The 114813-nt window shown below is 63.4% G+C and carries 101 protein-coding genes and 6 pseudogenes; 40 read left to right on the forward strand and 67 right to left on the reverse strand.

What is annotated here, in order from left to right:
- Positions 1-324: 324 nt before the first annotated feature.
- From ACZY0Q_RS01050 to ACZY0Q_RS01065, 4 genes are all read right to left on the reverse strand, one after another.
- Entirely contained in the window at positions 325-576 is a 252-nt protein-coding gene (locus tag ACZY0Q_RS01050; RefSeq protein WP_463913626.1) for a hypothetical protein, read from the reverse strand.
- 411 nt (positions 577-987) lie between these two features.
- A complete protein-coding gene (locus ACZY0Q_RS01055; protein ID WP_463913628.1) occupies positions 988-2133 on the reverse strand; it encodes a caspase family protein in 1146 nt (381 codons plus the stop codon).
- A 67-nt stretch (positions 2134-2200) separates the two neighbouring features.
- Positions 2201-5194 carry a hypothetical protein gene (locus ACZY0Q_RS01060; RefSeq protein ID WP_463913631.1) on the reverse strand — a complete coding sequence of 998 codons (2994 nt, stop codon included), beginning with the start codon at positions 5192-5194 and terminating at the stop codon, positions 2201-2203.
- 28 nt (positions 5195-5222) lie between these two features.
- Positions 5223-7493, reverse strand: coding sequence for a hypothetical protein (locus ACZY0Q_RS01065; protein WP_463913634.1), 2271 nt, complete (start codon positions 7491-7493; stop codon positions 5223-5225).
- A 215-nt stretch (positions 7494-7708) separates the two neighbouring features.
- On the opposite strand from ACZY0Q_RS01065, the gene ACZY0Q_RS01070 reads away from it, so the two are divergent.
- The 8 genes and pseudogenes from ACZY0Q_RS01070 to ACZY0Q_RS01105 all read left to right on the forward strand — a co-directional run bounded on the left by ACZY0Q_RS01070 (position 7709) and on the right by ACZY0Q_RS01105 (position 14934).
- Positions 7709-8149, forward strand: coding sequence for a hypothetical protein (locus ACZY0Q_RS01070; protein WP_463913636.1), 441 nt, complete (start codon positions 7709-7711; stop codon positions 8147-8149).
- Between the two features lie 1442 nt (positions 8150-9591).
- Positions 9592-10032, forward strand: a complete 441-nt coding sequence (locus ACZY0Q_RS01075) for a hypothetical protein (protein WP_463913639.1) — start codon at positions 9592-9594, stop codon at positions 10030-10032.
- An 88-nt stretch (positions 10033-10120) separates the two neighbouring features.
- Entirely contained in the window at positions 10121-10735 is a 615-nt protein-coding gene (locus tag ACZY0Q_RS01080; protein WP_463913642.1) for a class I SAM-dependent methyltransferase, read from the forward strand.
- A 218-nt stretch (positions 10736-10953) separates the two neighbouring features.
- The gene (locus tag ACZY0Q_RS01085; protein WP_463913645.1) at positions 10954-11529 is read left to right on the forward strand and encodes a GNAT family N-acetyltransferase; all 576 of its coding nucleotides are present in this window, start codon (positions 10954-10956) and stop codon (positions 11527-11529) included.
- 941 nt (positions 11530-12470) lie between these two features.
- Positions 12471-12614, forward strand: a pseudogene (locus ACZY0Q_RS01090) (IS256 family transposase); the annotation flags it as partial.
- Positions 12609-13076 (forward strand): annotated as a pseudogene (locus tag ACZY0Q_RS01095) (transposase); the annotation flags it as partial. The pseudogenes ACZY0Q_RS01090 and ACZY0Q_RS01095, both read left to right, overlap by 6 nt.
- Positions 13077-13299: 223 nt before the next feature.
- Positions 13300-13731: an Lrp/AsnC family transcriptional regulator gene (locus tag ACZY0Q_RS01100; protein ID WP_463913648.1), complete on the forward strand. Its 432-nt coding sequence runs from the start codon at positions 13300-13302 to the stop codon at positions 13729-13731.
- Positions 13732-13902: 171 nt separating this feature from the next.
- The gene (locus ACZY0Q_RS01105; RefSeq protein WP_463913651.1) at positions 13903-14934 is read left to right on the forward strand and encodes an ornithine cyclodeaminase; all 1032 of its coding nucleotides are present in this window, start codon (positions 13903-13905) and stop codon (positions 14932-14934) included.
- Positions 14935-15171: 237 nt separating this feature from the next.
- On the opposite strand, the gene ACZY0Q_RS01110 is transcribed toward ACZY0Q_RS01105, so the two are convergent.
- Positions 15172-16770, reverse strand: coding sequence for a PucR family transcriptional regulator (locus tag ACZY0Q_RS01110; RefSeq protein WP_463913654.1), 1599 nt, complete (start codon positions 16768-16770; stop codon positions 15172-15174).
- Between the two features lie 104 nt (positions 16771-16874).
- On the opposite strand from ACZY0Q_RS01110, the gene ACZY0Q_RS01115 reads away from it, so the two are divergent.
- The 7 genes from ACZY0Q_RS01115 (at position 16875) to ACZY0Q_RS01145 (ending at position 23720) form a co-directional block, all read left to right on the forward strand.
- Complete coding sequence (locus ACZY0Q_RS01115) at positions 16875-17741, forward strand: GNAT family N-acetyltransferase (protein WP_463913657.1); 867 nt, start codon at positions 16875-16877, stop codon at positions 17739-17741.
- 20 nt (positions 17742-17761) lie between these two features.
- Positions 17762-18703, forward strand: a complete 942-nt coding sequence (locus ACZY0Q_RS01120) for an ABC transporter substrate-binding protein (RefSeq protein WP_463913660.1) — start codon at positions 17762-17764, stop codon at positions 18701-18703.
- On the forward strand, positions 18700-19692 hold the full coding sequence (locus ACZY0Q_RS01125; protein ID WP_463913662.1) for an amino acid ABC transporter permease: 993 nt from the start codon (positions 18700-18702) through the stop codon (positions 19690-19692). The genes ACZY0Q_RS01120 and ACZY0Q_RS01125 overlap by 4 nt, the downstream gene beginning before the upstream one ends.
- Positions 19689-20498, forward strand: a complete 810-nt coding sequence (locus tag ACZY0Q_RS01130) for an amino acid ABC transporter ATP-binding protein (RefSeq protein ID WP_463913665.1) — start codon at positions 19689-19691, stop codon at positions 20496-20498. Before ACZY0Q_RS01125 ends, ACZY0Q_RS01130 begins: the two co-directional genes overlap by 4 nt.
- Positions 20499-20563: 65 nt before the next feature.
- Positions 20564-21676 carry a mandelate racemase/muconate lactonizing enzyme family protein gene (locus ACZY0Q_RS01135; protein ID WP_463913668.1) on the forward strand — a complete coding sequence of 371 codons (1113 nt, stop codon included), beginning with the start codon at positions 20564-20566 and terminating at the stop codon, positions 21674-21676.
- Positions 21658-22836, forward strand: coding sequence for an amidohydrolase (locus ACZY0Q_RS01140; protein WP_463913670.1), 1179 nt, complete (start codon positions 21658-21660; stop codon positions 22834-22836). The genes ACZY0Q_RS01135 and ACZY0Q_RS01140 overlap by 19 nt, the downstream gene beginning before the upstream one ends.
- Before the next feature lie 719 nt (positions 22837-23555).
- The gene (locus ACZY0Q_RS01145; RefSeq protein WP_463913672.1) at positions 23556-23720 is read left to right on the forward strand and encodes a hypothetical protein; all 165 of its coding nucleotides are present in this window, start codon (positions 23556-23558) and stop codon (positions 23718-23720) included.
- Between the two features lie 111 nt (positions 23721-23831).
- On the opposite strand, the gene ACZY0Q_RS01150 is transcribed toward ACZY0Q_RS01145, so the two are convergent.
- The 9 genes from ACZY0Q_RS01150 to ACZY0Q_RS01190 form a co-directional block, all read right to left on the reverse strand.
- Positions 23832-24032 (reverse strand): luciferase domain-containing protein, encoded by a 201-nt coding sequence (locus ACZY0Q_RS01150; RefSeq protein ID WP_463913675.1) that lies wholly within the window; start codon positions 24030-24032, stop codon positions 23832-23834.
- A gap of 165 nt (positions 24033-24197) precedes the next feature.
- On the reverse strand, positions 24198-24767 hold the full coding sequence (locus tag ACZY0Q_RS01155; protein ID WP_463916205.1) for an adenylate kinase: 570 nt from the start codon (positions 24765-24767) through the stop codon (positions 24198-24200).
- Between the two features lie 26 nt (positions 24768-24793).
- Complete coding sequence (locus tag ACZY0Q_RS01160; RefSeq protein ID WP_463913678.1) at positions 24794-25543, reverse strand: maleylpyruvate isomerase family mycothiol-dependent enzyme; 750 nt, start codon at positions 25541-25543, stop codon at positions 24794-24796.
- Positions 25543-26385, reverse strand: a complete 843-nt coding sequence (locus tag ACZY0Q_RS01165; RefSeq protein WP_463913681.1) for a fumarylacetoacetate hydrolase family protein — start codon at positions 26383-26385, stop codon at positions 25543-25545. Before ACZY0Q_RS01165 ends, ACZY0Q_RS01160 begins: the two co-directional genes overlap by 1 nt.
- A complete protein-coding gene (locus tag ACZY0Q_RS01170; protein ID WP_463913684.1) occupies positions 26382-27506 on the reverse strand; it encodes a cupin domain-containing protein in 1125 nt (374 codons plus the stop codon). Before ACZY0Q_RS01170 ends, ACZY0Q_RS01165 begins: the two co-directional genes overlap by 4 nt.
- Before the next feature lie 9 nt (positions 27507-27515).
- Complete coding sequence (locus tag ACZY0Q_RS01175; protein ID WP_463913687.1) at positions 27516-29189, reverse strand: (2,3-dihydroxybenzoyl)adenylate synthase; 1674 nt, start codon at positions 29187-29189, stop codon at positions 27516-27518.
- A complete protein-coding gene (locus ACZY0Q_RS01180) occupies positions 29186-31222 on the reverse strand; it encodes an acetate--CoA ligase family protein (protein WP_463913690.1) in 2037 nt (678 codons plus the stop codon). Before ACZY0Q_RS01180 ends, ACZY0Q_RS01175 begins: the two co-directional genes overlap by 4 nt.
- Positions 31215-32792 (reverse strand): FAD-dependent monooxygenase, encoded by a 1578-nt coding sequence (locus ACZY0Q_RS01185; RefSeq protein ID WP_463913693.1) that lies wholly within the window; start codon positions 32790-32792, stop codon positions 31215-31217. Before ACZY0Q_RS01185 ends, ACZY0Q_RS01180 begins: the two co-directional genes overlap by 8 nt.
- A gap of 122 nt (positions 32793-32914) precedes the next feature.
- Positions 32915-33748 (reverse strand): PaaX family transcriptional regulator, encoded by an 834-nt coding sequence (locus ACZY0Q_RS01190; RefSeq protein ID WP_463913696.1) that lies wholly within the window; start codon positions 33746-33748, stop codon positions 32915-32917.
- 170 nt (positions 33749-33918) lie between these two features.
- On the opposite strand from ACZY0Q_RS01190, the gene ACZY0Q_RS01195 reads away from it, so the two are divergent.
- Genes ACZY0Q_RS01195 through ACZY0Q_RS01205 form a run of 3 tightly spaced genes read left to right on the forward strand, consistent with a single transcriptional unit; the run spans position 33919 to position 37939 of the window.
- Positions 33919-35274, forward strand: coding sequence for an MFS transporter (locus ACZY0Q_RS01195; protein WP_463913699.1), 1356 nt, complete (start codon positions 33919-33921; stop codon positions 35272-35274).
- Between the two features lie 60 nt (positions 35275-35334).
- The gene (locus tag ACZY0Q_RS01200) at positions 35335-36786 is read left to right on the forward strand and encodes an aldehyde dehydrogenase (protein ID WP_463913701.1); all 1452 of its coding nucleotides are present in this window, start codon (positions 35335-35337) and stop codon (positions 36784-36786) included.
- 46 nt (positions 36787-36832) lie between these two features.
- Positions 36833-37939, forward strand: coding sequence for an NAD(P)-dependent alcohol dehydrogenase (locus ACZY0Q_RS01205; RefSeq protein WP_463913703.1), 1107 nt, complete (start codon positions 36833-36835; stop codon positions 37937-37939).
- A gap of 116 nt (positions 37940-38055) precedes the next feature.
- Here the strand turns inward: ACZY0Q_RS01205 and ACZY0Q_RS01210 are convergent, their stop codons facing one another.
- The 10 genes from ACZY0Q_RS01210 to ACZY0Q_RS01255 form a co-directional block, all read right to left on the reverse strand.
- On the reverse strand, positions 38056-38547 hold the full coding sequence (locus ACZY0Q_RS01210) for an NADPH-dependent F420 reductase (RefSeq protein ID WP_463913705.1): 492 nt from the start codon (positions 38545-38547) through the stop codon (positions 38056-38058).
- Between the two features lie 555 nt (positions 38548-39102).
- Positions 39103-40353 carry an AGE family epimerase/isomerase gene (locus tag ACZY0Q_RS01215; RefSeq protein ID WP_463913708.1) on the reverse strand — a complete coding sequence of 417 codons (1251 nt, stop codon included), beginning with the start codon at positions 40351-40353 and terminating at the stop codon, positions 39103-39105.
- Positions 40354-40400: 47 nt separating this feature from the next.
- On the reverse strand, positions 40401-40586 hold the full coding sequence (locus ACZY0Q_RS01220) for a hypothetical protein (RefSeq protein WP_463913710.1): 186 nt from the start codon (positions 40584-40586) through the stop codon (positions 40401-40403).
- Positions 40587-40638: 52 nt separating this feature from the next.
- Positions 40639-41382 carry a sulfite exporter TauE/SafE family protein gene (locus ACZY0Q_RS01225; RefSeq protein WP_463913713.1) on the reverse strand — a complete coding sequence of 248 codons (744 nt, stop codon included), beginning with the start codon at positions 41380-41382 and terminating at the stop codon, positions 40639-40641.
- Positions 41383-42822, reverse strand: a complete 1440-nt coding sequence (locus tag ACZY0Q_RS01230) for an NAD-dependent succinate-semialdehyde dehydrogenase (RefSeq protein ID WP_463913716.1) — start codon at positions 42820-42822, stop codon at positions 41383-41385.
- Between the two features lie 40 nt (positions 42823-42862).
- Complete coding sequence (locus ACZY0Q_RS01235; protein ID WP_463913719.1) at positions 42863-43678, reverse strand: carbohydrate ABC transporter permease; 816 nt, start codon at positions 43676-43678, stop codon at positions 42863-42865.
- 4 nt (positions 43679-43682) lie between these two features.
- A complete protein-coding gene (locus ACZY0Q_RS01240) occupies positions 43683-44645 on the reverse strand; it encodes a carbohydrate ABC transporter permease (RefSeq protein ID WP_463913722.1) in 963 nt (320 codons plus the stop codon).
- Complete coding sequence (locus ACZY0Q_RS01245) at positions 44642-45928, reverse strand: ABC transporter substrate-binding protein (RefSeq protein ID WP_463913725.1); 1287 nt, start codon at positions 45926-45928, stop codon at positions 44642-44644. Before ACZY0Q_RS01245 ends, ACZY0Q_RS01240 begins: the two co-directional genes overlap by 4 nt.
- 92 nt (positions 45929-46020) lie before the next feature.
- Positions 46021-46905 carry an aldolase gene (locus ACZY0Q_RS01250; protein WP_463913728.1) on the reverse strand — a complete coding sequence of 295 codons (885 nt, stop codon included), beginning with the start codon at positions 46903-46905 and terminating at the stop codon, positions 46021-46023.
- Positions 46906-46917: 12 nt separating this feature from the next.
- Positions 46918-47835 carry a carbohydrate kinase family protein gene (locus ACZY0Q_RS01255; protein ID WP_463913731.1) on the reverse strand — a complete coding sequence of 306 codons (918 nt, stop codon included), beginning with the start codon at positions 47833-47835 and terminating at the stop codon, positions 46918-46920.
- A 135-nt stretch (positions 47836-47970) separates the two neighbouring features.
- Here ACZY0Q_RS01255 and ACZY0Q_RS01260 point away from each other — a divergent pair, with 135 nt between their 5' ends.
- From ACZY0Q_RS01260 to ACZY0Q_RS01270, 3 genes are all read left to right on the forward strand, one after another.
- Positions 47971-49113, forward strand: a complete 1143-nt coding sequence (locus tag ACZY0Q_RS01260) for a Gfo/Idh/MocA family protein (protein ID WP_463913734.1) — start codon at positions 47971-47973, stop codon at positions 49111-49113.
- Between the two features lie 73 nt (positions 49114-49186).
- Positions 49187-49969 carry a DeoR/GlpR family DNA-binding transcription regulator gene (locus tag ACZY0Q_RS01265; RefSeq protein WP_463913737.1) on the forward strand — a complete coding sequence of 261 codons (783 nt, stop codon included), beginning with the start codon at positions 49187-49189 and terminating at the stop codon, positions 49967-49969.
- Positions 49966-50886 (forward strand): 2-hydroxyacid dehydrogenase, encoded by a 921-nt coding sequence (locus ACZY0Q_RS01270; RefSeq protein ID WP_463913740.1) that lies wholly within the window; start codon positions 49966-49968, stop codon positions 50884-50886. Before ACZY0Q_RS01265 ends, ACZY0Q_RS01270 begins: the two co-directional genes overlap by 4 nt.
- Here ACZY0Q_RS01270 and ACZY0Q_RS01275 read toward each other — a convergent pair.
- From ACZY0Q_RS01275 to ACZY0Q_RS01320, 10 genes and pseudogenes are all read right to left on the reverse strand, one after another.
- Positions 50883-52299 (reverse strand): annotated as a pseudogene (locus tag ACZY0Q_RS01275) (phosphomannomutase/phosphoglucomutase). The gene ACZY0Q_RS01270 and the pseudogene ACZY0Q_RS01275 overlap by 4 nt on opposite strands.
- 70 nt (positions 52300-52369) lie before the next feature.
- Positions 52370-53380: a hypothetical protein gene (locus ACZY0Q_RS01280; RefSeq protein ID WP_463913743.1), complete on the reverse strand. Its 1011-nt coding sequence runs from the start codon at positions 53378-53380 to the stop codon at positions 52370-52372.
- Between the two features lie 94 nt (positions 53381-53474).
- Positions 53475-53744, reverse strand: coding sequence for a LacI family DNA-binding transcriptional regulator (locus ACZY0Q_RS01285; protein ID WP_463913745.1), 270 nt, complete (start codon positions 53742-53744; stop codon positions 53475-53477).
- A gap of 31 nt (positions 53745-53775) precedes the next feature.
- Positions 53776-54506, reverse strand: a pseudogene (locus ACZY0Q_RS01290) (NAD-dependent epimerase/dehydratase family protein).
- A gap of 83 nt (positions 54507-54589) precedes the next feature.
- Entirely contained in the window at positions 54590-56788 is a 2199-nt protein-coding gene (locus ACZY0Q_RS01295) for an alpha-galactosidase (protein ID WP_463913748.1), read from the reverse strand.
- 265 nt (positions 56789-57053) lie between these two features.
- Positions 57054-57911 carry an aldo/keto reductase gene (locus tag ACZY0Q_RS01300; protein WP_463913751.1) on the reverse strand — a complete coding sequence of 286 codons (858 nt, stop codon included), beginning with the start codon at positions 57909-57911 and terminating at the stop codon, positions 57054-57056.
- Between the two features lie 103 nt (positions 57912-58014).
- On the reverse strand, positions 58015-58275 hold the full coding sequence (locus tag ACZY0Q_RS01305; RefSeq protein WP_463913754.1) for a hypothetical protein: 261 nt from the start codon (positions 58273-58275) through the stop codon (positions 58015-58017).
- Between the two features lie 76 nt (positions 58276-58351).
- Positions 58352-59695, reverse strand: coding sequence for an ABC transporter substrate-binding protein (locus tag ACZY0Q_RS01310; protein WP_463913757.1), 1344 nt, complete (start codon positions 59693-59695; stop codon positions 58352-58354).
- 78 nt (positions 59696-59773) lie between these two features.
- Positions 59774-60673: a carbohydrate ABC transporter permease gene (locus ACZY0Q_RS01315; protein ID WP_463913760.1), complete on the reverse strand. Its 900-nt coding sequence runs from the start codon at positions 60671-60673 to the stop codon at positions 59774-59776.
- A 12-nt stretch (positions 60674-60685) separates the two neighbouring features.
- Positions 60686-61630 (reverse strand): carbohydrate ABC transporter permease, encoded by a 945-nt coding sequence (locus ACZY0Q_RS01320; protein WP_463913763.1) that lies wholly within the window; start codon positions 61628-61630, stop codon positions 60686-60688.
- 154 nt (positions 61631-61784) lie between these two features.
- Between ACZY0Q_RS01320 and ACZY0Q_RS01325 the strand changes: the two genes are divergently transcribed.
- From ACZY0Q_RS01325 to ACZY0Q_RS01335, 3 genes are all read left to right on the forward strand, one after another.
- Positions 61785-63017, forward strand: coding sequence for a Gfo/Idh/MocA family protein (locus tag ACZY0Q_RS01325; RefSeq protein ID WP_463913766.1), 1233 nt, complete (start codon positions 61785-61787; stop codon positions 63015-63017).
- A gap of 21 nt (positions 63018-63038) precedes the next feature.
- Complete coding sequence (locus ACZY0Q_RS01330) at positions 63039-64094, forward strand: LacI family DNA-binding transcriptional regulator (protein WP_463913769.1); 1056 nt, start codon at positions 63039-63041, stop codon at positions 64092-64094.
- A 217-nt stretch (positions 64095-64311) separates the two neighbouring features.
- The gene (locus ACZY0Q_RS01335) at positions 64312-65859 is read left to right on the forward strand and encodes a glycoside hydrolase family 32 protein (protein WP_463913772.1); all 1548 of its coding nucleotides are present in this window, start codon (positions 64312-64314) and stop codon (positions 65857-65859) included.
- 524 nt (positions 65860-66383) lie between these two features.
- Here ACZY0Q_RS01335 and namA read toward each other — a convergent pair.
- Together namA and ACZY0Q_RS01345 are read right to left on the reverse strand one after the other, a co-directional pair.
- Complete coding sequence (gene namA, locus ACZY0Q_RS01340) at positions 66384-67463, reverse strand: NADPH dehydrogenase NamA (protein WP_463913775.1); 1080 nt, start codon at positions 67461-67463, stop codon at positions 66384-66386.
- 218 nt (positions 67464-67681) lie between these two features.
- Positions 67682-68065 carry a nuclear transport factor 2 family protein gene (locus tag ACZY0Q_RS01345; RefSeq protein ID WP_463913778.1) on the reverse strand — a complete coding sequence of 128 codons (384 nt, stop codon included), beginning with the start codon at positions 68063-68065 and terminating at the stop codon, positions 67682-67684.
- 94 nt (positions 68066-68159) lie between these two features.
- On the opposite strand from ACZY0Q_RS01345, the gene ACZY0Q_RS01350 reads away from it, so the two are divergent.
- On the forward strand, positions 68160-68855 hold the full coding sequence (locus ACZY0Q_RS01350) for a TetR/AcrR family transcriptional regulator (protein ID WP_463913780.1): 696 nt from the start codon (positions 68160-68162) through the stop codon (positions 68853-68855).
- 380 nt (positions 68856-69235) lie between these two features.
- Here the strand turns inward: ACZY0Q_RS01350 and ACZY0Q_RS01355 are convergent, their stop codons facing one another.
- The 5 genes from ACZY0Q_RS01355 to ACZY0Q_RS01375 all read right to left on the reverse strand — a co-directional run bounded on the left by ACZY0Q_RS01355 (position 69236) and on the right by ACZY0Q_RS01375 (position 73350).
- Positions 69236-69574 (reverse strand): hypothetical protein, encoded by a 339-nt coding sequence (locus ACZY0Q_RS01355; protein WP_463913783.1) that lies wholly within the window; start codon positions 69572-69574, stop codon positions 69236-69238.
- A 396-nt stretch (positions 69575-69970) separates the two neighbouring features.
- Positions 69971-70939 carry an alpha/beta hydrolase gene (locus ACZY0Q_RS01360; RefSeq protein ID WP_463913785.1) on the reverse strand — a complete coding sequence of 323 codons (969 nt, stop codon included), beginning with the start codon at positions 70937-70939 and terminating at the stop codon, positions 69971-69973.
- Positions 70940-71035: 96 nt separating this feature from the next.
- Entirely contained in the window at positions 71036-71995 is a 960-nt protein-coding gene (locus ACZY0Q_RS01365; RefSeq protein WP_463913788.1) for a polysaccharide deacetylase family protein, read from the reverse strand.
- An 18-nt stretch (positions 71996-72013) separates the two neighbouring features.
- Positions 72014-72343: a hypothetical protein gene (locus ACZY0Q_RS01370; RefSeq protein ID WP_463913791.1), complete on the reverse strand. Its 330-nt coding sequence runs from the start codon at positions 72341-72343 to the stop codon at positions 72014-72016.
- Positions 72340-73350, reverse strand: coding sequence for a PspC domain-containing protein (locus ACZY0Q_RS01375; RefSeq protein WP_463913794.1), 1011 nt, complete (start codon positions 73348-73350; stop codon positions 72340-72342). Before ACZY0Q_RS01375 ends, ACZY0Q_RS01370 begins: the two co-directional genes overlap by 4 nt.
- Positions 73351-73523: 173 nt before the next feature.
- Between ACZY0Q_RS01375 and ACZY0Q_RS01380 the strand changes: the two genes are divergently transcribed.
- From ACZY0Q_RS01380 to ACZY0Q_RS01395, 4 genes are all read left to right on the forward strand, one after another.
- The gene (locus ACZY0Q_RS01380) at positions 73524-74318 is read left to right on the forward strand and encodes a hypothetical protein (protein ID WP_463913797.1); all 795 of its coding nucleotides are present in this window, start codon (positions 73524-73526) and stop codon (positions 74316-74318) included.
- Between the two features lie 273 nt (positions 74319-74591).
- On the forward strand, positions 74592-74861 hold the full coding sequence (locus tag ACZY0Q_RS01385; RefSeq protein ID WP_463913800.1) for an SHOCT domain-containing protein: 270 nt from the start codon (positions 74592-74594) through the stop codon (positions 74859-74861).
- Between the two features lie 87 nt (positions 74862-74948).
- Complete coding sequence (locus tag ACZY0Q_RS01390) at positions 74949-76322, forward strand: phenylacetate--CoA ligase family protein (RefSeq protein ID WP_463913803.1); 1374 nt, start codon at positions 74949-74951, stop codon at positions 76320-76322.
- The gene (locus ACZY0Q_RS01395) at positions 76319-79468 is read left to right on the forward strand and encodes a beta-phosphoglucomutase family hydrolase (protein ID WP_463913806.1); all 3150 of its coding nucleotides are present in this window, start codon (positions 76319-76321) and stop codon (positions 79466-79468) included. Before ACZY0Q_RS01390 ends, ACZY0Q_RS01395 begins: the two co-directional genes overlap by 4 nt.
- A gap of 50 nt (positions 79469-79518) precedes the next feature.
- Here the strand turns inward: ACZY0Q_RS01395 and ACZY0Q_RS01400 are convergent, their stop codons facing one another.
- Positions 79519-79971: a universal stress protein gene (locus tag ACZY0Q_RS01400; protein ID WP_463913809.1), complete on the reverse strand. Its 453-nt coding sequence runs from the start codon at positions 79969-79971 to the stop codon at positions 79519-79521.
- 216 nt (positions 79972-80187) lie between these two features.
- Here ACZY0Q_RS01400 and ACZY0Q_RS01405 point away from each other — a divergent pair.
- The 3 genes and pseudogenes from ACZY0Q_RS01405 to ACZY0Q_RS01415 all read left to right on the forward strand — a co-directional run.
- Positions 80188-82755, forward strand: a pseudogene (locus ACZY0Q_RS01405) (cation-translocating P-type ATPase); the annotation flags it as partial.
- A gap of 96 nt (positions 82756-82851) precedes the next feature.
- Positions 82852-85254, forward strand: a complete 2403-nt coding sequence (gene ppsA / locus ACZY0Q_RS01410) for a phosphoenolpyruvate synthase (RefSeq protein WP_463916207.1) — start codon at positions 82852-82854, stop codon at positions 85252-85254.
- A complete protein-coding gene (locus ACZY0Q_RS01415; protein ID WP_463913812.1) occupies positions 85251-86276 on the forward strand; it encodes a 6-phosphofructokinase in 1026 nt (341 codons plus the stop codon). The genes ppsA and ACZY0Q_RS01415 overlap by 4 nt, the downstream gene beginning before the upstream one ends.
- A gap of 19 nt (positions 86277-86295) precedes the next feature.
- Here ACZY0Q_RS01415 and ACZY0Q_RS01420 read toward each other — a convergent pair whose 3' ends face one another.
- A complete protein-coding gene (locus tag ACZY0Q_RS01420) occupies positions 86296-86718 on the reverse strand; it encodes an Hsp20/alpha crystallin family protein (protein ID WP_463913815.1) in 423 nt (140 codons plus the stop codon).
- A gap of 165 nt (positions 86719-86883) precedes the next feature.
- On the opposite strand from ACZY0Q_RS01420, the gene ACZY0Q_RS01425 reads away from it, so the two are divergent.
- Positions 86884-87348 carry a pyridoxamine 5'-phosphate oxidase family protein gene (locus ACZY0Q_RS01425; protein WP_463913818.1) on the forward strand — a complete coding sequence of 155 codons (465 nt, stop codon included), beginning with the start codon at positions 86884-86886 and terminating at the stop codon, positions 87346-87348.
- On the opposite strand, the gene ACZY0Q_RS01430 is transcribed toward ACZY0Q_RS01425, so the two are convergent.
- The 8 genes from ACZY0Q_RS01430 to ACZY0Q_RS01465 form a co-directional block, all read right to left on the reverse strand.
- A complete protein-coding gene (locus ACZY0Q_RS01430) occupies positions 87345-89810 on the reverse strand; it encodes an HAD-IC family P-type ATPase (RefSeq protein ID WP_463913820.1) in 2466 nt (821 codons plus the stop codon). The two genes, ACZY0Q_RS01425 and ACZY0Q_RS01430, sit on opposite strands and share 4 nt — an antisense overlap.
- Before the next feature lie 147 nt (positions 89811-89957).
- Positions 89958-90416 carry a flavodoxin family protein gene (locus ACZY0Q_RS01435; RefSeq protein ID WP_463913822.1) on the reverse strand — a complete coding sequence of 153 codons (459 nt, stop codon included), beginning with the start codon at positions 90414-90416 and terminating at the stop codon, positions 89958-89960.
- The gene (locus tag ACZY0Q_RS01440; protein WP_463913824.1) at positions 90413-91468 is read right to left on the reverse strand and encodes a zinc-dependent alcohol dehydrogenase family protein; all 1056 of its coding nucleotides are present in this window, start codon (positions 91466-91468) and stop codon (positions 90413-90415) included. Before ACZY0Q_RS01440 ends, ACZY0Q_RS01435 begins: the two co-directional genes overlap by 4 nt.
- A gap of 134 nt (positions 91469-91602) precedes the next feature.
- Positions 91603-92469 (reverse strand): universal stress protein, encoded by an 867-nt coding sequence (locus ACZY0Q_RS01445; protein ID WP_463913826.1) that lies wholly within the window; start codon positions 92467-92469, stop codon positions 91603-91605.
- Positions 92456-92971: a universal stress protein gene (locus ACZY0Q_RS01450; RefSeq protein WP_463913828.1), complete on the reverse strand. Its 516-nt coding sequence runs from the start codon at positions 92969-92971 to the stop codon at positions 92456-92458. The genes ACZY0Q_RS01445 and ACZY0Q_RS01450 overlap by 14 nt, the downstream gene beginning before the upstream one ends.
- On the reverse strand, positions 92955-93422 hold the full coding sequence (locus ACZY0Q_RS01455; RefSeq protein ID WP_463913830.1) for a universal stress protein: 468 nt from the start codon (positions 93420-93422) through the stop codon (positions 92955-92957). Before ACZY0Q_RS01455 ends, ACZY0Q_RS01450 begins: the two co-directional genes overlap by 17 nt.
- 77 nt (positions 93423-93499) lie before the next feature.
- Positions 93500-94504 (reverse strand): zinc-dependent alcohol dehydrogenase family protein, encoded by a 1005-nt coding sequence (locus ACZY0Q_RS01460; protein WP_463913833.1) that lies wholly within the window; start codon positions 94502-94504, stop codon positions 93500-93502.
- A 7-nt stretch (positions 94505-94511) separates the two neighbouring features.
- Complete coding sequence (locus ACZY0Q_RS01465; protein ID WP_463913836.1) at positions 94512-94979, reverse strand: pyridoxamine 5'-phosphate oxidase family protein; 468 nt, start codon at positions 94977-94979, stop codon at positions 94512-94514.
- A 152-nt stretch (positions 94980-95131) separates the two neighbouring features.
- Here ACZY0Q_RS01465 and ACZY0Q_RS01470 point away from each other — a divergent pair, with 152 nt between their 5' ends.
- On the forward strand, positions 95132-96850 hold the full coding sequence (locus ACZY0Q_RS01470; protein WP_463913838.1) for a GAF domain-containing sensor histidine kinase: 1719 nt from the start codon (positions 95132-95134) through the stop codon (positions 96848-96850).
- 2 nt (positions 96851-96852) lie between these two features.
- On the opposite strand, the gene ACZY0Q_RS01475 is transcribed toward ACZY0Q_RS01470, so the two are convergent.
- Entirely contained in the window at positions 96853-97530 is a 678-nt protein-coding gene (locus ACZY0Q_RS01475) for a response regulator (protein WP_463913841.1), read from the reverse strand.
- 224 nt (positions 97531-97754) lie between these two features.
- On the opposite strand from ACZY0Q_RS01475, the gene ACZY0Q_RS01480 reads away from it, so the two are divergent.
- Positions 97755-99140: an MBL fold metallo-hydrolase RNA specificity domain-containing protein gene (locus ACZY0Q_RS01480; protein WP_463913844.1), complete on the forward strand. Its 1386-nt coding sequence runs from the start codon at positions 97755-97757 to the stop codon at positions 99138-99140.
- Between the two features lie 32 nt (positions 99141-99172).
- On the opposite strand, the gene ACZY0Q_RS01485 is transcribed toward ACZY0Q_RS01480, so the two are convergent.
- Positions 99173-99814: an NADPH-dependent F420 reductase gene (locus ACZY0Q_RS01485; protein WP_463913846.1), complete on the reverse strand. Its 642-nt coding sequence runs from the start codon at positions 99812-99814 to the stop codon at positions 99173-99175.
- Between the two features lie 170 nt (positions 99815-99984).
- Here ACZY0Q_RS01485 and ACZY0Q_RS01490 point away from each other — a divergent pair, with 170 nt between their 5' ends.
- Positions 99985-100881, forward strand: a complete 897-nt coding sequence (locus ACZY0Q_RS01490) for a universal stress protein (RefSeq protein ID WP_463913849.1) — start codon at positions 99985-99987, stop codon at positions 100879-100881.
- A gap of 400 nt (positions 100882-101281) precedes the next feature.
- Complete coding sequence (locus ACZY0Q_RS01495; protein ID WP_463913852.1) at positions 101282-103183, forward strand: heavy metal translocating P-type ATPase; 1902 nt, start codon at positions 101282-101284, stop codon at positions 103181-103183.
- A gap of 17 nt (positions 103184-103200) precedes the next feature.
- On the opposite strand, the gene ACZY0Q_RS01500 is transcribed toward ACZY0Q_RS01495, so the two are convergent.
- From ACZY0Q_RS01500 to ACZY0Q_RS01555, 12 genes and pseudogenes are all read right to left on the reverse strand, one after another.
- Complete coding sequence (locus ACZY0Q_RS01500; RefSeq protein WP_463913854.1) at positions 103201-103677, reverse strand: pyridoxamine 5'-phosphate oxidase family protein; 477 nt, start codon at positions 103675-103677, stop codon at positions 103201-103203.
- A gap of 12 nt (positions 103678-103689) precedes the next feature.
- On the reverse strand, positions 103690-104556 hold the full coding sequence (locus tag ACZY0Q_RS01505; RefSeq protein WP_463913857.1) for a universal stress protein: 867 nt from the start codon (positions 104554-104556) through the stop codon (positions 103690-103692).
- Positions 104553-105017, reverse strand: a complete 465-nt coding sequence (locus ACZY0Q_RS01510) for a universal stress protein (protein WP_463913860.1) — start codon at positions 105015-105017, stop codon at positions 104553-104555. Before ACZY0Q_RS01510 ends, ACZY0Q_RS01505 begins: the two co-directional genes overlap by 4 nt.
- Before the next feature lie 74 nt (positions 105018-105091).
- Positions 105092-105448 (reverse strand): DUF5671 domain-containing protein, encoded by a 357-nt coding sequence (locus tag ACZY0Q_RS01515; RefSeq protein WP_463913862.1) that lies wholly within the window; start codon positions 105446-105448, stop codon positions 105092-105094.
- Positions 105405-105575 (reverse strand): hypothetical protein, encoded by a 171-nt coding sequence (locus ACZY0Q_RS01520; RefSeq protein ID WP_463913864.1) that lies wholly within the window; start codon positions 105573-105575, stop codon positions 105405-105407. Before ACZY0Q_RS01520 ends, ACZY0Q_RS01515 begins: the two co-directional genes overlap by 44 nt.
- On the reverse strand, positions 105572-105811 hold the full coding sequence (locus ACZY0Q_RS01525; RefSeq protein WP_463913867.1) for a hypothetical protein: 240 nt from the start codon (positions 105809-105811) through the stop codon (positions 105572-105574). Before ACZY0Q_RS01525 ends, ACZY0Q_RS01520 begins: the two co-directional genes overlap by 4 nt.
- A gap of 251 nt (positions 105812-106062) precedes the next feature.
- Positions 106063-106392 (reverse strand): DUF3040 domain-containing protein, encoded by a 330-nt coding sequence (locus ACZY0Q_RS01530; RefSeq protein ID WP_463913870.1) that lies wholly within the window; start codon positions 106390-106392, stop codon positions 106063-106065.
- 553 nt (positions 106393-106945) lie between these two features.
- Positions 106946-107416 (reverse strand): GyrI-like domain-containing protein, encoded by a 471-nt coding sequence (locus ACZY0Q_RS01535; RefSeq protein ID WP_463913873.1) that lies wholly within the window; start codon positions 107414-107416, stop codon positions 106946-106948.
- Between the two features lie 81 nt (positions 107417-107497).
- Positions 107498-108943: a DUF5129 domain-containing protein gene (locus ACZY0Q_RS01540; protein WP_463913875.1), complete on the reverse strand. Its 1446-nt coding sequence runs from the start codon at positions 108941-108943 to the stop codon at positions 107498-107500.
- 54 nt (positions 108944-108997) lie between these two features.
- The gene (locus ACZY0Q_RS01545) at positions 108998-110461 is read right to left on the reverse strand and encodes a multicopper oxidase family protein (RefSeq protein ID WP_463913877.1); all 1464 of its coding nucleotides are present in this window, start codon (positions 110459-110461) and stop codon (positions 108998-109000) included.
- Complete coding sequence (locus ACZY0Q_RS01550; protein WP_463913879.1) at positions 110461-110730, reverse strand: SHOCT domain-containing protein; 270 nt, start codon at positions 110728-110730, stop codon at positions 110461-110463. Before ACZY0Q_RS01550 ends, ACZY0Q_RS01545 begins: the two co-directional genes overlap by 1 nt.
- Positions 110731-111136: 406 nt before the next feature.
- Positions 111137-111643 (reverse strand): annotated as a pseudogene (locus tag ACZY0Q_RS01555) (rhodanese-like domain-containing protein); the annotation flags it as partial.
- Positions 111644-112376: 733 nt separating this feature from the next.
- Here ACZY0Q_RS01555 and ACZY0Q_RS01560 point away from each other — a divergent pair.
- The 3 genes from ACZY0Q_RS01560 (at position 112377) to ACZY0Q_RS01570 (ending at position 113356) form a co-directional block, all read left to right on the forward strand.
- Positions 112377-112523: a lmo0937 family membrane protein gene (locus ACZY0Q_RS01560; protein WP_354154953.1), complete on the forward strand. Its 147-nt coding sequence runs from the start codon at positions 112377-112379 to the stop codon at positions 112521-112523.
- 267 nt (positions 112524-112790) lie between these two features.
- Positions 112791-112991, forward strand: coding sequence for a hypothetical protein (locus ACZY0Q_RS01565; RefSeq protein ID WP_463913882.1), 201 nt, complete (start codon positions 112791-112793; stop codon positions 112989-112991).
- Positions 112988-113356, forward strand: a complete 369-nt coding sequence (locus ACZY0Q_RS01570; RefSeq protein ID WP_463913885.1) for a type II toxin-antitoxin system death-on-curing family toxin — start codon at positions 112988-112990, stop codon at positions 113354-113356. Before ACZY0Q_RS01565 ends, ACZY0Q_RS01570 begins: the two co-directional genes overlap by 4 nt.
- 161 nt (positions 113357-113517) lie before the next feature.
- Here the strand turns inward: ACZY0Q_RS01570 and ACZY0Q_RS01575 are convergent, their stop codons facing one another.
- Positions 113518-114336, reverse strand: a complete 819-nt coding sequence (locus ACZY0Q_RS01575) for a DUF1206 domain-containing protein (RefSeq protein ID WP_463913888.1) — start codon at positions 114334-114336, stop codon at positions 113518-113520.
- 123 nt (positions 114337-114459) lie between these two features.
- The gene (locus tag ACZY0Q_RS01580; RefSeq protein ID WP_463913891.1) at positions 114460-114786 is read right to left on the reverse strand and encodes a DUF309 domain-containing protein; all 327 of its coding nucleotides are present in this window, start codon (positions 114784-114786) and stop codon (positions 114460-114462) included.
- Positions 114787-114813 lie beyond the last annotated feature (27 nt).

A 114813-nucleotide genomic window follows, 5' to 3' on the forward strand; every position in this document is an offset into this window, starting at 1 on the left:
CGTGCTGCGACATGCACAGGTCCAAGGTCTCCACGTATCTGCCAGGACCTGAGCAGGTCCAACTTCATTCGTCCGCTGGCGTCGTTGCCCATCGAAACCTGATCTCAGCTCGGTGCGAATATTGGAACGTGTAGACATGAGGATCCTCATGTTGTTGGGCATTGTCAATGAGCTGATCCCCCTAATTTCTCCCTAACCCTAATGGAGAATTATCAGTTGCTTATGGCAAATAAAATTGCCACCGTAGCCTTAACATCAAGCTTCTGCTATTGCTTGTCGACCACTAGGATAGGCCGTGCTTTTTGTAAGCGATGCCTTCCGTTCCTAGTCCTGCCGGGTTTGGGCAGAAAGCCAGCGGCGGACAATGTCCAGCGCCTCGTCCGGATCTGCAGTTGCAATAATGTTGGGCTCGTCGCGGGGATCCTGGCTAATTGATATACGTGCACGAAAGCCGCGCTGCGTTTCCTGCCCGGCCCAAGTGCGGATAACGAGGGTGCCCAAAAACTCCATCTCCGCCCCACCGCCAGCCCCATCCGAAGCACCTGCCAAATAGGGGTCACTTATCAATGCGTCCACGCCCTTCCTCGCTCAGTCTTCAAAGCCACCCACTGGGCTGCATTGATGGCGATTCAGCCGAGGCGGCCAGCCGACAAGAGTGCATCCCTGGTTTCGCGAATCAGTGCGACCCAAAAGTGACGGTTGGTTGATCTTGGCGCAGAAGAATCAGGAGTCGCATTGCTTTTAGGAAAGGATTGGTCAAGATTGCCCATGCTTTGCTGAGCTGCTGTTTTCGGGCGGGGTTAGGCGCGAAGCCGGTCTGGCTCCGAATTTTCACTAAATAGACGGTGTGTCGCGGCAGAATCAACGTTCTCAGTCGAGGAACGTTGGTGCCATTCCGACGTAGGTGTCGTGAGCCCTCGAGATCGCCGAAGTGATTCGAATTAGGGCCCGCGCCCCACTGACTGGCACGGTGTGCCCTAAATCGCGCTAGCCAACTGCGGCCCACGTTTGGGGACCGACGATCCCGTCTGCGGTCAGTCCATTGGTGCGCTGGAAGGAGCGGACAGCCGATTCCGTTCCGGGGCCAAAAATGCCATCGATACTAAGGCGGTAGCCGAGGGCGGCCAGCTGCTGCTGGAGGTACGTCACGTGCTCGCCTGTTGAACCGCGCCGGATCTGGGGTCGCGTCACTGGCGCTGCCGGACCGCCGGAGCTTCCGCCGGACGGGCTTGTGGGCGTGCTGCCGTTGGCCGATCCGCCGGTGGGGGCTGGGAGAGCGAACGGGCGTTGGGCCATAAAGGCCGGGTTGGAACTGCCCGTGGTGTACAGGTTCGGGACTTGGTCCGGCGGCATGCCGTTGAGGATCGCCTTGTGAAATGCGGTGTAGTCGCCTTGGAAGGAGCCGTTGCCCCATGCCTGAAGCAGGGCCCCGGTGAACTGGCCATTAACTGCGCCGTCGTAGGAGAGCTGTGAGTCTTGGCAGCCGGCAATCAGTATGACGCTGGCCGGTATGCTGGCGTCCGACTTGGCTCCGCTGAGGGCTTGAACAAACTGGTAGGTCCCGCGGCGGTTGTCGTTGTCGTGGCCTTGCACGGTCAGCGGCATGGCCTTGGGCGCTCCTTCCGTGACTTTGATCTGCTGCCCGGCATCCTTGGGAAGTGACCTCGCCTGTTCGAGCAATCCTTTGCGGCAGCCCTGGTTAACGATCTGTCGCACGGACGTGCCGCTGTGGCAGCTGTCTGCGCAGACCAGAATGCGTACTCCCGCGGCGAATTGCGACCACATCTGGTAAAGCTCATCGTCCACAATCTGCCGGTCGTAGGCTACCCATGTTTCGTCCTGGGTGTCCGTCTCGTCACCGTTGTTGTCGTCCACTTGGCCACCGTGGCCGGAGTACGTGATCAGACAGATGTCTCCGGCAACAGCCTGCTGTGCCAACAGGCTGATTTCACCGATGATAGCCTGCGAAGTGGCCTGGGAGTTGAGCAGCTGTGTGGGGGTAAAGCCCTGTGCGGAAGCCAGTTGCATCATGGAATTGGCATCATTGACACAGCCGCTGAGGGCGCCGTCCCAGCCATTGTAGGCATTTGGATCTACTCCGTTCAGCCCGATGTGCAGCGAGTATCCTGTCATTGTCCTTGTCCTTCCTTGCCGTGCGGCGGTTCCTTGTATGCAGCGGTCGCTGCGGTCGTCCGGCAGCTCATTGGGGCTGCTGAATGGGAATTAGAACGCCCTGTGTACGCACCGGCCAGTTGGTTGGAGGGGCGGCGGTGCGTGTGCCGTCCACTCCCACGGCCGTAACCGTGTACTGAAGCTGTGGATCACCGGCGAAGGCTGTGAGCGGCAGAACGTAACGGCGCTCGGCTTCACGGGCGCTCGAACTTAGGACCAGAGGGGCGGCATCAGCCCTCCCCAGCAGGGAGGTCTGTATTTCCCAGCCGGTCAGCCCGGCATCCCCTGGATCATCCACTGCCACAAACGTGATGCCAAGGTCCAGATCCTCAATGTAGGCCCGGATCTCATCCAGTTTCTCGGCGGTTTGGTCGGGATCGAAAATAACGTCGAAGTCCCCGGTTTGCGGCCCATCCACGGTTAGGGACTGTTGGGGCGCGAGCACGCTTGCCAGCGTTGAGATCTGCACCCCGCCCGTCGCCAAACCTTTTACGGACAGGCGCTGGCCTGTCCTGTTGGTCAGATCGAACCTTCCGTCGCGCAAGGGGCCAACCTCTATTGGGCCAGCGTCGAATGGCCCGGTCACGGTAGCCAGCCCAATCTCCAAGGAACTGCTGAGCCGCACGTTTCCGGGCAGTACGGCGCCCACGGATCCCCTCAGCCCGTCACGTTCCAGCAGCGACTTCAGGACCAGGAAACCGGCGATATCTGTGGAAATCACGACGTCGAATCCGTCGCCCGTGGGGACCGCACTGACGCTCGCGTCCGACGGTACGGCCCACCGTAGGTCCGGATCGACACCAGTGTCAGGGAGGTACTCCAAGACTGGATCCGCGGCGGCGTTCTTCAATTCGGCGGTGATTGCGGCCCGAACGAAAGGTGGAAGGTCCGGTTCGAGCGATGCTGCCAGTACGCATCGTATATTCGTGGGATTCTCCACGTCGATGGTGCTGTGCAACAGCAGCCGCGGCCGGTAGGCACGGTCCTCCTGACCGGGTCCGTAGCGGCCAACACAATAGCGTACCGGCACCACCAGAAACCTTCCCGGGCTGCGTAGCGACCGATAGATTCTGGCCTTTCCGGCTGCCGAGGTGATAGTGATTTCCTGGTAGGTTTTGTATTCCGTCTGACCGAGCTGAAGAGCAGGCCGGCAACCAATGGCAGTTTTGCCGGCGTCCGTCGCCTCCCTGTAAAGCGTCCCGTACGTGGAGCATGGAACGGAGACTGTGAGGGTCCGGACCGCGGCGAATTCGCTCCATGAGTAGGTGCCGCGACGCCATTCAGCGAGGATACCCGCGTTGAGTTGCCATTGCGGAAGTACGGTTGCATGGGCAAGAACAGTGCCGTGAAGCTGGAGCGGCGCAGCACGGGTAGCCGCACCAATTGTTTGCAGCGACAGAATCTTATTGAGCCCGGCGATAACCGGAGCCGGTCCGTTGGACCGGCGCCAGCCTTCAAAACTGGCCGAAACCGTGATGGTGGCTGGCTGAGCCTGGAAATCAGGTACAGAGAATGCCCCATATGCCAGCCGGGCCCAGTTGTCCATGAGCCGGAAAGTGGCTGTGAGGGTGCCTTCTTCGCCGGGCTGGACGGACAATGAGTCGGCGGTGATCTGCTCGGTCTGGGTGATCCCGCGCTCGTCGCGGAAAGGAATTCCGAGTTGCACCGTGTGACCGGTGCTTGGAACCGGTTTGAGCATGGGCTTTCCGGCTGCCTCCCATTCGGTCAGAGTGGGGGCTGATTTCCGGGCATGCAGTGTTACGGAAACTGTCGCTGTAATGCCGAGGGAGCCGTCTGCTGTGTGCCCCCCGGCCGGCTCCACATCGAAGGTGAAGGGGCTCTGGCCGGGCGAATCTGATGGTGGCGGAAGTTCCAGGGCGTACTCGGGCGCGTACCAGTAGCTCGCGTCCCATCGGTCTTTCCAGATCCCCGCGGCACCGTTGTTGGCCACGGGCCCGGGGCGTTGGACGGGTGCGGGAGCCATGAGTTCCAAGTCGGCAAGGTGATGAGTGATGGGATGGGCCGTCACAGCCGAATGTTGGAGCATGAGGGCCGTTGCCGCGCCCGGGCGTGCCGACCCGAGAGCCGAGGCGACGGAAACGACGCGGCCGCCCCCCGCGATGAACGGCATTAGTACGCCACCTGGCCCGCGGGTCCCACGGGTGGCACGTGCGGGCAATACGCCGTCGAGACGACCGCCTCCGCCGCTGACGAGGTGGATGAATTTGCTGCGGTCGTGAGCAATGACAGGGTTAATGAGCGAGGCCAAACTGGCAGAGATCTCCAGCGGCTCGCCCGGCGCGGACGGGCGCTGCATCCTTATCTGGACGTTCTGCTCGCCCGGGTACTGGCCAGCCAGACGGTAGGAGGACTCGCCGTCCGCCGGTTGACTCGGAGGTGATGCAACCGGCTGCAGGACGTACCGGGCGGCCTTCAGCACGGCGTCCAGCACGGACGGATCCTTGGTGGAACCTCGGCCGGGGGAGCCACTTACAGCCACGATCCGTTCGGTCATCATCGGTGCCAGGTAGTTCAGCAGGTCAACGCGTGTGAAGAGTCGCGATTCATCGGCGACGTTCGCGAGATAGGTCCACAAACCGCCAAGCTGGGCAGTAATAGTGAAGACTTCCGAACCGCTGACTTCTGTGTCGGCCACCGCATTCACCAGAAAGCGGGACTTTCCGGTAACCAACGCTTCAAGCAACGCTGCCGACGGCGGTCCCTCCAGAGCCGCCTCCAGGGCACCATGCCCAAACGGTCCTGTAACACGCTGGCGGGCCACTTCCAGCGGCGCACTTTGCCCGGTTGCATCTCCTTGGTCCAGCAAACTGAAGGTGACGGACGCCAGTGAGCCGGGGAGGCCGCCGTCGTCCGTTGTGATCTCCAGATCCACGGCAAGCGTGGCTCGGTCGACGAGCGGTCCCAGCCTTTCATCCGGCGCAGGCGTATGGGTCAGCACGAATGTTGCCGAAACCAATGGTTCGCCGGCCGGGTCTTTCCGCAGCCGGAGTCGGATGTCCATCGTCTGCCCCTAGAGTCCCTAGGCTTCCTCAGAGCTTGTATTCGAGGTAAGTGGGGGACTCCGCCGGTGTAGTGCCGTCAGCTTGCGGGCCAGACTTGGCGCCGTCGCCGGAGCCTCGCCCGTTGCCCGACTTCGCTCCGTCTCCGCTGCCTTCCTTATGCTCGAGTTCCCGGGTATTAAGCTCGCGCAGCAACCGGACCCTTTCGTCCGGGACAGAGCGGGTTACTACACCCGGAGAATCGGGGCGGGGGACGTCGATCAGCAGCGGGCCGTTGCCGCTGGAACGTGTCCACGGTCCTGTCCAGGCCCGGCCGGGTTCGAACAAGGTGCCTTTGACCGTGACTGAGACGCGGTACCGGTAGAAGGGCCGGAACCCCGGGTCGCCGGTGTAGATTGTCCAGGTTCGGTCCTGATTGTAGTCGGCCCGGTTCCAGCGGAAGCGGACCGGGTCAAATCCCACCGGCTCTCCGCTGTCGGGGTCCACTGGCTCAAATTCCGCTTCCACGATCTGGGTGTCGTCGGTGAGCACCACGCCCAGTTCGACGGGGCCGACGGCGAGCCGGCCGGCGCTGTCAGCCCTGACCTCCAGTGTGGTGTCGTTGATAAGAGTGCCGTTGGGTTCCGGATCGATGGCAATGATGTTTTTTTCGATTTGCACGCGTTTGTACTGGTTCGCGATTTCGCTGTCGGGCTCATTCAGGAAGACCTGGCGCTTGACGAAAGTGAGGTCCGGTTTCCAGCCCTCCGGGGCATTTTGGACATCTGAAGCAATCTTCTGCGCCGTCTGGAACTTCCAGCTACTGTCGGCACCGCCGGAGCCGCTGAAAGCCGTCCCCTCCCAGTTGATCTCGCCCTTCGTGTTCGGGTACCCCACCTGGATGCCGAGCCTGGCCACAGTGCCGTCACCCCAGGAAGCGACCGGGTGGCAGATCCGTGCCAGCCTGCGGGGCCAGTCATCCATGTACACCGTTAGGAAGTATTTGCGCTCTGCCTCCGGATCGGCCTTCATCTCGTCATACATGCCCGCCAGTGAGCTGGAAATTGTGTGGTCCTGCAGATAGGCGAACTGTTGGGTTTCGGTGTAGCTGAGATTGAGGTTTGTGGTGTCGCGGCGGTATTTCAGCGCGACGCCTGCCCCCCAAGGGCTAAAGAAGCTGCCGCCTGAGGAGGAGGCCTGGGCAGCCTCTACCTGGGGTTGCGGCGGGTCAAAGATCACTTTCTTGGCCGCCTCCATGAATTTCTCGTAGACCAGGTTGCTCTTCTCATCCAGGCGCTTGGCGATGGCCTCGGCGCCGGGCAGCGTGGTGTCCACCTTGAGGTCCACTTCAATGGTGCCGTTGGTCCGCATGTTGTTGAACTCGGCTTTGAGGTCCACCGAGGCCCAGAGATACCGGCCGGATGCGGCCGCGGAGAAATGGCTGAAGACCTTGTCCCAGTTGCCCCTGATGGAGAGGGTGCAGACCGGGGACCACACCTTGAGCTTGTAGTTCTGGACCACAACCATGGGCGAGGCGGTGCCGTGGAACGCCTCCCACAAAATGGCAGCGGGGTACTTGCCGACGAGCCCGGAAAAGGCGTGGGTGCCGGTGGGATCGATGGAGCCGTTGCCCTCGCCGTACATCTGCCAGTAGAACGGGTCCAGGTTGTTGCCTGAACCATTGGTGAGAACCGGTGGGGCTCCCTCGGGCTGGGTGACCGGCCCGGGCGCAGGCGTTTCGCCGTCGCGGGCTTCGCCCGGCATGGGACGGGCCCCGCTGCGGCTCCCGGGCATGCCGAAGTACTGGTATTCATTGATCGTCTTGCCGCCACGGGTTGCACTGGCCAGGACCGGGAACCCGCGGGTCGTGGGCGCGACGTTCGATACGGACGTGGTGCTCGATGTGATGATGGCGGGGCGGAACATTGGCGGCTTGCGGCTGTTCTTGATACCCCAGAATACGTCGTCGCTGTCCTTGAACCGGCCCGTGATTTCACTTTCGGACTGCGCCCTGACCGCTTCCGGAATCGCGCCCGTGACGGAAAAAGTGACAACACCGCCAGCAACGTCGCCGCCGCCTCCAATTACTCCTTCACCACCTGTGCCGGCAAACCGGATCAGATTAAACAGATAGTCCCCTGAATCGGGTCCATTCTTTCGGGCCATCCGGACAATATTGGGGATGTAGTAAAAGACGGGAGCTTCGCCTTGGGCGATAAGTTCCCGGTTATTGACGTCGGGGAGGTACAGCACCGCATACCCGCCCTTGACTACAGGTTGGGTTCCACCAGCGTAGCTGGGCCCCATTGCTTGCACCGCCATTGTCCTGGCCTTCCGTTTGTCCTGATCAGTGACGCCCTGCCCCGAGCAGGGCGGCCGGCGTGGGTGTTGAGTGCGGCCACGGTAGTCCGGGCCGCGTTATCCCCGTGTTACGAGAGCATGATTGGCACGTTATTGCTGCGTTACGGGGTCCGCGCTTGTCCCGTAACGCTGCAGTAACGGCTTTGAGGGCAACCTTGGGCCTCTTAGGAGGCATAGTGATCAGGCAACGAAGGTCAGGCGGGCTGGTTCCCGATCCTGTCGACGTCGACGGCCTCACCGAGATTCGGGTTCACGGTGTTGGTGCCACGGGACAGGAGGATATGCTCGGCGACCCGCGTCCTGTGAGGGTATCCGGAGACCGGATCGCCGGTTTTTACCGAACGGCTGACGCCGCAGGGCGGCCTCGGGAGGCGTATTCCTGGGGCGGCCTGACGTCGCACTCACCGCTCCGCGTATTTTGGCTATTACTAACGCCGTCAAAGCTGGCCAATATGGCTGGCTGGACGGCCCGGCGCCGAATCATGAACGGAAAGCTCGAGGAGGACGAGGCCCCGACGACAAGTACCTTCCGGTGGTTTGCCAGGGTCGCGGCGCTCGCGCTGACGCTTAGCACGGCACTCATGGTCACGATGCTGAGCCTGGACACAGTGGTCTAGCAGTGGTTTTGGGCAGCACGCTTGCCGCGAGCGGCGGCCAGTCTCAGGTCCTTACCGACTCCCGGAGCCCGCACTCAGGGCGCGGGCGGTATCAGTGGGATTAAGGCCGCCGCCGCCGAAAAGACGGCGGCGGCGCACAGCATCACGTCATAGGCGAAGCCGATGGATCCGATGTGCTGCCGCATATGTTCTGGTGTCTGATCCCCGAAGAGACGTTCCCCCTGATACTTCCGCCAGGCACCTGTTCTGTTGGCCCAGGGGGCCGGCCGGCGCCACGTTCAGTTGCATCGAGTGCTTTGTACCAGCTGACGAGGGCCTCTTCGAACCGGTCTTCGCGCTTGGGCTGTTGAATCGGCGCAATGTGCCTGGCTCAAGGACATGATCGCTGAACAAGACATGGGTCGAATAGGGTCTATTTCCTTACTTACTACCTTCAAGCTTCCGGCCGGGAACCAACGCTTATGGACTATCTGTCAGCCGCGGGCGAAGAATACGCAAAGATGGTGGTGCACGCTAACGGCCACGAAATTGAACTGGACCTCCGCAGTTTGCAGCATCACGTGCAGGGCTGAGAACGTTTGCCGAAGGACCCCGGCATCGCCATCCAGAGGGAAGGCTGCAAAATCATGCTTACTTCTGGTGACTGTGGGCTCCAGGGCTGCCGCGGCCGGGGGAGCGCCGCCGGTCTCAAGAGTCACGCGAATGGGACAAAAAGGAAGTGTGGACAATGTCCACACTTTGGGCTTCGGACTCGGTCGTACTGGTGCCGGATCGGGCCGGATTGCGTATGTTTTCGGGAGTTCCCAGTGTTTGCAGGGGTTGGAATGCAGTTCGAGTCCCACCTCGGGCACAGTGTTTCCGCAGCTCAGGGGCCTTTTTGGTGTTTTTTGTGTGGACAGTGTCCACACTCTTGCCTCTGATCTGATGTTCCGGGTGTGTGGGGTCCCGGAACGGCCTATTCGGTTGTATGGGGGAGCGGCCGGCTACGGCGGACCGCGTACCGGCCTGTGGGGTCCCTTATGGGTATTCATCCTCGTTCGTCCTTCCCTTGGGTTTTCGCGTTCACCACTTCATGGTGGCCAGGGCCGCTTACAACATGACTTGCTGATTATTCTTTAGATCGACCGAGGGTTGCAGCCGGTCCGCAACTTCCGCTCTAATACCTCTTCATGCAGGACTGCGGGGGGAACAGCATGACATGGCCTCATATCGGTTGGATCGGCTGAGCGCAGCGGGAATCGTGCCGTAAGGTCGGCTCCGATTCAAAAGACGGCGTTCAGTGTGCCACGGCCAAGACGTGGGGGTTTGCCAGGACCCAGGCGGCGGCTAAGTGTTGCTAGCGGAACGCCCAGGCCCTCGACACTCGGCTTGAGGTTTTCCACGGCTTCCAGCACCGCGGGCTGCTTAACTTGCGCGCGGTCTCCAGGCTGCCGTCAATTGAGGTGAAGCGGCTGCCCGCTGGAACCGCACAACATGGTGACTCAGCCGAATACGTCTGTAGGGAGATTCCTGGGGCCCCATCGGATTGGAACCGGGAACTTCCGTGGCGCTTTGATCCACCACACGCACTGCTCGTTACAAAAGAAGCTGTTGATGACCCGGGAGACTTTTACGGTGCCGGACAAATGCTGTCGGTTCGTCTGGAACGGTTCCTGCGGACCGTGCGCCTTCTGACCTCCGGAACAGTCCAGACCAAATTTGAAATTAGCGGTTCCTCGACACTCACATCGCCTATGAATCCTTATCTGCACGAGTTCGGGAGAAAATCCCTGATGGGGCCGAACCTGGTGCGCCGGGTTGTCACCCTCAGCGGTAACGAGGCTGAAGCGATCGAAGCCATCGGAAGGACATGGTTTAAAGAATTAGCTTTCGCAGCTACCTAAAGTTTTTCATATTCGCAAGTCATAGGTGATCTAGGTGGTTGGACTGCGTGACTTTCGTTGGTCTGTATTTCGAAGTAGCATCCTGACGATGACGCGAACTGAAGACGAAGAGGTGGCCTCGTACTATTCATCGGAATTTTCGGTAAAGGTGATGGGTGGTGTGCGCGGATGGCTGGGGCATGTGCGAATCAGACAGGAGCTTTCAGGTCTCCTGAATCGAGAAGCGATGAAGATCGCCGATGTTGGTGGAGGCGCCGGACAGATAGCGCGCTGGATCTCAAGAAGGGGCCACACGGTATACCTCAGTGATCTCTCGCCCGGACAGGTCTCAGCAGCCTGCGACGACAACGACGTCGAGTATCCGGTCAAGGAACTCATCGTTGAAGATGCGCGAACACTCCCCTGGCCATCAGACTATTTTGACCTGGTCATACTCTTCGGTCCGCTGTATCACATGTACGATTCGGAGCAGCGAGTCCAGGCGCTCCGCGAGGCAGCGCGGATATGCAGAGCTGGCGGGACCGTGATCGCCGAGGGTCTCGGTCAACTGATTCCAATCGTGAACTACTGCAGCGGCAAGAATGCCGGCCTCGACGAGGAACGCCTTAAGCCGTTCGTCGAGTCCGGAAACTGGCGTCCAGTTCCCGGATCGGGATGGGACGTTCCAGCTCACTACGCACAACCTCATGAGCTCGAAGCGTAGGTCCGTGAGTCAGGACTATCTTTGAAAGAGACAGTAGCCGTGGAAGGCCCGCTTTGGACGCTCCAGGATGTCCAAGATCTTCCAGCCAGTCGCGGCAGAACGTCGTTCCTGGTAGACGTAGCGACGAGTCTGAGAACCAACAGAGCGGCCGTATACGCAAGCCCGCACTACCTAGTTATCGCCACGAAAGAACACCAAACTGAAGAGGTACGCGACGCATGATCGATTTGACCCAGTACGCCGGCGGCTTGTACACCGACGGCAGAGTGTCACTTCGGCCTCTGAAAGCAGGCGAGGCTGAACAACTTGCAGGCTGGTGGAACGTCCCCGAATGGATGATCCTTCAACAGGACTCATGTATTCCACGGCCCTCGGATATGTCAGTCGATCTCTTCAAGAACTGGAGCAGCAATGAAGTTGACGGATCCATAGGCTTTTCCATAGCGGACTCAACTGATCAGCTAGTCGGTCACATCACTCTTTGGGGTATTAGCAGCTCTGCCCGTTCGGCGACGCTGAGCATCATCATAGGGCCCGACTACGTGGATATGAAGTTCGGTTCGGCGGCTATCTTACTCATGCTGAACCTGGCGTTCATGGAACGAGGACTCAACAAGGTGGAACTGAAAGTTTGGGAGTTCAACCCAAGAGGCATTCACACCTACGAAAAGCTCGGATTCGTCCACGAGGGCAGACGTCGTGCCGCGATTTTCCATGGTGGGCGGTTCTGGGATCAGCTCTTCATGAGCATGTTGGCGACTGAATTTTCGGAAGCCGCTGCCTTGCATCCCTGATCGGCTGGTTATCTGGTGACTCTGCCTCGTTGCTCTCATCCAGCCCTTGGCTGACAACGGCACTCACTAGGGCTGACATCGAGAGTCCTCTCTCGACGGCTGCGTGCTTAATTCGCTTGATCAATTCAACGTCTAAATAGACATTAAACTGCGCTTTGCCCCCAAGAGGTCCCATGCTAGCAATTTAGCACAGCAGCCCGGCTGGCTTTGGAAGGGTGCCATGGCCTGCTGCCATGGTCCTCGGCCTTGTCGTTATCTCGTTGGGCGGCTGCTCTTCAGCCCAGAACGAAGCACCATGCAAGGACGTCGGAAAATACGTATGACTCCGCCGACCTGCGGGACAAGCTGATCACCATCGATGCCCGCGGCAAAGACTAACGACCTTCATTGGAGAAGCTTCCAGACACAGCCAGTGCCGGTGCGAAGAATGCTGCTGGGGACGTCAAGGAGAACCTCACCGCTTACGTTTCCCACGCGGCATCGTATGCGATGACCGAGACTGAGGCCGACTTTGACGTACGACTTCTTGGATGTGCGGATATGGCTTGATGAGGCAAGCGACGATCTGGTCAAATCCTAGATGCGTCTGGATACCCGACCTCATTGGAACCTGACCCCCGTGAAGTAGCCGAAACGGACCATCGTGAGTTCCTCTAGGCTGGCTGGGTTCGCACGTCGGGGAACCAGCCGTTCGGGGCCTTTTTGGGTTCCAGGTGCTCGGGATCCCTGTGCTTTTGCATGTCGCGTGGAAGCGCCATACTTGCCGCTCAGAACGCCTTGGGCCAACGGCGACCAGCAGACCTGGGTTATCCCCGAGTGGTAGTGCCCATTAGCGTGGTGTAACGGCCCTGCTCCGGGCGTTTTGTTCCCCAACGTGAGGCGGCCATAGCGTGATTCTTGGAAAGACCGACCAAAGTCTTCTCTCAAGGAGTTACCACGCGATGACCGCACCCCAAATTATCGACCCCGCCCGTTTCCTGTCCGAGCAGCTCGAGCAGGCCTCTCCGGATCTGATGCGATCCATGCTCACGACCTTCATCAACGCGCTGATGAGCGCCGAAGCCGACGCTGTCTGCGGCGCCGAGCCGCTGCACCCCGGAGCGCAGCCGACCTTGCTCGATGCCGACGGGCACCGGATCACCGCGTTCCTGACCAACTCCCCGCGCTGGCACGGGCCGTTCCTGGATGCCCGGCACCGCGCCCGCGGCCGGTGCGAGAGCCGGATCAAAACCCTGAAAAACACCGGCCTGGGCAAGCTGCCGTTTTTCGATTTCGCCGCGAACCAGGCCTGGGCAAACATCGCCGCGCTGGCCTTCAACCTGGTCTCCTGGATCCAGCTCGCAGCCCTCCCGGATGGCCACCCCGCCAAGGCCTGGGACATCAAACGCTGGCGCTACCGGCTCTTCGCGACCGCCGGGAATATCATCACACGCGCCCGCCGCAACCAGCTGCTCCTGCCGGATTCCGCGCCGGAGAAGGATCTCCTGAAACTTCTCCTGGAGAACACCGCCCAGCTCAACAAAGGGCTCGTTCCTTCCACCGGCTGATCGTGGACCTCATCCTGTCCCAACGAACAGAACGATCACCGGAAGTGGAACCGGCGCCAACCCAGGCGAACCAACAGGCCACACCGGACTGCCCGAAAACAGAAAACAACCGCCCATCAGCCGCGGCCACAAATCAGCGGCCATCAAAGAGCATCATGAAAAATCGAGGCTAGTTCCGTGGAGGGGAAAATCATTATGCTGAGGCTTGTTGTACATTCTGTACATGACAGCTCTTACAGATATTGACCGGTTGCTCCTCTCCGCCCTGCGTGAGGATGGCCGGGCGTCTGTGGCCAGCCTCGCCCGTAAGCTCGGCGTTGCCAGGGCAACCGTGAACAGCCGGCTCGATCGTCTTCTCACTTCGGGAACCATCGTTGGCTTCACTGCCAGGGTCCGTGACGAAGTGGACCCGCTTGAGATCCGCGCCATCACCCTGATCGCTGTTGAGGGGAGGTCTGCCAACAAGGTGATCCGAGAGCTGCGGGGGTTCCCCGAAATTCGGGCACTGCATACCACCAACGGCGGCTGGGACCTTGTAGCGGAGCTGGCCACCGAAAACCTCGGCGGGTTCGACAACGTGCTGGGCAGGATCCGCGCAGTCGACGGCATCGTCAACAGCGAGACCAGCCTGTTGCTCAGTTCCGTACTCAGATAGTGCTCCGAGGTCGCCTCTTCAGACGACGATCGAAGACCGGCGAAGTGCGCAGAAAAACTGACATTCTGCGCATATTTTTGGCGATTAGAGAGCTATTCGGTCATTGTGGACGCATATCGACGCCGCATACCGTGAGGGCATTAGTTGTCTAAATGGAAAAGAGTGGCGCAAATGACGCGTTTTGTCGATGTTCACAACATGGTGGAATGGGCTGCCGGCCGGGGAGTGGAGACGACCATCTCGGAGATGATCGTTTACCTCGAAGACGATTTCCGCCGCTGGGCGTCTTTTGACAAAAGTCCCCGCGTGGCCAGCCACACCCCATTCGGAGTCATCGAACTGATGCCCACGAGCGATCACGAGACTTATGGCTTCAAGTACGTCAACGGACACCCGTCAAATCCGGCCCGTGGTTTCCAAACAGTGACGGCGTTCGGCGTCCTGGCGGACGTCCACAACGGATATCCCACCTTCCTGGCAGAGATGACCTTACTGACAGCCCTGCGTACTGCGGCGACCTCGGGTATGGTCGCGAAGCATCTTGCCCGTCCCGGTTCCGCAAGCATGGCCATGATCGGAACCGGCAGCCAGTCTGAGTTCCAGGCCTTGGCCTTCCGGGCGGCCCTCGGAATTAACACGCTCAGGGTGTGGGACACTGATCCGGCCGCGACGCAAAAGTTTGTCCGAAACCTCGCGCCGCTTGGGTTCGAGATCACGGTGGCGTCCTCGGCCGCCGACGCCGTGCAGGGAACAGACGTAATCACGACCTGTACCGCTGACAAGGCCAACGCCACCATCCTGACGGCCGACCTCATTGCCCCAGGCGTCCACCTCAATGCCATCGGCGGGGACTGCCCCGGAAAAACTGAACTCGACGCGGTCATCCTGGGACTCGGCGACGTTTTCGTAGAGTTCACGCCGCAGACGCGGATTGAAGGCGAGATCCAGCAAATGCCCGCCGACTTCGCCGTTACGGAATTCTGGCAAGTCTTGAGCGATGAGGTACCGGGGCGCACCAGCTCGGAACAGATCACGATTTTTGACTCCGTCGGCTTCGCCATAGAGGATTTCTCGGCCTTGCGCTACGTCCGAGACGCAGTCGACGGGTCGGACTTCTTCGTAGACATTGACCTCGTCGCCGACCCGGAAGACCCGAAGAACCTCTTCGGCCTTGTGGGCGCCTTGTCCCCGGTGGGAAGCTAGGCCAGGCATGCCCTCATGGATCCTTCCGGGTCATCGACATCCGCCTGCGGCGGGTCGGCCCCGCACGGAAACCTCGATTCCCGGTGCCTTGAGGGGCGCCGGGTAGGCTCCCAGACTCCGCCAGGTACACCCTTTCTCGTGGAGTCCGCATCGCGCTAGTTCCCGATGTGCAGTCCGTTCACGAGCGCGAACCGACAGTCAATTCGCACCGCATACGGGTCACTCACCCCGGTGTGTTTAGTTGAATTCCAGAACATGAAGGCTTAGCCAGAGCACGAGTGTGTCCTCAGACTGGTCCAGGTCGATGTTGAATAGTTCGCGTAACCGTTTGAGGCGGTACCGGAGCGTGTTTTGGTGCAAAGACAATTCAGCTGCGGTCCGGGCGGAGTCCCGGGAACAGTCAAGGTAGGTCCGCAGCGTTTTTGCGTACTCTGTTCCTGAGCCGGCGTCGTATTCCATGATTTTTTTGGCGGCTGCCGATGTGAGGTGCGGTGTCTTGCGGAAATGGGCGGCCAGTTCGAGCAGCGTCAGGCGGCTGCGGACGTCGCGCGCACTCGCATAGGTGATTGAGCTCTGGTCGGAAGCGAGCATGAGCAGGACCAGGTCTGCCTCGTGCTTCGACCGGCCGATGTCCGACGCAGCAAGGACAGCAGACCCGGCCGCTATTCGCAGGTTAACCGCAAGGGATACGCGGGAGCGCTCGGTGAGCCGTCGGGCCAGGGCTTCGACGGGTCCAGACGAGGCGGGGTCGACGTCGGCGAAAAGGGCATAGATGGTGGTTCCCACCAGCACGCAATGCGCCCCTTGGCGGTGCGCTTCGCACTGGGTGGTGACAAGGTCCAGGAGCCGGACTAGTGTCATCTCCGCCGCCTGTCCGATGTCCGGTTGGAAAGCGATGACCGCGAACGGCCCGGAGTTCCGAAGTCCCAGCTGTTCCGCGATGAGTGCCGCGTCGTCGCCACCTTCTAGGAGTCTGCGGAGAAGCTCGGCGCGCTGTTGGCGGGCCAGGTCGTGGGCACTGCGTGCTCGCAGCATATGAAGGGCTGCGATATCCGCAGCCCGTTCCAATGCCTGTTCCGCGACCACGTCCAGGTCACCGTTCGGGTCAACAACCCAGATAGAGCCGAGCGGCTCTTTGCCTGCCCGGACTGCTATGGCCAGCCGGTCGAGGGCCGGACGGACCCCCTCAATGCGGACCGCGCCCTGGGAACGGAAAACAGAGGCATACTGGCCCGCGTTCTCCGGAAGGTAGGGAACCTGGCGCCCCAGGATGCCCTGACGCCGGTCCTCATCAATCGGCTGGTGGGCGAGGGTCGAGTAGGCGAGCACCTGTTCCTGGAGGTTCTCAATGGCCGTGGCGCCGCCAACCATGGCGGCGATGGCGTTGGCCAACGCGAACAGGTCGCCAACGCCCAGCGTGGACAGCGAGTTGCCGGCTTCGGCTGAGGCAGTGAGCGCCGAGTCCAGGAGCGCATCCAACTGGCGCCACCCCATCTCGTCGTCGACCACGAGGAGGGCGATACCCGACTGATCGGCGACGGCGATGATTTGACCCAGATCCTGGGAATACTGCTTGATGACCAGCGCGCCAAAGCCTGCTGTGGCCGCGCTGCGGACAACGCCGGCTGTTGCTGGTTCTGCAGGGTGAAGTCCAATGCCCAAAAGGATCGCACCCGGCAACCCCTCCAGCGGAGTGTGGGGATCGTAAAAAGCAGGGCTGGTCAGCGAGAGCTCCGGCGGCGTGCCGTGGGAGCGGAGCCCCACTGCCGGGCTTGCCAGAAGCCGCAGGAGCCCGTGGAGAGTGATGCTGTCGGGGGTGCCGGAAGAAGTTGCCACGAGGGATAAAGCTAATCTCTCTTGTGGCGGAGCACAAGGCTTCGCATGTAATGTCGTGGTCTGCACCGAAGCCAGTGGCCCGGGGCCCAGCAGATAGTTGACGCATGTCACTTTCACTTGAAGCTGGACCCGTCGCCCGACAGGCCGCAGAGGCAGCAGCAGCAGCAGCAGCCAAAGCCGGCGTCCTGGTGGTGGATGAGCATGACCGCGATCAGCTCCGGGACGTCGAAGGTCTCCTCGTCGCGATCTGGGGCATGTCCCCCCACGGAGCTCCTATACCGTTCGACCTGTTGCGCAGTATTTCGCATGCAGGGTGCAACGTTTCCGCTGCCTACGATCCGGGAGGACAACTTTGCGGGGCAGCTGTCGGGATTGTGTCACCCGGCGGGAGCGCGACTTACTCGCTGATCGCCGGGGTCCTGCCCGGTACCGGCGACAAAGGCGTCGGCTTTGCCCTGAAACAGCACCAGCGGGCCTGGTCACTGGCACGGGGCATCGAATCGATGACGTGGACTTTCGACCCGCTGGTCAGCAGGAACGCACGCTTCAACCTGACCAAGCTCGGGGCAGTGGCGTCCGAATATGCCCAAAATTTCTATGGCGAGATGCAGGATGAGATCAACGCCAATGACGAGAGCGACCGGCTGGTCGCAGTCTGGCCGCTGTCCTCAGCGCGAAGCATCGATGCCAGCCACGGCCTAATTCAGGATTTGGAACTGAGCGCTGCCGCCGTGGGAAACGTGCTGGAGTACGGGCCGGATCAACAGCCGGTTCTCCTTGAAGCGGAGGGCACGATCTGGTGCCGGGCACCCCGGGACATTGTCGCGTTGAGGGCCACGGCTCCAGAACAGGCCAGCCAGTGGCGGAGCGTGCTCCGCGGGATCCTGGAACCCGCCCTTGCCTCGGGCTATATGGCCTCCGGCGTGACACGCAGCGGCTGGTACCGGCTGACCACCACCGACCAGGCATAACCCACCCCAAAGGAGCACCAATGCGTACCAATTATCGTGCAGTCAAGGCCCGAACAGTCTTCGCCGCTGCCGGGCTGGCCCTCGCCTCAGGACTAACGGCGTGCGGGGCAGGATCAACCTCGGCCGCGGAGGTGAAGACTTTTTCCGCAGCCGATGTCGACCCCGCCGCCGCAGCCGCCCTTCCCGAACGGTACAAGGCCGCCGGGGTAATCAAGGTGGCCTCGGACATCCCGTATCCACCCATGGAGATGTTCGATGAAAATCAGCAACTAACCGGTCTGGACTTCGACCTGGCCCAGGCTCTGGGTGCGAAGCTCGGGGTGAAGCTTGAGCTGCAGACCCAGGCGTTCGACAGCATCATCCCCTCACTGCAGTCGGGTAAGAACGACATCATCATGTCGGGGATGAACGACACCCCCGAGCGGCAGGAATCCCTGGATTTCGTTGACTACTTCCACGCGGGATTCTCCATTCTTGTACCCGAGGGCAATCCTAAGAACATCACCACAGCCCTTGACCTATGCGACAAGGACGTCGCAGTGCAGAAGGCAACCGTTCAGGCCGAAATTCTGCGCAGCTACGACCAGCAGTGCAAAGACAAGGGATCCAACCCGATCCGCGTTTCGGAACTCCCGCTGGAGACGGACGTGCAGACTGCGGTCCGATCAGGGAAGGCCTCCGCCGACGTCGTGGACTCGGCAGTGGCGGCGTATGCCGCCAAGACAGCCGGTGACGGCAAGATCTTTGACCTCGTAAGAGACCCGGCTAACCCGGCCGGATACAACCCCGTCCATACCGGAATCGGTGTGCTGAAAAAGGATGCGGAACTTTCCAAAGCCCTCCTGACAGCCCTCCAGGCGCTCATCGCCGACGGCACATATGACCGCATCCTGGCCAAATACGACCTCTCCGACTACAGCGTCAAGCAAGCCGGACTGAACCTGGGGGGAACCAAACCATGAAACAGGGCACCACAATAGCGCCGCGGCGGGAAGGACCGCCACCGGCAGGCCCGCACCCCACCGACGGCGCCGGTTCAGATGACGTCGTGGCCGTTCCACTTCGACACCCCTGGCGCTGGGTAGGGGCAGCATTGCTGGGCATCAGCTTCGCAGCTCTGGCATCTTCGCTGTGGGCCAACCCCAACATCGACCACCGGACGATCAGCAGCTACCTATTTCACCCTCGTATCCTCGGCGGCATAGGCCTCACACTTCTGCTTACTGTGGTCTCCATGGTGGTATCCACCATCCTGGGCGTCCTGCTGGCAGTCATGCGGCTTTCCAGGAATCCCGTGATGAATGCTTTCGCTTGGTTCTACGTCTGGGTCTTCCGGGGTACACCGCTGCTGATCCAGGTCGTTTTTTGGGGCTATCTGGGGCTGCTCTATGCGCAGATCTCTCTCGGCGTTCCGTTTACCGACTTCACCGTATTTTCCGTGGACACCAACACGCTGGTGCCTGCGTTCACCGCCGGTCTCCTGGCCATGACCCTGAACCAGGCCGCGTACTCGGCCGAGATCATCCGGGGCGGCATGCTCTCCGTGGACACCGGTCAGCATGAGGCCGCATCTTCCCTGGGGATGTCCCCGGCCTTCACCCTCTTCAGGGTGGTGCTCCCGCAAGCGATGCGGGTCATCATCCCGCCGATGGGCAACGAGACGATCTCGATGCTGAAAAACACGTCGCTGCTCTCCGTCATCGCGGTGCTGGAGCTTTACACCGTCGCCACCCAGATCTCATCCCAGAACCTGCGGCAGGTGGAGCTTCTAGTAGTGGTCAGCTGCTGGTACCTCTTCCTCACCTCGGTGCTATCCGTTCCCCAGTACTACCTGGAACGCCACTATGGCAGGGGCAACGCCCGTCAGCAAAGCCCCACCCCCCTGGGCAGGATCCGGGCCGCCCTGCGCAAAACCCCGATCCACGCCGTATCGAAAGGACCCCAGCCATGACCGAGGCACTGGCCTTCCCACGGCATCAGGAACTCCCCGCGCCCGCCCGGTCGCTCCTGGTCGCCACCAACGTCCGTAAGCACTACGGCGGAGTCGAAGTACTGAAAGGCATTTCTCTCTCTGTCAATGCTGGTGAAGTCATGTGCCTCCTCGGCCCGTCCGGCTCCGGCAAATCCACCTTCCTGCGTTGCATCAACCACCTGGAACGGATCGACGGCGGCAGGATCTCGGTGGGAGGCGAACTGGTCGGCTACGCGCAGCGCCAGGACCGGATCTTCGAAATGAACCCCCGCGAAGTGGCAAAGCAACGCAGCGGCATCGGAATGGTGTTCCAGCGCTTCAACCTCTTCCCCCACATGACCGCCCTGGAAAACATCTGGGCAGCCCCGGTAGGGGTCAAGAAAGTACCGAAGCAACATGCCATCAAGCGGGGAATGGAGCTACTGGACCGTGTCGGCCTCGCGCACCTGGCAAAGGCCTATCCCGCGCAACTCTCCGGCGGGCAACAGCAGCGGGTTGCCATCGCCCGGGCCCTGGCGATGGATCCGCAGCTCCTCCTGTTCGATGAGCCCACCAGCGCCCTTGATCCGGAACTGGTCGGCGACGTCTTGGACGTGATGCGCACCCTGGCCGCTGACGGGATGACCATGATCGTCGTCACCCACGAGATCGGCTTCGCCCGCGGCGCCGGGGACAGTGTCGTCTTCATGGACGGCGGCGTTGTGGTGGAATCCGGCGCCCCCGCCGATGTGCTGGACAACCCGCAAAACCCGCGGACTATCGCCTTCCTCGAAAGCGTCATGTAAGGATCCGGTCCCTACAAACCCGGCGCACCAGCGGCGTCCACATCCCACGAACAGTGAGCCCCTCAATGAAAATTTCCCGCGCCACCATCACCCTCATCGATGTTCCCTTGCTGGAACCCTTTGTGGTCTCCTATGCCACCTATGACTCAATGCCGAGCATCATACTTGCCCTCGAAACCGACGACGGAACGATCGGCTACGGCGAAAGTGTCCCGGACGGACACATCACCGGAGAGACACCCGGGGGAGTGGTCGAGGCACTCAAGACCGAACTCATCCCAGCGATCCTGGGACTGGACCCAAGGGATATCACGGCAGTCCACCAGCAACTAAACCGCGCACTCAAAGGCTGCGGTGCCGCGAAAGCGGCTGTCGACATCGCCTGCTGGGACTTGGCAGGAAAGGCTGCCGGCCGGCCGATCTACGCGCTGTTGGGCGGACGCCGGCCCGAACAACCCACCATCGCTAAGGTCCTGAGTATCCTTCCACCAGGGGTCCTCGCCGAACAGGCAGTCCAGGCCCGAAGCCAAGGCTACCGCCACCTGAAGATGAAATTGGGCGGCGACGACGGCTTGGACATTGAACGGGTGCGCGCTGTCCGGTCAGCGATCAATGACGACTTGGCCATCCGTGTGGACGCCAACCAGGGCTGGTCCGATCCAGTCACAGCACGGGCCATGATCCGAGCCCTGGAGCCCTATCGGATCGACTGGGTGGAACAGCCGATCCTGGCCGATGACATCGACGGCTTCAGGCTCCTCCGCCAGGACACCAGCACTTGTCTCATGGCCGACGAGTCCGTAGTCCATGCCGGCGACCTGGCCCGGTTCGTCCACGACCGATCAGTGGACATGGTGAACCTCAAACTCATGAAAAGCGGCGGCATCACCCCCTGTCACCGCCTGGCCACCCAGGCTGAACTCGGCGGCCTGAAAGTCCAGATCGGCTCCATGCTGGAAACCAGCATCGCCTCCGCCGCCGGATTCCATCTCGCTCTCAGCCACCCCAACATCGTCTCCACCGAGCTCTCCGGCCCCATGAAATTCACCAAGGAACCCGGGAACCTTCAGTACGTCCTGCCCGAAGTGCACATCACAGAGGGACCGGGCCTGGGCATCGACGTCGACCGGGACGTTCTGGCGGAGCTGTCCGTGAGCGAATGCGAAATCAGCCGGTGACCCGCGAAGAGACGCGCCGTCGTCGTCTTCAGGAAATATGGACACACTTGCACAACCACCCCGAACCCAGCATGAAGGAGTACGGCACCTCGGAGTACCTGGCCGAACTGCTGGGAACTGCAGGTTTGACCATCGGCAAGTTCGGGGCCATTCCCGGCTTCACCGCCGATGTTGGACAAGGCACGCCGCGCATCGGCCTCAGGGCAGACATGGACGCACTGGTGCAGGAAGTAGCGGGAACAACTGCGGCTGTCCACTCCTGCGGGCACGACGCGAACATGGCCGTTGTCGCTACCGTGATGCTCGAACTGGCGGAACAGGCAGACCAGCTGAAATGCGCAGTGCGCGCCATCTTCCAACCAGCCGAGGAACTCGGCAACGGGGCAGACCTCGTGGCAGCCCTCGGCGTAACGGACGGCCTGGAGTACCTGTTCGGTGTTCACCTGCGCCCGGAAAGTGAACTTCCGGCACCCTTCCTGGCCCCGTCCATCTCGCATGGTGCATGCCTCTTTGCGTACGGCACGATCACAGGAGATGACCACCACGGGGCAAGACCGCACCTCGGGGCTAACGCCGTCGAGGTGGCACTCGAAATTTCGGCAGGGCTCAAGCGTCTCAAGGTCGATCCGCAGGTCCCCAGCTCCGCCAAGATGACCCTGCTGCAGGCCGGCGGAGGGAACCTCAATGTCATCCCGGGCAGCGGCACCTTCGGTGTGGACCTTCGAGCTCAAACAAATGAAGCTATGTCGACGCTCCACACTGGCCTCGTCGGGGTGTGCCAGACAGTGGCTGCCGTAACCGGCTCGGAAATCAACCTCGACTTCCGGGACGCCGTGCCCGCGGCCATCATCGGAATCAAAGCTGAAGATGCCCTCGCATCTGCCATCACCGCGACATTAGGCAGCGATCACCTGCAGCCCGGAATTGTGACCTCAGGATCGGATGACTTCCACTTCTACACCCAAAGGAACCCCGCGCTCCAGGCTGCCATGCTTGCCGTCGGCGCAAACGTCCGACCCGGGCTGCATCACCCCTCCATGACCTTCGAAGCAGCGGCGTTGGAACGCGCCGTCGGCGTTCTCATAGAAGCCTGCAGCCGCGCTGCGGCACCATCAGCTGTCGCCCGTTCCATAGCTTGTCCAAGAACCTCCGCTGCCTGAGTCTTCTGCCCGTCGTTGAGCCGGAATTGCGGCGGCGTATCACCGCCGCTGAGAAACAGTTTCGAGCCGGCATTGGGAGATCAATATCGGTGTGAAGACTTTGTTGGGGCGGCGTCATGTCGGTTCTTGCCGGTTGCGCCATGAGATGACGGAAAGGAGGTAGATGGCCGTGATTGCGATTCTTGAAGCAGACGAAGACGCTGATTGGGCGCGGGCTGTCGCCGCTGACCCGTGGACTTGGAGCGGGAAAGGCAGGGAGCCGAGCGACGGCGGGGGTGTCCTCTCCTGCTCCGGTGCTACCGCCGTGAGACAGAAAAAGGGGTGTGGACAGTGTCCACACCCTGGGTCACGGACTGGGCCGTACCGGCGCCGGACTGGGCCGGATTGCGGAGGTTTTCGGGGGAGTGGCGGAAATTCAAGGGCTGGAACCCGGTTCGAGTCCCACCTCGGGTACAGTGTTTCCCCAGGTCAGGTGGCTTTTAGGCCTCCAAGCTGCGCACAAAAGCCCGATTTCTGTGCACACAAAGCCTAGAATTTTGGGTCTGGCCAGCATTCGGGAACGAAAAAAATCGGACGGATCCACGTCCTATGCGGTCCGCTGGCGGAACCCCGAGACGCGAAAGTAAGAGGGGATCACCCTCGCCACCTCGGCTGAGGCCCGCACGCTGCAGCGCCTCCTCGACGCCAACAACCAATCATTTGAGATTGCCCAGCACGCAATGCTTGCGAACCAATCCAAAGCGCCCACCGTGGCGGCCGCGATTCAAGAGCACCTCGACCTTCTGGTCCGGCCTTCCGTTGGCACGGTGCACACGTATCAGACCATGTTGAAGCTGCACATCGCCGACGTCATTGGGCATATCCCGTTGGACAAGCTTGACTAACGGCATCTGACGTACTGGATCAAATCGATGCAGTCCAAAGGCAGGTCTTCCAAAACCATCAAGAACAACCCTGGCGTGATTTTTGGTCTGCGGACTTGGCAAAGCGCCAGCTCAGGCGATCTTGTCGCTGGCGGGGAAGGAGGCACTGGCGTACGCGAAGCTGGCATGGACGACGGCGGTGACGATGTCGACTTCGGTGATATTCCGTGGTCCGTAGATCATGACCATTCCACGGGCGAGGCTGATGCCCGCCAGGGGGTGGGCGACGGACCATCCCTTAGTAATTGCGTCGCGGCTCAGCGTCGGCGGCAAGCCCTCGCCTAACAAGCAGCCAGCCCACAAGAAAAAGATGCGCCCGGAACCCGCAAAAGCGGGTCCCGGGCGCCGTTCTTGGTTTCCGACTCAGCCGGATGCTTCGAAGCGCCTCCTCCATTCAGCCATACGGAGCCGAGAAAACTAAGGCTTGGAGGGAGCTGGCTAAACTGCTTGTGCTGCCTTGATGGCCTGCATGACGCGATCGGTGACTTCATCGATGCCGCCGATGCCGTCAACCTGGGTGAGGATGCCGCGCTCGGCGTACTTTGCCACCACTGCCTCAGTCTGCTCGTGGTAGAGGTCAAGGCGGTGGCGGATGACGGCTTCGTTGTCGTCGCTCCGGCCCGTTTCCTTGGCCCGGCCGAAGAGCCGGTGGACCAGTTCCTCATCGTCGGCAGTCAGCTGCAGGACGACGTCGAGCTTCTCTTCGCCCTTGGCGAGGATCTCGTCGAGGTAGTCCACCTGGGCGGCGGTGCGGGGGTACCCGTCCAGCAGGAACCCGCTTTCGACGTCGGCTTCGCTGAGGCGGTCCCGAACCATTTTGTTGGTGACGCTGTCCGGGACGAAGTCGCCGGCGTCCATGTACTTCTTGGCTTCGACGCCCAGCGGTGTTTCACCCTTCACGTTGGCCCGGAAGATATCGCCTGTGGAAATCGCAACAACGCCGAGGCGCTCGGAAATCCGCTCAGCCTGCGTTCCTTTTCCGGAACCGGGAGGTCCAATAATCAACATTCTCGTCATCGCAAAAGCCCTTCGGCCTAGATCCACTTGGGCGCGGCCGGCACAGTACTGTTGACGCCCGACCCGACAAGCTCCACACCACCGGTGCCGCGGCCAGCCGCCCATCGGACGACGCCTGCCAGGGCACCGGTGACGACCGTCGGGTCAGTGGCACTGGCGTCGCCGAACGCCGAATCCGTGCCTGTGACTTTGACAAGCAGCCCGGCATCAGTGCCCCGGGTTTTCCAAGCGCCGGTGATGTCCTCGAGCAGCCGTTCCAAGACAGGGGCCGGGATGTCACTAAAGGTGGCTCCGTTATTCAGGTCCACGGCGTGCATCCAGACTTCCCGGGTACGCATCCACACCGTTTCCTCAGCCGGAACGATCCGCCCTTGGGCGGTCTTAACTTTGTGGTGCCAGGCATCGGCCGGCAGGTCGCGCCATTCAACGTTCAGGTGCACCGCAGAGTGGTCAAAAAGGTGCCGCAACGCGATCGGGGAGAGCGTGGCGCCGAACTCGATCTCGTGGTTTCGGGCCTCGGGGGAGGCATACATCGGTGTCTCCACCCCGGTGGCTGCCCATTCGACCAGGCGGGCGACAGCGCGGGCGTTGTAACCGACATGTGCCACCAAGTACCGGCGGGTCCAGCCGGGAAGGAGGGTGCCGCCGTCGAGCTCTGCGTCGGAAAGTTCGTTGAGTTTGCGGGCAAAGAACGCGGTGCCCCGGCGCGCCTGCAGCAAGGACTGCAGGAGCGCCGGGTCGGTGGTTTGGTCGTGGCGGGCGACCATCAGGCTTCCTTGACCACGCGGTTCTTCAACTGTCCGAGCCCTTCGATGGTTGTGACCAGGACCTGGCCTTCCTGCAGGTAGCGCTTGGGGTCCTGGGCGTGGCCCACCCCGCCAGGGGTGCCGGTGGCGATGACGTCACCCGGGTTCAGGGTGATGATGGTGGAGATGTAGGAGACCAGGAATTCGGGGGTGAAGACCAGATCGGATGTGGGGGTCTGCTGCTGGATGTCCCCGTCCACGGCGCTGGTCATCAGCGGGCCGGCGGTGAACTCGTCTTTAGTGACCAGGGCGGGGCCGAACGGGGTGGACTTCTCCCAGGTCTTGCCCTGCAGCCACTGGATGGTGCGGAACTGGTAGTCACGCATGGACACATCGTTCAGGACCGCGTAACCGGCAATGTGGTCTGCTGCGTCAGCTTCGCCGATCCGGCGACCCTTCTTGCCGATGACCACGGCGAGTTCGGCTTCCCAGTCCACGGAGTCGGATTCCTGCGGCAGGGCCAGGTCGTCATTTGGGCCGATCAAGGACTCGGCGTACTTGGCGAACAGGGTGGGGTACTCGGGGACTTCCCTCCCCATTTCCTTGATGTGGTTGCGGTAGTTGTGGCCCACGCAGATGATCTTGCCGGGGGAGGGGACGACGGCGGCGAGGTCAGCGCCGTCGAGGGCATGGGTTGCGCCGTTGGCGGCCTTCGCGGTGGTTTCCCAAGCGGGGTCCTTCAGGAGGGCCCCGACGTCGGTGAACCCGTCGATCTCGGTGAGGGTATCGCCGTCCTGGCGGACCGCCACGGTGTTGGTGCTGCTGCCGGTGCCGGTTTCGGTGCGGAGGGTGAGGAGTCTCATGCGTTGTTGCGTCCTTCGGTGTAGGTGCGGTTGAAGTTCAGGCGTTCGAAAATGGGGGCGTCGCTGAACCGGAACAAATCAAACTGGGTGTCGGCCTGCAGCGACCATGCCGCCCAGGATGGGACTACGAAGAGGTCGCCCTTGGCCAAGACCTTGGTCTCGCCATCCAGGACCACCGTGCCGGAGCCCTCGAAGACCTGCCAGACGCTGGAGCCGACTTCGCGGACGGCTTCGGTGGTGGCGCCGGCGCGGAGGCGGTGGAATTCGGCCCGGATGGTGGGCATCACGTCCCCGCCGGTGGTCGGGTTCGTATACCGGACGGCGGCGTGACCCTGAGAGACAGTGGCGGGGTGGCCTTCATCCTCGAGCAGCAGCTGCTCGGTCAATGCCCTGTCCGTGTATTCCCACCGATACGCGGCGATGGGGGAGCTAGTGGTGTCATCCAGGCCCGAGAGCGGCCGGAGGCCGGGGTGGGCCCAGAGCCGCTCGGACCGGGAAATATCCGGGGTGGCTTCGTCGGTGACGCGTTCGGTGCCGAACTCGAAGAACCCGGCGTCGGCGTAGTGCACAAACGGGATGTCCAGGCCATCGATCCAGGCCATCGGGGAGTCGGTGTCGTTGTGGTGGCCGTGGAAGTTCCACCCCGGTGTGAGCAGGAAGTCACCACGGGACATGCGCACCGGATCGCCATTCACCACAGTCCAGACCCCCTCGCCCTCGACGACGAACCGGAATGCGTTTTGGGAGTGGCGGTGCTCCGGTGCGGTCTCGCGGGCACCCAGGTACTGGATCGCGGCCCAGAGCGTGGGCGTGGCGTAGGGTGTGCCGGACAGGCCCGGGTTGGCCAAGGCGATTGCGCGGCGTTCCCCGCCGCGGCCCACGGGAACCAGGTCACCGGCACGTGCGGCCAGGGGGTACAGGTCGTTCCACCGCCACACGTGCGGTACCGCCTTCGGCGTCGGGACCATCGGCATCAGATCGCCGATTTCCGTCCACAGCGGAATCAGGTTCTCGGCCTCGAAGTCACGGTACAGCTGCTCGAGCTGGGCAGCCTCCTCCGGGGACGGCTCCGGCACGGAGTGGTTGGCAGCCACGGATTCATGCGTCAGGTTCTCAGTCATGGCAATCCTCTACTTTGCGTGGGAGCTGGCAGTAGCCAGCCGTTCCGCTATGTCGGCGCGGAGTTCTTTTTTGTTGATCTTGCCGACCTTTGTGGCAGGCAGCTCGTCTACGACCACCAGGTGTTCGGGAATCTTGAAGGCCGCCACGCCGGTTTGGTGCAGCATCTCCCGGATCTGTTCCAGCGTTACTTCGGTGCCGGGTTTGACAGTGATGTACAGGCAAAGCTTTTCGCCGAGAACCTGATCCGGCATGGCGACTGCGGCGGCCATGGTGACATCGTCTATCCGGTAGACCAGGCTTTCGATCTCTTCGGCCGAGATCTTTTCACCACCCCGGTTGATCATGTCCTTGTCGCGGCCTTGAACAATCAGGTTCCCGTCGGGCCGGCGCTCCACGATGTCACCGCTGGCGTACCAGCCGTCGGGAGTGAAGGCGCGCACGTTAGCTTCGGCTGCCCTGTAATAGCCGCGGGGTGTGTACGGTCCGCGGGTCAGGATGGAACCGGCCACACCGTCAGGAAGGTCATTGCCGGCCTCGTCAACGATCCGGACCTCGTCGGCTTCGGACACTGGACGTCCCTGCGTTGTGCAGATGACGTCTTCGGGATCGTCCAGTCGTGTGGTGTTGATGAGCCCCTCGGCCATGCCGAAGACCTGTTGCAGGGTGGCGCCGAGGACAGGCTTGACCTTCCGCGCGATTTCGTCAGGCAGGCGCGAACCCCCTACCTGGATGACTTCCAGGCTCCCCAGCTGATTGCCGCCGGTTTCTTCCTGGTGCTCGATCCATCGCTGGGCGACGGCGGGAACTGCCGTTGAAAGAGTTACTTTTTCACGCTCGATGGCAGCGAAGGCCTTGCGTGGTTCAGGACTCGGCAGCATGACCACCCTGCCGCCGGCGAACAGGATGCCCAGGATGCCCGGGCAGGCCAAGGGGAAATTGTGGCTGGCCGGAAGGGTGCCGAGATATACCGTGTCCTCGGCGACACCGGTGGGCACTGACGTTGCCTTGATGTTGTAGGCGTAGTCATTGTGGGTTCTGGTGATGAGCTTCGGCAGGCCTGTGGTGCCTCCCGAGAGGAGAAACAGGGCGGGGGAGTCCGGTGACGGAGCGGAGGCGTCCAGCCGGGCCCGCGCTCCCGCCTGGTCCTTGCCGGGAGCGAGGACTTCCTCAAGCCGCGCATTGAGGGGATGGGCTACGCCGGAAACGAGGATGATTTCCAAAGACGGAATCGTGGAGGCCAGATCCTCAGCCAGCGCCTGGTGGTCAAAGTCCTTGATGACATCGGGGACGGCGATTGCACGGGACTCCGAGAGTTCGGTGAGGAAGGACAGCTCGTATTGCCGGTGTGCCGGCAGCGCCATGACCGGGATGATCCCGGCGCGGAAGCACGCCAGGGTCAGCAGCGCGAACTGCCAGCCATTGGGCAGCTGGACCATGATTCGGTCGTCCGCTTTCAGTCCCAACTGCAGGAGCCGTTCGGCGGCGGCATCCATCCTGTTGGCAAGTTCTGCGTAGGTGAGCCGCACGTCGCCGTCGACGATTGCGATCTTCTCGGGCAACCGGTCGGCTGTTTCGAGGATGTAGCTGCCCAGTGCGCGGTCCTCCCAGTAGCCCTTGGCGCGGAACTCCGCGGCCAGGTCGGCTGGCCAGGGGGTGGTGCCCCCGCTGGTATGGCTTGTCATTTCATGTCCTCCTCGACATTGATAACTACGGCATCGAGCGCCACGAGTCCTTGGTGGGTCAGGCGCAGGGGATTGATTTCGATCTCAGCGATTGCGTCATTGGAGACGAGCGCATCGCCGAGTTTGACCAAAAGGCCAGCCAGTTCCGTTGTATCCAGCATTGGCCCGGAGCGGAAGCCATACAAGAGTTCGCGGGCCTGCAGATCGTTGGGCATGCCCTCTGCTGCCTGATCCGAGAGGGGAGCGGAACGGATGGCGATATCGGCGAAGACCTCGGCCGCGGTGCCACCCAAACCAAGAACCGCGATCGGTCCGAACACAGGGTCACGGCGAACACCGACAACCAGGTCCACCCCGGACGGGGCCATGGCTTCGATCAGGAACTCGCGGGCTCCGGCAGCCTCAAGGCCGTCCAGGGCGCGGTCCATGGCTTCCGCGGAGTTGACCCCGAGGTGCACGCCGCCGATCTCGGTCTTGTGCAGGACGGCGGCGTCGAGCAGCTTCACGGCCACCGGGCCGCCGAGCTCGGCGAGTGCCTCCTGGGCAGCAGCACGGGTGCTGCAGCTGCGGCGTGCGGGGGTGGCGATGCCGAGGGCGCCGAGGAGTTCCTTGGCGCGGTTCTCGTCCCAGGGTCCTTGCACGTCCGGCCAGGCGAAGGAGCCGGACGTAGCATCGGCGCGCTGGAACTGTCCCCGGGCGTCGTTGACCAGAGCGGCAATGCCGTGGGCCAGCGAGGTCGGTCCGGTGATCAGCGGTAGGCCACGGAGTTGGGCGGATTTGCGGGCGCGTTCAACGTCGCCGTCGGGTCCGTCGACTCCGATCAGGAACGGCAGGGCCTCTGCCGCACCGGACTCTGCAACGGACGCCGGTAGGTCGGCCACGGGTTCGGTCAGTCCGTAAACGGCGACGACGTCGATGGCCGGGTCTGCGGCGACGGCTGCCACGATTTTCTCGTAGCCGGGTCCTGGACGTCCGGTGTCAACGGGGTTGGCCTGGAATGTCATCGGCGGTAACAGTGCGCCGATGGTGTCCTGGCTCGCCTGGGTCAGGCGTGGCAGCGTCACGCCGGCGCTGTGGAGGGCGTCGGCGATCAGCAGGCCTGGACCAGCCTGTCCGGTGATGAGTCCCACTCCGGGGTTGGCCGCGGGTGTCAGGCGGCGGCCGGCGAGGGCGGTGACGGCGGCAATCAGCTGGTTTTCGTCGTCGACGATCACAGCGCCTGCCTGTTTAAGGACGGCTCGGGTGGTGCGCCAGGAGGTTGCCAGTGCCCCGGTGTGGGACTGGGCAAATTCGGACACATCGTTCTGGCCGACGATCAGCGCAGCGACCGGCTTGACGGCACTGAGGCGTGCGACGGCGTCGACCAGGGCTGGCCCGTCGGCGACGGTCTCCAAGTGCAGGGCAACCGCTTTGGTTTGCTGATCGGAGATCAGGTAGTCCAGGACATCGGGTGCGGTGATGTCCGTGCCGGCACCGATGCCGACGGCGAGGCTGACGCCCACTCCGGCGCGCTGCAGGTGGAAGGCCAGGACGTGGTTGACTCCGCCGCTGGCGGCCACCACGGCCACCGAACCGGGTTCCAGTTCTGCGACGCCGGGGACGAAGCTCGCCCTCAGGTTCCGGTGGGGGACGAAGAAGCCCGAGGTGTTCGGGCCGAGCAGGCGGATGCCGGTTCCCCGGACAGCTGCCTTGACGTCCTGGTCCAATTCGATGCCGGGTCCGCCGGCTTCGGCAAACCCGCCGGCGCAGACGAGGGCGGCTTTGGCACCGTTGGCTGCGCTGTCCAACAGGGCTTGTGCGGTAGCAGCCGCAGGGACGCAGAGCACAGCCAGATCGGGGCCGCCGGGGATGGCGGCCGCGGCTGCGGCGATGCTGGTGTGCATCCCGTTGTCACCGCGGCTGTTCACCAGTTCAACGGGTGCCGGGTACTGGGAGAGCGACTGCGCCATGACGGCGCCAAGTTTGTCCGGGCTGGACGAGGCGCCGACGACGATGATGCCGCGGGGTTCAAACAGCGGGGTCAGGCTATGCATCGTTTGCCTCCGTGGTGGTGGTGGTGGCTACGGCGTCTGCACGGCCGGAGAGGACCAGTGTCAGGGCGGACACAGGTCCGCGATCGTCCACGATCACGCTCGTCAGGCCGTGGCCGAGGCGGGCTTCCTCGGACAAAAGGATGCGGGTGAACGGGGTGCCGCCCTGGATTACGACAGCTGCAGCCTGCGGCGTCAGCCGGTCGAACGCGTCGGCCAGGCCGTCTTCGGTATCCGGGGCGGTGAGCAGCAGTGCCGTGCTGGAGTTGGCGTAGGCCGGGTCGGTGACCAGGGCAATACTCCCGCCGGCACCGGTCAGGACGGCCTGGCCATCCTGCTGGGTAAGGGAGAGCGAGCGGCCGCCGAACCGGACCGATCCGGCGTCGAGCGGTGTTTCCAGTGGCGTGTGGCCGAGCCGGGCCAGCCAGTCTTCTTCCACCGACTGAACAAAGCCTGCATCACGCTGTCGGATCTTGTCGATGTCGATGCTGCGGGAGAAGAAGTGGAAGGTGAACTGGGTGGGAGCGAAGGAGTTGTAGTACCTGCCGAAGTGCTCCCACCAGCTCAGTCCGCCACGTGCCTGGTTCTGGATCTTGGCAACCTGGGGCTGACGCTCGGTTTCATAGTTAGTGAAGGCAGTTTCGAGGTCGTCCTGGTGCGCAGCTACTTCCCGGACAAGGGTGATGGCATCTTCCATGGCCATTTTGGTGCCGGACCCTACGGAGAAGTGCGCCGTATGCACGGCGTCGCCGAGCAGGACGACGTTGCCCTTGTGCCAGGAGTGGGTCCGGCGGGTGCGGAAGTTCGCCCAGCGGGAGCTGTTGGCGACCAGCGGTTCACCGGCAATGTCCTCAGCGAAAAGCTTTTCGAGGAAGCGCTGTGTCTTCAAATCCGACGGTCCCGGGGGCTGGCTAACATCGAATTCGTCGAGTCCGGCCTTGCGCCAGGTTTCCTCATCGGTTTCGACGATGAAGGTGCTGAGGTCCTCGCTGATCGGGTAGCCGTGGACGGCGAAGTTGCCGAACTCGCTCTTCCGGTGCAGGAAGGTCATGCCCTTGAATTTGTGGCTCGTCCCGAACCAGATGAATTTGGCCGCAGCCGTCTCGGAAGTGTGACCCAGGCCTTCGCCGAGCTGTTCGCGGGTCGAAGAGTTCGCGCCGTCTGCGCCGACGATCACGTCAAAGTCTGCGAGCTGGGTCAGGTCCGGAACGTACTGGCCAAAGCGCATATCGACGCCGGCTTCCGCGGCCCGTTCCTGCATAAGCTGGAGGAGGGTCTTGCGATAGATGGCTGCCATGCCGTTGCCGGCGAAGGACTTCTGTTCGCCCTTGAGCCAGACCTCGATATCATCCCAGTGGGTGCCGAAGTCCCGCAGTCCATCGTGGACCACAGGATCAGCCTCGTTGATCCTGGTCAAGGTGGCGTCAGAGAAGACCACCCCGAAGCCGAAGGCGTCAGTGGCCTGGTTCCGTTCAAAGAGCACGACCTCGGCGGCCGGAACGGTTTGCTTGAACAGGGTTGAGAAGAACAGTCCGCCGGGACCGCCGCCAATGCAGGCTACGCGAAGTGCCATCGATGCCACCTTCTAGATTTAGGGGAAGTCAGTGAGATAGGTCTCGTATTGAGTATGTAACGCATATGCGTGCGACGTCAACTTTTTGTTACAAATACCTCACGGGCGGGGTGGACTCCTGACTACGAAGCTACTTCCTGACCCCGGGCTACGGGCTGCCCAATGATGCCGGAAACGAACTCTGTCGCTGCGGGGCCGAGTTGTCGGTGCACTGCGCCGAAGAGCGTATAGGCCTCGCGGCTGGGCCAGTCCGCGGGCTGCAGCTCAGACGGAAGGTGCGGATCCCGGAACGGAAAGCGGCGGAAGTCGCCAATGACATGCATCCGTTCGATGAGGGCCGTCCGACCGTCCTTGCCTGCACTCAGTGCTTCGTCATTGAGCGGTGCGTACGTCCTAATGAAATGTTGATAGTCCGCGCCCAGCTGCTCCAAATCCCAGCATCGCGCAGCCAGGCCCCTGTCTTCCTTGAGGTCGCCGGTTCCGCACCATAGGGCGTCCACTTTTGCCAGCGGGTTCTCGGCGGCGATTTCACGGACTTCCGCGAGGAGGTTGTGCGGGCTCAGCCAGGTTGACGGTGACAGCTGGCCGAAGCCGTGCCATGCGAGCTGCTTCCGAAGCTGTTCGCGGACGGCGCGTTCCGATTCAGGGACCTGGTAAATGGCCATGGTCCAACGCCCCTCCCATGCCTCGTCCCGTCGTCGGAATATCCGCTCGCGTCCCTCGTTGAGGATGTCCAGCATGTGCGGGGTGAGGGAGTAGACCGTTTCCCGGCCTACCCTCCTCGTGGTGAACCAGCCCTCCTTGCGCAGGCGGGATAGATTGACGCGGACCGTGGCGGCTTCGATGTCGAAGACTGCGAGGAGTTCCGTGATGTCGGCAAGCCGGACCTCGCTGCCGGCATATCGGAGGTAGTCCCCGAATAAATCCAGGATCAACGCTCTGGGTTTCCACTGCATAGGGCTCCTCTAACTCTTCACTACCTGAGAGATCATCAAACCGGAAACGTGCAACAACTCTATTGACGAACAACATTTCCATGTTACATTCAGTTGTGCGTCAGATCACAGCTGATCGCGCCCATATCTCTGGCACATCACAACGTTGTGTATATCACCTGGAGCTCCCCATGACATTCCCGCAGTCTTCAACCTCGGCCCGACCGCGCAAATCACCCGGCGTAGTCATCTTTTTGTGCTTCCTCGCCATCGTCTTCGACGGCTATGACCTGGTTGTCTATGGCGCAATCGTTCCCAAGCTCCTGGCGTACGAGCCTTGGGGCTTGACGCCAGTTGAGACCGGCGCCATAGGCAGTTACGCCTTGGCTGGCATGTTCATTGGCGCCATTCTTATCGGATACCTCACCGACATCGTCGGCCGCCGGAAAGTCATGATGGTTTCCATCGCGGCTTTCTCGTCTCTGATGCTTTTGACCGCCTGGGCACCGACACCTGAACTTTTTGGTCTGTTCCGCTTCCTGGCAGGCCTCGGACTGGGAGGTGTCATTCCGACGGCGATCGCATTGACTGTGGAGTTCTCAAAGACTAACCGGCGCAACTTCAACAACGCCCTGATGTTCTCCGGCTACGCCGTCGGAGGTATTCTGGCCGCGCTTCTGGCCCTTGCGTTCCTGCCCTCTCTTGGATTCCAGGGAATGCTGGCCTTAGGTGGCATTCCCCTCATCGCCGTGGTCCCGCTGCTCTTCAAGTTCCTTCCCGAATCCCCGGCCTTCCTGGCAGCGAGAGGCGACCGGTTCAACGCGGAGCGCATCGTCGCCGAATACGGGCTTGAACTGCTGCCTCCGGCACGGGTTCACACGGATGCCCCCGAAACCGGGCGTTTCCGCACGCTGCTGACTGGACGTCTGCTTGGCGCAATGATCCTGTTCTGCCTGGCCGGAATCTGTGGCCAGACGCTCGTCTACGGGCTGAACACCTGGCTGCCACAGCTCATGGTGATTGCCAAGTACTCTTTGGCTTCTTCACTGACTTTCTTGCTCACGGTAAACATCGGGGCCGTTGTAGGTGTTCTGGTATCTTCCCGTCTGGCTGACCGGTTCGGTCCCCGCCGGGTAACGGCCGTCGCCTTTGCCAGCTCCGGAATCGCATTGGTTCTTATGGGAACCGGCATCATGCCTCTTGTGGCTATGTACGCCCTGGTTGCGGTGGTCGGATTCGGATCAGTGGGTGCTCAGATACTTGTCAACGGCTTCGTGGCAACCTACTTCTCCGGCTCAACGCGGGCCACCGCCCTCGGAATCACCCTCGGCGTGGGGCGCATCGGCGCCGTCCTGGCAATTTCAGGAGGTGGTGTTCTCGTGGCAGCCGGGCTCGGCAATTTCATCAACTTCTCTGTGTGGGCGATCGCCGCCGCCATCGGCGTCGTTGCCGTCCTCGCTGTGCCTCGCCTGCCCGAATCCGAACCCAAGGACCCAGCTCCAGGAACTCCTGAAACCTTCGCATCAAACGGCACCGTCCAGCACTAAGAACCGCATCCTCGAGCCGAGCCAACTGCGGCCCGGCAACTCACCAACAAAGGAGCTCCCTTGCAAACGCAACTCATCATTGATAACCAGCCTCGTGACGGCCGCGAAGGCAGGACGTTCGAACGGCGGCACCCTCTGACGGGCGCCCTCGTGACCGAAAGTTCAGCAGCGGGCGTGGACGACGCCCTGGATGCGGTGGAGTCTGCGGCCAAGGCGTTCACGACATGGTCGACCACCGGCCCGACTGAACGACGCGCTGTAATGCTGAAGGCCGCGGAAATCATGGAGCGGCGAGGGCCGGAGTTCATTGAGACGATGATGGCCGAAGTTGGTGCAGCGCAGCTCTGGGCCGGATTCAATGTGTTCCTCACCGCGCAGCTGTTCCGTGAAGCGGCTGGACTTGCCACGCAGATTCAAGGTGAGACCCTTCCGACGGACAAGCCGGGCACACTCTCGATGACTGTGCGGCAGCCCGCTGGCGTTGTTCTCAGTATGGCGCCCTGGAACGGAGCCGGCGTGCTTGCAGCCCGGGCCATTGCCTACCCCATCGTTTGCGGCAACACCGTGGTCTTCCGCGCTTCGGAAACCAGCCCGAAGACCCATGCGATCATTGCGGAGGTCCTGCACGAGGCCGGTGTACCTGCCGGCGTCCTGAACTTCCTGACAAGTACTGCCGAGGACTCTGACCGGGTGGTGGAAGCGATCATCGCGCACCCGGCGGTCCGCCGGATAAACTTCACCGGTTCAACGGCGGTGGGGCGCATTATTGCCGAGAAGGCTGCCCGCTACCTCAAGCCCGTACTGCTGGAGCTCGGCGGCAAGGCACCGTTCGTGGTCCTGGACGATGCCGACATCGACGGCGCCGTCAACGCGGCTGTCTTCGGTTCATTTCTGTACCAGGGACAAATCTGTATGTCCACCGAACGTTTCGTGGTTGACGAGAGCGTCGCCGACGAGTTTGTTGATAAGTTCGCGGCGCGCGCAGCGCAGTTGAGCGCCGGCGACCCTATGACAGACGAAGGCTGCATCGTCGGCCCAATGATCCGCGCTGAATCAGGAACCAGGATCAACGGGCTTATCGATGACGCCTTGGCTAGGGGGGCTGAAATCGTGGCTGGGAATCACGCCACGGGTGCGTCGATGTCTGCCACCATCGTGGACAGGGTAAGCCCGGAAATGTCCATTTACGACCAGGAAACCTTCGGCCCGATTACCACGGTGGTCCGCGTTTCCGGAGTCGAAGAGGCCATCCAAGTAGCAAATGACACTGAGTATGGCTTGGCCGCTGCCGTCTTTGGTGCGGATACTACCCGGGCCCTGCAGGTTGCAATGCAGATCCAGGCCGGCCACGTCCACGTCAACGGGGCGACCGTCCAGAACGAAGCCCAGGCTCCGTACGGTGGCATGAAAAACAGCGGCTATGGCCGGTTTGACGGCCGAGCAGTCATCAATGAGTTCACGGAGCTGAAGTGGATCACTCTGGAGCAGTCTGACCAGCAGTACCCGTTCTAGATCCAACTGCTTCAGAAACAAACCGAACAATCCTTTGAGGAATGACATGACCATGCAGGTAACCGCAGCAGTAGCTCGCGAGCCGAGGCAGCCGCTCACAATTGAAGAACTTGAGCTCGATGAACTTCGTTCGAATGAAGTTCTCGTAAAAATGGTGGCCACGGGTGTCTGCCATACCGACGCAATCGTCCGCGACCAGGTTTATCCGACCCCCTTGCCCGCCGTCCTGGGGCACGAGGGCGCTGGAATCGTGGAGAGGATTGGGGCATCAGTCACGACCGTGAAACCAGGGGACCATGTCCTGTTGGCCGCCGCGTACTGCGGTAAATGCGACCGTTGCCGATCCGGCGAGATGGCGTACTGCGAGAACCTCTTCGCGGCTGACTTCGGCGGCAGGCGGACAGACGGAACCACTGCGCTGGGCAAGGACGGGGAAGTGATTTCCTCACATTTCTTCGGCCAGTCGTCCTTCGCAACCTACGCCAACGTTGTTGAGGAGAGCGTCGTGCGGATCGGCTCCGATGTCCCGCTCGAGATCGTCGCCCCCTTGGGCTGCGGCATCCAGACCGGAGCCGGTGCCGTGTTCAATGAACTGAAGCCGGCGTTGAACAGTACTCTCGTGGTTATTGGTACCGGTGCGGTCGGGTCCGGGGCCATTATGGCCGGAGCGGTAGCGGGGTGCGATCGAATCATTGCCGTGGACATCCACACATCCCGGCTTGACCTGGCGAAGGAACTCGGAGCGACGGACGTGGTCAACACCAAGGAACATGACCTCACGGACGAGATCCTTCGCCTTACGGACGGCCGCGGTGCTGATTACGTCATCGATACGACGGCCCGGCCGGAGCTGCTCCGCAAGGCGGCCGACGCTCTTGCCCTCCGCGGCACACTCGCCCTGGTCGGGGCGGCCAAGCCCGGGACTGAGGTCTCCTTCGAGATCGGACTTTCGCTGGTCAAAGGCTGGACCTTCAAAACCATCGTTCAAGGCAGCTCTGTGCCGCAGGTGTTCATTCCCAAGCTTATCGAGTTGTGGAAGGAAGGCCGCTTCCCAATGGACAAGCTGATGCGCAACTACAGTCTGGACGAGATCAATCAGGGCTTCGAGGACTCCGCAAACGGAACTGTCATCAAGCCGGTCATTGTGTTTTAGCTGACAGGCAGTCTCCCGACTGCCAGGTGTTGATCACCTCACACATGAGAGGACGACGGCGGGTGCGCACCCGCCGTCGTCCTCTTCCTGCGTCCGGGTGCTGTCGCCCGGTGAAACTACTTGGTGACCAGGAGGCCGGTGTCCCAGTTGAAATCGGAGAACTCGGGGTTTGCCTGCATGGTCATTAGGACGAACTGGAAGCCCTCGAATTCCCGTGCGCGCTTGAGTGGACCGACGACGAGCGGGCGCATGCCGCCGCCGCTGACGAGGTTGCTGACGGCTGCGATGGCATTGGCATTGTCTCCGGCGATGAAGACATCCAGCGGCTGCCCACCTGACTGGCCGGCAGCCAGCGTTCCCGCAAAGGTCGTGTTGAAGGCCTTGACGACGTTCGAGCCTGCCGGTGCGAGCCGTGCGATGTCTTCGGCGGCTGAGTTGCCGGGTTCGACAACGAGGGAATCGAAGGTCACGGGATTGGTGATGTCCACGATGGTCTTGCCGGCCAAAGCTTCGCCGTAGGCGATGACGACGGCCGGACTGGGCCGGATTCCGCATGTTTGCGCGGGAGCCCAGTGTTTGCAAGGCCTGGAATGCGGTTCGAGTCCCACCTCGGGCACAGTGTTACCGCAGCTCAGAGGCCTTTTTTGCTGTTGACAAAGCTTGACTTTCGAAAGTCTTTTTGGCTTGTGCACCGAGTCTCTCGCAACAGGCGCTGGATGGAGCAGCGTCACCTTCACGTAGCAGGCCCTCGGCATACCTATCGTTCGTCTTCATGCACAGCATGGAGGGTGTCGGCACGTTCGAAAACGGCGGCAGCACGTCTGTAGTGGGGACGCGCCCATTTTCACCACCGGCCTGTCCGACTCCGCAACTCGTCTATGGACTACGACTTTCGTATTAGGGTTGGGCGACTGCGCCAGTTGGCCAAATCGTGAGTTGTTACGTTCGTCATCCTTTGTTTTGATGACATCCCATTCGTGCTCCATGCCGTCGCTTCAGTTCATCGAGCAGGTCCCGGCGGGTGGGGCGGATAGTGCACTGAAGGAGGCGTCCGTACAACCCAGAATAGGTGACCAGTGTGGTCACCTATTCTGGGTTGCTGGGTGTCTAATTAGCGGCTTTCCGCAGGACCCACGAAATCGGCGGGCCGCAGGTTCCTCGTGTTACCTGGGCGCAGCAATCCGTGCATCGAGCAGGCCGGCCGCGACTGCTGGAGCAAGCCCGGGTGCCAGTGGAAGTCGCGGGACCACAAGGCAGTGCCAGAGGTGATAGATGTCCGCCTTGCCGGACCACACGGTCGAGGTGACATTGCCGTTCTCGTCGAGTTCCTGCTTCCAGGACCCGTGCTCGTAGTCGATGAACCAGTCGCGGGCGTGGTCCCAGATCCGCTCGTACCAGTCTGCATACTTCTTGTCGCCGGTGGCGATGTAGAGGGCTGCCGCGCCTCCAATTGCCTCGGCGGGAACCCAGCGGATGCGGGTGGTGACAACCGGCTTGCCTTCCCAGTCGACGGTGTACACAAATCCCGGATGACCGTCCGGTTCCCAGGCGTCGCGGATGGCGGCGTCGAACAAGCCCCGTGCATCCTCCAGCAGCCAGGGCGGAACCTCTATGCCGCGGGCTTCGAGCCCGGCACGGACGTGCAGGAGCAGGCGTGCCCACTCAACCCAGTGGCCGGGGGTTCCGCCGTACGCGCGGAACTGGCTGGCCCGGTCGTCGGTGTTGTACTCCGGCATGGGGTTCCACTCCGGGTCGAAGTGCTCGAAAACCCGGTAGTTGTTGTTGCGCGCAAAGTCGTGGATGAGCACCTCGGCGATGTGGAGGGCCCGTTCGAGCCAGCGGTTTTCCCCGGTCACATCGGCGACGATGAGGTACGCCTCGACGGAGTGCATGCTCGCGTTCCCACCCCGGTATGCTTCAGTTTCCGTGAATTCCCGGTTCCAGGAGTCGAAGCACATGCCGGCGTCGTGGTCCCAGAACTTCGTGTCGGCGATTCGCAGCGCCTCGTCGAGCAATTCCCTGGCGCCCGGGCGCTTGGCCGCAACGGCGCTGGCAGCAGCGAGCAGCACGAAGGAGTGCTGGTAGCCGGACTTCGTGTCGTTTACCGGTCCGTTCCCGTCTACCTCGGCGTACCAGCCGCCAAACTCATCATCGTAGAAGACTCCGTTGAGCGCAGCAATGCCGTGGTCGACGAGCGTCGCCGCGCCTGGCCGTCCCATCAGGGCAGCGACGGCGAAACTATGGACCATACGCGCGGTAATCCAGAGGTGGGTCGGCTTGTCGGTGAACACCGCGCCGTTGTTGTCGAGCCAGCCGAATCCGGTGGGCACCTTTGAACCGGCGGCGAAATTGATCAGCCGATCGGTTTCGGCCTCGAGCCATCGCGCGTGAGCGGCACTGTTCAGCCACGTCATGTTATTTCCTCTCCATGGTGCGGGTGCAAACTGAGAATGATGCTTGATTAGTGAGTGCCGAAGTCGGTATCTGTGTATGCGCCGGCGCCACGGGTAGTGCCCCCGCAGCTGCACTGCCCTCCAACATCAAGCTGGATGGTCACCGGAGCGCCCGCATCAATCGTCAGGGTGACGGTCTCGCCCTTGCTGGCGGACACGCGCAGGAGGTTTTCTTGTGGGGAAACGGCAGACATGGCAGCCCTTTCGTTGATGGTTGAGTGGATGGGGTTGGTACAGCGGCGGCTGTTAGCCGACGACGTCGAGCATGCCGCGGATGATGGTGGCGGCCGCTCCGAGGTAGGCCAGGACGATCAGCAGGACCTGGGCGGTCCGGGCCGGGACGAACCGGGCAGCGACGTCGCCCAGCACCAGGCCTGCGAGGCAGGCCACGGCGACGGCAACCCACATTCCCCATGGCAGCGCGGGGAACGTCGCCGGGGCAGTGAGGGCTTTGGAGATCAGGGAGAACACGCCGATGGTAAAAAAGTACGGTTGCATTGTGGCAGCGAAGGATTTGTGCTGCCACCGGGTGGCGATGGAGTACATGCTGACGGCAGGCCCGCCCACCCCGGCCGCCGTGTTCATGAACCCGCTCAGGCCGCCGGCCGTGAAAAGGTAGCGGCGGCGTGGAGTGAGCGTGGCGGACTTTAGGCCAAGCAAAATGGTGAGCCCGACGGCGAGGAGCACCCCGATGGAGATCTCCAGCACCGCCGGCGGGATGAGCCGGATCAGGAAAGCTGCCGGGATGATCCCCAGCAGCGCCGACGCCGCCAATGCCACGTAACGCTTCCAGTCAATGTCCCGCACCACCCGGAAGATGATGGCCCCCGCCGTCACGGCACCGCAGACGTTCACCAGCACCACCCCTTCCACCGGACCCAGGAGCAGGACCAGGAAGGGAGCAGCCACCAGCGCGAAGCCCATGCCGGTGATGCGCTGCATCCCGGCTCCCATGACGACGGCGCCCAGCACCAGCCCGGTGGTCAGCATTTACGGCCTCCAGGCCACGTACTGGACCTCCTCGAATTCCTCGATGCCCAGGTCCGATCCTTCGCGGCCGAGGCCGGACTGCTTGACCCCGCCCATCGGCGCAAAAGCCACGGACGGCAGGGGATCGTTGACGCCTACGATGCCGGCCTCCAATCGTTCGGGGATGTCCCAGGCCCGCTTGGGATCGCGGCTCCAGAGGTAAGCGGCGAGGCCCATCTCGGTGGCGTTCGCCTTGCGGATGGCGTCCTCGTCCGAAGTGAAGGTCACGACGCCGGCCGCTGGGCCGAACACTTCTTCGCTCACCAGAGGTGCGTCGTCAGGGACGTCCGTGAGCAGTGTGGGGGCCATGAACGCGCCGTGCGCCGGAACATCGGTCCGCTGGGTGACGCGGTGGGCGCCGCGGGCGAGGGCGTCGTCCACCAGGGCCTGGACGGCGGCCACCCGTTCGGCGTCGATCATGGGACCGAGGTCCGGAACGCTGGAACCGTCGTCGGGAACGCCGTGGCCGATGCTCATGGCGTCGAACCGCGCCGCCAGTTTCTGCGAAAATTCCTCGGCGATGCTGTCCTGGACCAGGAAGCGGTTCGCTGCCACGCATGACTGGCCGGTGTTGCGGAGCCGACCCAGGACGGCACCGTCGACGGCGGCGTCCAGGTCCGCGTCGGCAAAGACGATGAACGGCGCGTTGCCGCCCAGTTCAAGCAGCGGGCGGACCACGCGCTCAGCGGCCGACGCCATGATCTGCTGGCCCACGCCGGTGGAGCCGGTGAAACTGACGGCCCGCACGGCGGGGTGCCGAAGCAGGGCGGCGGTGATTTCGCGCGAGGGGCCGTGGACCAGGTTGACGACGCCGGCGGGGAACCCGGCGTCGTGCAGCACCTCGAACAGGCCGGTGGCCGCCAGCGGCGCCTTTTCGGACACGCGGCCCACCACGGTGCAGCCGGCCGCCAGCATTGCGGCGAGTTTGCGCGCCTGGATGGACACCGGGAAGTTCCACGGCGTCAGGCTCAGGGCGACGCCGATGGGCTTGCGGAGGCTGAGGTGGCGGCGGCCGTGGAGTTCGGGCGGGCTGACGGTGCCGGTCGAGCGGCGGACTTCCTCGGCGAACCAGCGGAAGTATTCCACCGAGAAGTCCACCTCACCCTGGGCTTCCGGGAGCCGTTTTCCGGCTTCCAGGGCCAGGGTGTGGGCCAGTTCGTCGCGGCGTTCGGCCAGCAGGTCGGCGGCGTTCCGGAGCAAGTCTGCCCGGCTGCGCGCGGTGGTCCGGGACCAAGACCCGAAGGCTGCGGCCGCGGCGTCTGCGGCCGCAGTTGCGTCGTCGGCGGTGCCCCAGGCCACTTCACCGACGATGCTGCCGTTTCCGGGGTCGGTGACATCCTTGGTGGTGCCGGCGGAGTGCCAGGTTCCATTCACCAGGTGGCGGGCTGATTTCAGGTTCACGTGTGTTGCCTTTCGTTTGGCAGGTGGAGGTCCAGGGCACTCATCCCTTGGTGGCACCCGCGGTGATGCCGGCAACGAAGTAGCGCTGCAGGAAGACGTACGCCACCACCACGGGCAGGGACGCCAGGATGACGCCGGCGAACAGGAGTGGGTAGTTTGTCTGGAACTCGCCCTGGAAGCTGAGCAGTGCCAGCGGCAGGGTCCGGTTGCCCGGTGACTGGATGAACAGCAGCGGGTAGAGCAGTTCGTTCCAGTGGATCACGAACAGGAAGATGGCTGCGGCAGCAACGGACGGGGCCGAGAGCGGCAGGGCGATGGACGCGTAGGTCTTCCATGGCCCGCTCCCGTCAATCGAGGAAGCCTCGTAGAGTTCCTTGGGCAGGGTCCGCATAAACCCGCCGAGAATAAAGACGGCGATGGGCAGGGTGGACACCACGTTGGCCACGATAAGGCCGGCCAGGCTGTCCAGCAGGCCAAGCCGGCCAAACAGGACGTACAGCGGCACCATGTTGGCCTGCGCCGGGATGGCCATGCCCAAGACCAGGAAGCCGAAGATGGCCCAGGCGATAAACCCCTTGAGCCGGGAGATGGCGTACCCGGCCAGGCTGGCCAGCAACAGCGTGAGGGGGACGGAAATGGCGGTGACAATGACGCTGTTGGTGAAGGACGAGCCGAGGTCCTGGCCGCCGATCACTTCGGCGTAGTTGCCCGGGGAGAGGGACTGCGGCAGGCTGAACGGTCCGGCGAAGAGTTCCTGCGTGGACTTGAAGCTGCCGAACCCCACCACGGTCAGCGGAACGATGATGATGACCGCGTAGATTCCAAGAATTGCGCGGCGGCTTATTGAAGCAAGCATGCTGTCATTCCCCCTTCGGGGTCAGCCGGAGCAACCGGCGCTGGAGCCAGGTGACCAGGGCGATCATCGCCATAAAGATGATCGACTGGGCGGCGGCGTAGCCGAACTCCGAGTTGGCAAAGGTGCTGTAGATGCGGGTGGAGAGGATGTCCAGGGACTGCTTGGGCGGGTTGCCCGCGATGCCCAGGATCAGGTCGAAGGCCTTGAAGGACTGGACGGTGGTGTAGGCCACCACGATGGACGTTGCGGGGGCCACAAACGGCCAGGTGATGGACTTGAACTGCTGCCACCTGCTGGCGCCGTCCATTTCCGCAGCCTCGTAGAGTTCGCGGGGGATGGCCTGCAGACCGGCGATGTAGACCACCATCATCTGCCCGGCGTGGAACCAGACCTGCGTCACGGCCACCCAGTACAGTGCCTGAGCGTTGTTGCCGAGGTAGGAACCCTGCAGGGCTTCGAGGCCCACGCCGCCCAGGACCGCATTGGCCAGGCCGAAGTTGGGGTCGTAGATGAACTTCCAGATGAAGGCCACGGACACGGAGGACAGGATGGTGGGGAAGAAGAACAGGGCCCGGAGCAGGATGCTGCCGCGCGAGTTCTTCGTCAGAAGCAGGGCCAGCACCAGCGAGAACGCGGTCTGCGCGATGACCACCATCAGCACAAACTTCAGGTTGTTGGTCAGCGCGTTGGTGAAGAGCGAGTCCTTGGTGAAGGCGCGGACGAAGTTGTCCAGCCCCACGTAGTTGAACGCCGCCGAGAAGCCGTTCCAGTCCGTGATGGCGTACTGGAACGCCTGCAGGGTGGGCATCACCAGGAAGAAGGCAATGATGGCGACGGCGGGAAGCGGGAAGAGGTACAGCGCCGGATTCACCCGGGTGGGGGAGCGGCGGCGCCCCGTCGCAGCGTCGGTTTCAGTAAGGCCGTCAGGGGCCTTCCGTTTGGCAGCCATTTTGGTGTGCGTGCTCATAGCCGTTCGTCAACAATCTTCTGGGCGGCTTCGGCGGCCTGCTCGGGGCTGGTGCCCGAGATGACAGCCGTGGCGCTGGCTTCCACCGCGTTGCGGACATCAAGGTTCTGGAACTGGAAGCGGGCGGCCAGCGCCGTCTTTTTGTCCAGCCAGGGGCTGAGGCGCTTCAGGTCAGCGTTGGTGTACTCCACGTCCTTCACGGCAACGTGTTGGGCCGTCTGGTTGGCGTAGTAGCCGGCGTTTTCGGGCTCGGAGAGGAAGTCGATCCAGGCCGCGGAGGCGGCCTGGTTCTTGCTCGCCGCGTTGACTCCCAGGATGAACGTGGCGTTGTAGGCGCCTTCGAACTTGCCGCTGCCGTCGGAGGTGTTGGGGAACACCAGCTCGATGGGGAACGTCGCCCCCAGGCCGCGGACGGCGGCGATGTGGTAGGAGCCGGTGGCCAGCATGGCGGCCTTGCCCTGGGAGAACAGGTTCTGCGCCGGCTCCACTGCGGTGCCGGTGGCATTGGGCTGCAGGTACGGGACAAGTTCCTTGTACTGGCCCAGCATCTTCAGGAACCAGTCGTCGGTGCACTTGAGCTTGCCCTGCTCGATCTGGGCGCACATGTCGTCAACGGGGGCGTTGTTGGCGATCATGCAGTTGAACAGCTGGCCGCCGTTTCCGACGTCGCCGCCCGGCCAGGAGATGGGGATGACCCCGGAGGCCGCCAGCTTCTCGCACATGGCCAGGAAGCCGTCCCAGTCCTTTGGGGCGATCTCCGCGCCGGCCTTATCGAACAAGTCGGCGTTGGCCATGGGCATCGGGAAGACCACCTGGAACGGCAGGCCCAGCTGGCTGTCGCCGGACTGGCCAGCCGTCAGCAGGCCCGGCTGGTAATTGGCGGCTGCCTTGCTGCCCTTGAGTTCGGCGTAGATTCCCGCCTCGGTGAAGTTCTTGAACTGGGCGCCGCGGAATGTGGCGAACGCGTCGCCGATGGCTGCCCCGCGGACCTTCTGCAGGCCTTGGGCGTTGTAGTCGTTGGAGGTGGAGATGTCCTGGACCACGTCCACACCGTCGTGCAGCGACGCGAAGCGCTTGATCAGTTCGTCGAACACCACCTTGTCCTCGCCGCGCCAGTGGGCGAAGGAGACCTTGCCCGTGACGGCGCCGGTGGAGGGTGCGGCCGGTCCGGTGGCGCCGCCGGGTGTGGCGGTGCCGCCCGGCCCGGCGCATGCTGCCGCGGTTGCTCCGAAGCCCAGGGCTCCGAGAATCGCGATGGCCTGCCTGCGTGAAATCTGACTCACAATATTCTCCTCGTTGAGTGTTTTGCTGTGCCTTGCTTGTTGCCTAAGGAAGGGCTGTCACCAGGAAGCGCTGTGGCGCGCGTCGGGACTGCTCATGCACTGGTCTTTTGCGACGAGACGACGTCGTCCACCACGGCGCAGAGGCGCTGCAGCCGGGTGACGGCATCCGTTGAAAGGGATTCGACGACGTCGGGGGCGCCGATGCAGGATGCCCACACAGCGCGTCCGGAGAGGAAGCCGCTGGCGCCTTCGAGGCAGGCCCACCGGACAGCGTCGGGGAAGACGTCCTCGGGGACGCCGGAGGAGAGGACCACCCACGGGCCGTCGATGGCCCGGGTCAGGTCGGCGCAGGCTGCGCGCACGTCGGCTTCGGGGGCCTGGCCTTTGAAGGGGACCTCGGCCTTGTAGAGGTCGGCGCCGAGGCTGCCCAGTTCCTGCGCGGCAGCGAGGATGCCGGCGTTCCAGTCGAAGTTGCCGCCGGAGAGCGGCTTGCGGGAGACGGGTTCGATGATGCTGATGAGCCCGGCGGACCGGCAGATCTCCACAAATTCGCGGACCATGGCCACGCGGCCGTCGGCGGGCTCGTCCGGGCGGTACAGCACCAGGAGCTTCAGGGCCTTGACGCCCAGGGCGGCGTATTTGTGCGGGTCAACGAGCCGGTCGATGGTGACCTCGCCCACCAGTTCGCCGTGCGCGGATTCAAAGTGGTCGGCCGAGGCGATGAGCCCGCAGCTTGGGTCCACCACGTTGTCCTCGATGGCCTGGTCCAGCGCGAACTGCCGGTCGATCAGGACTCCGGAGGCGTACGGGGTGAGGATTTTGGCGGCCTGGAGCTTGAAGTCCTGGAGGTCCTGGTCGGAAACGGGGGCTTCCTGGTGTTCGGCGATCATGTTGCGCATCGCCTCGCGCTGGTCGACGGCGAGCATCGCGAAGGCGCCCGACGGGCGCTGCAGGGGTGAGAGGTCAGTGGAGGTCATGGGCTGCTTCTTTCAGCTAGGGGTGTGGTTGGAGGCTAGGGCTGGGGTGATGTTCTGGTGCGGGATGCTGGAGCGGCCGTCCAGCCCTTCGCAGGAGGCGGCCGCGGTGCGGCCGGCGAAGGCTGCCGCGTCCACCAGCGGCAGGCCGGCGGCCACGGCGGCGAGCAGGGCGCCGTGGTAGACGTCGCCGGCGCCCAGGGTGGACACGATGGTGGCCGGCGTCGCGGGAACGTGCACGGCGTCGGTGTCGCCGGTTTTGACCCAGGCCCCTTCGGACCCGGCGGTCGCGACGACGGCGGAGGCGCCGTCGTCGATGGCTTTCTGGAGCAGCGCCGAAACGCTGTGCTGGTCGCCGTAGTCTGCGCGGAGCCGTTCGATGGTAGGGACATACAGGGCGACGCCGCGCGGGCTGAAGGACGGGATGGGGTTGCCGGCGTCCACGCTGAGGTTCAGGCTGCCGGGGTTCAGCCCGGGGACGTTGGCGACGGCATTCCAGCCCAGGTGGTCCACGTGCACCCATGCGGCGGCTTCCAGGAGTTCGCGGAAGCGCCCCTCGGCCGGGAAGCTGACCGGCGGCACCGGGCGGGTGACGATGGCGCGGCTTTCGGTGGTCTTGCTGACCACGATGACACTGGCTCCGGTTTTGACGTCGGGTTCGCGGATCACGGCAGAGGTGTCCACGCCTTCAGCCTGCAGGCCGCTGATGATGCGGTCGCCTTCCTCATCGGCGCCGAGAACTCCGGCGAAGGAAGTCTGGGCGCCGGCCCTCGCGGCAGCAACGGCGGCGGTGGCAGCCGGCCCGCCTCCCGCCGTCGTAAAGTCTGTGGCGACGGTGCGGCTGTCTGCAGCGGGATAATCCTGAACCAGGGCTATGGAGTCCAGTGTGGCGGAGCCTATAAAGAGCAGGGTTCCGGTTGACGGTTGGGACACGTTCCACCTCGTTGTAGTCGGCTTGTACTGAAGAAATATACACACGCTATGTTGGAATAACAACACTTTCGGTATAGTTCTGTTTGGGATGCAACGCCGCGGTCCCACACTCAACGTAGAGAAACGGAGCAGCACATGTCATTGCCTTCTGCGGAATCGGTCCGGACCATTCGTTACGGCCTTATCGGTGCCGGCCACATGGCCCGCGAGCACGTCCGGAACCTTGCCCTGATCCCGGGAAGCCAGATCACCGCCGTATCCGATCCCCAGCCGTCATCCCTGGAGGAGACGGTTGCGGAAATCGGCCACGAGGTACAGACTTTCTCCCGCCACCAGGACCTGCTCGCGTCCGGGCTGGTGGATGCGCTGGTGATCGCCAGCCCCAACGACACGCACCTGGCTATCCTCAAGGACATCTTTGCCAGCGGAACCAACCTGCCCGTGCTCGTGGAAAAGCCCGTGTGCACCACGGCGGAACAGGCCGACGAACTTGAATCGCTGGCAGCTGAGTACACTGCGCCGGTATGGGTGGCCATGGAATACCGCTACATGCCGCCGGTGCAGGAGGTCATCCAGGCGGCCCACGGCGGCAAGCTCGGCAACGTGTACATGCTCTCCATCGTGGAGCACCGCTTTCCTTTCCTGCACAAGGTGGATTCTTGGAACCGCTTCGCGGAACGGACCGGCGGCACGCTGGTGGAGAAGTGCTGCCACTTCTTTGACCTGATGCGGCTGATCCTGCAGGACGAACCCGTCCGCGTTTACGCCAGTGGCGGCCACGATGTCAACCACATGGATGAGGTGTACAACGGCAGGGTGTCGGACATGATCGACAACGCCTACGTGATTGTTGACTTCAAGGGCGGGCGCCGGGCCATGCTGGAGCTGTCCATGTTCGCCGAGGGTTCCAAGTTCCAGGAGCGGATCTCCATTGTGGGCGACGCCGCTAAGATCGAGACCCTCATCCCGGTGGCAGCCAACCACTGGATCGAGGGCGACGAGGCCGAGGCCACGGTTGAATTCAGCCCCCGCTCGCCGCTGGGCCCGGAAATGCACGAGGTTCCGGTGGACGAGGCCGTCCTCGCGGCGGGCGCCCACCACGGCTCCACGTACTATGAACACCTTGGCTACCGCAAAGCCATCCTGGGCGAAGGGCCGGTGGAAGTCACGGTCGCCGACGGCCTGCAGTCCGTGCGTATGGGACTCGCAGCTGAGCGCTCCATCATCGAGGGACGCCCCGTGGAGCTTGCTAATGCCGGTGCCGGGCTCAGGCACTGAGTAGATTTGTGTTGGAAGTACAACACCCTGGCAGGCTAAGTTCGCCCGGTTAAGGGAAGCAGGAGAAGGGGATATGAGCAGCTCACCGAAAGAGGCGCCGTTGACGCCCCGCCAGCGCACCATCCTGGACCAGCTCGAGCAGCGGGGCTTTATTTCCACCACGGATCTCGCCGAAACGTTCGCGGTCTCGGACATGACAGTGCGCCGGGACACCCGCGTGCTGTCCCAGAAGGGGCTGGCGCGGGTGGTTCACGGCGGCGTGAGTCCCGTTAACGCCAGCGGGCAGAACGCGGACTTCGCGGCACGGGTCCGGGAGGACGCTGACGCCAAGCAGCGGGTGGCCCGGGCCTGCGTGTCGATGATCGGCGAGCGGGACGCCATCATCCTGGATGCCGGGACCACCACGTACCAGATTGCGCTGGAGCTCCCTCCGACGTTCGCGGGCACCCTCATCACGCACTCCGCGCCCGCCATCCAGCGCTGCCTGCAGCTGACGTCGGCGCGGACCATCTGCCTCGGCGGTGAGCTGCTCCTGGACAGCCAGGCGTTCAACGGGCCCATGACGGTCAGCGCCGCCGCCGGCCTCCGGGCCAAAACGGCGTTTATCGGGGTCAGCGGGCTCCACGACGAGGCGTTCTACATCGAACGGGACGTGGAGCGCGCCACTAAGATCGCCCTTATGGACTCAGCTGAACAGGTGGTTGTAGTGGCAACGCACCAGAAAATGCTGCGGTACGCGCTGGCGCGGCTCGCCGCGTTCGACGCCGCGGACGTGCTGGTCACGGACACGCCGCCGCCGCGGGAGATCGAGGACGCACTGGGTGCAGCCAACGTCAAGATCGTGGTGGCCGCGTGAGCGCGCCGCTGCGGGTGGCCCTGCCCGACCGGAAGATGCTGGACGCGCTCGAGCCGATTGACGGCGTCGAGTTTGTCCTGTGGGACCTCAGCGGCCCGCCGCCGTCGGGCCGTTTCGACCTGTTGGTGCCGCCGTACATGGGCAATCCTGCGGCGCTGGCCGCGCTGGACGGCGTTGAGGTGGGTCTGGTGCAGAGCCAGTCGATCGGGTACGACGGCGTGGCTGCGGTTCTGCCCGGCGGCTGCCTTTTCGCCAACGCGGCCGGGGTCCACGAGACGTCGACGGCGGAACTCGCCCTGGGCATGTTGATCGCCAGCCAGCGCGGGATGCCGGACTTTGCCCGGAACCAGGCGTCCGGGGTGTGGGACAACAGCCAGCGGCCCAGCCTCGCGGACCGGCGCGTGCTGCTGGTGGGCTACGGGGGAGTGGGGAAGGCCATTGAGGCCAGGCTCCTGCCGTTCGAAGCCCACGTGACGCGGATGGCCAGCCGGGAACGCGAAGACGAACGGGGCCGCATCCACGGGATCGACGCGCTGTATGAGCAGCTGCCGCTACACGAGATCGTGGTGGTCAGCGTCCCGCTGAGTGAGCACACGCACCAGCTGGTCGACCAGAAGTTCCTGGCCGCGATGCCGGACGGCGCGCTGCTGGTGAACGTGGCCCGCGGCCCGGTGGCGGACACGGATGCCCTGCTGGCGGAGGCGTCGTCCGGCCGGCTGCGTGCCGCCCTGGACGTCACCGACCCCGAGCCGCTGCCGGCCGGCCACCCGCTGTGGACCACTCCCGGGGTGATCATCACCCCGCACGTGGGCGGGGCGAGCTCGGCGATGTTCCCGCGGATGGTCCGGCTGGTCAGGCAGCAGATCTCGCTGCTGCTGGCGGGCGAGGAACCGGTGAACGTGGTGCTGGGCCGCTAGGCCCGGATCTGCTGCAGGACGGCGTCGCGCACCTGGGCCATGGTGGTGGCGTCGGTGGCTTCGACGTTCAGCCGCAGCAGTTCCTCCGTGTTGGATGCCCTCAGGTTGAACCACCAGTCCCCGGCCTCGCTGCTGACACTGAGCCCGTCAAGTTCATCGAACACGGCGCCGTTCGCGTAGCGGGCCCGCACGTCCGCCACCTTGCCGTCGACGCCGTCCACGGATGAGTTGATTTCGCCGCTGGCCGCGTACGGGTCGAACTCGCGGGCCAGTTCGGATAAGGGCCGCTCCTGCTCGCCGAGGGCGGCGAGGACGTGCATGGCGGCAAGCATGCCCGTGTCCGCGTTGTAGAAGTCGCGGAAATAGTAGTGGGCCGAGTGTTCGCCGCCGAACACGGCGCCCTCCTCGGCCATCCGAGCCTTGATAAAGGAATGCCCCACCCGGGTCCGGACCGGCCATCCGCCCGCGGCGGCAACAATTTCCGGCACCGCGCGCGACGTGATCAGGTTGTGGATGATCACCGGCTCGACTTCCCCGGCGGCCTGGGCGCGGCGGATCTCCCGGACGGCAATCAATGCCGTAACGGCCGACGGCGTCACTGGCCTTCCGTTCTCGTCGACCACGAAGCAGCGGTCGGCGTCGCCGTCGAAGGCCAGACCAATGTCGGCCCCGTGGGCGATAACGGCGGCCTGCAGGTCACGGAGGTTCTCCGGCTCAAGGGGGTTGGCAGGATGGTTGGGGAACGTCCCGTCGAGCTCGAAGTACAGCGGCACAATAGTGAGCGGCAACGCAGGGTGGAACTGGTCCCCAAGGACCGCGGGAACGGTCAGGCCCGCCATGCCGTTGCCGGCGTCCACCACCACCTTCAGCGGCCGGACGGCATCCAAGGGCACCAGCGAGCGGAGCTTTTCGGCGTAACCCGCGAGCACGTCAAGCGTGGACACGGTGCCGTGGGCCGCGGCTGCAGGGATCCCGCGGTCGACATACTGTTGGGCCAGGTCCCGTATGGCCGTGAGCCCGGTTTCGGCGGAGACCGGCACGGCGCCGGCCTTGGCCATCTTGATCCCGTTGTATTCCGCGGGGTTATGGCTCGCGGTGAAAATGGCCCCGGCTATGTCCAGGGCGCCGCACACGTAGTAAAGCTCATCGGTGGAGATAAGGCCCAAGGACTTCACGTCCGCACCGCGCCGGGCAGCGCCCGTCGCAAAGGCGCCGCTGAAGCCGGGTGAAGAGGGCCGCATGTCCCCCCCCGCAGGCGATGGTCTGGCCGGACAGGCCCAGCACGTCGACAAACGCGGCGCCTACGGCTTCGGCGCTTTCCGCGGTGATGGAGACGCCGACGAGGCCCCTCACGTCGTAGGCCTTGAAGGACGGTGACAGGTCCATGGAGTTCCCCCGGAAAGTAGTGGCCATGCGCGTTAGTAGCTAAGAGAACATGGAGTGTTGGAATTTCAACACCACTTTAGCAGGTGAAGGTCACATCTCACGGAAACGGCTCCGCAAAAGGCCCCCGGGTCGCCGGAACGGTGCCGGAACGCCTGAGCGTCGTTCCGGCGCCACAGCAGCGCCCCGGCGATCCCGGGCGACGCCGGTCGGCGAATGACTGCGGTCGGACAACCCTGAGGTGGTGGAAGCAGCAGTCCGGGACGCCGCGCAAGAACTTCGCGACTTTCTTCAAAGCGACGGAATCGACCTCGCTCTTGATAACGTGGCGCCGGCGAGGGCAGCAAGACCGGATGAACGGACCGCGTGTCAGTGACTCAGGGGGAGGTGTGTGGGACCGCGACCAGCCTACTCGTCCGGTGTTTCCACAGCTCAGGGGCATATCAGACCCAACGCGTGCACAAAGTGTGAACTGCAGCAACTGCCTTTTGGCTTTGTCGATCCGATCGCAGTCCGGTGCCTTGTCGGATTCGCCGAACAGGAGGAGTTCCATGGGGAGGTCCAGGCCGGGCGTGTCCGCGATGAGCCTGTCCCTGAGCTCTGGAATTTGCAGGTGGGCAAGCACTTGGGCGAGCTGTTCCGTCGTCGGCTCCTTTCTGTCGTCGATGAGGCTGGACCAGAGTTCGCGGGCCCCGGTTGTCCGCTGGACGGGGCTTTGGGTCGCGGCGGTCTTGAGATGAGTTTCGACGTCGGCGGTGAACTCGGGCGTGACTGTTCGGTTGGGGAGGGCGCAGGTCAGGCCGTCCTGGATCTGACTGCCGCGGAAGATGAGTTCGGCGTTGAGCAGGCTCGACTGGACCGTGGTGAACGGGAGGTCGGGGCCGCAGGAGACGGTGTGGATCCTGAACTCCGCGATGGAGAAGGGCCCGACAATCCAGCCGGCCCGGATCGGCATTCCGGACAGTGCAAGTTGCTGGGCGAGTGATTCGAGGCGGGGGCCAAAGAGGCCGCTGCGGTCGTTGTCGCGGTGGGTGCTAGTGAAGATTGCGAAGACGGCCGCCGTCGCGTCCTGGTCGGTGCGGAGATATCCGCCGACCTTTCGTGCGTACATGTGGGCGTGGTCGGGTCTGGAGTGCAAGTCCAGACGGGAGGGTTACGCCCATCCGACTGCCCTGGAGTGGGTGCCGGTATATGAGCAGTCTGGTTCAGCTACTCAACGACGCCGGCAGCACGATACCCCGTCTGCGTGCCAGCTCCGATGCGGCGGAAGAAGGAACGTAGCCCAGGCTCGCCGCGGCAGCCACAATTCTTTGCCGGGTCAATTGCGAGACGCGTGGTAGTCCGCGCAGTGCACGGGAGACGGTGGCGGTGGACACCCCGACGGCGGTCGCGACGTCCCGAATGCCTGTGGCGTGCAAAGACTGAACCGAAGGTGCTTCCGGTGCCCCGGCCGTTTGACTGCCCAAGCTGGTCACGGCAATCTCAGTCGCATCCGTTCCAGGTGTCCTAGCCGGCGTAGCCCTGTGGGTTGGTCTTTTGCCAGCGCCAGTGGTCCTCGCACATCTGGTCCACGGTCTTGGTGGTGGACCAGCTGAGATCGGCCAGGGCGGAGGTGGCGTCCGCCCAGAAGGCGGGGAGGTCACCCGCACGGCGTCCGGTGACCTCGTAGGGGATGGACTGGCCCACGGCCTTCTCGAAGGACCGCAGGACCTCCAGGACCGAGGATCCCTTCCCGGAGCCCAGGTTCCAGCGGTAGACGCCGGCGCGGTCCGCAACGTGGTTGAGCGCGGCCACGTGGCCTTCGGCGAGATCGACGACGTGGATGTAGTCCCGCAGGCAGGTGCCGTCGGGGGTGTCGTAGTCGCCGCCGAACACCATGAGCTTGTCGCGGCGTCCCACGGCCACCTGGGCGATGAAGGGCACCAGGTTTCCACAAGGTTGTTGTAGTAGTACTTGAGCGGTTCGCGGACCGACTCGCCCACGGCCTTGAGCCCGGCAAAGTGGATCAAGGCGTCGATCGTGTGGGCGGCAAAGACGCCTTCCACTGCGGCTTCGTCCACCAGGTCCACGTTGTGGAATTTCGCGGTCTTGCCGCTGAGTTCGGCTACCCGGCGCAGGGACTCCTCGCTGGAGTTCACCAGGGTATCGATCACCACCACATCGTGGCCGGCTTCCTGCCGGGACAAAACTGTGTGCGAACCGATGTACCCGGTGCCACCTGTGACCAGAATTTTCATACATCCTCAATTTGAGCGAAGACTACCCCGACGTTCCGGCGGCTCCGGAGAGCGGGGGAACGTCGGGGCGGGCCTTCCAATTGCTACAGGGCGATGATTTTAAGCAGCAGTGCGTGCTCCGGGTTGAGGGCGGGCATGGGCAGGCCCACCTCGGCGAGGAAACGCCCGCTGGCCACTGCGCCGTCCCCTAGCCACGAAGGAGGCTGGACCTGCGTGAAGGTGTGCGCGTAGTCGGCATCGGCCGGGGCCGGGAAGATGGCTTTTACCCGGTAGTCCCGCTCCGGGTCCAGCCCGGGGACGGCGATCCGTCCCGGCTGTTCCGCGAACGCGGTGCCGGTGCTGACCAGGGCGAACAGCGCCGCCGTCGAACCTTCACCCGTGTCTGCACCGCCGTCGGCCACCACGCCGTGGAGCATGAGCGAGTCATCAGCGACGTCCGCGCGGATCATCCGGCCACTGTGGATCAGGCCGCGGTGTTCCTTGTAGAGGGCGATGAAGCGTTTGAGTTCCTCGCGCTCAGCGCCCTGGACCCCGCGGACGTCCCACTCCATGCCGAAGTGGCCGAAGAGTGCGGTGATGGCGCGGAAGGACAGGTCGTGCGTGCGCGCCGTGGTATGCGAAGTCGTGGGGCCGATGTGGCTGCCCACCAGTTCAGGCGGAACCACAATGCCGGTCCAGCGCTGGATGGTCTGCCGCTCCAGGGCGTCGTTGCAGTCGGAAGCCCAGATGCGGTCTGTCCGTTCCAGAATTCCAAGGTCTACCCGGGCGCCACCTGAGGAGCAGCTTTCGATTTCCACGCCGGGATGCGCTGCACGGAGTGAGTCGAAGAGCCGGTACGCAGCGAGGGTTTGTTCGTGGACGGAGGAGCGGCCGGCGTGGCCGTGTTCCAGGAGATCACGGTTCTGGTCCCACTTGAGGTAGCTGACGTTGTTTTCTCGTAGAAGAGCGTCAATGCGATCGTAAATGTACTGCCAGGCATCCGGGTTTACGAGGTCGATGACGTGCTGCTGCCGCCACTCGAGTGGCAGCCGGCCGCCGTCCTTGTAGCTCTGGACCGAAGGACCTACGATCCATTCCGGATGGGCCCGGACAATATCGGAGTCGAGGTTGACCATTTCCGGTTCCACCCAGAGCCCGAATTCCATTCCGCGCGAGGTCACGGCGTCGATCAGGGGGGTGAGCCCATCGGGCCAGAGGGATTCGTCGACGTACCAGTCGCCCAGGCCGGCGTGGTCGTCGCGTCGGCCGCGGAACCAGCCGTCGTCGAGCACGAACCGCTCCACGCCGAGTTCGGCGGCGGAGTCGGCCAGTTCGGTCAGTGTGGCCAGGTTGTGGTCGAAGTAGACCGCTTCCCAGACATTCAGCACCACTGGACGCGGTTTGCCGGCGGGCAGGCCGGCGCCGGCTGCGGGGAGCACATGGTGGGGGCGGGAGCGGAACCAGCTGTAGAACGCCTCGCTGATGCCGTCCAGGCCACGGTCCGAGAAGGCGGCGAACATCGCGGGTGTGGTGTAGCCGGTGCCGGGTGCGAGGATGACCTCGGCCGGGCCGAGGAGTTCGGAGCCGCCGATCATGGTGCGTCCGTCGCCGATGCTGTCGGCGAAGTGTTCGTGGTTGCCGCTCCAGGCCAGGTGCGTGGCCCAGACCTTCCCGTGGCGGTTGCCGAATCCGGCGGTGCCGGCGGCGAAGAGCAGCGATGAATCGTGCCCGGTGCGGCCGTGCCGGCCGGTGCGTACCCAGGTGCCCTGCTGGATGGGGCGGCGCTGCGGGTGGCTTTCCCGGCACCAGCGCCCGGTCAGGTCAAGGATTTCGACGGCGTCCGGCGCCACCGGGAGGACGGTGGCCAGTTCGTCGAGCTGGTAAGGCGTGGCGCCGTCGTTGGTGAGGGTGTGGCGGAGTTCCAGCAGGCCGCCGTCGTGCAGTGTCAGTGCGGACGAGACCGTAACGCCGGCGTCGGCATCAGTCTGGACAATGATGGCGGAGTTGCCCTCGGTGCTCGCTGTCACCGTGCGGAGGCGGGCCGAGAAGTCAAGGCCGGAGACGCCGTCGGCGAGGCGGTGGCCCCGGAGGGCGGGACGGCCGCGCCAGCTGGAGGATGCCTGCGGCAGCAGGCCAGTAGGTACAGTGGCGTCGATAGATGACGGCGGGATGGCTGCCGTGAGGATGGCGAGGTCCGGCAGGGTGCTGCCAAGGTCCGCGCCCCAGTGGATGACTTCGGCCTCCCCGCTGTCGAAGCTGATCACTACGCTGGTGCCGGCGGAACGGAGGTGGAGGGGATTCATGAATGCTGTCCTTCTGCGGATGTGGAAGTAAGGGGTGGGCTGCGCGCCGCGGGGAAAACGATGCCTGCGGCACGCAAGCTATAGAGCCGGTGGCCTACTTGAAGAGGGCGTTGACCTCGTCGACCTCGTTGGCCTTGGCTTCGAAGGCCGCGGCGGCCTTCTCAGAGGAGCTTTGATGGCGGCGAAAACTACGCCGTTGGAGGCTAGGGCACTGATGATGGTGTGGCGGGTGCCAAGGCCACGGGTCAGGTCCCGGCCGGACACTTTAGCTCCACCTGCCGACAGCGGAACTCTTCTCCGGCCTCGGGTTGATATCGGATTCGACGGCGAATTGGTCGATCGCCGTCAGCTCGTCCTGCGTGAACTCCAGATTGTTGATGGCGGACAGGGTGTCTTCCAACTGCTTGACGCTGGATGCCCCCGCGAGGGCAGAGGTCACAGGTGTTCCCTTGGGCTGGTCGCGGAGGATCCAGGCGATGGACATCTGCGCCAGTGATTGCCCGCGGCCGGCGGCGATCCTGTTGAGCGCGCGGACACGGTCCAGTTTGTCCTCGGTCAGGGCAGATTTTGACAGGAACCGTTGTTTGGCCGCCCGCGAATCGGCCGGGATGCCGACCAGGTAGCGGTCGGTCAGCATGCCCTGTGCCAGCGGGGAGAACGCGATGGAACCGGCGCCCACCTCTTCCAGCGCCTCGTAAAGGTTTGGCGTTCCGTTTTCGGTCCAGCGGTTGAGCATGGAGTAGCTGGGCTGGTGGATCAGCAGCGGGGTGCCGAGCTCCTTCAGGATCCGGGCCGCCTCGATGGTCTGCTCCGGCGTGTACGAGGAGATGCCCGCGTAGAGCGCCTTGCCGGAGCGCACGGCGTAGTCCAGCGCCCCCATGGTCTCTTCCACGGGGGTTTCCGGGTCCGGCCGGTGGCTGTAGTAGATGTCCACGTAGTCCAGGCCCATCCGCCCCAGGGACTGGTCCAGACTGGAGAGCAGGGACTTGCGGGAGCCCCAGCGCTTGTCGTCGCCGAAGTTGTGCCACAGGCCCAGGGAGATAGCGGGAAGTTTGAGGCCGCTGCGGCCGACGCGGCGGTAGGGCATGGACTCGTAGCGGTTTTCCGCAGCGGGGTAAGTCATGGGTTCATCCTGTGGGGACCGCTCGCGTGCAGGTCCGGGGTCACGGGGTTCTCTGTTGGTTGAGTTGGTTTCCGGCTGCTTTTCATCGTGGGATGAGTGTTTCCTAGTCATGGTTTGCGCGAGAGGCTGTTCCCATTGCGGGTCCCCATTCCTGCCTTTCCTGGATGGTTCCGTACGGGACATCGTGGTGGAGCTGGACGGTGAAGTCCCGGGGGGAGTGCCGGGCAACGAGGATCCCTTTGCCGCCGCAGAGGGGGGCCCGCTCGGCGAGGATGTTCACGGCTTTGTCCAGTTGGTCCTCTAGTTGGCTGCGTTTCTGGACGCGAACGTGGATGAGGTCTTCATTTGATGGGTCGGCATACATGATGGTCCTGTGGATCGTCGTCGCGCGGGCGGAGAGGTGGAACCGAAAGGGCCCGCCCCTCCGAGGCGTCGAGTGGTTACTTGAAGAGGGCGTTGACCTTTTCGTTGGCCTGGGTGAGGGAACTGGCCGGGACCTTGCCGGAGACCACTGCGTCCATGGCGGGATTCATGATGCCGTCAACTTTGGCAGCCTTGTCCGCGATCGGGAAGAGGAACGTCGTTCCATCCTCCACCTGTTGGGTGAAGGGGGTGACGTCGACGCCCTTGGCTTTGAAAGCCGCCGCGGCCTTCTCGGAAGAGGACTTGATGGCGGGGAAGACGACGGCCTTGGAGGCCACGACGTCCTGGCAGTCGGTGGAGGCGAGGTACTCGACCCACTTCACGGAAGCAGCCGGGTTCTTGGTACCGGCGTAGATGGAGTCGGCCAAACCGTTGAACATGGACGCGCGCTTGCCGTCAGGTCCCGTCGGGGTGGGGGCGATGCCGGCTTCGATGCCCTTGTAGCTGGTGTACTGGCCGATCGTCCAGTCGCCCGAGGTGTTGATGGCGGCCTTGCCGGCGCCAAAGTTGTCCGGCATGCTGGCGCCTACCGTTGTTTCAAGTTTGGGCATGTAGCCCTTGTCCGCCAGCCCGGCCCACCAGGCGATGGTTTCCTGGAACTTAGGGTCGTCGTAGTTGAATTTGGTGCCCCAGGGGTTCTTGTCCGTGTGGGTCCAGCCGGTGGTGCCGGTGAGGAAGCTCCACTGGGTCTGGCCCTGGCCCGAGCCCGAGGATTCCAAGCCCAGGCCGTAGACGGCCACATTGTTCTTATCGAAGCCGGCTTCGTCTCCGCGTTTACCGTTCTTGTCAACGGTGAGGTGGGCGATGGTCTTCTCGTAGCTGCCACCATCCTTGGGGTTCCAATCCAGCTTGGCCATCTGCTCGGCCGTGATGCCGGCGGCGTCGGTCATGGCCTCGTTGTAGAAGAGGCCCACGGTGTCATAGTCCTTGGGAAGGCCGTAGCGCTTGCCGTCCTGGCCCACCCAGAGATCGGCCAGGCCCTTGTTGTAGATCGAGAGATCGACGTGGTCCTTGTTGACGGCGTCGTCGAGGGGCAGGAGTTGCTTATTGGCGGCGAATTCCGGGTACTTGGAGAGGTGGTTCGTGAAGACGTCCGGGGCGTTTCCGGCGACGAATCCGTTGGTCAGGGTGGTCCAGTAGTCACCCCAGCCGCGCTGTGTGATCTTGACTTTGATGTCCGGGTTGGCTTTGGTGAAGTCTTCCGCGCACTGTTTGTAAGCGGGGAGTTGGTTGGAATCCCAGAGCCAATAGTTGATCTCGCCCTTGGCCTCACTGGTGGTGGAGGTGGATCCGCCGTTGCAGGCGGTAAGGGAGATGGCGATGGCTGCGGCGGCAGCAACGACGCCTAGGGTTTTCTTCATGATTGACCTTTCAAAGAGGGCATGAGGTTGCCCGGAGGGGATTGTGTTGAGTGGGAGTTGGTTGGGGTCAGAGGGTTCTTATTTGATGCCGGAGAATCCGATGGAGTTGACCACCTTCTTGCCGAAGGCGATGAACAGGATGATGACCGGCAGCGCGGCAACGATGGTGGCCGCCATCAGGCCCGACCAGTCGGGGGCGCCCTGCGGGGACTGGGATTTGAAGACACCCAGGCCCACAGTGAGGACCCGGACATTCTCGTCACTGGCAACCAGCAGTGGCCAGAAGTACTCGTTCCATTGCCCCACGAACGTCAGCAGCGCGAGGGTGGCCAGCGGGGCGGCTGCATTCGGAAGGACGATCTGGAAGAAGATCCGCAGGTGCTTGGCGCCGTCGAGCATTGCTGCTTCTTCCACTTCGCGGGACATGCCCAGGAAGAACTGCCGCAGGAAGAAGATAGCGAACGCGGACATGAACAGGAAGGGCAGCGTTAGGCCGGCGAACGTGTTCAGTAGGCCCAGATTCTTGATGAGGAGGAAGTTAGGCAGAGCGGTGAAGATGCCGGGAATCATCATGGTGGCCAGAAACAGGGAGAAGACCTTGTCCCGTCCGGACCAGCGGAGCCGGGCGAAAGCGTAGGCGGCAAGTGCACTGAAAAAGACCTGCGTCGCAGTAGTCACCGTGGAAAAGAGGATCGAATTGCGCAGGTACAACCAGAAGTCGATGGCTGCACCGGAACCGCCTTCGGCAATGGCCTCCTCTGTGGACTGCATTCCAAAGACACGCTTGAATGCGCCCCAGGAGAAGTCTGCCGGCAGGAGATTCGCAGAGTTGGAGGCCAGCGATCCATTGGTGGAGAACGCAGTACGGAGCATCCAGAGGAACGGGAGGATGGTGGCGATGAGTGCGAGGACCACGAGCGCCCAGGCACCGATACGGCGCCAGTTGGTCGGTTTGCGGGTAAGCGTTTGGGTAGTCATGGCTGGGATTCCTTAGTCCAGGTCCGATTCGTTGCCCTTGAGGAACTTCATTTGGATGAAGGCGACCAGGGCGAGGATGACGAAGAGAATGACGGACAGGGCCGAGGCGTAGCCGAAGTCCGATTCGCCGAAGGCCTTTTGGTAGATATACATCTGGATGACTCGGGTGGCATTGATCGGGCCGCCGCCGGTGGTGATCGCGACGGTATCGAAGACCTGGAAGGAGCCGATGACGCTGACTACGAGGACCAGCGCCAGGACCGGGCGCAGCAGCGGCATGGTGATGCTCCAGAACGTCCTCGTGGGCGATGCTCCGTCCAGGGAAGCTACTTCGTAGACATGGTGGGGAATGGCCTGGAGGCCGGCGAAGATCAGCAGGGCGGTGTAGCCCATGTGCTTCCAGACGTTGACGAAGGCGATAGTTGGGATCGCCCACTGTTCGCTGCCGAAGAAGGCGACGCGGGGAAGCCCCATCCAGCTGATGATCTCGTTGACAATGCCCAGCTGGTAGTCCAGCATCCAGAACCAGAGCAGGGCCACGACCACGTTGGCGACAAAGAACGGCAGCAGCAGCGCGCCGCGGACAAAAGTTGATTTCGCCACACCGTGCATCAACAGCGCCAGGCCCAACGCGATGGCGGTCTGCAGGACGATGTTGATACCCACGTACTGGAGGGTCACGGCCATCGCGTTCCAGAAGAGCTCATCCTTGAAGATCGCCGTGTAGTTGTCGATGCCTATCCATTCGGGCTCGCCGAGGATGCTGTACTCGGTGAAGCTCAGGTAGACGCCGCGGATGGTGGGAACCAGGCAAAAGGACACGAGTCCGATCATCGCCGGGAGGATAAACAGCAGCGCGATCCTGACGTCACGCAGTTTGGCCCTGCGACGGCCCGGGCCCGAACGCTGGGGCGCCTTGTGCGTTGCGCCGGGTGGGTGCTTGGTAATTGTGGTCATCTTTGATCCCGCTCCTGTGAGGTAGGTAACAATTGACCGCCACTCTACGCGCGTAGCTCGATAGAGTGCAACACCTTCCCTGAAAAAACAACGGTTCTTTGGCCAATTGGAGAACACTATTGACGCGCGTAGATTCTATCCGCATACTTTTTCCATGACTTCTTCAATTGGAATCGTTGGTGCGGGACAGTTTGCTGGCGTATTCGCCAAGCTCTTCGCCGCCCACCCCGGAATCTCAGACATCTATCTCACCGACCTCATCAGTGAGCGTGCGGAGGCCCAAAGCAGCAGCGCTGGCGCGGCAGGGACGTTCGACAGCTTCGAGGCAATGCTTGAAAGCGATGTTGACGCTGTTGCGATCTTCACCCAGCGCTGGACCCACGGACCGCTGGTGGTGCAGGCGCTGCGGGCCGGTAAGCACGTTTACTCCGCCGTGCCGATGGCGATCTCCGAAGAGGAGATCGCAGCAATCATCGAAGCCGTCCGGGAGACCGGGCTGACGTACATGATGGGTGAGACGAGCTATTACAACCCCGCAACCGTGTTTGCCCGCAAGAAGAATGCCGAGGGTGCCTTCGGCCGGATCTTCTACGCTGAGGGCGACTACGTCCACGACATGGACCTTGGCTTCTACGACGCCTACCAGTACAGCGGCGGAGAAAACTGGAAGCGCACCGCGAGCTACCCGCCCATGCTCTACCCCACCCACTCCGTGGGCGGAGTGCTCGGAGCAACCGGCGGGCACGCCGTCAGCGTCAGTTGCGTCGGGGTCCGGGATGAGCGCGGCGACGGCGTCTTCGACCGCGACGTAAGTATGTTCGACAACGACTTCTCCAACGCCAGCGCCCTGTTCGAACTCGCCGGCGGCGGGTCCATGCGCATCAACGAGTTCCGCAGGGTGGGCTACCCCTCCCACCTGCGCGAGAGCCGCTTCCGCTACTTCGGCACCGAGGCAAGCATGGAACAGCTCGCCTCGGTCAGCGTCTGGCAGGACAAGCACGCCGTGACCGACATCAGTGACCAGCTCGAGACCCAGGCCACCATGGACGCGGATGACCCCATGTTGGCCGACGTAGCTCCTGCACTTCGCGATGCCTTTATTTCCGGCATGGCCTCCGTGCACGACGCCAGACGACTGCCGGCGGAGTTCCGCGGCCTGCCCAACGGCCACGAGGGCAGCCACCACTTCCTCGTGGACGACTTCGTCACCGCCATCAACACCGGCACCCTGCCTCCGGTCAACGCCTGGGAAGCGGCCCGCTACACGCTTCCCGGCATCGTGGCCCACCAGTCGGCCCTGCGCGGCGGCGAACGCCTGCCGGTGCCCGACTTCGGCGACGCTCCGGCAGAGCTGCCCCGCCCGGTACTTGGCGAGTCCGCCAAGTGAAACGCCGATAGCATGGTTGCCATGCCGCACCCGACCTCACAAGCCAAGCCCATCACACGCGACGATGTCGCCCGGCTGGCAGGGGTCAGCAGCGCCGTCGTCAGTTACGTGGTCAACGGCGGGCCCAGGGCCGTTTCCCCTGCGAACGAGGCCAAGGTGCGGCAGGCAATCAGGGCGCTGGGCTACCGGCCCAACGCGGCAGCCAGGGCACTTGCCTTAGGTTCCAGTGAGATGCTCGCCATGATCATCCCCGATGCCCTGAATCCGTTTTTCGCCTCGCTCGCCCGCGCCGTCGAGAACGCCGCGGCCGAGCGGGGCTACACCCTCCTGCTGGCGGACTCCCAGGCTTCGCTGCGGACAGAGCGCCGCCTCATCAAGAACTTCGCCGCCCGGAAGGTGGACGGACTGTTCCTCTGGAGCGAACTGTCCGATCCCGATCTGATGGACCTTGAACAGGCAGACATTCCCGTAGTGCTCCTGAACCACAGCACCGACCTTGCCACAGCAGGCAGTCCCGCCGTCATGAAACATAGCGCGGGAGACCACGACGCCAACTCCGTCGGAGTAGCCTTCCGGGACGGAGCGCGCATGGCGGTCGAGCACCTCATCAGCCACGGCCACGAATGCATCGGGCTGGTCATGGGCAACACTGCTGGCGGCGACCTCGACGCCCGCGAGGTCGGATGGCGCCAGGGCATCCAGGACGCCGGACTCACCCCGGGCCCGATCGTTCGGGTTCCGTTTACCCGCGAGGGCGGGTACCGCGCCGGGCAAGAGCTGCTGGCCCGGAGCGAGCGGCCGACCGCCGTCTTCGTCAGCTCCGACCAGCAGGCTGTTGCTCTGCTCTGCGCCCTCCAGGAGGGCGGCCTGCGGGTACCGGAGGACCTCGCGGTGTTCTCCTTCGACGGCTCACCCGAATCTGAATACACCTGGCCCCGGCTCAGCACAGTCGCCCAGCCCGTCAAGGACATGGCCCAAGCCGCCCTGGATGCCCTCCTGGCACCGCCCGGAAAAGAAACTCAGACCAATATCTTCCCCGCCGAACTCGTACTGCGCACTTCCTGCGGCTGCCACTGAAACACACAGCCTTCCAGGCTGCGCTAAGGCGACAACCTGCCAATGAAGGGCCGACATCCCCAGCACTGGGAGAACCCGCCCCGCCGGGGCCGACGTCCGTCCGCAACCGCCCACCGGCGAGTGCGTTTGCCTGCTGACCGGAAGCCACCCGGCAGCCGCCGCGGCTGCCACCTGCCCGCGGCGTACCCCACCGATTACCCTTAAGGCACCCAACGTCATGACTGCCAATTCCGCCCACGAGGATGACATCTTCAGGCCCACCATCCACTACACAGCCAAAAACACCTGGCTGAACGACCCGAACGGACTCGTCTACCACGAGGGCATTTATCACCTCTATTACCAGAACAACCCCTTCGGGAACGTTTGGGGCAACATGTCCTGGGGCCACGCCACCTCGGTGGACCTGGTCAACTGGGACGAGCAGCCCGTGGCCATCCTCTGCGACGCCGAAGAGGACATCTTCTCCGGCAGCATCGTCATCGACCAGTACAACACCAGCGGCCTCGGCAACGGGCAGACCGCCCCACTGGTGGCAATTTACACGAGCGCCTACAAAGACAGCTCAGCCCGCCGGGGCACACAGGCCCAGTCCCTGGCCTGGAGCTCCGACGGCGGCTACACCTGGACGAAACACCAGGGCAACCCCGTCCTCGACAGGAACTCCGCAGACTTCCGCGACCCTAAGGTCTTTCGCTACGACGGGCCCCCGGGCAGCTATTGGGTCATGGTGGCCGTCGAAGCCAACGAGCACAAAGTGGTCATCTATAGCTCCGATAACCTTCGGGACTGGCACTACCTCAGCAGCTTCGGACCCGCCAACGCCACCGGCGGCGTCTGGGAGTGCCCGGACCTATTCCCTTTGCCACTGGACGGCGACGAAGAGCAGACCAAATGGGTTCTCACCGTGAATCTCAACCCCGGAGGGCCCAATGGCGGATCAGGGGGCCAATACTTTGTCGGCCACTTCGACGGCGTGGCCTTCACCTCCGAAACAACCGTCACCGACGGCAGAACCCAAACGGTCGAGCTCGACACCTACCACTGGCTCGATTGGGGACGCGACTACTACGCGGCCGTCTCTTTCAACAACGCACCCGACGGGCGCCGTCTCATGGTCGGCTGGATGAACAACTGGCAATATGGGGCCGCCATCCCGACCTGGCCATGGCGCAGTTCGATGTCACTCGTACGCGAAATGTCCCTGGTCACAGACCAGGGCCAGCCGCGACTGTCCCAACAGGTCGCCAACGAATATCGAACGGGCAACTCACTGTCGGTGAACACCTGGTCTGATCTTGCAATAGATGAAGGAGTGCACCACCTGGACGCGGGAGCACCGGTAGAGATCATCGAGGTGACCTTCATCCCGGAATCCGCAGAGGAATTCGGACTCATCATCCGAGGCAACGGCACAGACGGAACACGCATCGGTATCCGACCCTTCGAGAACCGGCTCATCATGGACCGGACACGCTCCGGCAACACGGAATTCCATGACGCCTTTGCATCCACGGACACAGCTCCGCTGAAACCGGCCTCCGACGGGCAATACACTCTCACCCTCTTCATCGACCACTGCTCCGTGGAAGTCTTCGCCCAAAACGGGCTGGTCACCATGACAGGGCTGATATTTCCCGGGCCGGACAGCACCCGTCTGTCGCTATACGCCAAAGGGGGGACCGCCACCGCCCCCAGCCTGAAAGTGACACGACCCGCGGAGCCACCGGTGCGAATCGCAGAGCCATTGGTCCTGAATCGGTAGCGATTGATCGGAGATGGCGGGATGGAATGCCGATTCAGCGGCGGGGCCGCTGTGGACCGGCGTGGTCGCGATGGTGGGGGTCCATCCTTCTGTATCCCCTCGCCGAACGGAGACATCCAGCCAAGCCACCCTCATAAGATTTTCGTTCAGGACACGGGATCCTAACCAGCTGGGGCCTGACTATCAACGGCGAATCCCTGGAGCCGCGCGGCGTGGATGGAGACAGCCACGTTCGGCGCACGTCGCCGTAGTCGATAGCCAGTCCCGCAGTCACCCTGCCGTCGCCGGGCTCGTCCCTCACCAGGCCCGGCCGCACAATCGATCAGTCCAGGTCGGTTTGAGCCACATATATGTCGCCTATCTGGAACACCTTCATCGTGATTTCTGGAAGAGGAGTACGCCTTTCCATTTACCGCGATGATTGCGACGCTCGCTTCCATGGCGCACCCGGGAAGATCGTCGGTCAATGGCGTTCGTGCCATGTTCGGTTTCTTCCCGGGTGGGCTACACGAGCGCTGTGAATCCTACGCCGCGACTGTCTCGTGGAGCGGGGCTGCGGGCAGTGGGGGCTGGGTGCGCTGCCACGCCGAGCCGTAGCGTGTGTATTGCGCTGGCGGTTGGATCGCATGCCGGAGATCGTCCGCGGCGGTGCGTGCCCAGAACGGATCCTTGAGCATCTCGCGGCCGATGAAGACCAGGTCGGCGCGGCCGTTGCGAAGGATGTCCTCAGCCTGCTGGCCGGTCTCGATGCGCCCCACGGCGCCAGTGAGGATACCGACCTCCCTACGGATGAGCTCCGCAGCGGGAACCTGGAACCCCGGGAACGAGGACACCTTGACGGGCGCGGTGCCGCCGGAGGAGGCGTCGATGAGGTCAACGCCCTGCTCCTTCATCCACCGTCCGAAGACGATGAAGTCCTCCGGGGTGTTGCCGCCCTCGACGTAGTCGGTCGAGGAGATGCGCACGAAGAGCGGCCCGTTCCATTCAGTGCGGACGGCGTCGAGGACTTCGCGGACGATGCGGTAGCGGCCGGCGTGGTCTCCGCCGTACTCGTCGGTGCGCCTGTTCGAGATCGGGGAGAGGAACTCGTTGAGAAGGAAGCCGTGGGCGGCGTGCACCTCGACGACGTCGAACCCCGCCACCTTGGCGCGCACAGCGGCGGTACGGAACGCTTCGACGATTTCGGCGATGCCCTCCTGAGTGAGCTCCTCAGGGATACGGGAGTCCGGCCCCCACGCGATCGCGGAGGGAGCGACGGCAGTCAGTTCGGGGAGACCGAGCTGTCGGCCGGCATGGCCGATCTGCACACCCATGCGGCCGCCCACCAGGTGGACGGCGTCCACGATGCGGCGGAGGTTCGGGATGTGCGCGTCGTCCCAGATTCCTAGGTCGCCGGGACCGATCGGGCCGTTGGGCGCGACGGCTGCGGTCTCGGTCATGACCAGGCCCGCACCGCCGAGGGCGCGGGATCCGTAGTGCATGACGTGGAAGTCAGTGGCGACTCCCTCGGCTGTGGCGGAGTGCATGCACATCGGCGACATCACGATGCGGTTCCGGAAGGACACCCCACGGATCGTGTAAGGCTCGAGAAGTGTTGTAGACAAGAAAAGCTCCTTAAGAACTGCCAGCGACAAGCTGGTGGATCGAGCGTGTGTCAGGCATCACGGACGCCGACAGCACGGTCATGTTGTGTTGAGACTGCTTTTTTGGGGGCTACCCGAGTGGGTTCCACGTCCAGCGCAGGTTCATTGTTCATATGTTCCCGTCGGGAACGGGGTGGGCATCGGGGCGGCACGAAGGGGCGCCCCGATGCCAGCGGGAGTCAGCTCGCGGGGGTGGAGTGCGTGTAGAACGTCTTCGCCACGATCTGCCACTCACCGTTCGCCTTGAGCAGGTGGAAGAAGTCGCTGAAGCGGAACCCGTCGAGGTCGTCGGTATCGACCCGCGCACTGGCGACATCGCCCACGATGTCCACGGTCACGACGGCCGGGTTCGGGTTCGATGGCTTGAAGTCGTTGTCGATACCGTCGAACAGCGCTTGAACCGGCACACGCGTCACCGCCGATTCGGCGGTGGTGAACATCACCGCGTCAGCATGGAAGGCCGGCCGCATAATCGAGCCGTCTGCTTTCGCACAGCCCTCGATGTACTTGGACAAGGTCTCCCGCACCGCGTTGTATTCCTGGACGTAGGTCTTCTCGGACATCTGCACTCCTTGCGTTCAAACATATTCTGTAGCGATCGCTACAAATGTTACTGTAGTGACCACTACAGTAAATCGTCAACTCCGGGAGGTGCTTATGTCCAAGCCGAATGCGAAGCCGCGAGACGTCACGCGCGGGCGACGCCGGGGCTTCGATGAGAAGCAGGCACTTGAGGCCGCTATGGACATGTTTTGGGAGCGTGGCTACGAGGGGACCTCAGTGAGCCAGCTGTGCGCGGGCATTGGAATCAACCCACCGAGCCTGTACGCGGCATTCGGCAGCAAGGCGCAGCTGTTCATCGACGTGGTGGACCACTACGAGCGGACCTTCTGGGATCCAGTGTGGGATGCCTTCGATCAAGAACCGCGGGTAGTAGATGCATTCCGCCGATTCTTCAGCGACTTCGTGGGGGTGATATCGGTTCCGGGGACCCATCTCGGATGTCTCGTGGTCCAGTCCGCAGTGAGTTTGGAGGACCGCACCAGCGACGTCGCACGCGCTCTCGCAGCCATCGGAGAAGACGGAGTACGCCGTTTTCAAGGCAAACTCGAGTTCGGTATCCGAGGCGGACAAATCCCCGCAGTCACCGACACTCTCGCACTCGCACACGCCATCAACATGATCTCCGAGGGACTCGCGCTCCGAGCGCATGACGGCGTCCCGCCAGACATGTTGCGACGGCAGGTGGCGGCGGGGATGCGTATGATCCCGGAAGCTGATAGAAACGATGGGGGTGCGAGGCGACCGCCCTCGGGGCGGTCGCCAGGCGGTGCAACCGACACACAGGCGTAAGCAAAAAAACTGCACGTTTCCGGTGTGAGTTTCAGAGGTTTGCGGCTTACTTTGATCTTTCGGTGACGCTAGCTGCTATCGGCGAGGACGCTGCCGGCGGCTTCCACTGCGTCGTCGGTATGGTTTCGAGTTGATTGCTTTTGAGTACCCGGCTAAGCCCGGATCCCAACATCAGGACTTACAGCAATTCATCCCATTCCTCACCGAGTACGTTGTCGGCGGAAAAGTGAGCGTCATTCCAGGTACAGCCGGAGTCTGCGACGATCTAGGCGTTCCCCTGCTCGCCCCTTAGGCGTGGTGACGTTGCCCCGTGCCAGGGTCGGGTCCGCTCGTCCGGGCGCCAGCCAGCCCTGAAGTCGTGTCCCCAGAGATGTCAGACTTCACCTTCTAGAGATGCGAAAGTCCGACACCAAGCCCCCGCAGACTGCCGCCATCAAGCGATCACATCCACATCTCACTCTGTGTGACCTAAAGGTCAGGATCGAGAGAATGAGGAACGCCGGCATGATAGAGAACAGGTCCAGGATGAAGATCGAATACAGTGAATCGATCTGCTCGCCGGTGCGCATCAGCGGCAGGAGCATTGCGATCCAGAGCGGATAAAAGATCAGCGGCTGTAGGAGGGCACCCGCGGCTGAGGCGAGCCGCAGCGTCCTGGGCACAGCCGCAGCGCCCGTTTCTTTTCTGAAAGTCGCACCCGCTCTTTTCTGAAAGCGCACCCGCGGAGATTAGCGCCCAAAAGGACAGCGTGAATATGGCCATGTACACCAGATACAGGCCGTTGTAGGCGCGTTCGATGACGTAGATGCCGTACGCGTAGAAGAGGTAACCCAGGAGCCCCAGAGCGATGATCTGGGGTTTGGGCTGGTTCGAACGCCGGGCCAGCGAGAGACAGAGCAGGATGATGGCCGCTGCCGCGGAAATGAGGTCTTGGGAATAGGCGTCGGGGAGACGGACGGTGCCACGATCCCGGTGTAGACGTCCGGTTCCCAAATGCCCACGACTGACACTAAAAAAGTGAGCAGCTGTGTTATGCCCCAGAGTTTTCTGTCTGCCGGCCGCAACAGGGTAAAAAGTCCGTCCTGGCTACCCTACGGTGGTAACCATTTCGCTCCCTAGTAGCAGCGCCGGTTGAGGTATCCGCCGAGCCAGCGCTCCATTTCTCGGTAGGCGTTCTTCCTTACCGGGGCAGGGGAGAGGAAGATGTCGTGCACGGCCTTCGGGATCCGCACGACGGTAACGTTGTTTCCAAGGGAAAGCGCGCGGTGAGCGACCACGTCAACGTTCAGGGCGACGTCGGCTTCTGTGGCCGTTTCCGTCCAGCGGGGTTGAAGGTAATCCCGTGTGGAAAGCATGGTCAGGATCGGGACGTCGATTCTGAGGCCGGCGTCGACAGCGTTTTGGGCCTCGAACACAGCGTTGAGGAAGGCACTGGTGACGGGGAAGCCGCGGTAGGGGCGCCAGAGTTTGTTGTAGGTCCATTGCCCGCCGAATTCCGAGGACAGCGACCGCGAGTAGATTCCGGGGTCTTGGACTGGCAGGGGCGCCAGCGGGTGGCGCCGGGCCTGGAGTTGGATCAAGGGAGAAATGGCGCGGCGGCCTATTTCGGCGCCTTGAAATTCAAGCCAGGGGCTGTTCAGGATCAGCGCAGTTGCCACACCCGGGTGCCGATGAACCCACCAGCTGAGGATGAGGCCACCGGTCGAGTGGCCAAGCAGGATCCGTGGCCTGCTTCGGCTGCGGCCCATGGCCTCCAGAGCGGCGCTTATGTCCTCGTCGTAGTCCCTCAGATCGGCGACGAAGCCAGGTGTGTTGCCAGGCCGCAGGCTGCGGCCGTAGTTATGTAGGTCAAGTGCGAAGAACCGCGCGCCGTTCCGGTACCAGAAACGTGCCAATTTCTGCTGGAAAAAGTAGTCCGACCAGCCATGGACGTAGAGGACGTCCGCGTCTGCAGCGACGGGGTTCGGGTCGAGTTCTTCGCCGGACTGGTACCTCACAAGAGTAGCTACGGCGTTGTCCGAGAGGGCGAGCTCCAGCTGTTCGAATCCCTCACCGAGTACATCTTTCTTCCATGACGCGTCCACCACCCGATTATTCATCAGTTCTCTGCGACTTTGGCTGGTCCCAAGGCCGAAGGGGCGGGAGGGCGCGAGGTTATGAACGATGCGTCGGCCGCCGTCCTAGCTGCCTAACAGCTCATCGAGGGTGACGAAGCCGTAGCCGGCCGCGCTGATCCCGTCGATCATCCGTGGCAGGGCGTCGGCGTCCAGGGTGCTGCCGTCGTCGGGATTGGATCCGATGTGCATGAGCACGATCTCACCGGGCTGGAGTCCTGCAAGGACCCGCTCCGTGACTGTCTGTGTGCTGATGCCTCCGCTGGTGCCTTTCCAGCCCAGCGTATCCACGGTCCACCGGACGGCCACATAGCCCAGGTCGTTCACGGCCGCAATGGTCCGTGCGTCCCGTTCACCGTAGGGGAAACGGAAGAACGGGCGCGGGTCCGCGCCGGCAGCCGAGATGGCCTGTTCGGCTCCGCGTACCTGCTGGGCGATCAACTCATCAGGGAGTCCGGTGAATCCGGGGTGCGTCATGGAGTGGTTCGCCACTCGATGGCCCGCCGCAACAATCTGCTCCACACCTCCCGGATTCGTGGCAGCCCAGTGGCCGGTGAGGAAAAACGTACCCGGCACGCCCTTGGCGGCGAGCGCCGACAGGATTTTCGGAAGGCCGGCTGAGTTCGCCCCGGCGTCGAAAGTCAGTGCCACGACCCGCCCGGCGCCGGGAACGACCGTGAGGTCCTGGCCGCGCAATGACGGCGGGAAGGGTGCGGCGGGCGGCGGACCTGGTGTCTCTGGCTGTTCCGGCCCGGTGATCGGCGGTGTGGTCACGGGCGGCTGGACTGGCGTCTGTCCGGCCTCCGGGGTCTCCGTGCCGACAGGGAGGGGAGAAGACGTCGGCGTAGGTGACGGCGCCGCGGTAGTCGTCGCTGGCCCGGCGGACGTCGTGGACGGTACAGAAGTGGACGGTACAGAAGTGGACGGTGGAGCAGACGACGGCGGGCTTCCCGTCTGGGCGCCGATCAGCGCCGCGAGCGCGATGGCGAGAGCCACCACGGCAAGCGCTACGACGACGGCAACCACGCTACTCAGATCCGACTGTCAGGACGGACCGGCGATGTTGATCGTGGAGAAGGCGCCTTGCAGGTCCAGGACCAAGGTCCCGCCCGGTGCCTCTGCGTTAAAGGTGTGCTCTTCGGGATTCCAGATACCGGTGGAACTGCCGCCGTCGAGGTACTGGACCGTGCCGAACGCCATGCGGCTGTTCAACCGGACCGGGATCCCCGTAGGGATCTGGATGGTTACGCTACTGGCTGCAAGGCTGACGGGCATTGTGATGTCCGACGGGAGCGGACCCGCTGCGGCCACGGAGCTCAGATCGAGTTCCCCGCTTCCTGCCGCGATGTTATAGCCGTCCGTCAGCTCACTCATGGACTCGGGCGCCCAATGGTGATGCGTCCCACCGCCACATTGCCCGGAGCGTTGAAAAAACCCGTCAATGCAGCGCACACCAGTGCAGCAACGGCGAGGAAGCCAAGGATGCCGCTGCTGCGAGATGCCAGCCCCGCCACGAGGATTCCCAGCCCCAGGACAGCCGCGGCAGCTGCCCACACGACGGCCGTCACCCCGCCGCCAAGGTCAATGACGCCCGCAGATTCCAGGACAAGCAGCAAGCTGGCGACGAGTACGGCCACACCGCTGACGACGGCGGTAAAGGGCCTTCCCGGGTCATCTGGCCTGTGGTGCCGGGCACGGGCCGGCGAAGGACTGCTGCGCCCGAACCGGGAAGGTGCGTCGGGAGAGCGATGCGCGCTTTCCGCCGGGATTCCTCCCTGGCTTGCCGTGAACGGGAGGACCGTTGAAGTATCAAGCTGCGAACGCGATGAGCCGGACGTGGCCGGACGTCTGCGGCTCATGATGAGGTAAACAACCGCGGCGACGGCGGCCACCCAGGCCACTGGCCAGAGGAACCACCACAACCCCCAAGGTGCTGTGATCGGGTTCGTGTCCGCATCCGAGAGGCCGAGCAAGGTCATGGTCACCGCTCCGGTCATTCCAGCGGACCAGTGTCCGTGGCCGGCCTCCTCGGCGTGGATGAGCTCGTCCCCTCCGGGGAGCAACGCCCAGGCCAGGCCGTAAGCGAAGAGGCCAAGACCCGAGAACAGGGTGAGACCCACGAAGACTGCCCGAACGGCGAACGGAGGCACCCCCATCCTGTGTGCGACCCCGCTCGCCACACCGCCCAGCCAACGGTCCCGGCCGCGACGGATGCTTTGCCTGCGGACCCAATCGAAGCCCGGAAAAGGTGTGCGCTGTGGCGCGGGTGCAGTGGGTGGTTTCGGGGCCCCGCCTGCTGGCTGCTCAATCCCTCCAAATGTGGTCATCGGCTCCGTTCCCTTCGTTCTCCCTGTCTCAAACATGCGCCCAACCGGGGCCATGGATTAGAGCCGAAAGTCACGGGATCCACGCGTAAGACCTAACCCGGACGGGGGCGTGGACGTAAAGTTGAAGGGCCAGGAAGTTCGAGTCCGGGCCACGTCCCGCCCCAGTCGCTCGCGGCCCAGGAGATGGGAGAAGCGATGCATCAGGAGTCGCGGTCCGAGTGGCCCCCATGACTGAGCCCGCAGTCCCACAAGACCCGGTAGGAACGGCGCCATCGCGTTCCGCGACACTCGATGTCACCGAGTGGCTGCTCGAAGGCGACCCGGGCATCAGGTGGCAGGTCCTTCAAGACCTCGTGGGCGCGCCCCCGGATGTGGTTGCCGCCGAGCGCCAGCGCATGGCAACGGAAGGGTGGGGCGCCCAGCTGTTGGCTGCCCAGGACGATGGCGGTACGTGGGCCCACGGACTCTACCTGCCCAAGTGGACGTCCACGGCATACACCCTCCTCCTGCTTCGCTGGCTGGGCCTTCCGGCAGGTGACCCTAGAGTCGTTCACGGCTGCCGATGCCTGTGGGAAGGTGCCACGTACACCGACGGAGGACTTACTTTCGGATACAGTGCGCCGGAAACCTGCATCACAGGCATGCTCGTGGCGCTCGCCTCCCATTTCCAATACCAGGACCCGCGTATAGACACCGCGGTGACCTGGTTGCTGCGGGACCAGCTCGCCGACGGCGGCTGGAACTGCCGGGCCATCAGGACGGGTTCCCGGCACAGCTCCTTCCACACCAGCATCACCGTCCTTGAAGCACTCCTTGCCTATCGTCTTGCATGCGGTGCTATCGATGTGCGGGAGGCATCCGCAAGGGGACGGGCGTTCTTCATGCTCCATCACTTGTACCGTTCGCACACAACCGGCCGGATTGCCAGGAGTGAGTTCACCCGTTTCCCGTTCCCCCCCACAGTGGCATTTCGACATTCTCCGCGGACTCGAGTACTTCAGGGCAAGCGGCTCCCCACCTGATCCCCGCCTAGCAGACGCTGTGGAAAAGGTCCGCTCGGGCCGGGGTCCGGACGGCCGATGGAAGCGTTACCCGCCGTATCCCGGCAGACAGTGGTTCCGGCTTGAACCGCCGGGCGCAAGCCGCATCGCTACCCTGCCGTGCTTACGCGTGCTCAGCCGGTCCTGACGCCAGGGGCACCGGGACCAAAGCCTCTGGCCTTGCAGGGCGGCCGGAGTGAGAGTGAATCCAGGCCCGGTGCGATTGCTGCCCCGGACGGCACCGGAGGACTTGAGATGATGTATTGGAACGGCAGTATGGGCGGCTGGGGCTACGTCCTGATGGTTATCAGTTTTGTGTTGTTCTGGGGTGCTGTCATCGCAGCCGTCGTTCTCTTGGCTCGTGCCCTCGGACCAGGCAACCGGGGCCGCAACCCTGAAGCCAGCTCCGGCTCAGGCCCTGGCTATGCGGAGAATCTGCTGGCCGAAAGGTTTGCCCGCGGAGAAATCGACGAGACTGAATACACTTCCAGGCTCTCCGTTCTCCGACGAGGCCCCAACAGATGAGGCGTAGCGTTTCCCACCCCAAGACGTCCAGCCTGCCGGGACGCCGGTCCCGCCCGTGCCCGCCGGCAGCTGTCCGGTGACCGTGCCATGGACCTTCGCCTCGTGTCCCGGGTACTGTTCCTTCGGGCCGCATGGCGGCCGCGGGACCACTGGGATGCCGCCCGGATCGAGGAACACCAGCAGGAGGCCCTGAAGGACTTGCGGAACGCTGCATATAAGAGATCGGCGTTCTATCGCCGCCACCACGCCGGACTATTTGATGCGCCCCTGGATCAGCTGCCGCCGGTGACCAAAGCGGACCTGATGGAGAACTTTGACGACGCCGTCACTGCCCCCGGACTCAGCCTGGCGGTGCTTGAGGACCACATGCACTCGCTTACGCAGGGTGGGGGAGACCCGGGAATACCGTGGAAGGGACGCTGGTGGTCCGCGGCGACTGCCGGAACCACGGGACGGCGCGGAACCTTTCTTTGGGACCGCCCTGAGTGGGCCACCGTCCTCGCCTCCTATGCGCGCGCCTATGACTGGACCGGAATCCCGGCAGGCCTCAGCCGGCTCCTGAAGGTGGCTCTGGTCAGTTCCCTCGTGCCTACCCACCAATCCGCTGTCGTCGGCGCTTCGCTCCGCTCCGCGCTGGTCCCCACGCTCCGCCTGGACGTCACCGCCCCGATGCAGGACACCGTGGCGGCGTTAAACGGCTTCCAGCCCCGGGTGCTCGTCGGCTACGCCTCGGCCTTGTTGCCGCTCGCCGCCGAACAGCTCGCCGGCCGGCTCCGCATCTCACCCCAGGGCGTGATGTCCGCTTCTGAGGTACTGACGCCGCAGACGGCGGCGGACCTTGAAGCAGCGTGGGGAACGGCCCCGTTCGATGTCTATGCCGCCACCGAAACGGCCGGGATCGCTTCCCCCTGCGAATTCCGGAACAAGCACATCTACGAAGACCTGCTCCTCATTGAACCCGTGGACCAGGCCGGCAGGGCGGTGCCGCCGGGAAGCGCTGGGGCCAAAATCCTCGTCAGCGTCCTGTTCTCCCGGACCATGCCGCTGATCCGCTATGAGATGTCCGATTCCATCAGCCTGGGTGGCCGCGGTTGTCCGTGCGGACGGTCCTTTACCCTGCTGCAAGATATTGAAGGGCGGCTTGAGGACATCCTGCAGTTGCCCGGCAGGCAAGGCACCGTCAACATCCACCCCAATGTGTTCCATCACGTCCTGGATCAGGCGGCCTCATCGGGATGGCAGGTAGTTCAGGAGCCCTCCCGCTTGCGGATTCTTCTCGCCGGACTCACTCCGGAAGGCACCACAGAGGGCGTCCGGGCAGATGTGGAAAGCGCGCTCGCCGCGGCTGGAGCTGCCCGGATTCCGCTTGAGGTGAGGGTTGTGGAACACCTGGAAAGGACACCGCTCGGGAAAGCACCTTTCGTGCGCGCGTGGGCCTCTGGCGCCCGGGACCGGCCATGACCACGTCACCCACGGCGTCTGCGGCGCAGTCCCCCTTTGACGCCGTCATCTTCGACTTGGACGGCGTCGTGACGGACACGGCGTCTGTCCATGAGGCAGCGTGGAAGCAGCTCTTCGACCAGGTCCTGGGCGATCCGCGGATTCCGTCGGAAGCCAGAAAGGACGCTTTCACCGGCGGTGATTACCTGAAATACGTGGATGGCAGGCCTCGGGAAGACGGCGTGACATCCTTCCTCGCGTCCCGGGGCGTCACCCTGCCCAAGGGCAACCGTGCGGACGCCGCCGGGGACTGGTCGGTCCAGGGGCTTGCCAAATTAAAGGACCAGCTGTTCAAGGAGCGTCTGGCACGCGACGGCGTCAGGTCCTTTCCGGGAACGGTCGCGCTCGTTGAAAGACTGCGCTCGGAACGGATCCCCGTTGCCGTGGCCACCTCAAGCCGCAATGCATCCGCCGTCCTGGCAGCGGCAGGCCTGTCCGCCTCATTCGACCTGGTCATGAATGGTGTCATCGCCGGCGAATTAGGGCTTCCCGGCAAACCTGACCCCGCGGTGTTCCTGGAAATCGTGCACCGCCTGGGAGTCCCGCCCGCGCGTGCGGTGGTCATCGAAGATGCCATAGCCGGTGTGGAGGCCGCGCGCCGCGGCGGCTTCGGCCTGGTCGTGGGCATCGACCGGGCAGACCGGAGAGCCGAACTCGAGGCGGCAGGTGCCGACGTCGTACTGACTGATGTGAGCCAGTTGGATCTGGGCCGTGTCCTCACCGACCCATGGCGGCTCATCTATGAGGGCTACGATCCCGCCCACGAAGGCCATAGGGAGGCACTGACCACGCTCGGAAACGGGTATCTGGCCGTCCGCGGCGCTGCTCCTGAAAGCACAAAAAGCGAGGTCCACTATCCGGGAACGTACCTCGCTGGTGTCTACAACCGCCTGGTGAGCAGGGTGCAGGACCAGGATGTGGAGGACGAGCATATGGTGAACGCGCCCAACTGTCTGGTCCTGGACCTCCGGCTGGACGGAACGGACTGGTGGTCCAAGGGCGGCCTGAAAATTCTCCGCGAACGGCGGGTGCTCGACATGCGCCGGGCCACACTTGAAAGGGAACTGGTGCTGGAGGCACCCGGCGGGCGCCGGATGGCAGTGGGCCAACGCAGGCTCGTGTCCATGGCACAACCACATCTGGTGGCCCTCGAGACAACTTTGACGGCTGTGGGCTGGAGCGGGTCCGCAGTGGTCCGTAGCGGCGTGGACTGCGGCATCACCAACGAGAACGTACCGGAAGACGCGCTGCTGGCCCACCATCATCTGGTCAGGCTGGAAATACCGGACCCCGCTGAACCGATCCCGGTGGTTGAAGTGGAAACAAGCCAAAGCCACATCAGGATCGCCACGGCGCTGCGGACGGAAATCTCCGGGCAGGCCGGCAGCGGCGATCCCGGTGAGGAGGAGGGCGTCTACTACCGGTCCTGGAAGCTTCAATTGACGGACGCCGAGCCGGCGGTGGTCACCAGGACTGCCGCCCTGTTTACCTCCCGTGACCGGGCCGTCTCCTCGCCGGCACTGGCGGCGGGCAACATGCTCAGGACCGCCGATCAAACCTTTGCGCAATTGCTCGCCGAGCACGAGGACGCCTGGCGTAGGCTGCTGGGGCTGTTCGCGATCGATATCGACGGCAGCCCACAGGTGCAGCTGATCCTGAACCTTCATGTTTTCCATTTGCTCCAGACACTCAGCCCGCACACCGCTGAACTCGACGCCGGAGTGCCCGCGCGCGGGCTGCACGGCGAGGGCTACCGCGGCCACATCTTCTGGGACGAGCTCTTCGCGCTGCCCCTCCTCACCTCGAGGATGCCTTCCGTAGCGCGCTCCGTCATCAACTACCGGTGGCGCAGGCTGCCGGCGGCCCGGGAAGCTGCCGCCGCATTAGGGCTTCACGGAGCGCTCTTCCCGTGGCAGAGCGGAAGTGACGGGAGGGAAGAAACTCCTTTTTGGCTGTTTAACCGGCGCTCCGGCCGGTGGGTACCGGACTATTCGCATCTGCAGCGGCACGCAGGCCTCGCCGTCGCGTTCAATGCATGGCAGTATTTCCTGGCCACGCAGGACAGGGAATGGCTCCTGCGCCACGGTGCCGAACTGATCCTGGAGGTGGCACGGCTCGTGGCCTCGATGGCTGAATACGACCAGGACGAGGACCGGTACCATCTTCGGGGAATCATGGGCCCGGATGAGTATCACACGGGCTATCCGGACAACATAGACGCAGGGCTTGACGATAACGCGTACACGAACGTCATGGCCGCCTGGGTATGCGCCCAAGCCTGCGGAATCATGACGCTGCTCCACGGTCACGACCTTGAGGACCTCCAGGCGCGCCTCGCGATAGACCCTTCGGAAATCGCCGGCTGGCGGCACGTCAGCCAACGGATGTTCGTACCCTTCCACGACGGCATCATCAGCCAGTTCGCCGGATACGAAGAACTGCGGGAACTGGACTGGGAGCATTACCGGAACGCCTACACAAACATCGAACGCCTGGACCTGATCCTCGAGGCCGAGGGCGACAGCACAAACCGGTACAGGCTGGCCAAACAGGCTGACGTCCTCATGCTGCTCTACGTTCTTGGCGAGAAGGAATTGACGCTCTTCCTGGCCGGCCTGGGGTATGAAGTGTCCTCCGCGCAGCTCGAAGAAACGGTGGACTACTACCTGGCACGGACGGCGCACGGCTCCACTCTCAGCCGGGTGGCCCACGCCTCAGTGTTGGCGGCAAGGGATCCGGACCGGGCTTGGAGTACCTTCCGTGAAGCGCTCAGTGCTGATCTTGACGACACACAGGGGGGCACCACACGGACAGGCATCCACCTTGGTGCGATGGCAGGAACCATTGACGTTGTGCAGCGGAGCTTTGCCGGCCTCAGAATTACCGGTGACGCGCTACTTTTCGCCCCGAAGATGCCCAAAGGGATAAGAACAGTGTCCTTCCATGTCCGCTACCGGGACCATTTGCTCGCCGTCAGCCTCGAACACGGGAAGCTGACCGTCTCGGCAGCTCCCGGTGACGCCCCCGCCATCTGCCTGCAGGTCGGCTCCGAACGTGTCCTCCTGGGGGCCGGCGATACACGGCACTTCACGCTTGTGGCAGGCTGAAGCAAAAGAAAAAGGACGACGGCGGGGCGCACCAACGGACCAGGCCTCACCTACGAGTCGGGTTCGTCCGCCCGGGGCGGGTGCACCACGAGGACAGGACACTGCGCGTGGGCGACGCAGGCGGCGCTGACCGATCCGAGCCGCAGGCCCGCGAAACCGCCACGCCCGCGGCGTCCAATCACCAGCAGGGAGGCGCCCCTGCTTCCGTCAACCAACGATATCCGTGCCGATCCGTGGACGAGCCTGGCACTGACATTGCGTGGACGTTCGGGGCCAAAGGCTTCCCCGAGTGCGCGCTCCAGATTCTCCTCAGCCTCGTGGGCGAACCCTTCCACTCCCATGGCAAGGTAGCCTTCGTAACCCGCCGGATACTCCCAGCACCCCCAGGCTTCCAGACGGGTCCCCAGGGCCTGCGCCAAGCGGGACCCCAGACGCAGGGCTTCGATGGATGCGTCAGAACCGTCAACGCCGACGATGATTTTTCCCTCGGCGGCTTTGGCCATGATCCACTCCTCGAATGCTGTACGTGCCCGGGCTTCCTCAAAGCATGGTCCCGGCTGCCAAAGGCGAACAGGGTCCAAGGTCACGACGCCGGGCACGGAGTCCGCAGGGTCCGCCCCACGGTCCCGGACCCGCACCATGACCTTTGGCACTAGACGCAGCCTCCCACGGGGTGAAGCCTGTTCAACGAACCAGACATCCGCGAATTCGGAGTATCAATGCCGCAACAAGGGGGTTCCCCGCAATCCGGGCTGGATGCAACCGGTCTGAGTTCTGAACGGGCCGCAGCATTGCTCAGCGAGTCCGGACCTAACGTTCTTCCGGCCGCGAAGTCAGTGCCACACTGGCGGAAGCTGCTGGGCGAGTTGACGCATTTTTTTGCTTTGATGCTGTGGTGTGCAGCTGCGCTCGCCTTTGTCGGAGGGCTGCCCGAGTTGGGGGTCGCCATCATCGTGGTGGTCGTCGTCAACGGGATCTTCGCCCACATCCAGCAGGAGCGCGCCCAGCACGCGGCTGCAAAACTGCGCGGGCTGCTGCCTGCTGACGTTTCCGTCTGCAGGGATGGACGCCTGCTGAGGATTCATACCAGTGAACTGGTCCCGGGAGACGCCGTCGTGCTCACGGCGGGCGACAGGGTGCCGGCCGACGTCGTCCTGGTTGTTGCCTCCGGCTGCGCCGTGGATGAGTCCATGCTGACAGGCGAAAGTGAAGCCGTTCCCAAGGCCAGTGGTGACAGCGCCTGGGGCGGGACGTTCCTCGTCAACGGACAAGCAGACGCGGTGGTGTCCCACACCGGCGGGACCACGAGGCTTGCCGGAATTGCCGCACTGACCAGCGGAACCGTATCTCCGCCGACACCGCTGGCCCTTGAGCTGCGCCGGATCGTCCGGCTCATTGCGACTGTGGCACTGGCCGTCGCCGGGTTCTTCTTCCTCGTGTCCTTGCTGGTAGGCATCCCGTGGCGCGACGCTTTCCTCTTCGCCATCGGCGTCGCCGTTGCCCTGGTCCCCGAGGGGCTCCTGCCGACCGTCACACTTTCGCTGGCGATGGGGGCCCAACGGATGGCGGCGCGGAACGCCCTGGTCCGCAACCTCGAGGCTGTGGAAACTCTGGGGTCCACCACTTTCATCTGTACCGACAAGACAGGAACCCTGACGCAGAACCGCATGAACGCCGTCGAGGTCTTTACCCCTGAAGGGCGTGTGAAGGTGACGGGGGACGGCTACCAGCCGGACGCCGACATAGAGGGAAACGCGGTCTCCGCGGCTACCAGAACGGCGCTTGCGGCACGGGCCGCCTCCCAGGGCAGGGCCGTTCTCCAGGGTGCTGAGTGGAGCATTGAGGGGGATCCGATGGAGGCGGCCATTGATGTTTTGGCGCGCCGGCTTTCCGGGTCCGCTCCTGAGGATGCAAAGCCTGCGGGGCGGTTTGCGTTTGATCCCCGCCGTCGCCGTGAATCGGTCATTGTGGGCACGACCCTCTTCCTGAAAGGGGCGCCGGAATCGGTTCTGCCGCTCTGCGGAGATTCCGCGGGCGCAGCGGTGGAAGAAGTCGAAGCGATGGCTTCACGGGGGCTGCGGGTCATGGCGGTCGCGATGCGTGAGCTGACGGGTCCAGTGCAGAAGTGGCTGGAATGTCCGCCGGAGGAGGTCGAGACCGGACTTGTACTGCTGGGACTGATCGCCCTGCACGACCCGCCCAGGCCGGAGGTGGGCGACGTGATCCGGACCGCCCGCGAAGCCGGCATCAGGGTCGGGATGATCACGGGCGACCATCCAGCCACGGCTGCCGCGATTGCCCGGGAGATCGGTCTGATGGGATCCCCGGAACTGGTTCTGGAAGGATCGCAGTTTCCGGAGGACGAACAGGTTCTGGGCGCCTTGCTCGACCGGGACGGCATTGTGGTGAGCCGGGTCTCCCCGGAACAGAAGCTGCGTGTGGCCAAGGTCCTGCAGGGCAGGGGCCACGTTGTGGCCATGACGGGCGACGGCGTCAACGACGGTCCCGCGCTGCGGGAGGCCGACATCGGGGTGGCCATGGGACGCAGCGGAACCGACGTTGCGCGTGAAGCTTCCGACCTGGTGCTCTTGGATGATCATTTCGCCACGATCGTCGCAGCGATCGAACAGGGCCGTGCCACGTACTCCAATATTCACCGCTTCCTGACGTACCACCTGACGGATAACGTTGCCGAGTTGACGCCCTTCGTCATCTGGGCACTGTCCGGCGGCCAGTTTCCGCTCGCCCTCGGCGTCCTGCAGATCCTCGCCCTCGACATAGGCACCGACCTCCTTCCCGCCCTCGCCCTTGGCGGTGAGCCGCCTGGGAAGGGTGTGCTGAAGCGGCCACCGGAAAGACGGCATCTGATGGACCGCCGGCTGATGTTCCGGGTGTTCTGCGTGCTGGGTCCTGTGGAGGCGGTCATGGAGATGACGGCGTTTTCCGTGGTGTTGTTCGGCGGCGGGTGGGCACGTGGAGATCCGCAGGATGCCGGTCTGGTGATGGCGGCGTCCGGAGCGGCCTTCAGCGCCGTTGTGCTTGGCCAGTTGGCCAATGCCTTCGCCTGCCGGAGCGCCACCTTGCCGCCATGGAAGCAGGGCTGGCTGTCCAACCGGCTGCTTCTCTGGGCGGTGCTGGCAGAAATCGGCGCCTTGGCCGCTTGCCTCTACGTGGTTCCTGTCGCCGCCGTCTTGGGTCAGCTTCCGCCGCCGCTCCTGGGATTCGGCGTTGCGGCTTTGGCTTTTCCGGCGGTGCTGGCAGCCGACTGGGCGTACAAGAAGCTAAGACGGCACGGGACAAAGCCGGTTAGCATCGTTCCCGCGCCTCAGTCCGCAGGACCAAAGCCTCTGCTGCTGCCGATCCTGACCCGGGAGGATCGAGCCATGAATGCACCGATGACGACGACTGACGTTCACGTGGTGTGGCTGGAAGAAGTCGGGATGGGCGATGTGCCGGCCGTGGGCGGCAAGAACGCATCGCTGGGTGAGCTGACCCGATCGCTGACGGCTTCGGGTGTCCGGGTACCGGAGGGCTTTGCCACCACCGCCTCCGCATACCGGGCGTTCGTCACCGCCAACGGCATCGAACCGGGGATCCGTGCTGCGATCGATGAGTACCGGGTGGGCCGGACCAGCCTTCGCGAAGCCGGCGAAACAATCCGGGAACTCATCCTCGAAGGACAGTTTCCGCCGGACATCGCCGCCGACATCAGGGAACACTACAGGGCCTTGTCCCAACGGACAGGGCAGGCCCGGGCCTCGGTTGCCGTGCGCAGTAGCGCCACAGCAGAGGACCTTCCGGACGCGAGTTTCGCCGGCCAGCAGGAAACCTTCCTTAACATCGCCGGGGAGCGGGAGCTGATGGAGGCCTGCAGACGGTGTTATGCCTCCCTCTTTACCGACCGGGCCATCAGCTACCGGGAAATCAAGGGGTTCAACCATCTGGATGTAGCACTGTCCATCGGTGTGCAGCGGATGGTGCGTTCAGACCTTGGGGCATCCGGGGTGATGTTTTCCATCGACACAGAATCAGGCTTCCCGCGCAGCGTCGTGATCAGCGCCGCGTGGGGACTGGGCGAAACGGTGGTCCAAGGCACCATCAACCCCGATAAGTACCAGGTATTCAAGCCCCTGCTGTCCACCACAGATTTTGTGCCCATTATCGAGAAAACCATCGGGTCGAAACTGCGGAAGATGGTTTACAGCCGTGGCGGGCACGCGCGTACTCGGACCATTTTCACGACAGACCAGGAGCGGCGCTCCCTTGTACTCACGGATTCCGAGATATTGGCCCTCGCGCGCTGGGCTGTGGCAGTAGAGGACCACTACGGCGGTCCTATGGACATGGAGTGGGCCAAAGACGGGTCCACCGGCGAACTCTTTATGGTCCAGGCCAGGCCGGAGACGGTTCAGGCGCGGCGCAGCGGGTCCGTTTTCCGCATCTACCACCTCCGCGAATCAGGCCCCCGGCTTGCTTCCGGTGCAGCGATCGGTGAATCGATCGCACACGGCTCCGCCTGTGTGGTCCGGGACGCCCGGGACATCGACAAATTCCGGGACGGTTCCATCCTGGTAACCCAAATGACCGACCCTGACTGGGTTCCCATCATGCAGCGCGCCGCTGGCATCGTCACCGACCATGGCGGCGCCACGAGCCATGCAGCCATCGTGAGCAGGGAACTGGGCGTGCCCGCCGTGGTGGGGACAGGAAACGGCACGTCCGTCCTTGAGGAGGGAATGCCCATCACGCTTTCCTGCGCGGGCGGTGAAGACGGGGAGGTCTACGACGGCACCCTCGCTTTCGACGTCGAAGAGGTTGACCTCGGCACGCTGCCGGAGACCCGGACAGCTGTCATGGTCAACATCGCCAGCCCTTCAGCTGCCTTCCAATGGTGGCGCCTGCCCGCGGCAGGCGTGGGCCTGGCCCGGATGGAATTCATCATCAGCAACCTCATCCGGATCCATCCCATGGCGCTGGTACATCCTGAAAGGGTCACAAACTTCGGCGAGGCTGCACGCATCAGGGAGCTTACGCACGGCTACAGCGATCTGCGGGAGTACTTCGTTGACGTCCTCGCCACGGGCATCGCTAAGATCGCGGCGCCTTATCACCCGCACCCGGTGATCGTCAGGCTCAGCGACTTCAAAAGCAACGAATACGCACACCTGATCGGAGGTGGCTCCTTCGAAGTCACCGAAGAGAATCCCATGCTGGGCTTCCGCGGGGCTTCACGCTATTACGACCAACGCTACCGGGAAGGATTCGCCCTGGAATGCCGGGCACTGAAAAGGGTGCGCGAGGAAATCGGATTCTCCAACGTCATTGTCATGGTTCCGTTCTGCCGCACCCTCCACGAGGCAGACTTGGTGATCAAAGCCATGGCCGAAAACGGCCTGGTCCGTGGTGAGGAGGGACTACAGATCTACATGATGTGCGAGATCCCCTCGAACGTCATCCTCGCGTCGGAATTCGCCCGGCGCTTCGACGGATTCTCCATCGGTTCCAATGACCTGACACAGCTTGTCCTGGGGGTTGACCGCGACTCCGAACTGCTGGCCGGGCTTTTTGACGAGAGGGACGAAGCCGTGACGTCGATGATCGCACAGGTCATCGGCAAGGCGCATGCAGCCGGGATCAAAATTGGTATCTGCGGCCAGGGCCCGAGCAACCACCCGGACTTCGCGGAGTTCCTGGTCAAGGAGGGCATCGACTCCATTTCGCTCAACCCGGACACCTACCTCAAGACGGTTCCGGTGATCGCTGCGGCCGAGAACCAGGAAAGATGAGCAGGCTTGGCATCCTGACCAGCGGCGGGGACTGCCCCGGACTGAATGCCGTGATCCGCGGTGCGGTGCTGAGTGGCGTCATTTCCCACGGTTACGACTTCGTTGGTTTCCGGGACGGGTGGCGGGGGGTGCTTGAGGGCGATGTCATTCCGTTGCCGCGCTTTGCAGTGCGGGGACTTGCCCGCCTCGGCGGGACAATCCTAGGTACGTCGAGGACCAATCCGCTGAAGGAAGGCGGAGTGGAGGCGGTGCGCGAAAGCCTTCGCCGCATTGCCATCGATGGCTTGATTGCCATCGGCGGAGAGGGAACCCTGGCGGCCGCGCAGGCACTGTCAAACGAGGGAGTCAAGGTTGTAGGAGTCCCCAAGACCATCGACAATGACCTCGATGCCACGGATTATACTTTCGGCTTCGACACCGCGGTCCAGACGGCGACAGAGGCCATCGACAGGCTGCGTACCACGGGGGAGTCGCATCACCGCTGCATGATCGCCGAAGTTATGGGCAGGAACGCCGGCTGGATAGCCCTTCACGCGGGGATGGCTTCGGGTGCCCACGCCATCCTCATTCCGGAACATAGGGTTTCGTTGGAGCAGGTTGCCCGGTGGGTGCAGTCCGCACACGACCGCGGACGGGCGCCACTGGTGGTTGTGGCAGAGGCTTTTACCCTGGAGGGCCAGGATGAACCATACTCGCCCCGGGGCCTTGACACCTTCGGCAGGCCCCGGCTGGGCGGAATCGCCATGCTTCTGGAGCATGAACTGCAGGGGCTCACCGGAATCGAAACCAGGGCTACGGTTTTGGGGCACATCCAGCGGGGCGGCGCCCCCACTGCCTTTGACAGGGTGCTGGCCACGAGGCTGGGTATGGCAGCCGTTGATTCCGCTGCCGCCGGCCGTTGGGGGACCATGGTCTCCCTGCGCGCCACCAGCATTGTGAACGTCGGATTTGACGCTGCGCTGGGCCGGCTCAAAACCGTTCCAGAGGACCGTTACGGGGAGGCAGCGGTCCTGTTTGGCTAATCCCGGCCGGACCCGGCTGCTATCCGCGTGCTATTTCGATTTTCCTTGCCGCGGGCTGCTGGGCGGCCGTCGGCACCGGCGTCCGGACCTCCAGCACCCCGTCCTTGTAGGAGGCGGTGATGTCATCGTGTTTAACGCCGTCCGGCAGGGCGAGCCTCCGGACGAAAGAACCATAGCGGAACTCCGAACGGTAACTGTCCTTGTCTTTCTGCTCGGACTTCTCCCTGCGCTCGGCCTTGATCTCAAGGGCGCCGTCAACAATTGAGACGCTGACGTCCTTGTCCGGATCGATCCCAGGCAGTTCGGCCCGAACCACCAGGGTGTCGCCTTCAACCGATTCTTCGACGCGGATCCCCGACGCCACAGTGTCACCTTCGAAAAGCCTTTCAATCATCTCGACGGGGGAGCGCCGGGTATCAAACCATTTCATCAGATCAGCCATGTCTGCCTCCTTGCTTGGATGACCGTCGGGCATGCTGTGTCCGACTCCTTAAGGGTCTGGCACGGGGCCGGGAGGACCCAGAGGCTTTGGTCCTGACTGCCCGGGAAGGTTGCGCTGACCGTGCCGTTCAGTGGAGGGCTGGGACGTGAGGCTAGGATCAGTGGCATGAGCAACTCACACTCAGAGTCTCAAGCTGAAGTCCTCGCTCTGGAAGAGTGCTGGAAGTATCTGCAGGCCTCCTACATCGGGCGGCTGGCTGTGCTCAACGGTGCGCTCCCCGAGATCTTTCCCCTGAACTTTATGGTTGTCGGAGAAACAGTGGTTTTCCGCACGGCGCCCGGCACGAAACTTCGTGCCCTCCTCAGCGGCGCTGCAGTGGCCTTTGAAGCGGATGGGATGAATGCCTACGCCACCGAAGTCTGGAGCGTTGTGGTCAAGGGAATGCCAGGGCCCTTTGTTGGAGATCCTAAGACCCTCCAAGAAGCCGGTCCTGACCGCGAGCCCTGGCAGCCCGGCCTTAAAGAGCATCTCGTCCAGATCGTCCCTACGGAGGTCTCCGGGCGAAGATTTGCGGTTTCGCCGCGCACGCGCTGGTGGCCGCCGCAGGACTTTGCAGCGGACTGGCTCTAGAGCCGCGTCGTTGAGGGCTGAGTCACCTTCTCCGGTCTCTCGGCGGCGTACTGCCGTGCGTGGATCCGGCTTAGCGCCAGGACCGCAAGGATACCGACGGCGGCGGCGGCAAAGGAGGCAGTGGCGAGTTCAGGCGGAGGCCATTCGAGCATAAAGAATTCCTGCAGGATGGGAACGGTCATCAGCAGGACCAAGCCCACGCCCATGGCTGCAATGATGGCCATGCGTAGGGCGCTGACCGGACGGCTGACCGCCGCCAGCACGCTCAGGGCAACCAGGGACAGGGTAACCACCGACGCCGTGCGATTTGCTCCGGCGCTGAAGCCGCCCGCCGCCATGGAATACACCTGCACAGCCAGGATCGCCGTCGTGACGATGATTCCGGCCGGGACCGCCATGGTCAGGGACCGTTTCAAGAATCCTGGCCGGTAGCGGCGGGGATTACTCATCAGGGCCAAAAAGAAGGCGGGGATGCCGATGGTGAGCCCGTCAGTGGCCGAGAGCTGCCGGGGCAGGAACGGAAAGCTCCACATCAGGGCTCCGAAAGCCACGGACAGGGCGACGGCGTACACCGTTTTGCTCAGGAACAGGACCGAGACCCGTTCGATGTTGGCGATGACCTGGCGGCCCTCGGCGAGGACAGCCGGAAGCCGGTCGAAGCGCCCGTCCAACAGCACCAAGCGGGCCACGGCTTTGGTGGCTGGTGCCGCTGTGTCCATTGCGATGCCGATGTCGGCCTCTTTCAGCGCCAGGGCGTCATTAACGCCATCGCCCGTCATGGCGACGGTGTGGCCCATTCTCTGCAGCGCCAGGACCATGTCTTTTTTCTGTTCGGGCGTGACGCGGCCGAACACGGAAAAGTGGTTCAGCGTTTCCTCTATCAGGTGCGGTTCTGCGGGCAGGTGCCGTGCGTCGTAACCTTCACCGACGTCGACCCCCACGTCACGGGCCACCGCTGTGACCGTCCGGTGGTCATCGCCGGAGAGGATTTTCACCGCAACACCCTGCTGGCGGAAATAGGACAAGGTCTGGGCCGCGTCCGGGCGGACCTTTTCCCTGAACGTCACGAGCGTGGCGGCGGTAAGCCCTGCGGGCAGCTGCACGTCGTCTGGATCCCCTTCGGGTGCAGCCTCCGGGGAGTATGCCAATACCAGCGTGCGCAAACCCGCCGAGGCGAGATGGCGGGACTGGGCAAGGACGTCACTGGTGGCGCCGCTGTTAGTCTGCAACACCATTTCCGGTGCGCCGAACACCCAGGTACCCTCAGCTGCGTGGGGCGGATCAAAACTTGCTGCGCTCCACTTCCTTGCTGAGGAGAAAGGAACAACGGCGGCCGGGACCCGGTTGCCGTCGAAGGCGAAGGCGTCGGCCAGGCATCGGGCGGTGGCGTTAGCATGCGGGTCGGCACCGAACCATCCCAGTGCTTCCCTCCAGCCCGGCGGCGATGGCGCGCCGGCATCGTGCACGCCGTCGAAAACCACCCTGCCCTCCGTCAGGGTGCCGGTCTTATCGATGCACAGAACGTCCACACGGGCCAGGCCCTCCACAGCCGCCAGTTCCTGCACCAGCACATTCTGGCGGGCCAGCCGCACACCCCCGACCGCGAACGCAACACTGGTCATGAGCACAAGGCCCAAGGGAATCATGGCGATTGCCCCCGCCACGGCGCCAACGAGCGCCTCTGCCCATTCCCCAGTGGTGAAAGCCCGGTTCCAGCCGCCCTTAGCCTGCATCTGGCCGTTGGTGACGACCACGACAACGGGGAAGAGGGCCCAGCTGATCCACCGAAGGACGCGGCCGATCCCGTTCCGTATCTCCGAATTGACCAACGAAAACCGTTTGGCTTCAGCCGTGAGCTGGCTGGCATACGAGCCGGTGCCTACGCCGACCACCCGTGCGTCGCCCTGCCCCGCCGTGATGGTGGAACCTGACCATACGGTCGAGCCCCTGCCTTTGGCGACGGGTTCCGATTCGCCGGTAAGGAGGGACTCGTCAATTTCCAGGCCATCCCCGCCGATGATGATGGCGTCTGCCACGACCTGGTCGCCGGCCTGCAGTACCGTGACGTCGTCCAGGACGACGTCGGAAACTGCGATTTCCTGGACCTGGCCTTCACGGAGCACCCTGGCCCGAGGGGCATCAAGTACAGCCAGCCGGTCAAGCAGCCTCTTGGCCCTGAACTCCTGGACCACGCCGATGACGGCGTTGCTGATTGCGGCGAAGCCGAACAGCGCGTCCTGCCACTGCCCCAGCAACAGCAACAGCAGGAAGCAGCCGCCAACAATCCCGTTGAACAGAGTCAGCACGTTCGCCCGGACAATCTGCCACAGGCTTCTGCTCGAGTTGTCAGGAACTCCGTTGGCCAGGCCCGCCAGCGTCCGTTCGTTCACATCCTCGACAGAAAGACCGGATCCTGCCGGAGCATCAGCCCCGGGCTGATATGGTGCCGCTGCCGTGCTCATTGGATTCCCTCAGGGTGCCGGAGAGAGGGCCGATCCGAGGGTCCTTCCCCATCTGCGCGCCAGGTCGAGTTCACCCGGCAAAGCTGGTTGGTGTTATCAACGAGGAAGCTCGCTGGCTCGGTGATGATCTCAAAACGATGGCTGCCTTCATGGTGTTGCCTTCCGCTCCAGTGCCGTGGCGAGCTTCTTCGCCCAGCTCGCTGCTTTATCCAGCTCTCCGGCGCGCAGGGGCCCTTCGCTGCCCCGGACGTAAAACGGGGTGGGATCAGAAATGATGTTGGCGCCACCCTCCCTGAGCAGTTTGGTCATCTTCTTGGCCGCGTCGCCGTGGATAAAGAAGCGAACGCGCGTGTCGAATGCTGCGGCGTTGATGCCCTTGAGCTTGTCACGGCCCAAATGGGCCAGCAGTTCCGTAATTTTGAGTGTGGGACGCCAGCCGTTGATGGGGGAGCCAACCACCAGGAGGTCGTCGCCTTCGAGATTCCGGGGGTTGAAGTCCGTCACGGAAACCGCTGCAGCGCGGAGAGGTTGGAGGCCTTGTGCGATGGCCTCTGCAACCGCCTTCGTGTTCCCGTATGCGGAGTCGTAAACAACGTAGCCTTTCATGCGGTGATCACTACTTTGAGTGCGTTTGTCTCCGCGGCCCGGGCGAAGGTGTCGTAGGCCTCCATGAACTGGTCAAAGCGGAAGTGGTGCGTTGCGAACTTCTCCGCCGGGAGCTTCTTCTGGGCCACGAGTTTCAGCAGCATCGGAGTGGTATTGGCGTTGACCAGTCCCATGCTGATGTTGATGTTCTGGATCCAGAGGTTCTCCACATGAAGTTCCACTGATTTTCCGTGTACCCCGACGTTGGCGACGTTCCCGCCCGGCCGGACGATCTCCGTGCACATGCTGAAGGTCGCGGGAATGCCCACCGCCTCAATGGCCACATCCACTCCCTGGCCGTCGGTCAGGGCCAGAACCTGTTCCTTCCAGTCGGCGTCGCCGGACAACACAACGTCGGTGGCACCAAACTCGCGGGACTTCTCCAGGCGGTTCGTGTCCAGGTCGATGGCGATGATGGTGGCAGCTCCGTAAAGCCCGGCGGTGGCGATTGCGGCCAGCCCGACCGGACCCGCCCCGACAACCGCCACCGTGTCGCCGGGTTTGACCCGGCCGTACTGGACGCCGATTTCGAAGCCCGTGGGGAGGATGTCCGACAACATGACGGCACGCTCGTCGCTCACCCCGGCCGGCAGCAGGTGCAGGGAATTTTCGGCGTAGGGCACCCTCACGTATTCGGCTTGCGTGCCGTCAATGAGGTGGCCGAAGACCCACCCTATGCCCGGGGCACCCTCGTCACCCATGCAGTGCGAATAGAGACCAGTTTTGCAATTGGCACAATGGCCGCAGGACTTGATGCAGGAGATGATCACGCGGTCGCCAGGTTTCAGGCTGGTCACGGACTGCCCGACCTCGGTAATGGTTCCCACACCTTCGTGGCCCAGGATTCTTCCTTCGGTCACGGCCGGGACATCGCCCTTGAGGATGTGCAAATCCGTCCCGCAGATGGTGGTGGTGTCCACCTTGACAATGGCATCGGTAGGCTTCCGGATCGCCGGATCGGGCACTTCTGTCCAGGACTTCTTCCCTGGGCCTCCGTAAACGATAGCCTTCATAACCGTTCCTAACTGTTGGTTGATCACAGGTCCACGGAGCGCACGAAACGCCTCACCATCTCAACGATGACGCCCGGTAGCCTCAGTGGTAAGGGACAAAAGTCCCGGAAGTCCGACGGCGGCGGCTCAGGTTTTCACAGTGCCGCGGTCCCGGCGGGCTCCAGTTGCCGGGCGATTAAGACCGGTCCTGTGGCGTGGTGAAGGGCTGCGTGGGCAGTGGACCCGATAGTTCCTCTGACGAGCCCCCGGCCCTTGCTGCCGACAACGATGAGGGCGGCACCGCGCGCGGCATTGAGGAGCGCCCGCGGGACGGAGTTGTCCCGGGCAACGTGCTGACTGATTGTCACGTTCGGAGCCAGAGCCCAGGCGTCGTGGGCCGCCGTCTGGAGGAGACGGCGGGCCGCTTCTTGGCCACCGCCGACGTTGTTGGCCGTGCCGTAATGGGGCCGGATGACGTGGATGATCATCAGGTCCGCTCCCGTGGAAGTGGCCATTGCGCAGGCAATACCCACCGCGCCTGCCGACCCGGAAGAGTCAATTCCCACCACGATGCGCCCCTTCCTGTTCTGATCGAACCGGATGACCGCCACAGGACAGGAAGCCGTCGCCGCGAGTTCCAGGCTTACTGATCCCACCAAAAGTCCCATAAAGCCACCGATCCCGCGGCTGCCTAGAACCAGCATCCGCGCGTCATCCGCCATCCGGCGGAGGTGGCCTGCAGGGAGTCCGTACAGGAGGCTGCCCCGGATCCTGATCCGGGGCGACACGGACAGCGCCTCAGCTTGCCCCGCATCTAGTATGGCCTTCGCCTGACGTTGCAGCCCGCTGCCGGCTATGCCTTGGACCGGTCCAAGGTCGCGGGTCAGCAACGGCCACAGGGAGCAATGAACCACCTGCAGCTCACAGTCCAAAATCGCTGCGTGCCGGGCAGCCCAACGGGCAGCGAGGGCCGCCTCAACCGACCCGTCGTAGCCAACAACAATGCGGTCAGGGGATGGCATGGTTGGACCCGGCCTGGCCGTCCCCTTCCACGGAAGCCTGCCCGGCAGTAACGAAAAGCCCTGCCGGCAGGGCTGTGCCGTGCGCGACAAGGACCGGGCATTTTGCGTGTTGTGCCACAGTTGTGCTCACCGAACCCAGCAGCAGCCCTTCAAATCCGCCGTGACCGCGGCTGCCCACCACAACAATTTGCGCAGTCCTGCTTTCTTCGACCAGTACCTTGGCCGCCTGACCTTGCGAGGCGACCATTGCGAGTCCGGTAGGAGGGGCGCCGTCGAAGGCCGTGTCCACAGCTGCAGCACAGATGTTCCGGGCTTCCGCTTCAGGGTCCCAGATGGCTGGAGTGAAGGTGCCAACTGCGATCTGGAACTGCCAGCAGGTCACGGCCCGGATGCGGGCCGTGAGCAGCGGCGCCAGTGCGCCGGCCCAGCGCAGCGCGAGTATGGACGGAGCGCTTCCGTCCACGCCCACCACGATCGCTGGCGGTTCAGGGAAGTTTTCCATGGTCTTCTTCAAGCTCCTGGCTGACTACCAGCACGGGGCAGTGCGCATGGGCTGCACACGCTGCGCTGACGGAGCCCATGAGCTGGCCAAAGAGGCCGCCGTGGCCGCGTCGCCCGACGACAAGCAGTTGGGCGTTCCGGCTTTCCTCCACCAGGATCTTCGCAGGCGATCCGACTTTGACGGCAGTGGTGAGGTGTTCTGGGCGTTCCGCGCCGTAGGCCCTGTCGATGGCCTGTTCCATGAGGCGTTTGGCGATGGCCTCAAGCTCGGCCGTGGTATCGATGTACCCGGGTGGCAGGTGCGCGGGCAGGTAGAAGTCAGAGAAGCCCAGGCAGGTGATGACGTGCAACGGGGCGGCCAGTGCAGATGCCAGGCGTCCGGCGAGGCGGAGCGCTGCGGGGGAGTATTCGGAACCGTCGATTCCGACAAGGATGGGTTTGTTTTCACTCATGGCAGTACCTTCCCCCAGGATCCGGCGGGGGCCTAGGGCCGAAGGTCACCAAAGACATTCGGTTCTCCGCAGGCGCCTCAGGCTGGTCGAATCAGCACGGCAGCTCCCGTGAATCGGTCTCGGGACAGGTCCAGCAATGCCTGGTCTGCTTTTGTCCACGGGTAGGGAACAGTGGTGGGGCGGAGAGGCATTCTTTCTGCCAGCGCAAGGAATTCCCGGCCGTCGGCTCTGGTGTTGGCCGTGACACTGAGCAGGCGGCGCTCCTGGAATAGGTCCTTTTGATACACCAGGACCGGGATATCGCTCAAGTGGATGCCGGCGACGGCGAGGGTTCCTCCGCGGTCCAGGGCGCGAAGCGCGATTGGTACCAGCTGACCCGCAGGGGCGAACAGGATGGCTGCGTCCAGCAATTCAGGCGGGTCGGCTTCAGCGGGCCCGGCGAACTTTGCGCCCAGTTCGAGAGCCAGACTCTGCGCCGCCGACGAACGTGTCATGACATAAACGCTTGCACCCTCGTAGATGGCCATCTGCGCTGTCAGATGGGCCGATCCGCCGAAGCCGTAGATGCCGAGTTTGCCTCCCGGCGGAAGGCCGGAGGAACGAAGCGCCCGGTAGCCGATGATTCCTGCGCACAGCAAGGGCGCCGCTTGCTCATCGGTAAATGCTTCGGGTATCCGGTACGCGTAATCCTCGTGGACGGTCATCAGCTCCGCGTAGCCGCCGTCGGTGTCCCATCCGGTAAATGTGGGCGCCAAGCAGAGGTTCTCGGACCCTCGCCGGCAGAAACGGCAGGAGCCGCAGGTGCGGGCCAGCCAGGCTGCTCCCACACGCTCGCCGGGCCGGAACCTGAAGCTGCCGGCTCCCAGCCCCACCACCTCGCCGACCACCTCGTGACCCGGGATCCGGCGGGAGCCATGGGGCGGCAGGTCGCCTTCAGCCAGGTGGAGATCTGTGCGACAGACTCCACAAGCGAGTACAGAGAGCAGAACCTCTCCCGGCCCCGGGGACGGATCGGGGTGCTCGCCCATCCATAACGGGCCTGACGCGATGGGACCGGGATCCTCAACCCACCATGCCTGCATGAACCCGTTATTCCAAGCCTGCGCGGGTGGCCTCATCCAAAGGACCGCCCCAGGTCAGCGGGGCGGCAATCCTGAACCGCCGTCCGCTGACGCTCTCCGGGACGATACGGAGGAAATGGTCTTTACGGCCCGTGTCCCAGGGAAAAAGTAGATGTCCGATGGAGTCCAGGACTTCGGGGCTCCGGTCCAATGCTGTAGCCGGCCCTTTCACGACGACGCTCCAGGCCACACCACCGTCCGTGTCGGCACCGTCGGCTTCAAGTGCCACTTGTTTGCCCAGGGCGGACGCAAGCTTGGTTCCCGCACCCGTCCGAAAGACCAGTGCTTCCTGGTGGACCTTGTAGTTGATAGGAAAGATCTCCGGGTGGCCGTTCACCCACACGGCAAGGCGGCCCACCGAATCGCCTTGCAGCAACCGCCAGCACTCCTCAGCTGGCAGCACGACGGTCTCCGGTACAGATGCATCTCTGGTCATGGCCACGATCCTACGGAGCTGTTACTCCCGTATGAAGGGCACAAAGTCCCCTAACCAATCAGACGATCCTGGATGAACGCTTCTTGTGGGGAGTAGTCTGTGGGCACCGGCACCGGGCCACATGGATTTCTCCATCGAATAAGGCGGTTTCATTGAACCAGCCCACTGAACCGACCGGGGCGGGCGATTGGCTAACTGTCCCCGCTTCCCGGACGGACGAACTTCTTACTGACTTTGTTGACCATGCCGGGGAGTTGGTGAGCGCCCAACAGCGGATGCAGGGGCTTTTGAGTGCCGTCGTCGCCTTGGCTGAGGACCTCAGCATTGAGGCGGTGCTGCACAGGGTGGTCAGTTCAGCCTGCCACCTCCTTCAGGCTGAGTATGGAGCCTTGGGAGTGATTGGAGGCGATCATGCCCTGAGTCATTTCATCACTGTGGGAATAGACGAGGAACTCGCCCGTAAGATCGGTCCCCTCCCCACTGGACATGGCGTTCTGGGCCTGTTGATCCGCGATCCTAAGCCGCTGCGGTTGCACGATCTTAGCCAGCATCCGGAAGCCTACGGGTTTCCCGAGAATCATCCGCCGATGAAATCTTTCCTCGGCGTACCGATCCGTGTGAGGGATGTTGTGTTCGGCAACCTCTACCTGACCCAAAAGCGAGGCGGCGGCGACTTCACCGACGAAGACGAGGAGCTGGCCGAGGCGCTTGCCGCGGCCGCCGGCGTCGCCATTGAAAACGCCAGGCTCTATGACGATGCCCGGCGCAGAACCGCATGGCTGCAGGCGTGCATGGATGTGACCGGCAAGATGATGGGCGACGAGGAGATGCCGGAGGGCCAGAACAGGGGACTGGACATGATCGCCGCCAGGGCACTCCGGGAATCCAGTTCCGCCCTTGCGCTCATCCTGGTCCAGGAGGAGACTCCCAACTTGTACCGCATCGCGGGAGCTGCGGGAACCCTCGCTCCGCAGTGGCTTGGACGGCTGTTGTCGTTTGACTCTGTCGAAATCGACACCGTTCTCGCTTCGGGCAAGGCCGCTTTGATTGAAGACGCATCGTCCGCTTTCGGCGGCGGCGAGGGGCTGGTTGCGGGCCGGTTGCTGGTCATTGACCTCAACGCCCGCGGTACCCACCACGGGCTCCTTGTCCTCCAGCGTGAACGGGCTTCCGGGACATTCAGCAGGACGGACATGGAAATGGGTCCGGTGTTCGGATCGCACGTGGCACTGGCGCTCGAACTGGCCCGGGCGCACCGTATGCGGGAACAGATTGCCGTGTTCAGCGACAGGGACCGGATCGCCCGCGACCTCCACGACCTCGTCATTCAGCGCCTGTTCGCAGCGGGGCTCAGCATCCAAAGCCTCCGGCGCTACATGACCGGTGATCCGGCAGCCAGGACCATCCAGACTGTGACCGCTGAACTCGACGAGATTATCCGGGAGCTTCGCAACACCATCTATTCGCTGAGTGACTCCGAGACCGGAAAGGAACTTCTCAGCAGCCGTGTCCTCCAAGCGGTCCGCAACGGCACGCGGACCCTGCCTTTCGTTCCGCTCCTGACGCTGACGGGGCCAATCGACGCGATCCGGGACGAGGAAACGGCTTTGAACATTTTGGCTGTCATCACCGAAGGGCTGAGCAACGTTGTCCGCCACTCGGGAGCGGACTCGATCCGCGTTTCAGTTTCCGTGAAGAACGGTTTCGTCTGCGTCGAGATCCAGGACAACGGCACAGGATTCATCGTGCCACCGCCTGGCAATGGACTGTCGAACATGGAATACAGGGCCCGGACGCTGGGCGGCTCTTTCGATGTCTCCAGTTCCCCGGAAACGGGAACAGCACTTACCTGGACGGCCCCCGTATTTTGAGATTAGTGCTCATGGTGCTGAGCAACATGGACCGCGGCCTGGGTCCGCCGTTCAAAACCCAACTTCGCGAGCAGGGATGAGACGTAGTTTTTGACTGTCTTTTCCGCCAGGAGCATTCGTTCGCCGATCTGGCGGTTTGTCAGGCCCTCCCCGACCAGTTCCAGCACCTTCCGCTCCTGCCGGGTCAATGACGCGACCCTGGGGTCCACGTGCTCAGGTTCTGCCAGTCCCTGAACGATCCTTGCCTTAAGGTCGGCGTCAAACAGGGATTCCCCCTTGGCGGCGCGGCGCAGGGCACCGATAAGGTCGGTGCCACCGATTTCCTTGAGAACGTATCCGGACGCCCCGGCCAGGACTGCGCCCCGCAGCGCCTGCTCGTCGTCGTAGCTGGTGAGGATCAGGCAATTAATCGTTTCATCCACGGAATGCACATCGCGGCATACCTCGATGCCCGTCCCGTCCGGCAAACGGGCGTCAAGGATTGCCACGTCCGGGCGCAGCGCCGGAATCCTACGGGCGGCTTCAGCAGCAGAGCCCGACATGCCGACGACGGTGAATCCCTCACTTTCCAGGAGATCCTGCAGGCCCCGCCGCACGAGCTCGTGGTCGTCAAGGATGAACACACGGATAGCGTCGTTGGATGGTTCAGTCCGTTGCTCCGATGCGGTCGCGTCGTTCATCGTGGTCCCTTCCGCGCCTCCGCTACAACAGGTAAGGAGTTGCATATCTGCGCTGACTCATTCTTTAGGAACAGCGCAGATGCCACAAGGGTCCAATGACCCGAACCGCTGGCGCCCGGACACTGTGACCAATGGCCCTACCCTGGCTGTCTGAACCGGGAGAACGTTGTGCCACAGCCGCATTGGTCCGCGGCCGCCGTCGTCTTTCTCGGAAAAGAGCAGGAATGAAGGATAAGAACGAAGCCGCTCTTCGCTTCCTGGGGGCAACCGACACAGTCACGGGGTCCCGGTACCTCGTGGATTCGGGTGGACAACGGATCCTCATCGACTGCGGATTGTTCCAGGGATACAAACGCGTCCGTGTCCGCAACCGGGCACCCTTTCCGGTACCCCCGGCATCCATTGACGCAGTCCTGCTTACGCACGCCCACCTGGACCATACAGGCTACGTCCCAGCCCTGGTCAGGGACGGATTCCGGGGCCGAGTCCACGCTACTGCGGCTACTACGGAACTGTGCACGCTCCTCCTGCCTGACAGCGGACACCTCCAGGAGGAGGAAGCCCGCTACGCGGACCTGCACGAATATTCATCCCATCACCCGCCCCTCCCGGTCTACACGGCCGCCGATGCCGTGCGGTCCTTGAACAGCTTCGAGCCGCACGATTTTGATTCACCCCTCGACCTTGGGGGAGGCATCCAGGCCACTTTTGTGCCGGCAGGGCACATCCTGGGCGCCTCGCAGATACAGCTGACTGTCCAGGGCACGCGCCTGCACTTCACCGGGGACCTCGGCCGGCCGCATGATCCACTGATGCACCGCCCGCGGGCACTCGAGGCCACCGACGTCCTCGTGGCCGAGTCCACATACGGCAACCGGGTCCACCCGGAGACAAATCCGGAGGACGAACTGGGCGAAGTTATAAACAGGGCAGCCAAGAGGGGCGGGGTTGTCCTTATTGCCGCTTTTGCCGTGGGCAGGGCTGAAACCCTGATGCTGCATCTCTCACGCCTCCGGCGGCGGGGGGCGATCCCGGACGTCCCCATCTACCTCAATAGCCCGATGGCCATCGACGCGTCGGGAATGTACCAGCGGCACCCCGAAGAACACCGGCTGCAGGAACGCGAGTACACAGAAATGTACCGCGTGGCCACCATGACCCGGAGCGTGGACGACTCCAAACTGCTGAACCTTCGCGGCGGCCCCATGGTGATTATCTCGGCGAGTGGCATGCTCACCGGAGGCCGGATCCTGCACCATCTCCAGGCCTACGGACCAGACCCCAAGAACGTGGTAGTGCTCAGCGGATACCAGGCCTCGGGGACGCGTGGTGCCGCCCTGACGGGCGGGGCAAGGCGGTTACGGATCTTCGGTGAAGACGTTGCCATCAAAGCCGAAGTCGTTATGTTGGACAGCCTGTCGGCGCATGCGGATTCCAATGAAATCGTCGAGTGGATGCACGCAGTCCAGCGAGCGCCGCGTATGACCTACATCACCCATGGTGAGCCGGAAGCGTCTGACGCTTTGCGGGTTCGAGTCAGACGTGAACTGGGCTGGAACGTCCGGGTCCCTGAGCATCTCGAAGCCGTGTCGCTGAAAAACCCGCGTTAGGTGCCTGGGGAGGGACCATCAGGCACCCTCTTCTATGGAAAAACCCTGAGCGCGGTGTCCCAGTTGAAGTGTTCATGCTCAGGGCTGACCTGCAGGCCATAAACAACCAGCATGAAGGCTTCAAGTTCGCGCGAGCGCCGAAGCGGCCCCACGTCAATGGGCCTGAGTCCTGCGGCCGCTACCGCGGCGCTGACTTTCTCTTTGGCTTGCTCCGAGTCGCCAGCGATAAAAACGTCCAGATGTTGGCCGCCGACCTTTCCAGCCTCCAGGGTGGCGGGAAACGTGGTGTTGAACGCTTTCACCACATCCGCGCGTCCATTCAAGAGCCGGGCTGTTTCTTCGGCTGCGGACGTGCCCGGCTCCGTGGTCAGTCGATCGAAATTGGTGACGTCCACTGTGTTGCTGATATCCACCACGACGCGGCCGTCAAGAGAGTCGCCGATTTCCAGGAGGGCGTTGTGCACCTCCTTGTGTGGGATGGCAAGGAAGACCAGTGCACCTGTGACGGGCGCGCCGGTCATGCCTCCCGTCGCCCCGGGCCCAAGGCTTTCGACCAGGTCCCGTGTTTTGGAGCCGTCACGGCCAAGGATCTGTACCGGGTTGTTTGCCCGCAGCATCGTCATGGCGAGTGCGCGGGCCATATGCCCGCTGCCGAGAATGGTGATGATGGTCATGGTCTTCCCTTTTTTGGAACGCAGCATTCTGCGTGTCCATCCAGTAGACATTGCCGCCGGGTGCGGGCACTAGGGACGAAAGCCCCGGAGGCAGCGGGGGGCTTATGGCACTGTCCGTTCAGTGCCTCAGCGAGATACTGGCTTGAGTGGTGTGATGAAGGGGGCCGGATGTGAAGGCGCATGAAGTCATGGCCGGAGCTGACGGCTCCAGCACGGGCCAAAGGGCAGCGGACTGGGCTGCGCGGAGGGCTGACCGGCTAGGGCTCCGGCTGCATTTGGTGCGCGTGGTGCCCGAACCCTCCTTCTACAGACTGCCGGTGCAATACGGGGAGGCCATGGCAGAGGCGCAGACGTTGCTGGGCCTTGAGCATGACAGGGTGGCCGCACGGCATCCGACGCTGCAAATCACTACGAGCTGGCAGCCGGGCGAGCCCGCACCGGTGCTGAGCCGTTTGTCCGTTGGCGCCGAGATGGTGGTTCTTGGTTCGGACCGGACAGCGGACAGGCGAGGTGAGGGATTCGGATCTGTAAGCTTTCAGGCCGCAGTCCTGTGCCAAAGTCCAGTCGCCGTCATCCCAGCTCCCACGGCTGCTGGCCGAACAGGGGTGGTGGTTGGCATCGACGGGTCGGTTGACTCCCAGCTTGCCCTGAGGGTGGCGGCGGAGGAAGCAAACCGGATGGGAGAGGCTCTGACAATTCTGCATGCTGCGTCGGAATCCCTGGCTCCAACTGACGCTGGAGGCAAGACCCGCCCGGGCTACAGCCCTAAGCATGACTCCCGGACGCTCATTTCAGAAGCTGCTGGCAGCATGCGGGAACACTTTCCGGCGCTGGATGTCTACGAAGCGCTGGAATCGGACAACGCTCCCGCCGATGCGCTCATCCGCGCCGCAAAACAGGCATCCCTGTTGGTGATTGGCTGCTGGGGACGGGGTGGACTTCGGAAACCCATCGGATCCATCGCCGAAAAGGTTCTGATGCAGTTGCCTTCTCCCACCATCATCACGCGTCCTGCATCCCAAGCGGCTCCCGGGTTCCGGCCAAGGACTGCCGCTTACCTGCAGTGACCTATGGCCCTACTGGCCGCGGCCTCGGGGGCGGACTCTTGAGGGAGCCAGACACAGCTGGGGTTGGCGGGAACATCCGGATATCGACGACGGGAGTATTCTCATGCGGGCCCGTTCCATCTCTATGCTTATTCTCAGCCTTTTGGGCTTCAATCGCTGGATTTACCGGGTCATCACTTACGTCGCCCTGATGCGTGATGAATTTCCGCCATTCCGCCTGGACCAGGGCGCCGGGGAAGTCTACGAGCGTTATCCGGTAGCAGCCGACGCCAATACGGTGCGCCCTGCAGCCCCGCCGGATGGACTCCTGCCGCCGGACAATCCTGTCCCGCCGGATGGTCCTACAGCGCGTGGTTGAGGCTCCGTTGCAACAGGCCGATGCCGCCGTAGGGTCGACCTCATGACTCTGACAGCCTTGCGGACAGCGATGATTCGTTTTCCATTGGTGGCCGGTACGGTCGTGGCGGGGGCGGCCGTTGCGGTGCTCCTTGCCGCGGGGCAGGAATCGGCAGCCCAATGGATGGCAAGCGCCTACGCCGTCCTCGTTGCGATCTTTCGGTCCGGCTCCATGGTTAAGGCGCTGCGCAACGGCCGATGGGGGATTGACCTCCTGGCGGTGACTGCCATTGCTGCGACCGTGGCCGTAGGGGAGTACGTGGCAGCGCTGATCATCGTGCTGATGCTGGCCGGGGGCGAAGCCCTGGAAGAGATCGCCCAGGGGCGTGCTACCCGGGAGCTGAGGTCCCTGCTGGAGCGAGTCCCGCAGACGGCCCACCGCGAATTGCCGGGTTTGCCCCCGGAAGACATCCCGGCCGGGGACGTCCGCCGGGGCGATGTCCTCCTGATCAAGCCATCGGAGGTGGTTCCCGTGGACGGGCTGCTTCTTACGCCCGCTGGCAGTTTCGACGAATCCACTTTGACTGGTGAGAGTTTGCCGGTTGAACACGCCCAGGGCGATTCGCTGCTCAGCGGATCCGTCAATGGCGACAACGCCGTAAACATGAAGGCGACCTCCACGGCCAAAGACTCTCAGTACAGCCAGATCGTGGCATTGGTCCAGGATGCGGCGGCGAGTCGGCCGCCAGTGGTCCGGCTCGCCGACAGGTACGCCATTCCGTTCACGATCCTCGCCTTTGCCTTGGCCGGGATCGGCTGGTATTTCAGCCAGGACCCGGCGCGGTTCGCACAGGTCCTTGTTGTCGCTACACCCTGCCCGCTGCTCATTGCAGCTCCTGTGGCATTCCTCGCCGGCACAAGCCGGGCGGCCCACGCCGGAATCATTATCAAGAATGGCGGAACGCTTGAGCAGCTGGCCCGGGTGCGCACGGCCGTTTTCGATAAGACAGGCACGCTCACCCACGGCCGGCCCAGCCTGCACAGCATCAGGGTCTCCCGGGCGGCATCGGGACTGCTCACCGAGGACCGGCTGCTGCAGCTGGCGGCCTCGGCAGAGCAGTACTCCTCCCATGTCCTTGCCGCATCCGTGATTGATGCTGCCCAGCACCGCGGCCTTGAGCTTCTGCCGGGGAGAAACGCTTCCGAACACGCGACCGACGGGGTCACGGCCAGATGCGATAGCCAATCCGTCGCAGTGGGTAAGCCTGGCTTTGTCCGTTCGGTCACTTCGGGGTTCGAGGAGGTCGAGTTGGCCGACGGACAGCTGGCAGTCTATGTCGGTGTTGACGGACGTTTCGGGGGAACCCTGATCATGCGCGACCCGTTGCGGGACAATGCGGTGAGCACGTTGGCCTACCTGCGCGGGCTGGGCGTTAAGGAAATACTTCTCCTGACGGGCGACGCCCGCATCACGGCCGAAAGAATCGCTTCGCAGGCCGGGATTTCCCGTCTCCAGTGGGGATGCCTTCCGGGTGACAAAGTCGCCATCGTCTCAGGACTGCGGGAACGCCCGGTGATGATGGTCGGCGACGGTGTGAACGACGCTCCGGTCCTGGCCGCCGCAGACGTTGGTGTCGCGATGGGTGCGAAAGGGTCAACCGCGGCGAGCGAGTCGGCCGACGTCGTCATTATGCTCGACGACCTATCAAAAGCAGCGCTGGCAGTCGACATCGGCCAGCGCACAGTCCGGATAGCACTGGCGAGTATATGGACGGGCATCCTGCTCAGTATTGGCCTGATGGTCGCAGCGGCATTCGGCTTCATTCCCGCAGTGGCCGGCGCCCTCCTCCAGGAAGTGGTCGATCTGGCCACGATCCTGAACGCCCTTCGTGCCCTGCGAGGGGGCCACAGGGGAAGCGCGACGGCGGTAGGAGGCACACGCGTCAGCGTCGCCAACGTGCGGTGAGGGCCGGCGTCGTTACCTCAGCTGCCGCGGGGAGGTTCATGCCCAGGGGAGTCCAGCGGCGGCCACCAGGCGGATGTTGGACTGATGGCAAAGCGCCGGCCGCTGATGTCCGTGGGTGTTACCCGGACCAGATGCTCCTTGCTGCCCGGCTGCCAGGGTGAGAGCCCGGCTTCTGCTGCCTCCTGGAAAGCTTCCTGCGTGTCCACAACCTTGGCAGTCCCCTTGATGATGACACTCCAGGCGATGGTGCCGTAGGTGTTCAAGCCGTCAGCCTCCAATGCAACGGAATTGCCGCCCAGCACAGCATCCAGCTTGGTGCCCGGGCCGGTGCGGAATACCACGGTCCCGTAGTCGGGAACGTAATTTACGGGGAAAATTTCCGGACCTCCACCTGCGGTCAGGGCGACCCGGCAGACCGAAGCCGATCGGAGGTATTTCCAGCAGTCATGAATGTCCAGGGCTTCAGTTTCCTGGCCTGCGTCGTTGCCTTGCATCGTGCCGGGCCCCTACTTCTTGTGCTTCATGCGTTGGATGGGGGTGATCACCGTCGGGCACGGCAGGTGCGTCAGCACCGCATGTGCCGTGGAACCCAGCAGCAGCCGTTTAAAGCCGCCCCGGCCCCGGCTTCCCACCACGAGCAGCCGGGCGGACGCTGCGGCCTGTGCCAGCGCCGCGGCCGGTTCCATGTCAGTTTCGAGGACTTTGTGCACCACCAAGTCCGGGTAGTCCTCGCCGAGGCCGGAGATTGACTCGGACAGCACAACCTGCTCCTCATCCTGAATCCGTTGGGCCAGATGCTCGGTGAGGGCGGCACTGTCGATCCATCGGTCGGGCCCCCGGAAAGCGTAGACCACCGTCAGCTCCTGGCCTTCCCGGTCTGCCTCCGCAGCAGCGAACGCAACGGCCTGGGTGGCTTCTTCCGACCCGTCAACGCCCACGACCACGCCCTGCCGGCTTTCGATCTCCTGGTCTCCAATGACTGCGACCGGACACTTTGCTGCTGCGGCGACCTGCAGTGCCCGGTCGGTCAGCGAACCACCCAAATGGGGGGCGCCGGAACCGACCACAAGCATTGACACCTTGGCCGAGTACTTACCCAGAGAGCCAGCGACGCCTCCTTCCAGGACTTTGGTGGTGATCTCAACCGGAACGGTTCCCCGAACGCGCCCGGCGGCGGTTTCCAACAGTTCGTCGGCTTTCTCCAGCAGCATTCCAGTCCAGGGCATGGGCTCCGCCATCCAGCGGTCGTCCACTACGTGGACGATCACCAGGGGTACGTGGGCGCGGGCGGCCCGCTGCGCAGCCCACCGTACGGCCTCCTGGCTCTGGGCAGAATCATTTGTGGCGACGGCGATTGGGTTGGAGGATCTCACGGCTGGCCTTCCTGTTGCGTATGTTCGGGACTGTGGACGACGAGGACCGGGCAGTGCGCGTGGGCAACGCAGGCCGAGCTGACGGATCCCAGGAGCAGGCCACCGAATCCGCCATGGCCGCGCCTGCCGACGACGATCATGTCAGCGTGGCGGCTGGCATCAATGAGCGCATCTCTGGGATGGCCCTTGACGACACGAGGAATGACGTTCGTGGGCGTCTCCGGCCCGAACGCCTTCTCCAGCGCTTCGTTGAGGATCAGCTCCACGCGTTCCTCGAAGCGGTCTATGCCCATCGCGACGTAGCCGGCGTAAACCTGTGGATCGTCCCAGCAGGCGGTGGCCAGCACTTTGGCCCCAACCGGGACGGCCAGTCGCTGGGCCTGCCGGAGCGCCTCCACCGACGCCTCCGATCCGTCAACCCCCACCACGAACCTGGCATCCTGCAAGGCTGACTCCACCATGACCGCTTCCCTTCATTAAACGATTGCTCCCCTCCAGCCTGTTCCGTGTGCTAGCGGCCTTGTAGGGCCAAAAGTCACCTGGAACGGGGGGCTCTGCCTGAGTTTGCGGTCGGTTGCTCTGTCTCCAGAGCCCCACGGACAACGATGCCGGCGACGAACCGATACCACCGGGGTTCTTGCTGGCCGATGAAGGATGCCGCCAACCCCAGGAGGGCCGTCACGGACACGATCAGCGACGCCGCGTAGGCGGCGGCCGAGTAGAGGCCCCACCCCACTGAGATGCGTTCCGCGCCGTCGTCGAGCCTTTTCCAGACTACCCACCACTGGAGCGCGGCGAGCGGTCCGCCGATTAACGTGAAGGCAAGGGAACGGGCAAGCCCGTCGACATCACTGGAGGCCAGCAGCGCGCCGGTGCTGAACAGCCGCGCCAAAAAGGCCGCTGAGCCCGATAGCCGCGATCACCACCAAGGCAAACAACAGTACGTAGAGGATCAGGCGGCGGAGGGTGAGTTGGGCGGACCCTGCCTTTGTAGCTGTCGTGGAGACTCGGGAAGTCATCGTTTCACGGTCGATCCGGTGCAGGACAGAAGCTGGTACGGTGCCTGGTCGACCAGCCATTTGCCATCGGTCTTCACTAGAGAGAAACGGTCCTCCATCTCGTACTCGGAGGGTCCGAATGGGCCGCCGGAACCGGAACCGACGACGGAGACCTTCACCAGGGCCGTGCCGTCCCTCTCAGTGGTCGAGATCAGGACAACCCGGGTGGGCGGCGGGCCGCTTTTCGCGGAACCCACTGCAGGAGGAGCGGGCAGCGTCCGTGAGATAGGAATTGGCAGCCGAAATGACGGTGATAAGGATCCGGTCCGGCTTTCCCGCCGCAGCATTGATGCCGTCAGTATCGAGAACTGGCTGCCCCTTTGCATGTGTCTTCGGGCCCTCGATCAGCAAGATCACAGGTTCCCGGCGTGCCCCGGGAAACGAGATCCATCAGCAGTGAGGAAGACCCAGTTCAGCCAGCAGGCCACGAAATATTTTTCGCCAGCATCTATTCGACCGAGGTGTTGTGCCGAACCTCAGGATTGGGCGGCCGCTTCACCCACCGTAGTCGCGGAGGGTCGATACGGCGCGATGCGATTGATCCACCGGCTGCCATGGCGATGAAGCCAGCGGCGCCAAGTGCCGTGGACATCAGTACAGCTCCGATCATCAAGATGACAAAGCCGGTTGAAGTGAGCAGCACCGCGCCGGCCAGGATCCAGCCGTTGGACGCTGGCCGCGGCGGCTGCCCCAAGCGTGCGGCGAGCTGCGGGTCCTCCTCGAGCAACTGGCGCCCAATCCCGTTGAGCTGGCCACGCTCGCGCCGGGAAAGCGACATTTGTACCCTCCCTTCTGAACGTACATTGGACGCATGGGTCCGACATCAATATCCAGTGTGCAGCCAGCCTCCATACGCGGGTAGGGGCGAACGTCCCGAACTTTTACTGGCACCTTGACTCTGGATATGGTTGACAGGCAGGGGTAACGCGGAGGTACGTGCCATGGCGGCGAAACCCCTCCCGTTATCAGGCCGGCACCATGGAAATGACGGTGGCCTTTGCCCGCGCTATCAGGCCCGAGCAAGCCATAGGTTTCGCCGGCGCGGAAATGGAAAAGACACGCGGTCGACGGCGGTCAGCTCGCCGGAGCGCTTAGCCAGACCGCTGACCGCCAGGACACTCACCGGTAAACAGCTCGAATGATCCTGCCATGACTTTGATCCTTTTCGGCTCCAGTGCAATGGAACGGTGATGATTGCCGCTGCTGCCGTCTGAACCAACCGACTGTAACGATGGTTTCAGAATCGCCCGCGACTCATTAGGGGCAAAAGGCCCGGCAATCCGGGACATCGGAGTTTCCGGCTTCGGTGGTTTGCCCGCAGACGTACGAAGTCAGGCAATAGGCCAAACCACCCGGGTCTGCCACTTCAGGGGATCAGGCTCGACGCCTGGCCCGCTCAGGTAGAATTCCCACATTGTCTCGGAGGGAGTGAATCCTTGAGCTTTCATTCTTTCCTGAATTGCCGCATACGTGGATTCCAGGGTGTCGTATGAGCCCATGTGCACGGCTTCAAACGCCTGGGTCTCGGGCAAGGCGCCAGCGGTTACGCCGTCTTTGTCCTGGAAGGCGCCGCTGATCGGAAACCCGGCTTCGACGTCGACCGTTGGGGTGGGCGTCCCGCGGTAGAGGGCAAATGGCGGACCCGTCAGCTGCACATTCTGCGCCCCGGCAGCGGCCATCACAATGGTGAAAGCCCGGCCGAAAAACTCGGTGAGGGCATTCATTGGAACGCGTTCACGCAGGACGGCGGTTGGCTGCGGAAGACAGTTGATTATTGTCGGGTTTGGCTGTGGCGCATTCATAGGACCAGAATGCGGTGCGGAAGCTGCGGGGGGACAGGGCCTAATGGCATGGGACAGCTCCTTGCCGTGGGACTCGAGAGTCTAAAAGCTCGAGGAGCTGCCGGAGCCGGAGAAGCTTCCGCCGCTGCTTCCGTATCCCGTGCTGCCGCCTCCTCCGCGGGCCGAGCTGACGCTGCTGACGCCGGTGTTGAAGCCGGAGTTGAAAGTCGGGACGGAAAAGAAATAGTAGGACGGGTAAACAATGCCCAGGATGCTTGGTTCGTAGGAGCGTCGCTGGCGGTGGTCCAGGCCTTCCTCAGCGGTTTCCATCTCCTTGCGCATGAGCTTGGCTTCGCGCTCGTTCTTGGCGAAGGACGCGATCACGGTTTCCGCATGGTTCTTCAAGAGCACTGACAAGCGCGTTCGCGCGTCGGACAGGCGGTCCAGGGCTGTTTCGGGCGAGATGGTCCCGTCGCCGAGCTCTGCGGTCCAGTGCTCAATCTCGCGGAGGCTCCCGTCCCGGAAGGACCGGAGCGCCGCCGCAGTGGCGGAATCTCCTTGCCCATGACGCTTGCTGAGCAGCTGTTCCAAGCCGGCTAGATCGCCGCGGAAGGGCGCTAGTTGCCGGTCCCAGGCAGTGCGCCAGGTGCTGGCGCGGTTCAGCAGCGCGTTAGTGTCGGCAATGACATCGTCGAGCGCATCGAGTTCGGAGGAGGCATCGGCATACTCCTGAGTCAGTCTCAGGTTCGGACGTCTGCCCAACGCCGCCGCCGAGAGCGCATGGACGCGGTTGGAGAGCACAGTGGCCGCGTTGTACCGGGTCAGGAAGCTGCGGTGCTTCTCCAGTACGGAACTGCCGTAGCTCGATGACTCCGGAATGGTGCTGGCGTTGAGCTCAGTGACCTCCAGGTCCACGCTCACGTTCGCATAGCTCTTGTCCCCACGTTCCAGCTCCCTGCGGCTGGCGGCCCTGGTCACTGCCCGGACAATAAGCCACGCACCGGCGCCGAGGGCGGCCACCGCCGCAGTCACCCAGGCGGAGGTCAGAAAGGGCGCCGAGCGGTACCACGGTTGGTTGATCCGTTCTGCACCCTGCCGGATCCCGACAATGGTGCCGTCGGTCCATTGGGCGTCACGCAGCAGGTCCTTCGTGGCGTTCTGGATGTCATCGCGTTGTTCCGGGGATACTTTGCGGTCTTCGCCCATGTAGGTACCGACATGGCGGCCGACAGGATCCAGGGCGAAAATGAACAGCCCATCCGCCCACTTCTGCCCGTCGGAACTGATCCATTCCGGGTGCTCTGCCCGCGCGAACCTGAGGACCTCTTCATTGAGGTTGTCTGCCGATCTGCCGTTGTAGGTGTAGACCGCCACCTTGGTGGGCTCGTGGAACTCGATTTCCCGGATGGCCGGGTCCAAGGTGTTTCGATCAAGGACGCCCGCCCGGTCTTCAACGACGACGTCGACCGGCGTGACGGCGCCGGCTGCCATAGCGGTGGCCCACAGCAGAATGAAGGTCAGCAGCAGAGCGCTGATTCTCTTGCCCATGGTTCCCTTTCTCAGGCATCAGGTTGCGGTCAAGGCTGTATTCCTGGCGTCTTTTCAACGTACCTCGATAACACCCATCATCCCGAGGTCCTCATGGTCCAGGATGTGGCAATGGTAAACAGAGCGGCCCCGGAAGTCCTCGAACGCGATCCTGACCTTCACCCGCCCGTTCGCAGGTACGTTCACTACGTCCTGCCAGAGGACGGACTCCACGGTCAGCCCTTGTTCTTCGATGACCTGCATGGGCCACACATGCAGGTGGAACGGGTGGTCCATGGGACTGCTGTTGGTCAGGGTCCATTCCTCAACACTCCCGGCCACAACCTCGGTGTCCGTCCTGGCTTCGTTGAATTCCTTACCGTTGATGGTGAAACGCATCATGCCCGCGCTGCCCATGCCCATCCCAGCTGCCAGGACAAGCTGCCGGCGTGCAGCGACGGCGGATGAGCGCAGATCTGCCATTCCCTCATGGGCAGGTAGGTCCGCCAGACCCGGAGCAGGTTCGCCTGATACGCGGAGGGTCGCCAGTGCGGCGCCGTCGGGCCGGCCTGCCGGATCCACCGTTCCGAACTGCTGCCCCCTCATGCCCAGCATGCTTCCGCGATCCTGGTAAAACGTGCGCAGGACAGAATCCCCGGTTGCTGTGGTGACGAGGAGGTCTGCCCGGTTCCCGGGCCTTAGAAGGACTTCGTCCACACTTTCCGGGTTCTGGAATCGGCCGAGGTCCATGCCGAGGAGCTGCAGCTGCTGCCCGTCAAGCCGCAGCCGTAAGTAACGTGCGACGCACGCATTAATGATGCGCCATCTTTCCCGTTCCCCAGGGCGGGCGCTGAACTGCGGATTGCTTTGGCCATTGACCAGGATGAGTTCCCCTTCCCGGCCCATCATCCGGTCCATGTCCGTGGCCGGCGGGATGTTCCCGAACCCGTCCAACGTGGTATCAGAAACCACCAACACCCGCTCCCGCGTCGCCGTCGTCGGCTCTGGATCCTCCACGATAATCGCCCCGAAGAGGCCAGCGAAGATCTGATCCGCGACCTGGCCGTGATGGTGGGGGTGGTACCAGTACACGCCGGGGGGATGGTTTGGCGGAAGCCGATACTCGTAGTCGAAGGAGGTGCCAGGATCAACGGAAACAAAGACATTGTCACCGTTGCCCTGGGGGGATACATGGAGGCCGTGAACATGCAGGTTGGTTGCATGATCGAGGTTGTTGACGAGTTTGAGGTTGATAACATCGCCAGCCCTCACACGCAGAGTTGGGCCAGGAACGGTCCCGTTGTAACCGAGTGCCGCGGCCGGCCGGCCGGCGAGCTGTATCTCTCCATGGCTGGCTTCGAGCCGAACCCGGAGCTGGCCGTCAGCACTTCGATGCTCAGGCGGTTCGGTCAGTTCGCCACCGGTGCTGGGCGAAGGCCGGGACGTTAGTGTCCACATCAGTCCCGTGCCGCCCGCCGCTGTTCCGGCGATGCCCAGACCACCAAGCAACAGCGCCTTGCGGCGGCTGATGGGCTTCACTACGGGCCCTCGCCGAGGACCCTGAGCTGTTCGCGGTATTGATCCGCCGTCAGCTCTCCTGCCGCGAAGCGTTCATCGAGGATCTGTCGTGCCCGGCTCCTTGCTAACGGGTTGTTGCCGCGTCCGTGTGGTTCTCCTTGACCAGCCCCTCCACCGATACCGCCGCCAAACAGGCGTACCGCGAGCAATACCAGCACTGCGATTCCTATCAGCATGAGGAAGCCCCAGAGCCACATCCAGCCCATGCCTTGTCCATAACCCCACATCATGACCGGTACCTTTCGCCTCAGACATTTCTTGGTTCGATTTTGGCTCCTGCGTCACGGGACCAGTAGGGTCCGAGGTCCTTGGGACGACGGACTACGGGCCCTATTTGCCCGAATCGTGTGGGGAATTGCGTGGGCGTCGGCGCTGGTGCACTGCTCGAGGTGGAACCCCTCCCGGCAAGCGGCAGCAGCACTGTGCGCTCCTGGCCAAACGTGTCCCACCAGCGCGTTGACGGCAACGAGGAGCATAAACTCGGCCCGCTTCTGGCGCAGGCCCAGCGTGATCGTGGCTCTGTGCCTGTGCCTGTGCCGCTCCGGTGAACGGCTGTTGCCGGACGTCATAACCTGCTCCTGTGGGCGGTGTTCCCTGCCGCCTTGGCTGTCAATAGATGGGTGGGCGCGGCCTTGCCTAGTTGCTGGACACAGGCTCCCGCGCCTGCTGCCAGGCGGTCCAGGCGGCGTAGCTGCCGTCCAGTTCGACGACGTCGTATCCGGCGCGGCGCAGGGCACTGGCGGCGACGGAGTTGCGGACGCCGCTCTGGCAGTACGTCACGATGACGCCGTCGGTGGGAAGTTCATCGAGGTGCCACATGACGCGGCCGCCGCTGAGTTGGTGGGATCCGGGGATGTTCCCGGTGGTGTGCTCGGTGCGGTTGCGGACATCCATCAACATGGCGGCATCGAATTCCGCCAGCTCGGCGGGCTGGATGAGCTTCGGGGTGGTGGTGGGCAGCCCGTCGATGATGGTGACGTAACCGGCGACGTTATCGATGCCCACGCGGATCAGGTGGTCCGACATCTCCTGCGCGGCCTCCTGGTCCTCGGCTAAAAGGACCATGGGGTTCGTGTCGGTTTCCGGGTTCACCACCCAGGCGCCGTAGCTGGCCACGGACTTGCCCGCCGGGACGTTCAGGGAGGGTGCCCAGTTTTGCAGGGGCTTGAATGCAGTTCGAGTCCCACCTCGGGCACGTGTTTTCCCTGTTCAGGGGCTTGTGAGCCTCTGAGTGTGCACAAACTGTTCACATGAGGTCCCCTTCGGGGGCCCTTTTTTGTTGGGGCCGTTGCTCGGGGCCGGGGGCTCCGGATCAGCCCACGGCCGTCTCCGACGAGATCTACTGGCAACTCGCGCACATGAATGCTTAAGTCAGAGCGGCGCTTCAGCAGTTGCCACCAGTTGGTGAGAACTCAGCTGGCCCGCTCGGTTCCGGTCGATCATTCGGAAGATTCAGACCGCTATGGGCACTATCTCGCCAGAAGAGGGCGTCAGGTAAACGGAACCTTCGGCGGGAGCCGTTAAGGTGCCCGGTGGCGGATCGCCAAAGTCGGGGGAAGCTGCGCGGGAACGGCAAAAGCTCTCCACGGTCAAACGCCGGCACCTGCTCGTGCTGAACACGGCTGGCACCCACTTTGTTGCACGGTCCGTGTCAGGCAACCGCTTTCTAGACGAGCGCGCGAATCTTGGCCTCCGTCGCAGCATCCAGCGAGGTGTTGGTCCACGCGACCTGGTGCATGTGGGCGCCCTCCTCACGTGCGGGGTTCACAACTTCGCCAAAGCCGAGCCTTATCGTTTTGCCATTTGCAACCACCCGATCCTGACATAGGGTGTTATGCACCACACGATTTTCGCGGGGTATTTAAAGGAGACTCTCATGCTGCTTTGGATAGCTATCGTTATCGCAGTTCTCTGGCTTCTCGGCCTGCTCGGAAACATAGGCGGCGGGTTAATTCACATACTGTTGGTCATCGCCGTGGTCGTCTTGGTCATCCACTTCGTTCGCGGCAGGTCACGCGTTTAATACGAAACTTTGGTCCGCCGATGCGGGACGGCGAGATGATCTGCCGCCGCGTTCTCGGGTAAGGCTCGGAAGTTGAGAACATCCTTCAATCGTTGCTGCCGGAGGGATCCCGGCTCTCTACATGAGGGCCGGCTCGGGCCTTCCGGGCTCCTTCTGCAACGCCGATAGCCGGCCTTTCGTCGCCCGCCGGTACGCAGCTGAGGTGTTCTCCCACTAGTTGGATCCTCTGAGGCGGTGGTACTGGTGTGGTGCCATAAATGTATGGCTATGAATCTGCGTGTTCCCGAAGAGCTGGACTGGCGATTGGACCTGCTGGCTGCCGAGGAACATACGTCTAAGTCTGCGTTGCTGCTTCAGGGTGCCGAGCTTGTGCTGCAGCGCCACCGGCGCCGTCGGGACATCGGCTTGGGGCTGGATTTCGTTATGAGCCATGATGCGGAGCTCCTGACCCGCCTTGGGGATGCGTGACCGCGTACCTCGAGATTGAGGATGCGCTGCAGGTCGTTGACCGGTACGGGTTCCATATCCGCGACATTGGGCTACTTGCCTCGGCATTGGCCCGGCCGGCAGTAACTGTCTTGGGTGCGGAGGCCTATCCGCAGTTGCCGATGAAGGCAGCTGCCCTCTTGGATTCGGTGGCCCGGATCTATCCTCTAATCGACGGCAACAAACGCACGGCGTGGACGCTGATGGTTCTGATGCTCTGGATCAACGGCTACCGGCACGACTTCACCACTGATGCGGCATTTGATCTCGTGGTGGGGGTGGCCGCCGGCGATGTCTCACTTGAAGTCAGTGCCGGGCTGATTGCCACGCATCTCGTCAGGCGCTAGTCGACGGTTTCGCGGGCATGCCGGTTGCGTGGTTCCTGCGCCGTCATGTGATTCTGTACCGGTCGGGTCATGAGATGACAGACGCGCTCCTGGCGGCTCCCGGGCGGGCCGGCCGTTCCCCCAGGTCAGTGGAGCAGGAGCCGGCCGCGTCGGCGGGCGGCTTACATCCGCGCGACTTTGGCCTTCACCATCAGGTAGAGGCCATAACAGATCAGACCGGCGCCGACGGCGGTCAGCATATAAACTCCGTAGGGCTGCTCGCGCAGGGCCTTCAATCCGCCGTCCAAGCCGGTGGACTCCTGAGGGTGGGCGTTAACTGTGGCAATGATGACCAGCAGTCCCACCAGAAACAGTGCGATGCCCTCTGCTACGTAGCCGACCACGCCCAGCCCCGTCACAACGGACCGGCCGGCGCCCGAGGACGGCAGCCGCAGATCCTTCCTGAACGATGCCTTGCATCCGAGGACCATGAAGACAATGCCGACGACGGCGACCGCGGCCCCGATGGCGACCAGCAGGAACGCACCCCCGGGTGCTTTCATGATTGAGACCGTGAAATCGCTGGTGGATTGTCCGCTGCTCTTGCTGTTTCCGCTTGCCGAGGCAGCGAACGTCAGCGCGATGACGGCGAACACTACCGCCTTGCCTGAGGCGGAAAGTTTCTTCCACACCTTCTTCTTGGCTTCCAGCTGACCGTAGGCGAACACGGCGTTACCGGTTTGCCAGAGCGCCAGCGCCACACAGGCAGCGAATCCGGTCCACAGCAGCAGCAGTCCCGCGGGCTGGCCGGCGAGCTGGGCGACGGCCCCGCCCTGGTCCGCCTGTCCGGCTTTGCCGGAGGCCAACTGGATAGCGACGGACCCGGTCAGAACGTGCAACACGCCGCTGACGGCAAACCCTGCCCTGGCGGCGATCACGAGAGCCCGGGAGTTCGATGCTTCCTCGACCGCGTCCGCGGCGTCCTTCAGCTCTTTCTTCATTTTCCGATCCTCAGTGCCAGCGCGCGCAAATACGGTGCTGTGCAACACACTATTTTCTCACGGAAGCCCGCGCTCAAACAGGCCCGGTCTGAACCCGCGAAGACGAACAGGCCCGCAGCCGGGTCAGTGGCCGGTGCGCATGCGATCGCGTGCGCAATTCACAACGGCGGACAAGTCGAGCCCGTAGGTGGGCCCCTCGCCGGAACCGTACTCCGCGAGTCGGGCCGCACCTCGCTCTAAAAGCCGGAGCGCGCCAACGCTGTTCCCCCGGGCGGCGTGGGTGAGCCCGACGCTGATCTGGGCGAGACCTTGCCAATGTTTGCGTTCTTCGGCTGGCCCAGCTTTCCATCGGGCCTTGACGACGGCCTCGCCTGTCGCCGGGTCGATGATCGTCCTGGTTTGGCCGGTGCCGCCGGTGATGGAGGCCAACAGGGCTTCATAGCTTTCCATAGTCGCTTCCACTTCGCAGGGGTACCG

The organism is Pseudarthrobacter lactosi (genome assembly GCF_055412785.1).

Excerpts from the sequence above, each read along its gene's own strand:
- ACZY0Q_RS01055 (WP_463913628.1), bottom strand. The coding sequence starts at position 2,133 with ATGACAGGATACTCGCTGCACATCGGGCTGAACGGAGTAGATCCAAAT.
- ACZY0Q_RS01060 (WP_463913631.1), bottom strand. The coding sequence starts at position 5,194 with ATGGACATCCGACTCCGGCTGCGGAAAGACCCGGCCGGCGAACCATTG.
- ACZY0Q_RS01065 (WP_463913634.1), bottom strand. The coding sequence starts at position 7,493 with ATGGCGGTGCAAGCAATGGGGCCCAGCTACGCTGGTGGAACCCAACCT.
- ACZY0Q_RS01080 (WP_463913642.1), top strand. The coding sequence starts at position 10,121 with ATGACGCGAACTGAAGACGAAGAGGTGGCCTCGTACTATTCATCGGAA.
- ACZY0Q_RS01085 (WP_463913645.1), top strand. The coding sequence starts at position 10,954 with ATGATCGATTTGACCCAGTACGCCGGCGGCTTGTACACCGACGGCAGA.
- ACZY0Q_RS01100 (WP_463913648.1), top strand. The coding sequence starts at position 13,300 with ATGACAGCTCTTACAGATATTGACCGGTTGCTCCTCTCCGCCCTGCGT.
- ACZY0Q_RS01105 (WP_463913651.1), top strand. The coding sequence starts at position 13,903 with ATGACGCGTTTTGTCGATGTTCACAACATGGTGGAATGGGCTGCCGGC.
- ACZY0Q_RS01115 (WP_463913657.1), top strand. The coding sequence starts at position 16,875 with ATGTCACTTTCACTTGAAGCTGGACCCGTCGCCCGACAGGCCGCAGAG.
- ACZY0Q_RS01120 (WP_463913660.1), top strand. The coding sequence starts at position 17,762 with ATGCGTACCAATTATCGTGCAGTCAAGGCCCGAACAGTCTTCGCCGCT.
- ACZY0Q_RS01125 (WP_463913662.1), top strand. The coding sequence starts at position 18,700 with ATGAAACAGGGCACCACAATAGCGCCGCGGCGGGAAGGACCGCCACCG.
- ACZY0Q_RS01130 (WP_463913665.1), top strand. The coding sequence starts at position 19,689 with ATGACCGAGGCACTGGCCTTCCCACGGCATCAGGAACTCCCCGCGCCC.
- ACZY0Q_RS01135 (WP_463913668.1), top strand. The coding sequence starts at position 20,564 with ATGAAAATTTCCCGCGCCACCATCACCCTCATCGATGTTCCCTTGCTG.
- ACZY0Q_RS01140 (WP_463913670.1), top strand. The coding sequence starts at position 21,658 with ATGCGAAATCAGCCGGTGACCCGCGAAGAGACGCGCCGTCGTCGTCTT.
- ACZY0Q_RS01145 (WP_463913672.1), top strand. The coding sequence starts at position 23,556 with ATGCTTGCGAACCAATCCAAAGCGCCCACCGTGGCGGCCGCGATTCAA.
- ACZY0Q_RS01155 (WP_463916205.1), bottom strand. The coding sequence starts at position 24,767 with ATGTTGATTATTGGACCTCCCGGTTCCGGAAAAGGAACGCAGGCTGAG.
- ACZY0Q_RS01160 (WP_463913678.1), bottom strand. The coding sequence starts at position 25,543 with ATGGTCGCCCGCCACGACCAAACCACCGACCCGGCGCTCCTGCAGTCC.
- ACZY0Q_RS01165 (WP_463913681.1), bottom strand. The coding sequence starts at position 26,385 with ATGAGACTCCTCACCCTCCGCACCGAAACCGGCACCGGCAGCAGCACC.
- ACZY0Q_RS01170 (WP_463913684.1), bottom strand. The coding sequence starts at position 27,506 with ATGACTGAGAACCTGACGCATGAATCCGTGGCTGCCAACCACTCCGTG.
- ACZY0Q_RS01175 (WP_463913687.1), bottom strand. The coding sequence starts at position 29,189 with ATGACAAGCCATACCAGCGGGGGCACCACCCCCTGGCCAGCCGACCTG.
- ACZY0Q_RS01180 (WP_463913690.1), bottom strand. The coding sequence starts at position 31,222 with ATGCATAGCCTGACCCCGCTGTTTGAACCCCGCGGCATCATCGTCGTC.
- ACZY0Q_RS01185 (WP_463913693.1), bottom strand. The coding sequence starts at position 32,792 with ATGGCACTTCGCGTAGCCTGCATTGGCGGCGGTCCCGGCGGACTGTTC.
- ACZY0Q_RS01190 (WP_463913696.1), bottom strand. The coding sequence starts at position 33,748 with ATGCAGTGGAAACCCAGAGCGTTGATCCTGGATTTATTCGGGGACTAC.
- ACZY0Q_RS01195 (WP_463913699.1), top strand. The coding sequence starts at position 33,919 with ATGACATTCCCGCAGTCTTCAACCTCGGCCCGACCGCGCAAATCACCC.
- ACZY0Q_RS01205 (WP_463913703.1), top strand. The coding sequence starts at position 36,833 with ATGACCATGCAGGTAACCGCAGCAGTAGCTCGCGAGCCGAGGCAGCCG.
- ACZY0Q_RS01215 (WP_463913708.1), bottom strand. The coding sequence starts at position 40,353 with ATGACGTGGCTGAACAGTGCCGCTCACGCGCGATGGCTCGAGGCCGAA.
- ACZY0Q_RS01220 (WP_463913710.1), bottom strand. The coding sequence starts at position 40,586 with ATGTCTGCCGTTTCCCCACAAGAAAACCTCCTGCGCGTGTCCGCCAGC.
- ACZY0Q_RS01225 (WP_463913713.1), bottom strand. The coding sequence starts at position 41,382 with ATGCTGACCACCGGGCTGGTGCTGGGCGCCGTCGTCATGGGAGCCGGG.
- ACZY0Q_RS01235 (WP_463913719.1), bottom strand. The coding sequence starts at position 43,678 with ATGCTTGCTTCAATAAGCCGCCGCGCAATTCTTGGAATCTACGCGGTC.
- ACZY0Q_RS01240 (WP_463913722.1), bottom strand. The coding sequence starts at position 44,645 with ATGAGCACGCACACCAAAATGGCTGCCAAACGGAAGGCCCCTGACGGC.
- ACZY0Q_RS01250 (WP_463913728.1), bottom strand. The coding sequence starts at position 46,905 with ATGACCTCCACTGACCTCTCACCCCTGCAGCGCCCGTCGGGCGCCTTC.
- ACZY0Q_RS01260 (WP_463913734.1), top strand. The coding sequence starts at position 47,971 with ATGTCATTGCCTTCTGCGGAATCGGTCCGGACCATTCGTTACGGCCTT.
- ACZY0Q_RS01265 (WP_463913737.1), top strand. The coding sequence starts at position 49,187 with ATGAGCAGCTCACCGAAAGAGGCGCCGTTGACGCCCCGCCAGCGCACC.
- ACZY0Q_RS01280 (WP_463913743.1), bottom strand. The coding sequence starts at position 53,380 with ATGTACGCACGAAAGGTCGGCGGATATCTCCGCACCGACCAGGACGCG.
- ACZY0Q_RS01295 (WP_463913748.1), bottom strand. The coding sequence starts at position 56,788 with ATGAATCCCCTCCACCTCCGTTCCGCCGGCACCAGCGTAGTGATCAGC.
- ACZY0Q_RS01300 (WP_463913751.1), bottom strand. The coding sequence starts at position 57,911 with ATGACTTACCCCGCTGCGGAAAACCGCTACGAGTCCATGCCCTACCGC.
- ACZY0Q_RS01305 (WP_463913754.1), bottom strand. The coding sequence starts at position 58,275 with ATGTATGCCGACCCATCAAATGAAGACCTCATCCACGTTCGCGTCCAG.
- ACZY0Q_RS01310 (WP_463913757.1), bottom strand. The coding sequence starts at position 59,695 with ATGAAGAAAACCCTAGGCGTCGTTGCTGCCGCCGCAGCCATCGCCATC.
- ACZY0Q_RS01315 (WP_463913760.1), bottom strand. The coding sequence starts at position 60,673 with ATGACTACCCAAACGCTTACCCGCAAACCGACCAACTGGCGCCGTATC.
- ACZY0Q_RS01320 (WP_463913763.1), bottom strand. The coding sequence starts at position 61,630 with ATGACCACAATTACCAAGCACCCACCCGGCGCAACGCACAAGGCGCCC.
- ACZY0Q_RS01325 (WP_463913766.1), top strand. The coding sequence starts at position 61,785 with ATGACTTCTTCAATTGGAATCGTTGGTGCGGGACAGTTTGCTGGCGTA.
- ACZY0Q_RS01330 (WP_463913769.1), top strand. The coding sequence starts at position 63,039 with ATGCCGCACCCGACCTCACAAGCCAAGCCCATCACACGCGACGATGTC.
- ACZY0Q_RS01335 (WP_463913772.1), top strand. The coding sequence starts at position 64,312 with ATGACTGCCAATTCCGCCCACGAGGATGACATCTTCAGGCCCACCATC.
- ACZY0Q_RS01345 (WP_463913778.1), bottom strand. The coding sequence starts at position 68,065 with ATGTCCGAGAAGACCTACGTCCAGGAATACAACGCGGTGCGGGAGACC.
- ACZY0Q_RS01350 (WP_463913780.1), top strand. The coding sequence starts at position 68,160 with ATGTCCAAGCCGAATGCGAAGCCGCGAGACGTCACGCGCGGGCGACGC.
- ACZY0Q_RS01370 (WP_463913791.1), bottom strand. The coding sequence starts at position 72,343 with ATGAGTGAGCTGACGGACGGCTATAACATCGCGGCAGGAAGCGGGGAA.
- ACZY0Q_RS01375 (WP_463913794.1), bottom strand. The coding sequence starts at position 73,350 with ATGGCCCCGGTTGGGCGCATGTTTGAGACAGGGAGAACGAAGGGAACG.
- ACZY0Q_RS01380 (WP_463913797.1), top strand. The coding sequence starts at position 73,524 with ATGACTGAGCCCGCAGTCCCACAAGACCCGGTAGGAACGGCGCCATCG.
- ACZY0Q_RS01385 (WP_463913800.1), top strand. The coding sequence starts at position 74,592 with ATGATGTATTGGAACGGCAGTATGGGCGGCTGGGGCTACGTCCTGATG.
- ACZY0Q_RS01390 (WP_463913803.1), top strand. The coding sequence starts at position 74,949 with ATGGACCTTCGCCTCGTGTCCCGGGTACTGTTCCTTCGGGCCGCATGG.
- ACZY0Q_RS01395 (WP_463913806.1), top strand. The coding sequence starts at position 76,319 with ATGACCACGTCACCCACGGCGTCTGCGGCGCAGTCCCCCTTTGACGCC.
- ACZY0Q_RS01400 (WP_463913809.1), bottom strand. The coding sequence starts at position 79,971 with ATGGCCAAAGCCGCCGAGGGAAAAATCATCGTCGGCGTTGACGGTTCT.
- ppsA (WP_463916207.1), top strand. The coding sequence starts at position 82,852 with ATGAATGCACCGATGACGACGACTGACGTTCACGTGGTGTGGCTGGAA.
- ACZY0Q_RS01415 (WP_463913812.1), top strand. The coding sequence starts at position 85,251 with ATGAGCAGGCTTGGCATCCTGACCAGCGGCGGGGACTGCCCCGGACTG.
- ACZY0Q_RS01420 (WP_463913815.1), bottom strand. The coding sequence starts at position 86,718 with ATGGCTGATCTGATGAAATGGTTTGATACCCGGCGCTCCCCCGTCGAG.
- ACZY0Q_RS01425 (WP_463913818.1), top strand. The coding sequence starts at position 86,884 with ATGAGCAACTCACACTCAGAGTCTCAAGCTGAAGTCCTCGCTCTGGAA.
- ACZY0Q_RS01430 (WP_463913820.1), bottom strand. The coding sequence starts at position 89,810 with ATGAGCACGGCAGCGGCACCATATCAGCCCGGGGCTGATGCTCCGGCA.
- ACZY0Q_RS01435 (WP_463913822.1), bottom strand. The coding sequence starts at position 90,416 with ATGAAAGGCTACGTTGTTTACGACTCCGCATACGGGAACACGAAGGCG.
- ACZY0Q_RS01440 (WP_463913824.1), bottom strand. The coding sequence starts at position 91,468 with ATGAAGGCTATCGTTTACGGAGGCCCAGGGAAGAAGTCCTGGACAGAA.
- ACZY0Q_RS01445 (WP_463913826.1), bottom strand. The coding sequence starts at position 92,469 with ATGCCATCCCCTGACCGCATTGTTGTTGGCTACGACGGGTCGGTTGAG.
- ACZY0Q_RS01450 (WP_463913828.1), bottom strand. The coding sequence starts at position 92,971 with ATGGAAAACTTCCCTGAACCGCCAGCGATCGTGGTGGGCGTGGACGGA.
- ACZY0Q_RS01455 (WP_463913830.1), bottom strand. The coding sequence starts at position 93,422 with ATGAGTGAAAACAAACCCATCCTTGTCGGAATCGACGGTTCCGAATAC.
- ACZY0Q_RS01460 (WP_463913833.1), bottom strand. The coding sequence starts at position 94,504 with ATGCAGGCATGGTGGGTTGAGGATCCCGGTCCCATCGCGTCAGGCCCG.
- ACZY0Q_RS01465 (WP_463913836.1), bottom strand. The coding sequence starts at position 94,979 with ATGACCAGAGATGCATCTGTACCGGAGACCGTCGTGCTGCCAGCTGAG.
- ACZY0Q_RS01475 (WP_463913841.1), bottom strand. The coding sequence starts at position 97,530 with ATGAACGACGCGACCGCATCGGAGCAACGGACTGAACCATCCAACGAC.
- ACZY0Q_RS01480 (WP_463913844.1), top strand. The coding sequence starts at position 97,755 with ATGAAGGATAAGAACGAAGCCGCTCTTCGCTTCCTGGGGGCAACCGAC.
- ACZY0Q_RS01485 (WP_463913846.1), bottom strand. The coding sequence starts at position 99,814 with ATGACCATCATCACCATTCTCGGCAGCGGGCATATGGCCCGCGCACTC.
- ACZY0Q_RS01495 (WP_463913852.1), top strand. The coding sequence starts at position 101,282 with ATGACTCTGACAGCCTTGCGGACAGCGATGATTCGTTTTCCATTGGTG.
- ACZY0Q_RS01500 (WP_463913854.1), bottom strand. The coding sequence starts at position 103,677 with ATGCAAGGCAACGACGCAGGCCAGGAAACTGAAGCCCTGGACATTCAT.
- ACZY0Q_RS01510 (WP_463913860.1), bottom strand. The coding sequence starts at position 105,017 with ATGGTGGAGTCAGCCTTGCAGGATGCCAGGTTCGTGGTGGGGGTTGAC.
- ACZY0Q_RS01520 (WP_463913864.1), bottom strand. The coding sequence starts at position 105,575 with ATGACTTCCCGAGTCTCCACGACAGCTACAAAGGCAGGGTCCGCCCAA.
- ACZY0Q_RS01530 (WP_463913870.1), bottom strand. The coding sequence starts at position 106,392 with ATGTCGCTTTCCCGGCGCGAGCGTGGCCAGCTCAACGGGATTGGGCGC.
- ACZY0Q_RS01535 (WP_463913873.1), bottom strand. The coding sequence starts at position 107,416 with ATGAATGCGCCACAGCCAAACCCGACAATAATCAACTGTCTTCCGCAG.
- ACZY0Q_RS01540 (WP_463913875.1), bottom strand. The coding sequence starts at position 108,943 with ATGGGCAAGAGAATCAGCGCTCTGCTGCTGACCTTCATTCTGCTGTGG.
- ACZY0Q_RS01550 (WP_463913879.1), bottom strand. The coding sequence starts at position 110,730 with ATGATGTGGGGTTATGGACAAGGCATGGGCTGGATGTGGCTCTGGGGC.
- ACZY0Q_RS01560 (WP_354154953.1), top strand. The coding sequence starts at position 112,377 with ATGCTGCTTTGGATAGCTATCGTTATCGCAGTTCTCTGGCTTCTCGGC.
- ACZY0Q_RS01565 (WP_463913882.1), top strand. The coding sequence starts at position 112,791 with ATGAATCTGCGTGTTCCCGAAGAGCTGGACTGGCGATTGGACCTGCTG.
- ACZY0Q_RS01575 (WP_463913888.1), bottom strand. The coding sequence starts at position 114,336 with ATGAAGAAAGAGCTGAAGGACGCCGCGGACGCGGTCGAGGAAGCATCG.
- ACZY0Q_RS01580 (WP_463913891.1), bottom strand. The coding sequence starts at position 114,786 with ATGGAAAGCTATGAAGCCCTGTTGGCCTCCATCACCGGCGGCACCGGC.